Below are 115,343 nucleotides of genomic sequence, written 5' to 3'. Positions count from 1 at the left end.
GCCGGCTTCCACGTTGGTGGAGTCGGTGGGTTCCATGGAGTCGACCCGGTCGCGGATCCTGCCCCGGTGGTCCCGCAGCCGGGTCATCGGCAGCAGGGTCTCCGCCTCGTCGCTGAAGGTGACCAGGGAGACCGAGTCGTCGTCGCGGAGCTCGTCGGTGAGGATGTCCAGGGACTCCTTCACCAGGTCGAGGCGGCCCGCCTCTGCCATCGAGCCGGAGATGTCGACGACGAAGGTGAGCGCGGCGGGCGGGCGTTCGTCACGGGTGGGGGCGGCCCGGGTGGCCAGCCCGACCCGCACCAGCGACCAGTCCTCGCCCTTGTCCCCGGCGCGGGCCCCGTCGACGTTCACGGTGAAGCCGTTGCCGTCCGGGCGCCGGTAGCCCTGGCGGAAGCTGTTGACGAACTCCTCGGGCCGGACGGTGGACGGATCGGGCAGGCCGCCGTCGGCGAGGGTGCGGCGCGCGTAGCCGTACGAGGCGGTGTCGACGTCCAGGGCGAAGGTGGACAGGTAGTCGGGCGGTGCGGACTCCCGCAGCCCGTCCTGCTTCTTCGCGCCGTCGCTCTCGGCACCGGCCGAGGCGGCGGGCCCGGGGCCCGGGCGCCCGCCGCCCCGGCTGTCCGTGGCGGCCTTCTCCCCGCTCGACATCCCCGCCGAGCATCCGGTGAGCAGCACCCCGCCCGCCAGCAGCACACCGAGTGCGCCCCGCCATTTCCGTACGTGCCGCCTTGTGTGTTCAGCCGTCCGGCGTTCCATCGCCTGCCCCCAACGTCGTCGTGTCAGCACTTGTGAATGTGACGTGCGAGACGGCGCCGGGGAGCAGACGAAGACGTTGCGGAAGCATCTCGATGCGGCAACGGAGGCGGGGAAATCGGCGGAACATCAAGGTCAGGACACGATGTCCTTACGACTGAACCCCCGGAAGGCGAGAGCGAACAGGATCAGGGCATAGGTCACCGAGACCGCCACCCCCTTGACCATTCCGCCCCACTCCAGCTCCGGCTGGAGCGCGTCCGCCCAGGCGAACTGCCAGTGCGCGGGCAGGAATTCACGCCACGAGCCGAGTGCGGTGACGGCGTCCAGCACATTGCCGACGATGGTCAGCCCGACCGCGCCGCCCACCGCGCCGAGCGGGGCGTCGGTCTTGGTCGACAGCCAGAACGCCAGCCCGGCGGTGACCAGTTGGGACACGAAGACGAAGGCGACGACGAGTGCGAGCCGGGGCACGGTCTGCGAGGCGGCGAGCGCTCCCCCGGTGGGCAGTTCGAGCGGCCCCCAGCCGTACGCGGCGGTTCCCGCGGCCAGTGCGACGAGCGGCAGCAGCACCATCGCGGCCAGGCTGAAGCCGAGCGCCACGACGAGCTTGCTCCACAGCAGCCTGGCCCGTGGCACCGGCGCCGCCAGCAGGTAGCGCAGCGAGGACCAGCTCGCCTCGGAGGCGACGGTGTCGCCGCAGAACAGCGCGACCGGGACGACGAGCAGGAACCCGGCCGAGACGAACAGGCAGGTCGCGGCGAAGTTCGCGGCGGACGCGGTCGCCGTGTCCATCAGGGTGATCCGGTCGCTGCCGCCGCCCCGCGAGTCCGGGGTGCCGCCGATCGCGAAGGCGACGATCAGGATGAACGGCAGCGCGGCCAGTACCCCGCCCATGAGCAGGGTGCGGCGCCTGCGCAGCTGGCGCACCGCCTCGACGCGCAGCGGCAGGGTGTGCCGGGCCCGGTAGCCGGGGGCTTCGACGCCCCCGGTGAGATCGACTGCGGCACTCATGCGGAGCCTCCGGAGATCAGGGTGAGGAACGCGTCCTCCAGGCGGCGGTGCGGTCCGACACCGGTCAACGGCACGTCGAGCCTGACCAGTTCGGTGATCAGCCCGGACGCGGTGGCGCCGTCGAGCCGTACCAGCAGTCCGGGTCCGTCGTCGGTGCGGACGGCCGAGCCGATCCCGGCGAGCGCGGCGATCTTCTCGACCAGCGGTTCGGGGACCTCCTGGGCGGTGGTGACGAGCAGCATTTCGCCGGAGCCGGTGATCTCGGCGACCGGGCCCGCCTGGACGAGCCGGCCCCGGTCCATGACCACGAGGTGGGTGCAGGACTGTTCGACCTCGGAGAGCAGGTGGCTGGAGACGATGACGGTCCGGCCCCCGGCCGCGTAACGGATCATCACGTCACGCATCTCGCGGATCTGGGGCGGGTCGAGGCCGTTGGTCGGTTCGTCGAGGATCAGCAGGTCCGGCATGCCGAGCATGGCCTGGGCGATGGCGAGCCGCTGCCGCATGCCCTGCGAGTACGTGCGGACGGCTCGGGCCAGGGCGTCGCCGAGCCCGGCGATCTCCAGGGCCTCCTCCATGTGCGCGTCCTCGACGGGGCGCCCGGTGGCCTGCCAGTACAGCTCCAGGTTGGCGCGTCCGGACAGGTGCGGCAGGAAGCCGGCGCCCTCGACGAACGAACCGACGCGGGAGAGCACGGGTGCGCCCGGCCGGATGGCCTGGCCGAAGACCCGGATCTCGCCGTCGTCGGGGGTGATGAGCCCCATCAGCATGCGCAGCGTCGTGGTCTTGCCCGCGCCGTTGGGACCGAGGAGGCCGAGCACCTGCCCCTTCTCGACCCGGAAGGACAGGTCCTTCACCGCAAGTGGGGTCTCCCCTGCTCGAACGAAGTTGAGAGCTTGGGGAAGGTTGGCGGACTTGGCGTACTTCTTGGCCAGGCCGGTGATCTGGAGGGGTACGTCGGCCAGCGCCGGGTCGGGTGCGGGTGTCGCGGTGCGGCGGCGGGCGGTGAGCAGCAGCAGGGCGGCGATCACGACGGCGGCGGCCGGGAGTCCCCAGGTCCACCAGGGCAGGGTGGCCGGTGCGGTCTTCAGGGCGGGTGCGGTGGGGACGCTCAGCGGTCCGGCGGGGGTCACGGTGTACGTCGTCGGCTCGGCCGGTGAGGCGTAGCCGAGGTCGGTGGCGGAGAGGACGAGGCGGAGCCGGTGTCCGGCGTCGAATCGGTGGTCGATGGCGGGGAGGGTCAGCCGGACCGGCTTGCCCTGCCGGTCGGGGGTGATCCGGAAGGGGGCGACGAGCTGGGAGGGCAGCAGCTGCTGCTTGCCGTCCGGCGACACGTCGTACACCTTGCCGAACAGCACCGCGTCGCCGTGCCCGGCCTTGACGTCCACCTGGACGGCCGGCGAGCCGGTGACGCTCAGCTCCTCGTCCAGCGGGGCCGAGTCGAAGCGGGCGTACTGGCCGGGGAAGTCGATCGAGAGGCCGACGCCGAGGGAGGAGAGCTGGGCGAGGCCGCCGCCGACGCCGGGAACGGCGGAGATGGCGGGCGGGTTGGCCCCGGCGGGGTTGCGGAACGTCTTGGTGCGGCCGGCGAGGGCGACGCTCTCCGTGCCGTTGCTCAGCCCCGGGTACGTATCGCTGCTCGCCCCGCGCACCAGGGTGGCCCCGTCGGTGGAGTCGATGCCTCCGGTGCGGGTGACGCGGAAGGCGGGCCCGGTGTCGGCGCCCTTGTCGTCCTTCAGGTACCGATCGAACCAGCTGCCGATGCGCCGGTGTACCCGGTCGGCCTCCAGGTCGCCGCCGTCGTGTCCGCCGGCGATCCAGTCGACGGCGACCGGTGCGCCGTTGCCGCTGATGGCCTTGGCCATGGCGTCGGCCTGGCCGAGCGGGAAGAGGGAGTCGGACTGGCCCTGCACGATGAGCGCGGGCACCTCGATGTGGTCGGCGACGGCGCTCGGTGAACGCTCGGCGAGCAGGGCGCGTGCGGCGGCGTCGGGCTTGCCGCTCACGGCGACCCGTTCGTACATCTCGCAGAGCCGCTTCTCGAACTTCTGGCAGCCGCCGCCGGTGGTGACGAAGACTCCGGCCCAGAGCTTCTTGAAGACCCCGTCGGGGAAGAGGGCGTCGGCGAGGTTCCAGTAGGTGATCTGCGGGGCGATGGCGTCGACCCGCTTGTCGTGCCCGGCGGCGAGGAGGGAGACGGCTCCGCCGTAGGAGGCGCCGGTGATACCGACGCGGGGGTCGCCCTTCGCGTCGAGTTCCACCTCGGGCCGGTCCGCGAGCCAGTCGATCAGCCGGGACACGTCCGCGACCTCGCGGTCGGGGGCGTTGAGCCCGATGTCCCCGCCCGACTTCCCGAACCCGCGGGCGGACCAGGTCAGCACGGCGTACCCGGAGCGGGCCAACTGCTCGGCCTGCGCCCGCACATCGTCCTTGCTGCCGCCGAAGCCGTGCCCGATCAGCACGGCGGGCCGGCGCCCGGTGGAGCCGGCGGTGAAGTACGAGGTGTCGATGGACACCCCGTCGGCCTTCATCATCCGGTCCTGGCGGTGCACGGCGGGTCCGCTGTCGTCGGCAGCGGCGTTCCAGGTGCCCGCGCCGGCCAGCACGGCGAGCGCCGCCAGGCCCGCGACCCAGCGGCCGCGTTTGCGCAGCGGCAGCCGCCGCCACCTGGACCTGCTCGCTTCGGAAGTCTCCATGGTGCGACCCTAAGCGGGCCGCCGTGACGTGCGGCCAGCCACCAGGGGGAGGTCTCCGGCCTCCTTGCGGCGTACGGCATTCCACCGGCGTACTCCATGCGCGGTATACCGGGCCGTTCGCGGCGGAGGTCGACGGAGGGTCCGCCGGATACCGGGTGGCTCACATGGTGTTGACGATGAGGCCGATGTGGGTGAAGTAGTTGAGCCCGCCGAAGAGCAGGAACGCCAGACCGGCCAGCCCCCAGACGACACCGGTCACCGGGGCCAGCCGACTCGACGGCCGGCGCAGCACGAACGGGAACAGCAGCGCGCCGATGCCCACCAGGACGTACAGCCCGGACATGAAGCTCGCCTCCAGGATCGGCCACCGCGCGAACTCCCCGGAGATGGGTTCCTCGGGCGGTGCGGCGAAGAGGGTGTACTTCCAGCCGGCGGCGGCGATGCCGAAGCAGGCGAGCCCGATCCCGAACACGAAGACGGAGATGGGCTTGGCGACGCGGGCCGACCGTTCGATGCGTTCCGCGCTGTTGAGTTCGGCTCCGCGTTTCCAGAGGTAGAAGGACGCGGCGAAGAGGAAGACACCGAAGGCGAGCGCCGGTTCGCCGAAGATGATGTTGTCGAACGGGAAGCCCTGCCCGGCGAGCGGCCAGGTCAGGGTCATGTGGAGGCCCGTGGTGACCAGGGTGAAGCCGAGGGCCCCGAAGGCGAGGACCCACCCTTCGGGGGTGATGGCGCGTCCGGGCGTGAGGAGCTGACGCCCCAGCGCCACCACGAGCAGCAGCCCCGCGCCGGCGGCCACCGACATGATCGTGTTGTACGTCGGCATCCTGGCCCAGTCGATCTTCAGGCCGGACGCCGCCAGGGGGATGACATGGTGGATCATCCCGGGAGCGTATCGATGAATATGTGACCGATGCAGCATTTGCACCGCCCACCCGAGTCGCAGACGCGTGGCACATCCCCGCACGCCCCCGCACCCCGCCCCTCCCGGCGGCACGGGAACCCGGACGGTCTTGTCATGGACACCCGGTCACGGTCTACTCGCATAGACCGATGCGCTCACCCCCTCCACCCGCTCGCCGGATGCCGGTGGCGCTTCGGCCTTCCCGTAGTGCTCCACATCCCGTAGTGCTCCAACTGCCGGCAGGAGAGATCCCCTTGAGTACATCGACACCGCTGCGCACGGCACTGATCGGTGCCGTCCTGGCCGCGACCGCCCTGGTCCCCCTCCAGGGCACCGCGCTGGCGGCACCGTCCGGAACGGACACGGCGGCCACCGCCGCCTCCACCACCGCCTCCTCGGTCTCCGGAATCGAGGACGCCACCGCGCTCGCGCTCGCCCGCTCGCTGGCCGATCCGGACTGGAGCAGAGAGGTCCGCAGAGCCGCCCTGGCCGCGGACTCGGTCGGCCTCGGCGCACTGGCCGACGACGCCACCGCCTCGGTCGGCCGGAAGCTCGCCGCCCGGATCATCGCGGCCGACCGGGGCGTCGCCACCGCCAAGGGCCTGGGCAGCGGCGCGGGTCCGCTGCTGCGGCTCGGCCTGGCGGACGCGTCGATGAAGGGCCGGCTCGCCTCGGGCGCGGCCCCTCTGGTGGCCGCCGCTCCGTCAGACGACGACGGCGCCCGGACGTTCACCGCGTACGACAGCCGGGGCACGGCCCATGAACTGCCCCTGGACAGCGCCCCCGGCCGGCCGGTCTACCTCATCGACATCGATGGCGCGAAGGCTGTCGCCGAGGGACTGAAGGTCATCGACAAGACCCTGGAGTCCAAGGGCCTTGGCCTGAGCGCACCGTCCGCCGGGACCAGCCTGTCCGCCGCATCGGGCATCGACACCACCCGGATCGACTCGGTGCGGCTCGGCGACGTCCAGGAACCGTTCTTCAAGGGCGACGCCGAGATCTTCGCCCTCGTCACGGGCTTCGGCAAGGACGGCAAACCGCGCGTCGACACCGTCGAGATGCCCTACCTGAACAAGGAGGACACGACCTACTACCCGGGCCAGGTCCTGGTGAACTGGTCCAACTACAAGTACGACATGGCCGACGCGGTCATGATGGAGGACGACGGGGACACCAACTACCAGGCCCTGGCCAAGGCCATCGCCGCGGTCCTGCTCACCATCACCGACCAGGGCGCTTACATCCCGCTGGTCGACGCGCTGCTCGACGCCATCCCCACCAACTGGTGGACCGACGATCCGGACTACGTCGAGTCCTGGTACACCCTGGCCAAGAACAGCAGCGGCCAGCGCAACGGTGCCGCGGGCAACGGCTGGATGACCGTCTCGCCGTACCACGTGCCGGAGCTCTGACCACTCGCGCCATGACGAGCCGGAGCATGCGCGAAGCGCGTGCCGCGCATGCTCCGGGGTCAGGCCGCCGCCCGCGCCGGGAGCGGGACGCCGCCCGGCGGGTACGGCGACTCGCGGGGCAGGAGCGCCGCCGCCTCGTCGAGCCGTCCGTCACGCACCAGTTGATGGATCTGCCGGGCGAGCGGGGTGACGTCGCGGATGGACACCGTCCACTCGTCGGCGTACCGCCGTGACGCCTCGCCGGACAGCCCGAGCTGGAGGGAGCGGTACGGCAGCCGGTTCAAGTGCAGGTCGCGCTCGGGGTCCCACTGGACGCGGGCCGGGGCACGGCGCAGGTTGCGCTGCCAGGTGGCGCGGTCCGGGTGGACTCCCCTGACGTAGTGGGAGAGTTCGGCGTGCTCCAGGGCCCAGTCGAAGCCCTCGCGGGTGATCTCGACGGCCAGCACGGTCTCCTGACCTTCCTTCAGCCCCCAGCCGCAGCGGTACATCATCCACAGGAAGCTCGGCTTGATCCATGTCATGCGGTCGCGCTTCCAGGCTTCGGGGAAGCGCCCGTCACGGACGGCTGGACCGCCGATGAGGGGGGAGTACGCCTGGTAGACGGTGACAGTGGTGTCCGTGTGCTGGGCGCGGATCTCGTACTGCGGCCTGGTCAAAGCGGTCATGGCCCCATCAGAACACCGCTCCGGCGGGCGCGGCGAACGGTTTACGACCTACCGGAATCCAAGGCTCCGCAGAGTGGTGGACGGGTCTGTCACCGACGGGTACTGACATTCGTCATACGGAGCCCGGTACACGCGGCTCTGCCGGGCAACGGGCCCCGGCGGCCAGTCTGTACGTATCGAGAGCGGGGCCGGGAAGGCACCGCCGATACGCGGGAGAGGAACCCCTCATGACCAGCCCGGCCGCCACCGTCACCGCCCCGGTCGCAGATGCCCCGGCCGCCACCGCTCCGCACGCGCCGCGCAATGCCCTGCTGGACAGTCTGATGCCGCTGATGGTGGATGTGGCGGTGCCGCTCGCCTCGTACTACGCGCTGAAGGCGGCGGGTCTGAGCACCTTCGCCGCGCTGGCCTGGAGCAGTGTGCTGCCGGCCGTGCGCACCGGGTGGAGCGTGCTGCGCAGGCGCCGGCTCAACGGGCCGGCGGCGCTGATCGTGACGGTCAACGCGGTGAGCCTGCTGACCAGCCTGATCGTCGGCGATCCGCGGCTGATGCTCGCCAAGGACAGCGGGGTGAGCAGCATCATCGGGCTGGTGATCCTGGTGACCGCGCTGAAGGGGCAGCCGATGATGACCGCGGGGCTGCGGCCCGTGCTGGTGAAGGGCGACGCGGCCAAGGACGCCGCCTGGCAGCGGCTCGCGGCCGGCTCGGCGGCGTTCCGGCGGGCGGAGATCCGGTTCTCGGCGGTGTGGGGTACGGCGCTGCTGGGCGAGTGCGTGGTGCGGGCCGTGGGTGCCTACACGCTGCCGGTGGAGACGATGGTGTGGCTCGGCACGGTGATCATGGTGGTGACGATGGTGTTCGCGTTCATGGTCTCGGGCCGGGTGGGCGCGGTCCCGATGCAGGGCATGATCGCCGAGGAGGCCGGGGCCGGGAAGCCGGCGGACACCGCCCGCTGACGGACCGGGCCCGGCGAAGGGGCCGGTGGGAGAGCCTCGAACGGCTCCCCCACCGGCCCTTCTCGGGTCTCTTCGGGGCTCCGGCGATTACCTGGGAGGTAATTGAGCGGTCCCCCGCCCGCTCCTACCGTTCCCGTACGGGCCGGCCGGCGGCTGCTCGCCGCCCGCGCCACCGCACGACAACGGAAGGAAGACCCCATGATGTCGTCCCACGACGCGGTTACGGTCACGGCTCCGGACGCCGCCCGTTCCGACAGCCTGCTCCGGTTCGCCCTGCTGGCGGACGTGGTCCTCACCGGCGCCAACGGCATCGGCTATCTGGCGCTCGCCACGGTCCTGGACTCGTTCCTCGGCGTGGACCGCTCGGTGCTCTACCCGGTGGGGGTGTTCCTCACGGGGTACGCCCTGTGGCTGCTGACCGTCGCCCGCCGGGAGGACATCGCCCGCGGCGCGGTCGCCGTCGTCATCGCCCTGAACACGGCGTGGGCGGTGGCCGGTGTGGCGGCCGTGGCCGTGGACACGCTGACCGCCACGGGCGCGGGCGACGTGTGGATCGTGTTCCAGGCCCTGACGGTGGGGGCGATGGCCGCGCTCCAGTACGCGGGGCTGCGGCGGCTGTGAGCCGTACGGCGACGGCCCGTACGGACGCGGGGGCATCCGTACGGGCCGTCGGGCCGGGCCGTTGATCAGTGGTTGCGGGGGAAGCCCAGGTCCACACCGGCCGGGGCGTCGGCCGGGTCCGGCCAGCGGGTGGTGACGACCTTGCCGCGGGTGTAGAAGTGCACGCCGTCGTTGCCGTAGATGTGGTGGTCGCCGAAGAGGGAGTCCTTCCAGCCACCGAAGGAGTGGTAGCCCACCGGCACCGGGATCGGCACGTTGACGCCGACCATGCCGGCCTCGATCTCCAGCTGGAAGCGGCGGGCGGCGCCGCCGTCGCGGGTGAAGATCGCGGTGCCGTTGCCGAACGGCGAGGCGTTCATGAGGGCGACGCCCTCCTCGTACGTCTCGGTGCGCAGGACGCACAGGACCGGGCCGAAGATCTCGTCCTTGTACGCGTCCGAGTCGGTGGACACGTTGTCGAGGAGGGAGAGGCCGATCCAGTGGCCGTCCTCGAAGCCCTCGACGGTGAAGCCGGTGCCGTCCAGGACGACGTCGGCGCCCTGGGCGGCGGCGCCCGTGACGTAGGAGGCGACCTTGTCGCGGTGGGCGGCGGTGATCAGCGGGCCCATCTCGGACGTCGGGTCGTTGCCGGGGCCGATCTTGATCTTCTCGGCACGCTCCTTGATCTTCGCGACGAGCTCGTCGGCGATGGAGCCGACCGCGACGACCGCGGAGATCGCCATGCAGCGCTCACCGGCGGAGCCGTACGCGGCGGAGACGGCGGCGTCGGCCGCGGCGTCGAGGTCCGCGTCCGGCAGCACCAGCATGTGGTTCTTCGCACCGCCGAGCGCCTGGACGCGCTTGCCGTTGGCGGAGGCGGTGGCGTGGATGTGGCGGGCGATCGGGGTGGAGCCCACGAAGGAGACCGCGGCGACGTCCGGGTGGTTCAGCAGCCCGTCGACGGCGACCTTGTCACCGTGCAGGACGTTCAGCACACCGTCCGGCAGACCGGCCTCGGAGGCCAGCTCGGCCAGCAGGTTGGCGGCCGAGGGGTCCTTCTCGCTGGGCTTGAGCACGAAGGTGTTGCCGCAGGCGATGGCCAGCGGGAACATCCACATCGGCACCATGGCCGGGAAGTTGAACGGGGTGATGCCCGCGACGACGCCGAGCGACTGGCGGATCGAGGAGACGTCGACCCGGCTGGAGACCTGGGTGGACAGCTCGCCCTTGAGCTGGGTGGTGATGCCGCAGGCCAGCTCGACGATCTCCAGACCGCGGGCGACCTCGCCCAGCGCGTCCGAGTGCACCTTGCCGTGCTCGGCGGTGATCAGCGCGGCGATGTCGTCGCGGTGGGCGTCGAGCAGCGCCCGGTAGCGGAACAGGACCGCGGTGCGGGCGGCCAGCGAGGACGTGCCCCAGGTGGCGTAGGCGTCCTTGGCGGCGGCGACCGCGGCGTCGACCTCTTCGAGGGAGGCGAGCGCGACCTGGGTGGTGACGGCGCCGGTGGCCGGGTCGGTGACCGGGCCGTAGTTGCCCGAAGCGCCCTCGACGGTCTTGCCACCGATCCAGTGGTTGACGGTCTTCATGACAGAACTCCTTCAGAGGTGGGGGCGTCGGTCGGCGACGTGACGTTCGTACACTTCCCGGGCTTTCACGGCCGGCGGCCGGGTGGCCGTCTCGGCTACGGGAACATCCCACCACGCCTGTGCCGGAGGGGGGCCCGACACAGTGTCTGCCGTTTCGGTCTCGACGTAGACACAAGTAGGACGGTCCGCCGCACGTGCCTCGGCGAGGGCTTCGCGCAGGTCACGCACCGTCTTGGCGCGCAGCACCCGCATGCCCAGCGAGCCGGCGTTGGCCGCGAGATCGACGGGGAGCGGAGGGCCGGTGAACGTGCCGTCCGCAGCCCGGTGCCGGTAGGCGGTGCCCAGGCGCTCGGCGCCGACCTGCTCGGACAGACCGCCGATGGACGCGTAGCCGTGGTTCTGGAGGACGACCAGCTTCACCGGGAGTTCCTGCTGGACGGCGGTGACGATCTCGGTGGGATTCATCAGATACGTGCCGTCGCCCACCAGCGCCCAGACGGGACGGCCGGGAGCTGCGAGCTGCACCCCGATCGCGGCCGGGATCTCGTAGCCCATGCAGGAGTAGCCGTACTCCACGTGGTACTGGTGCGGGGAGCGGGCCCGCCAGAGCTTGTGCAGGTCGCCGGGGAGCGATCCGGCGGCGTTGATCAGGATGTCGTCCTCGGTGACGAGGGCGTCGAGGAGGCCGAGGACCTGGGCCTGGGTGGGCCGGGCAAGCGGGTCCGGGGCGGTGAACGCGGCGGTGACGCGCCGCTCCCACTTCTCCTTGGCGTCGGTGTACTCCGTCTCGTAGGCGGGGGCGACGCGGTGGTTGCGGGCGGCGAGCGCGGTGGTGAGGGCTTCGAGGGCGGCGCGGGCGTCGGCGACGAGCGGGAGGGCGCCGAGCTTGTGGGCGTCGAAGCCGGTGATGTTGATGTTGAGGAAGCGGACCGCCGGGTCGGCGAAGAGCGTGCCGGAGGCGGTGGTGAAGTCGGAGTAGCGGGTGCCGATGCCGATGACCAGGTCGGCGGTGCGGGCCAGCTCGTCCGCGGTCGCGGTGCCGGTGTGGCCGATGCCGCCGACATCGGCGGGATGGTCGTGGCGCAGCGAACCCTTGCCGGCCTGTGTGGTGGCGACCGGGATGCGGGTGGCGGCGGCGAACGCGGCGAGGGTCTCCTCGGCGGCGCTGTGGTGGACCCCGCCACCCGCCACGATCAGCGGCCTGCGGGCGGTGCGCACCGCCCGTACCGCCCGGTCGAGTTCGTACGGATCGGGGGCGGGGCGGCGTACGTACCAGACGCGCTCGGCGAAGAACTCCGCCGGCCAGTCGTACGCCTGCACCTGCACGTCCTGCGGCAGCGCGAGTGTCACGGCGCCGGTCTCCGCCGGGTCGGCGAGGGTGCGCATGGCCTGGAGGGCGGCCGGGACCAGGGCCTCGGGGCGGGTGATCCGGTCGAAGTAGCGGGAGACGGGGCGCAGACAGTCGTTGACGGAGATGTCGCCCGCGGACGGGACTTCGAGCTGCTGGAGCACGGGGTCGGCGGGCCGGGTCGCGAAGGTGTCGCCGGGCAGCAGGAGGACGGGGAGGTGGTTGATCGTGGCGAGGGCGGCGCCGGTGACGAGGTTGGTGGCGCCGGGGCCGATGGAGGTGGTGACGGCTTGCGCGGAGAGCCGGCCCGACTGGCGGGCGTAGCCGACGGCGGCGTGCACCATGGCCTGCTCGTTGCGGCCCTGGAGGTAGGGCATCGCGCGGCCCGACTCGACGAGCGCCTGGCCGATCCCGGCGACGTTGCCATGGCCGAAGATGCCCCAGGTGGCGCTGATCAGGCGCTGTCGCCGGCCGTCGCGCTCGGTGTACTGGCGGGCCAGGAAGGCCACCAGGGCCTGGGCGGTGGTGAGGCGGCGGGTGGTACGGCTCATGGGCGCGGCTCCGTCCCGTAGAAGGGGAGTCTGGGGTCCACGGGCTGGGCGGGCCAGGTGTCGCGGATCCAGCCGTGGTCCGGATGGTCGCTGATCAGCCACTCCCGCTGCTCCCCCGGGCCCGCCATCACGTTGAGGTAGTAGAGGGTGCGGCCGGGGGAGGCGATGGACGGGCCGTGCCAGCCGTCGGGGATCAGGACCGCGTCGCCGCTGCGGACCTCGGCGAGGACGTCCGTACCGCCGGGGCGGGAGGGCGAGACCCGGTGGTAGCCGAGGCCGTCGTGCTCCACCTCGAAGTAGTAGATCTCCTCCAGCACGGACTCGGCGCCGGGGCGGTGCTCGTCGTGCTTGTGGGGTGGGTAGGACGACCAGTTGCCGCCGGGGGTGAGCACCTCGACGGCGATCAGCCGGTCGCACTCGAAGGTGTCGGCGGCGGCGAAGTTGTTGACCTGGCGGGAGCAGTTCCCGGAGCCGCGCAGCTCGACGGGTACCTCCGGCGCGGGGCCGTAGCGAGCGGGGAGTCGTCGCTCGCACTTCGCTCCTGCCAGGGCGAAGCGGCCTCCAGCGCCGGAGGCGATCTGTGCACGGGCCTCACGCGGTACGTACGCGAAGTCGGATACCCCGCTGAACACGCTTTCCCGGCCCAGCAGTTCAAAGATCTCACCTGAGGCGTGCACCGTACAGCCACCGGTCAACGGCAGAACGATCCACTCGCTCTCCCCGGTGACGAGTGTGTGAACTCCGCCCGGTGCGAGTTCGAGGATCCGCAGGCTCGACCGGTCCCAGCCGGCCCGCTCCGGGTCGAGGTCGAGGGCGTAGGAGCCGCTCGCCGTGCTCCCGGCCTTCAGGTGGTGGCGCGATCCGTCGCCGGTCGTGGTCATGCTCTCGGCCCCCTCTCTCCCGGCCCCGTTCCTCGCGGTCCTGTTCTTCTCGGCTCCAGCAGTGAGACGGCCGTGTCCACGGCCGCGGCCACCTCTCCGTCGGCCGGGTAGAGCAGCGAACGCCCCACCACCAGCCCCTGGACGGTGGGCAGTCGAAGCGCCGTGCGCCATTTCTCGAACGCCCCGTCCAGGTCGTCGCCCACCTCCCCGCCCAGCAGCACCGCGGGCAGCGTCGACGCCTCCATCACCCGGGCCATGTCGTCGGGGTTCTCGGTGACGGGGACCTTGAGCCAGGTGTACGCGGATGTCCCGGCGAGCCCGGAGGCGATGGCGATCGAGGTGGTGACCGCCTCCGCGCCGAGGTCGTTGCGGACGTGGCCGTCGGTGCGGCGGCAGAGGAACGGTTCGACGAAGACCGGCAGCCGGTGTGCGGCCATGGCGTCGATGGCGCGGGCGGTGGCGTGCATGGTGTCGAGCGAGCCGGGGTCGTCGTAGTCGATCCGGAGCAGCAGTTTGCCCGCGTCGAAGCGGAGCCGGGCGAGGTCCTCGGGGCGGTGTCCGGTGAACCGGTCGTCGAGTTCGAAGGCCGCGCCCGCGAGTCCGCCGCGGTTCATCGAGCCGATGACGACCTTGTTCTCCAGCGCGCCGAGCAGCAGCAGGTCGTCGAGGATGTCGGCGGTGGCGAGCACTCCGTCGACGCCGGGGCGGGAGAGGGCCAGGCGGAGCCGTTCCAGCAGCTCGAAGCGGTTGGCCATGGCCAGTGCGCGGTCGCCGACGGCGAGCGAGCCGCGGGCCGGATGGTCCGCCGCGATGATCATCAGCCGGCCGCCCCGGCCGACGAGGGGGCGTCTGCGGCGCCGGGCGGCGGCCTCGGCGACGGCCTCGGGGTGGCGCATGCGCAGCTGGACGAGTTCGGAGACGGAGGAGGCCGGGGGTGTCATGGGGTCGCTCCGGTGGGGCGGGAGGTGACGGCGCCTTCGGTCAGGGCCGCTTCGACTTCGTGCGGGAACGGCATGGCGGACGAGCAGGCGAGCCGGGAGGCGACGATGGCCCCCGCGGCGTTGGCGTACCGCATGATGCGCCCGGTCTCCCAGCCAGCGAGGAGCCCGTGGCAGAGCGCCCCGCCGAAGGCGTCGCCGGCGCCGAGGCCGTTGAGGACATCGACGGGCAGCGGCGGCACTTCGGCCACCGCGCCGTCGCGGTGGACGGCGAGCACACCCTCGGTGCCCTGTTTGACGACGGCGAGTTCGACGCCGGCGCGGATCAGCGCGCGGGCGGCCGCGTGCGGTTCGCGCTCGCCGGTCGCGATCTCGCACTCGTCGATGTTGCCGACGGCGACGGTGGCGAGGGCGAGCGCCTCGCGGTAGCGGGCGGTGGGGGTGGAGCCGGGCGCGGATTCCTCCGTGGTGTCCCAGAACATCGGGCGCCAGTCGAGGTCGAAGACGGTGATGCCGCGGCGGTCGCGGGCGCGCAGCGCGGCGAGGGTCGCGGAGCGGCTCGGTTCGGCGCACAGCCCGGTGCCGGTCATCCAGAAGACCCGGGCCGACCGGATCGCCGCGAGGTCCAGCTCCGGGGTGCGGATCTCCAGGTCGGGGGCCTTGGGCTGCCGGTAGAAGTAGAGGGGGAAGTCGTCGGGCGGGAAGATCTCGCAGAAGGTGACCGGTGTCGGATACGCGTCGACGGCCGTCACCCACCGGTCGTCCACCCCGAACTCCCGCAACTGGTGGTGGAGATAGTCGCCGAAGGCGTCCCGTCCGGTGCGCGTCACCACCGCCGTCCGGCGGCCGAGCCGGGCCGCCGCGACGGCCACGTTGGACGGCGAACCGCCGAGGAACTTCCCGAAGGTTTCGACCCGGGCCAGTGGCAGACCGGTCTGGAGGGGGTAGAGATCCACACCGATGCGGCCCATGGTGATGACGTCGTACCGCTCAGGCATGACCATCCCTTCGACCGCCGTCCGGGGTGACTTCCCCCAGGTCCAGCATCCTCCGTCCGGAACATGCCGGGCTCGCGTGCCCCGGCACCGCGCCTCGCCGCGTTGTCGTCGGTCACCATGGCTCCGCCATGCTTCCCTCCTCCGCCTTGCGATGCACGGCACCGGACCCCGCTCCCTGATCCGGCCTGATCCGGACGAAGGACGCTAGCCCTCCCCCGGAACCGTGTCAATGCTTTGTCCGGACATACGGACGAATGATTGACAGCCGCTCCCCCGGCCGGAACCCTGGACGGCATGACCTCCTCCGCAGTGGCCCCGGCCCGTATCCGTATCGGTTCGGCACCCGACTCGTGGGGGGTGTGGTTCCCCGACGATCCGCTCCAGGTGCCCTGGCGGCGCTTCCTCGACGAGGTCTCCGAGGCGGGTTACGAGTGGATCGAGCTCGGCCCGTACGGCTACCTCCCGACCGACCCGGTCCGCCTCGCCGACGAGACCCGCCGCCGGGGGCTCTCGGTCTCGGCCGGGACCGTTTTCACCGGATTGCACCATGGAGCGGGCGTCTGGGACCGGACCTGGGCGCATGTCGCCGACATCGCGGCACTCACCCGGGCGATGGGCGCCCGGCATCTGGTGGTCATCCCCTCGTTCTGGCGCGACGACAAGACCGGCGAGGTCCTGGAGGACCGCCGCCTCACCGCGCAGCAGTGGCGCGATCTCACCACCCAGACGGAGCGGCTGGGCCGGGAGGTGCTGGACCGTTTCGGGCTGCGCGTCGTCGTCCATCCGCATGCCGACACCCATATCGACACCGAGGAGAACGTCGCCCGTTTCCTCGACGCCACCGCCCCGGACCTCGTCTCGCTCTGCCTCGACACCGGGCACTACGCCTACTGCGGAGGCGACAGCGTCAAGCTGATCGAGACCTACGGCGAACGGATCGGCTATCTGCACCTCAAGCAGGTCGACCCGGAGATCCTGGCCCGGGTCGTGGCGGACGAGGTGCCGTTCGGCCCGGCCGTGGCGCGCGGCGTGATGTGCGAACCGCCGGGCGGGGTCCCGGCGCTGGAACCCGTGCTGGCCGCCGCCCGCGCGCTGGACGTCGACCTGTTCGCCATCGTCGAGCAGGACATGTACCCGTGCCCGCCCGACAAGCCGTTCCCCATCGCCCGCCGCACCCGGGAGTTCCTCCGCTCCTGCGGCGGGCCGGGGCGCGGGGCGGGACACGCCGAACGGACCGGGGACGTGACGTAGCGGCGGTGCGCGGTGTTGTCCTCGGTGAGAGGCGGGGGGTGCGGCCCCGGTCGCGCCCCCGCCGCCGTACGCCACACCTCCGCACAAGGAGCAGCTCACCATGATCCGAAAGATGCTGCCGTCCCGCAGGACGGCCGCGGCCCCGGCGCTGACCGCCGCCGCTCTGACCACGGTCGCCCTGGTCGCCGCCCTCGCCTCGGCGCCGGGGGCCTCGGCCGACGAGGACAACCCGGCGCCGCCGCCCGGCTCCAGCCCGGTCTGCGCGTTCTACGACGGCGACCGTCCGACCTCCTTCGGCGAACAGGGCGAAGAGGTCTCCCAGGTGCAGTGCCTGCTGGCCAACCGTCACTACCTGCGCTGGTCCGCGGTCGACGGGAGGTTCGGGGCCGAGACGCTCATCGCCGTGCAGCGCTTCCAGGCGGACCATCCGCCGCTCGTGCCGGACGGCCGGGTCACGCCGGCCACCTGGTCGGCGCTCTGGCACGCGGGGCCGAACCGTGTGACCCCACTGCCCTTCCCGTAACCCGCCGCCCTTCCCGCGCGACCCGCGCTTCCTCCTGGCCCCGTACGGCGGCGAGCCGCCCCGTACGGGGCACCCCTCGCCCGAATGCCTCACGGCACCACACACCATAGGATTCGGACAAATTAGGAGATTATGCGCGAGATGTAGAGGGAGTCCGCGTGAACTGGAACAGCGATCCCGACAGTCCGTCACCCGCCGCCCCGTCCGCCCGGCAGTCACCGTCCACCCCGCCGCACCCCCAGGGCCCGCCGGCTCCGCCGCAGCCACGGCCCGGACTCTGGAAGCGGTGCCTGTGGGGCGGCATAGCCCTCTGGCTGCTGACGGCGGTCGTCACGTACACCACCAGCAACACCAACCTGCTGCCGACCCTCATCCTGCTCGGCAGCTTCCTGGTCCCGGCCGTCTTCGTCCTGTGGGCGTACGAGCGGCACGGCCGCGACCTCGGCGTGGGCCTCATCCTCGGCTGCTTCCTGACGGGCGGAATCCTGGGCGTGCTCGGCGCCTCCGTCATGGAGTCCTATCTGCTGCACCCGTCCATCTGGATATTCCTGGGCGTCGGCCTGATCGAGGAGGCCGTGAAGCTCCTTGCGCTGATGTTCGTGCTCCGACGCCACCCGCATGTCCACGGCATGCGGGCCGGTCTGGTGCTCGGCGCGACGGTCGGATTCGGGTTCGCCGCCTTCGAGAGCGCGGGCTACGCCTTCAACGCCGCCGTCACCATGAAGGGCATCGACCTGCACGCCCTGCTGGAGACCGAGGTGCTGCGCGGGGTGCTCGCGCCGTTCGGCCACGGACTCTGGACCGCGATCGCCGGTGGCGTACTGCTCTCGTTCCGGAAGCCGAACGGGCGTTTCCGCTTCGCCGCGCCCGTGATCGGCACCTATCTCGGCGTCGCCGTGCTGCACTCGCTCTGGGACTCGATGCACGGCATCGCGATCTGGCTGGTCGCCAGGGTCACCGACACGGGCCTGAGCCGTGCGCTCTTCTCGCAGGGCTACATCCCGGCCCCCACCGACGAGCAGCAGCATCTGTTCACCCTCTTCTCGGTCGGCGGCATCGTCGTGATCACGCTCGTCGCGCTGGCCTGGCTGCGGTCGCTGGCCCGCAGTGCGCGGCATCCCTGAACCGGCGACCGGCGGGGCACTCGCATTCATACCCCCTAGGGGTATAGTCTGGGATGTGTCGGGGCGCACCGGCCTCCCCCGGGGCCCCTGACGCCACAACCCTTTGCGCTCGCCAAAAAGGAGATCACCATGACCACCGAGACCCAGCTCCCCCAGGCCACCGGCTCCTGCTGCTCGCCCAGCGGCTCCTGCCACGACGGCGCGGACGCCGGTGCGCAGGCGGGCGGCGTGACCACCGTCTACCAGGTGTCCGGCATGACCTGTGGACACTGCGAGGGCGCCATCTCCGAGGAGGTCTCCGGCATCGAGGGTGTCACCTCGGTGAAGGCCGTGGCCGCCACCGGTCAGGTGACCGTCGTCTCCGAGGCCCCGCTGTCGGACGACGCCGTGCGCGCCGCGGTCGACGAGGCGGGCTACGAGCTCGTCGGCCGGGCCTGAACACCGTCGCTGCACCGGACGCACCCGCGTCCCCCTTTGCCGCCGGGCCGGACCTGCCAGCAGATACTGGTGGGGTAAGGCCCGGTCGGCGTTTCAGGAGTTCGGACATGCACAGCGCAACAGAGGCCGCGGCCCGGACGGCGGAGGACTCGACCGCCGAGCTCACGATCGGCGGGATGACCTGCGCCTCCTGCGCGGCCCGCGTCGAGAAGAAGCTCAACCGGATGGACGGCGTCACCGCCACCGTCAATTACGCGACCGAGAAGGCCAAGGTCGCCTTCGGCCCCGGGACCGGCCTCGCGGATCTGATCGCCACGGTCGAGAAGACCGGTTACACGGCGCAGCCGGTACACCGTCCCGAACCGCCCGCGCCCGCGCCACCACCGGCGGCGGGTACCCGCACCGGCACACCGGCCGACGCCGGGGCCGGCACCGGGGCCGGGACAGAGGCTGAGGCCGAGATCGAGACCGGTGCCGGTGAGCAGCAGGAAGCCGACCCGGCTCTCGCCTCGCTGCGGCAGCGTCTGATCGTCTCGGCCGTCCTCGCCGCCCCGGTCGTCCTGCTCGCGATGGTCCCGGCCCTCCAGTTCGACAACTGGCAGTGGCTCTCGCTCACCCTCGCCGCCCCCGTCGTCGTCTGGGGCGCGCTGCCCTTCCACCGCGCGACCTGGACCAACCTCCGGCACGGCGCGGCCACCATGGACACCCTGGTCTCGATCGGCACGCTCGCCGCCTTCGGCTGGTCCCTGTGGGCGCTCTTCCTCGGCGACGCCGGCATGACCGGGATGCGGCACGGCTTCGACTTCACCGTCTCGCGCGACGGTGCCTCCTCCACCATCTATCTGGAGGTCGCTGCCGGGGTCGTCACCTTCATCCTGCTGGGCCGCTTTCTGGAGGCGAGGTCCAAGCGGAAGGCGGGCTCCGCCCTGCGGGCGCTGATGCACCTGGGCGCCAGGGACGTCGCCGTCCTCCGGGACGGTACGGAGGTACGCGTCCCCGTCGCCCGGCTCACCGTCGGCGACCGCTTCGTGGTCCGCCCGGGCGAGAAGATCGCCACCGACGGCACCGTCGTCGAGGGTGTCTCGGCCGTGGACGCGTCCATGCTGACCGGTGAGTCCGTGCCCGTGGAGGTCGGCGTCGGCGACCCCGTCACCGGGGCCACCGTCAACGCCTCCGGCCGGCTCGTCGTGGAGGCCACCCGGATCGGCGCCGACACCCAGCTCGCCAGGATGGCGAAGCTCGTCGAGGACGCCCAGAACGGCAAGGCCGAGGTGCAGCGCCTCGCGGACCGGGTCTCCGCCGTCTTCGTACCCGTGGTGCTGCTGATCTCGCTCGTCACCCTGGCCGGGTGGCTGCTGGTCACCGACGTGACCGCCGCGTTCACCGCCGCCGTGGCCGTACTGATCATCGCCTGCCCCTGCGCCCTGGGCCTGGCCACCCCCACCGCCCTCATGGTCGGCACCGGGCGCGGCGCCCAGCTCGGCATCCTGATCAAGGGCCCGGAGGTCCTGGAGACCACCCGCCGCGTCGACACGATCGTCCTCGACAAGACCGGCACCGTCACCACCGGCCGCATGACCCTCCTCGACGTCCACACCGCCGACAACACCACCGAAACCGACGTACTGCGCCTCGCCGGCGCCCTGGAGCACGCCTCCGAACACCCCATCGCCCAGGCCGTCGCCGCCGGAGCCGCCGAACGCACCGGCACCACCCTCCCCACCCCCGAGGACTTCACCAACATCGCCGGACTCGGCGTCCAGGGCATCGTCGAGGGCCACGCCGTCCTCGTCGGCCGCGAGCAACTGCTCGCCGACGCGGGCATCGACGTGCCCGGCACCCTGTCCGGCGCCGTCGCGGACGCGGCGGCCGAGGGCCGTACGGCGGTCATGGTCGCCTGGGACGGGCGGGCGCGCGGCGTCCTCGCGGTGGCCGACAAGATCAAGGAGTCCAGCGCGCAGGCCGTCGCCGAACTCCGCGCACTCGGCCTCCACCCCGTTCTGCTGACCGGTGACAACCGTGCCGTGGCCGACGCCGTGGCCCGTGCCGTCGGGATCGACGAGGTCCACGCCGAGGTGCTGCCCGAGGAAAAGGTGCACGTCATCGAGCGGCTGCAGACCCGGGGGCGCTCCGTCGCCATGGTCGGTGACGGGGTCAACGACGCGGCCGCCCTCGCCACCGCGGACCTCGGTCTGGCGATGGGGACCGGCACGGACGCCGCGATCGAGGCCGCCGATCTCACCCTGGTTCGTGGAGATCTCAAGGTGGCCGCCGACGCGATCCGGCTCTCCCGGCGCACCCTGACCACGATCAAGGGCAACCTCTTCTGGGCATTCGGCTATAACGCGGCCGCCCTGCCCCTTGCGGCATTTGGCCTGCTCAACCCTATGATTGCCGGAGCGGCGATGGCCTTCTCATCGGTCTTCGTCGTGACGAACAGCCTGCGGTTGCGCGCCTTCACGTAAAATCCACAAAGAGATCCAGATCACATGGATTTCAGGGTAACCATCCGGCGGGTTCGTGAGTCTAAGAGTGCGATGCCAAGGATGTCTTGGGGGACGTCCGTCGGAGCGTCTTGGGGGACGCGCCGGGCAAGCGTTGGCCGGGGCACGTGCACCGGGGAGCTTTGAGCGGCCCTCCCGTGCGTACGTACCCCGGCAGACCGCACGAAGCAGGACAAGTGAAAAGCGCAGTTCGCAGCTAGTCGAGGAACGCAGGAGCTCCGGCTCCCACAGACGCCCGGCCGGATCCCGTGGGGGGAATCCGCTCCGGGACATGGGAAGCGCCTCGCTGTCGGCCCGTGGGGGGATCGATGGCGGGGCGCTTCTCTCTGCCGTCTCCCTGCCGCCGCCGGGCGGTGAAACAGCCCGCCGGACACGCAAATCGCCCCGGACACCGCGCTCTGTGCGAAGGCGCGGTACTCGGGGCGAAGTCGACCGGCCTCGGCGGCCGGGGTCGTGCGGGGGGTGCTACGAGGTTCAGCGAGCCTCGACCGGGACGAAGTCGCGCAGGACCTCGCCGGTGTAGATCTGGCGCGGGCGGCCGATGCGGGAACCCGGCTCCTTGATCATCTCGTGCCACTGGGCGATCCAGCCGGGGAGGCGGCCGAGCGCGAAGAGCACGGTGAACATCTCGGTCGGGAAGCCCATGGCCCGGTAGATCAGACCCGTGTAGAAGTCCACGTTCGGGTAGAGGTTGCGCGAGACGAAGTACTCGTCGGAGAGCGCGTGCTCCTCCAGCTTCAGCGCGATGTCGAGCAGCTCGTCGGACTTGCCGAGCGCGGACAGCACGTCGTGGGCGGCGGCCTTGATGATCTTGGCGCGCGGGTCGAAGGACTTGTACACCCGGTGGCCGAAGCCCATCAGGCGGACGCCGTCCTCCTTGTTCTTCACCTTGCGGATGAAGGAGTCGACATCGCCGCCGTTGGCCTGGATGCCTTCGAGCATCTCCAGCACCGACTGGTTGGCGCCACCGTGCAGCGGACCCCACAGGGCCGAGATGCCGGCGGAGATCGAGGCGAACATGTTCGCCTGCGAGGAGCCGACCAGACGCACGGTGGAGGTCGAACAGTTCTGCTCGTGGTCCGCGTGCAGGATGAGCAGCTTGTCGAGCGCGGAGACGACGACCGGGTCCAGGTCGTACTCCTGGGCCGGGACCGAGAAGGTCATGCGCAGGAAGTTCTCGACGTACCCGAGGTCGTTGCGCGGGTAGACGAAGGGGTGGCCGATCGACTTCTTGTAGGCGTACGCCGCGATCGTCGGCAGCTTGGCGAGCAGCCGGATCGTCGAGAGGTGGCGCTGCTCCTCGTCGAACGGGTTGTGGCTGTCCTGGTAGAACGTGGACAGCGCGCTGACGACCGAGGACAGCATGGCCATCGGGTGGGCGTCGCGCGGGAAGCCGTCGAAGAAGCGCTTGACGTCTTCGTGCAGCAGCGTGTGCTGGGTGATCTCGTTCTTGAAGGTCGACAGCTCGTCGACCTTGGGAAGCTCGCCGTTGATGAGCGTGTACGCGACCTCCAGGAACGTCGAGCGCTCGGCGAGCTGCTCGATGGGGTAGCCGCGGTAGCGCAGAATGCCCTGCTCACCATCGAGGTAGGTGATGGCGGATTTATAGGCTGCGGTGTTGCCGTATCCGCTGTCCAGTGTCACCAGACCGGTATTGGCCCGGAGCTTCCCGATGTCGAAGCCCTTGTCGCCGACGGTGCTGTTGATCACCGGGTAGGTGTACTCGCCATCGCCGTACCGCAGTACTACAGAGTTGTCGCTCACGTCATCCCTCACCGACGTAGTGCCTCTTCTTCGAGGTTCCCTGACTGTCTCCACCCTCCCCCATTTGGCTCAGGAGAGTGCACTCGGGGTCGTCCATTGGACCTACTCGCGGCACTGAGTGCCGCGAACTTACTCATCCTGCCCCCTCGTTTCCGGTTCCGGAAGGGCTGGGTGATGTTTCCCACCGATTTGATCGATCATTTTTTCCGCCGATCCTCCGCCCGAGCCACCCGACAGCCGGTAATCCAGCGCCGTACAGCGTCTGCCTGCGGAAACCGTGCGGACCGCCTGGCCGATCGCCTGCCGCGAGCCGACCAGTACGACAAGCTTCTTGGCCCTGGTCACGGCGGTGTACAGCAGGTTCCGCTGCAGCATCATCCAGGCGCTCTTGGTCACGGGGATGACGACGGCCGGGTACTCGCTGCCCTGGGAGCGGTGGATCGTCATGGCGTACGCGTGGGCCAGCTCGTCGAGCTCGTCGAAGTCGTAACCGATCTCCTCGTCCTCGTCGGTGAGCACCGTCAGCGTCTGTTCGTCCAGGTCAAGGGCGGTGACGACGCCGACCGTGCCGTTGAAGACGCCGTTCTCGCCCTTGTCGTAGTTGTTGCGGATCTGGGTGACCTTGTCGCCGACCCGGAAGACCCGGCCGCCGAACCGCTTCTCGGGGAGGTTCGGGCGGCCCGGGGTGATGGCCTGCTGGAGGAGTCCGTTGAGCGTGCCCGCCCCGGCCGGGCCCCGGTGCATCGGGGCGAGGACCTGCACGTCGCGCCGCGCGTCCAGGCCGAACTTGGCGGGAATGCGACGGGCCGCGACATCCACCGCGAGCACTCCGGCGTCCTCCGTCTCGTCCTCCACGAAGAGGAAGAAGTCCTTGAGGCCCTGGGTGAGGGGCGGTAGACCGGAGTTGATCCGGTGGGCGTTGGTGACGACGCCGGACTGCTGGGCCTGGCGGAAGATGGTGGTGAGCCGGACCGCCGGAACGGGGCTGCCGTCGGCGAGCAGATCGCGCAGCACCTCCCCCGCGCCGACCGACGGCAGCTGGTCGACGTCCCCGACGAGCAGCAGATGGGCACCGGGTGCCACCGCTTTCAGCAACTTGTTGGCCAGCAGCAGATCCAGCATCGACGCCTCGTCGACGACGACCAGATCGGCGTCCAGCGGACGGTCCCGGTCGTAGGCGGCGTCGCCGCCCGGTTTCAGTTCGAGCAGCCGGTGGACGGTGGACGCCTCGGCCCCGGTCAGCTCGGAGAGCCGCTTGGCCGCCCGCCCGGTCGGCGCGGCCAGCACCACCTTGGCCCTCTTGGCCCGCGCCAGCTCCACGATCGACCGGACCGTGAACGACTTCCCGCAGCCGGGCCCGCCCGTCAGCACGGCGACCTTCCGGCTGAGCGCGAGCCGGACCGCCGCCTCCTGCTCGGGCGCCAGCTTCGCCCCCGTACGCGTACCGAGCCAGGCCAGCGCCTTGTCCCAGTCCACGTCGGCGAAGGCCGGCATCCGCTCCTCGGGCGTCCGCAGCAGCCGCTGCACCTGGGCGGCGAGGGCGACCTCGGCACGGTGGAAGGGCACCAGGTAGATGGCGGTGACGAGCTCGCCGCCCTCGGGCGACGGCACCTTCTCCCGTACGACGCCCTCCGGGTCCTCGGCCAGTTCGGCGAGGCACTCGATGACCAGCCCGGTGTCGACCTGGAGCAGCTTCACCCCGTCCGCGATCAGCCGCTCCTCGGGGAGGAAGCAGTGCCCCTGGTCGGTGGACTGCGACAGCGCGTACTGGAGGCCGGCCTTGACCCTTTCCGGGCTGTCGTGCGGGATGCCGACCGCCTGGGCGATCTTGTCGGCGGTGAGGAAGCCGATGCCCCAGACGTCGGCGGCCAGCCGGTAGGGCTGGTTCTTCACGACGGAGATCGAGGCGTCCTCGTACTTCTTGTAGATGCGGACGGCGATGGAGGTGGAGACGCCGACGCCCTGGAGGAAGACCATCACCTCCTTGATCGCCTTCTGCTCCTCCCAGGCGGCCGCGATCATCTTCGTGCGCTTGGGGCCGAGGCCGGGGACCTCGACGAGCCGCTTCGGTTCGTTCTCGATGATGTCGAGGGTGTCGACGCCGAAGTGGGTGGTGATCCGGTCGGCCATCACCGGGCCGATGCCCTTGATCAGCCCGGAGCCGAGATAGCGGCGGATGCCCTGGATGGTGGCGGGCAGGATCGTCGTGTAGTTCTCGACGGTGAACTGCTTGCCGTACTGCGAGTGCGAGCTCCAGCGGCCTTCCATGCGCAGCGATTCACCGGGCTGCGCACCGAGCAGCGAACCGACCACGGTGAGCAGGTCGTTGGCACCGCGACCGGTGTCGACGCGCGCGACCGTGTATCCGTTCTCCTCGTTGGCGTACGTGATGCGCTCCAGCACACCTTCGAGGACGGCCATGTTGGACATGTGTCCGACGGTATCGCCTGCCACTGACATCGTGTTCCGGGCCTCGGGGACTGCGGGCCTCGGGGAGGTCGGCCGACACCCCTGCCCCGTCGGCCGGCGGCCGACGGGGCAAGGGTGTCGCGGTGGTTCAGCGCTTGGTGGTGCTGTTGAAGAGCGAGCGCGACCAGATGTAGCCGACCAGGGCGATACCGGCGCACCAGGCGAGGGAGATCCAGCCGCTGTTGCCGACCGCCGAGCCGGTGAGCAGGCCGCGCAGGGTCTCGGTCATCGGAGTGAACGGCTGGTACTCGGCGAACCAGCGCAGGCCGGGCGCCATCGAATCGGCCGGCACGAACGCCGAGCCGAGGAACGGCAGGAACTGGATGAGCAGCGGCTTGTTGCTCGCGGACTCGACCGTCTTGGAGATCAGGCCGAGAGCCGCCGACAGCCAGGCCACGGCGAACGCGATGGCCGCGATCAGCCCGGCCGCGGCCAGCCACTCCAGCGGGTTCGCGTCGGGGCGGAAGCCGAGCGCGAGAGCCACGCCCACCACCAGGACCAGGCTCACCACCGTGGTGATGACGGAGCCGATCACATGGCCCGTCATGAACGACGAGCGTGTGATGTTCATGGTGCGGAAGCGGTTGATGATGCCCTCGGTCATGTCCTGGCAGACCGCGATCGAGGTCGACATGGCCCCGGCGGCCACGCCCATGATGATGACGCCGGGCGTCAGATACTCCAGATACGCGTCCCGGCCGCCGGAGCCCGGCAGACCGGCGCCGATCGAGTCCCCGAAGGCGTACACGAAGAGCAGCAGCATCAGGATGGGCATCATGGCCGGGCCGAGCGAGACGGCCGGGTAGCGCAGCGCGTGCTTGATGTTGCGCCGCAGCATCGTCATCGAGTCGTGCACGGCGTACGTGAGGGTGCTCATCGCAGGGTCTCCTTGACGTGGAGCGGAGTGGCGTCGGTGCCGTCGCCGGTCAGGGCGAGGAACACGTCGTCGAGGTCGGGGGTGTGCACGGAGAAGTCGGCGGCCCGCACTCCGGCCGCGTCCAGCTGGTCGAACAGGGCGCGCAGTGCCTCCATGCCGGCATCGCTCGCCACGCGCAGGGAGAGGTTCTCGTCGTCGCGGGCGGCGCCGGGGAAGGCGGCGGCCGCGCGATCGAACTCGTCGACGGCGTCGAACCGCAGCCGTACGTGGCTGCCGGGGATCTGCGCCTTGAGCTCGTCGGCGGTGCCCTCGGCGACGATCCGGCCGCCGTCGAGCACCGCGATCCGGTCCGCCAGCTGGTCGGCCTCCTCCAGGTACTGCGTGGTGAGGAAGACGGTGACGCCGCTCTCGACCAGTGTGCGCACCGTGTCCCACATCGTGCGGCGGCTGCGCGGGTCGAGCCCGGTCGTCGGCTCGTCCAGGAAGATCACCTTCGGGTCGCCGACCAGCGTCATCGCGAGGTCGAGACGGCGCCGCATGCCGCCGGAGAAGGTCGCGGCACGGTTCTTGGCGACGTCCGCGATGCCGAACCGCTCCAGCAACTCCCCGGCCCGCCTGCGCCCTTCGCGCTTGCCGAGGCGCAGGAGGTCGGCCATGAGGAGCAGGTTCTCCTCGGCGGTGAGCAGGTCGTCGAGCGCGGCGAACTGTCCGGTGACACCGATCGCGGCGCGCACCCCGTCCGGGGAGCCGGCGACGTCGTGGCCCGCAACCTGGGCCTGTCCGCCGTCGGCGGCGATGAGCGTGGACAGGATCTGCACGGTAGTCGTCTTCCCGGCGCCGTTCGGGCCGAGCAGCGCGAACACGGATCCGGCCGGGATGTGCAGGTCGATGCCGTCGAGGACGGTCTTGTCGCCGTAGGACTTGCGCAGCCCGACGGTGGAGACGGCGGGGGCCGCCGATTTGGTTGTGGACATGGGCATGACAGAAGCAGACATGGAGCCCTCCGGGCTCGTGAGGGGAGTGAAGCGAGGGACGTCGTACGGGAGTTGCAGGCGCTCAGGCCTTGGCGCGGCGGATGTCGATGTTGCCCCAGCGGGTGCGGGCACGGACCTGCACGGTCCGCTCCGCCTCGGCCGGCGGCGCCGAGTCGGCGATCGTGTTGTGCACCTGCCCGCGCTCGGCGCTGACGTCGAGCCAGGCGGCGGTGCCCCGGCGGACGCCGATGTCGATGCCACCGTAGGAGGTCTCCAACTGGACGGTGCCGGAGACCACTTCGGCGACGCGCAGGGCGCCGTGGGCGGTGGTGGCGGTGACCGAGGCCTCGGCGCACATGATGTCGATGTCGCCGTAGGCGCCGTTCGCCCGCAGGTCGCCGACGACGGCGCCTACGGTCGTGCTGCCGTGCGAGTTCTTCAGGACGGCGGGCCCGTCGACCGTGCCGACGCGCAGGCTGCCGGAGCTGGTGGTGATCTCGGCCGCGCCCTCGACCCGGTCGACGGAGATCGAGCCGTGGGAGACGGTCAGGTGCACCGGCCCGGTCTCGTCGAGCCGGACGTCGCCGCCCGAGCTCTTCACCCGGACCTTGCCGAGCCGGCCCTCGGCGGCCACCTGGGTCCAGGCGCCGGTGATGTCGACGTCGGAGCCGAGGGGCAGGTCGACCATGACGTCGACGGCGCCGGCGGGGCCGATGAAGCGGCGTTCCTTCGTCCTGACGGTCAGGACGCCGTTCGCGTAGGAGACCTCGGTCTGCTCGGCGGCCCGCACGTCCTTGTCCCGCTTGGGGCTCGCGGGCCGTACCTCGACGGCGGTGTCGCCGCGCTCGCTCGCGGTGAGCCGGAGGGAGCCGGCGCCGACGTGCGCGGTGACCGTGATCGGTTCGGGAGTGTCGAAAGAAGGCATGGCTGTACCGTCCTCATGACTCGTCGGGGCGTCCCCGCAGGTGGGACGTGGTGTGGGTGGCGCAGGTCGGGTGCGGGTGCGGCCAGGTCCTGCCTAGCGCACCCAGCCCGTGAAGCTCTGTCCTGTGGTGCTGGTCTTCTGGGGTGTACGGGGCTGCGCGCCGCCGTCGACCGCGGCCGACACGGCTCGTACCAGCCACGCGTTGACCGACAGGCCCTCGCGGCTCGCGGCCTCCTCGGCGCGCGCCTTGAGGTGGGCGGGCAGACGCAGGTTGACGCGGGCGGTGCCACCCTCGTCGCCGTCGGCGGGTGCCGGGGCCGGGGCCGGGGTCTTGAGCGGCTCGGCGGGCCCGCTCCTGTCCCCGTACGTCTCCTCGCCCGTCGGCCGTGTCACCACGAAGTCGGGGTCGAGCCCACGCAGCCGTACGTCGACCGATCCGGGGGCGAGTTCACGGGTGATCTCGTCCATCGCGGCGGAGAGCACGTTGAGCATCGTCAGGCGGGTCGCCGACTCCAGCGGAGCGGTGAGCCGCTCGGCCAGCTCACGGGCTTCTTCGCCGCCGGCTTCGGCGGCCACCGCGAGTTCGCGGCGGAGGTTGTCGACATACGGCGTGAGGTCCATGACGCCATAATGGCATCAGAGTGGCGCCATTCGCAACCCCGAAAGAGGGGCAACTGCGGCGCGCTCACACCTTGAAGGCTTTGACCTGCGGAAATACACCGACGCCACGTTGCATCAATGCGGCGCCACATGGATTCCCGGCTTCTCCGGCACCTCCGATGGCATCACTTGGGCATCACGTGGTGCCACGTGATGCCCAAGTGATGCCGCATGCCGTCACAGGGCCTGCCGACGGGCCGGGTCCCGGGCATGCGCCAGCGGCAACGGTGATGGCGATGACGGTGGCGCCGTGCCCGACGGGCGGCCTCCGAACACGAAACGGGGCCCGGTCACATGACCGGGCCCCCCTCGCTTTCCCCCAACGCCGAGACTTCCTGATCCCCCCAGATCCCTCCCCGGAAGCACCCGACGCCAGATACGACCAGGCGAACCACCAAACGGTTGTACGCCTTGACGATCTCTTTGCCTTGTGGGCAAAGAGCCTTGTCAGCAGGCGTGCTCGGCGTACCGGGAGGCGACCTCGGCGAGGACTTCGGCACCGTCCCGGGCCCAGAGCGCCTCGTTGAAGATCTCCACCTCGACCGGGCCGTCGAAACCGGTGGCCTCGACCAGCGAGCGGAACGCCCGGAAGTCCACCGCCCCGTCGCCGAGTTGGCCCCGGCCCACCAGAACTCCCGCCGGGAGCGGGGTGATCCAGTCGGCCAGCTGGAAGGAGTGGATCCGGCCGCCCGCACCGGCACGGGCGATCTGCGCGGCCGCCTGGTCGTCCCACCAGATGTGGTACGTGTCGACGACCACGCCGACCTGGTCCGCCGGGAAGCGCTCCGCGATGTCCAGCGCCTGGGAGAGCGTGGAGACGACGCAGCGGTCCGAGGCGAACATCGGGTGCAGCGGCTCGATGGCGAGACGTACGCCGCGTTCTGCCGCGTACGGGGCCAGTTCGCCCAGGGCGTCCGCGACGCGTTCACGGGCGCCGTGCAGGTCCTTGCTGCCCTCGGGGAGGCCGCCGGAGACCAGGACCAGGGTGTCGGTGGACAGGGCCGCCGCCTCGTCGAGCGCGGCGCGGTTGTCGTCCAGGGCGCGGGCCCGTTCCGCCGGATCCAGGGTGGTGAAGAAGCCGCCGCGGCACAGGCTGGTGACGGACAGGCCGGAGTCGGCGAGGAGCCGGGCGGTGCGCTCGATGCCGTACGACTGGACGGGTGCCCGCCACAGGCCGACCTTGTCGATGCCCGCCTTGACGCAGCCCTCGGCCAGTTCGGGCAGCGACCACTGCTTGATGGTCTCCTGGTTGACGGAGAGACGGCCGTCGCTCATCGGGTGCCTCCGTTGCCGCCGTTGACCGTGAGCAGGGCCCGCATCCGGGATTCGGCCAGTTCCGGGTCGGGGAACAGTCCCAGGCGGTCCGCGAGTTCGTACGCCTTCGCCAGATGCGGCAGCGAGCGGGCGGACTGGAGACCGCCGACCATCGTGAAGTGGTCCTGGTGGCCGGCCAGCCAGGCCAGGAACACCACGCCCGTCTTGTAGAAGCGGGTGGGCGCCTGGAAGAGGTGCCGGGACAGCTCGACCGTGGGGTCGAGGAGATCGCGGAAGCCCTGGGTGTCGCCCGTGTCGAGGACCCGTACCGCGTGTGCGGCCAGCGGGCCCAGCGGGTCGAAGATGCCGAGCAGGGCGTGGCTGAAGCCCCGGTCGTCGCCCGCGATCAGCTCGGGGTAGTTGAAGTCGTCGCCGGTGTAGCAGCGCACCCCGCCGGGCAGGCGGCGGCGGACGTCGATCTCGCGCTCCGCGTCGAGCAGGGAGATCTTGATGCCGTCGACCTTGTCCGGGTGTTCCGCGATGACCTTCAGGAACGTGTCGGTGGCGGCGTCGAGGTCCGAGGAGCCCCAGTAGCCGTCCAGCGCGGGGTCGAACATCGGGCCCAGCCAGTGCAGGACGACCGGCTCGGACGCCTGGCGCAGCAGGTGCGCGTACGTCTCCAGGTAGTCCTCGGGGCCGTTCGCCGCCGCGGCGAGCGCGCGGGAGGCCATCAGGATGGCCTGGGCGCCGCTCGCCTCGACGAGCGCGAGCTGCTCCTCGTACGCGGAGCGCACCTCGGCGAGGGTGGCGGGCCCGGCGGGCAGCTGGTCGGTGCCGACGCCGCAGGCGATGCGGCCGCCGACCGCCTTGGCCTCGGCGGCGGAGCGGCGGATCAGTTCGGCCGCACCGGCCCAGTCCAGGCCCATGCCGCGCTGGGCGGTGTCCATCGCCTCGGCGACGCCCAGGCCGTGCGACCAGAGGTGGCGGCGGAAGGCGAGGGTGGCGTCCCAGTCGACGGCGGCGGGCGAGTCGGGGCTGATGTCGGCGTACGGGTCGGCGACGACATGGGCGGCGGAGAAGACCGTGCGCAAGGCGAGCGGGCCGGCGCCGGGGGCCAGGTCGAGCGGGGTGGTACGGGGTTCGTACGGGCCCTGCGGGAGGTGGATGGTCACTCAGATCAGCTCCGATGCGCTGGGCGCGTACGCGGGGTGATTCGTCACAGGGACAGCTCCGGTACGTCGAGACGGCGGCCCTCGGCGTGGGACTTCAGGCCCAGCTCGGCGAGCTGCACGCCGCGGGCACCGGCCATCAGGTCCCAGCTGTACGGCTCGTCGAGGACGATGTGGCGCAGGAAGAGCTCCCACTGGGCCTTGAAGCCGTTGTCGAAGACCGCGTTGTCGGGGACTTCCTGCCACTGGTCGCGGAAGGACTCGGTGACCGGGAGGTCGGGGTTCCAGACCGGCTTGGGGGTGGCCGAGCGGTGCTGGACGCGGCAGTTGCGCAGGCCCGCGACGGCGGAGCCGTGCGTTCCGTCGACCTGGAACTCGACGAGCTCGTCGCGGTTGACGCGGACGGTCCAGGAGGAGTTGATCTGGGCGACCGCGCCGCTCTCCAGCTGGAAGATGCCGTACGCGGAGTCGTCGGCGGTGGCGGCGTAGGGCTTGCCCTGCTCGTCCCAGCGCTGCGGGATGTGCGTCTGGACGTGCGCCTGGACGGTGGAGACCCGGCCGAACAGCTCGTGGAGCACGTACTCCCAGTGCGGGAACATGTCGACGACGATGCCGCCGCCGTCCTCCGAGCGGTAGTTCCAGGAGGGGCGCTGGGCCTCCTGCCAGTCGCCCTCGAAGACCCAGTAGCCGAACTCGCCGCGCACGGAGAGGATCTCGCCGAAGAAGCCGCCGTCGATGAGGCGCTTCAGCTTCAGCAGGCCAGGCAGGAAGATCTTGTCCTGGACGACGCCGTGCTTGATCCCGGCCTCGCGGGCCAGCCGGGCCAGTTCCAGGGCGCCCTCGACGTCCGTGGCGGTGGGCTTCTCGGTGTAGATGTGCTTGCCGGCGGCGATCGCCTTCTTGATCGCGTCCACCCGGGCCGAGGTGACCTGGGCGTCGAAGTAGATGTCGATGGTGTCGTCGGCGAGCACCGCGTCGAGGTCGGTCGACCACTCGGTCAGACCGTGCTGCGCGGCGAGCTCCTCCAGCGCGTGGGCGCGGCGGCCCACCAGCACGGGCTCGGGCCACAGCACGTCCCCGTCGCCGAGGTCGAGGCCGCCCTGCTCGCGGATCGCGAGGATCGAGCGCACCAGGTGCTGCCGGTAGCCCATGCGACCCGTGACGCCGTTCATGGCGATGCGCACTGTCCTGCGTGTCACGAAACTTCCTCCATACAGCCGTAGCAAGCGCTTTCTATCCAGGATGACGCTAGCCTGCCGACAGCGGCCCGGACAAGAGGGCCCGGCCCGAAACCCTCGGAGGAAAGCGGATGACAGTCACCCTGGCGGATGTGGCGGCCCGCGCCCGGGTGTCGCCGGCCACCGTCTCCCGCGTGCTGAACGGCAACTACCCGGTGGCCGCGTCCACCCGCGAACGGGTCCTGCGCGCGGTGGACGACCTGGACTACGTGCTCAACGGGCCGGCGAGTTCGCTCGCGGCGGCCACCTCCGACCTGGTCGGCATCCTGGTCAACGACATCGCGGACCCGTTCTTCGGGATCATGGCGGGCGCGGCGCAGACCGAGATCGGCGGTCCCGGGGACGGCTCCGGCCGGGCGGGCGGCGAGAAGCTGGCCGTCGTCTGCAACACCGGCGGCTCCCCCGAGCGCGAACTCACCTACCTCACCCTGCTCCAGCGCCAGCGCGCCGCGGCCGTCGTCCTGACCGGCGGCGCGGTGGAGGACCCGGCGCACCAGGCCGCGGTCTCCGCCAAGCTGGCCAAGCTCGCGGACGCGGGCACCCGGGTGGTGCTGTGCGGGCGCCCCCCGCTGCCGGACGGCGGGGCGGTCGTGGCCGCGCTCGCCTTCGACAACCGGGGCGGCGGCCGTCGCCTCACCGAACACCTGCTCTCGCTCGGCCACCGGCGGATCGGCTACGTCGCGGGCCCGCCGGAGCGGACCACGACCCGCCACAGGCTGGAGGGCCACCGCGACGCGATGCGGGCGGCGGGGCTCGGCGGCGGCCATACGGACTCGCACGAGGAGGACCGCCTCACCGTCCACGGCCCGTACGACCGCCGCTCCGGCTACGACGCCACCCTCGAACTCCTGCGCCGCGAACCGGAGGTGACGGCGATCGTCGCCGCCAACGACACGGTGGCGCTGGGCGCGTGCGCGGCGGTCCGGGACCAGGGACTGCGCATCCCCGAGGACATCTCGGTGGCGGGCTTCGACGACCTGCCGTTCTCGGTGGACGCGGTCCCGGCGCTGACGACCGTACGGCTGCCGCTCTTCGAGGCGGGCGCACGGGCGGGCCGCCTCGCGATGGGCAAGGAGACACCGCCGCCCGGGGGAATCGCGACGATCGCGGCGGAGCTGATGGTGCGGGGGTCGACTGCGCCGCCCCGGGGGCAGTAGGGCCTCTCGTACGGTCATGGCTCATGGCCGCTTCGGACGCACGGGGGCAGTAGGGCCTCTCGTACGGCCATGGCTCATGGCCTCTTCGGGCCCCGGCACCGGCCTCCGAACGGGGGCGTGCCGGGGCCCGTTCCGGTTCCCGTTCGGGGCGTGGGCAGAAAGATGGGGGCGTTGCCCCCATGCCCGCCGGGGCCAACGCCGGAAGTATGGGGCGTGGCGGACCGGTGGTGCCGGCGCCGGACCGAGGAGGTGCGATGGCGGAGATCCATGCGGGCGGCCGACGGCTGGGCGTCTCTTCCGCGTCATGTCCGGCTGCGACAGCGGGCACTTCCGCCGATGCGGTCGGTCTGCTGGAGGCCGAACGGCCGGCGGCGGACGGGGCCTCCTGGGCCGATGGTTCGTGGTGGCGGCCGGCGCTGACCGGCGACGCGCTGCCCGAACGCGCCCCGGACTGGGCGGTGTTCGTCCGGGACGCGATTGCCGCCGCACCCGAGCGGGCGGTGATCGGCGACCGGGAGGAGCTGCCGGGGCTGCGTGGATTCGAGCGTGTTCTCGTCCCGTTCACCGCCTGCGCCGCGCGGCGGATGCGGGACGGTCTGCCGCGGCGGCTGAGCCGGTACGTCGATCTGAGCGCCGTGCACGACGATTTCGAGCGCCACCTGTCCCGGCGACTCGCGCGGCTCGCCGCCCGCACGCTGGTCCTGGAGCTGCACACGGCGCGGCGGGACGGGCGGCTGGCCGGGGACGGCCCCGAGGACCGGTTCACCGACTTCCTGCGGCTGACCGGCGCCCGGTCCGGACTGGCCGCGCTCTGCACCACGTACCCCGTACTGGCCCGGATCCTGGCGCGTGCCGCGCTCGACGCCGCCGCCGCGCTGGCCGAGATGCTGGTCCGGTTCGCCGCGGACCGGCCGGTGCTGCCGGGCGTCCACGAGTCCTGGGGTGAGGAGGCCGGGGGCGGGCGGCTGGTGGGGGTCGATCCCGGGGCCGGGGACGGCCACCGGGGCGGGCGGACCGTGATGCTGCTCCGGTTCGAGGACGGTGCCCGGCTGGTCTACAAGCCGCGTCCGCTCGCCGCGCACCAGCACTTCAACGAACTGGTCCAGTGGTTCAACGCACTGCCCGGCACCCCCGGACTCCGTACGCTCGCCCTGCTGGACCGGGGGCCGTACGGCTGGGTGGAGTTCGTCGCGGAACGGCCCTGCCGCTCGGGCCGCCAGGTCGAGACCTTCTACCGGCGTCAGGGTGCCCTGCTGGCCCTGCTGCACGCGCTGGACGGCACCGACCTGCACCACGAGAACCTGATCGCGGACGGGGAGTACCCGGTACTCGTCGATGTGGAGACGCTGTTCCACCCGCCGCTGACCACCGCGGGTTCGGACGATCCGGCGGCCCGCGCCCTGCACGACTCGGTGCACCGGGTGGGGCTGCTGCCGCAGCTGCTCGTCGGGGACGAGTCGGCGCTCGACATGTCCGGGATCGGCGGTGGGCAGGCGGCCGATTCCCCGGTGCGCAGCGTGGACTGGGCGGACGCGGGGACCGACCGGATGCGGCTGGTGCGCCGGACGGCCCGGTTCGGCGGTTCGGCGAACCGGCCCCGGCTGACCGGGACGCCCGCCGACCCGTCCGCCTTCACCCATGCGCTGTGTGCCGGATTCCGCGCCGGTTACACCGCGATCAAGGAGGCTCGCACCGAACTCCTGCGCACCGGTGGTTTGCTGGACCGGTTCGCGCACGACGAGGTGCGGGTGGTGGTGCGGCCCACCTGGATCTACGCCTCGCTCCTGGACGAGTCCACGCACCCGGACCTGATGAAGGACGCCGCCGAACGGCACGAGGTGCTCGCGCTGCTGGGCACCGACACCCTGGGATCCGCCGCGCTGCCCGGTCTGCTGGACGAGGAGATCGCCCAGCTGTGGTCGGGCGACGTGCCCCTGTTCACCGCCCTGCCCGAACGTACCGACCTGTGGAGCGGGACCGGCCGGCTGCTGCCCGGCACGCTCGCCCGGACCGGGCTCTCCCTGGTCCGCGCGAAGCTGGCGGCCATGGGCGCGGTGGACCGCCAGGACCAGGAACGGATCATCCGTGCCGCGATGGTGACCACCTCGCGAGAGCCCGCCCACGAGCCCCGGCCCGGCCCACGCCGGGTCCGTACGGCCGCGACCGCGCCGGATCCGGACCAGCTGCTCGCGGCGGCCCGGTCGGTCGGCGACGAGCTGGTGTCCCAGGCCTACTCCGGGCCCACCCGGCTGAACTGGATCGGCCTGGAGCTGCTCGACGAGCGCTACTGGCGGCTGGGCCCGATGGCCGCCGATCTGGCGGGCGGCTACACCGGTACGGCGTGCTTCCTCGCCCAGCTCGCCGCGCTCACCGGGGCGGAGCGGTACGCCACGGCAGCCCGGGACGCGCTAGCGCCCCTCGCCGGGCTGCTGGATGTGCTGCACTCGCGCCCGGACGATCTGGGCCCGGTGGGCTCGGGCGCGTTCGCCGGGATCGGCGGGATCGCGTACGCGCTGGCCCAGGTCTCGGACGCGCTGGACGACCCGCGCCTCGGTGGACTGGTGCTGCCCGCACTGCGGTTGACCGGTGCGGCGGCCGTCGCCGAGAGCGAGTACGGGGTGCGCGGGGGCACGGCCGGCGGGCTGGCCGGTCTGCTCGCCGGGTACCGGGTCACCGGACGGGCCGATGTGTGGCGTGCGGCGGAGCGCTGCGCCGGGCTGCTGCGCGAGGCGTCGCTGCCCGCCGCACCGGGATTCGCCGACGGGTCCGCCGGGATCGGCTGGGCGCTGCTGCGCTTCGCCGAGGCGGGTGGCGGCGAGCCGTACCGTGCCTCGGGGCTCGCCGCGCTGCGGGCCGCGACCGGTGCCGTGGACCGCGACATCTCCTGGTGCCGGGGCAGGACGGGCGTGGCGCTGGCGGTGCTGGACAGCCCGGCGGCGCAGAGCGACCCACTGCTGTCCGCCTGGGCGCACGAGGCGGCGGCGGACATCGCACGGACCGGACCACCGCCGGACGACAGCCTGTGCCACGGCGAACTCGGCGTCCTCGAACTGCTGCGCCGCGGCGAACCGTCCGGTGCCCGCACCCGCTGGGTGGAGCGGGCCGGGGCGCTGCTCGCGGCGGCCGACCGGACGAAGCCGCGCTGCGGAACACCCGGCCAGGTGTCTCATCCGGGGCTGCTGACCGGGCTCGCGGGGATCGGGCACGGGCTGCTGAGGGCCGGGTTCCCCGACCGGGTGCCGTCGATGCTGCTGCTCGCCGGTCCCACCGTGTCGGCGGCGCCCGGCTGAGCGGTCACGGGACGGAACCGGAGCCGGCGTCCACGCGCCGCTCACGCCCTACCGACCGCCCCTGTCCCTCACGTCTCCAGTCCGCTCACACCCCGTCGCCCGCCCTGCCCTCACGCCGCCGCGTCTCGCACGTAACACCCGTAACACCCGTACCGCAGCACGTACTTTCTCACCGCTCACGTACCACCGCGTCGTACACGTCTCGTCGCGCCGCTCACGCAACGACAACCTCCCACGAGAAGAGGCAGACCATGCAGACCGTGCAGACCCTCGAAGCTTCCGCCCTCCGCGCCGACGAGTTCGACGAGTTCCACGACTTCGCCGACGAGCACCCCGTCGGCAGGATCGCCCTGGGTGCGGGCGGCAGACTGGGGTTGCGCAGCAGAATCCTCGGCGCCACGGACGGCGGCACCGACTGCACCTCGGACCTGCCGTGGACCACGATGACCTGGGTCTGAGCCAATTCCTTTCAGGATCAAGCGATTTGCCGCACTGACCGGTGGGTAGTGGCTCAAGTAGCCTGCGTCCATGCGTGCCACTTCGTCAGTGATTGTCGGGCGTGTCGCTGAGACCGGCCTGCTGAGCAATGCCCTGGACGCCGCGTCGCGGCGTTCGGGACGCGCGGTCTTCTTCGTCGGTGACGCGGGCATCGGCAAATCCCGGCTGGCCGGTGAGTGCGCCTACCGGGCGTACGAGCGGGGCATGCCGGTGCTCCGCGGCAGGGCCACGTCGACCGGGCTCGTGGTGCCGTTCCGCCCGCTGATCGAGGCGCTGTCCTCGCGGTTCCGGGCGGCCGGGACACCCACCGACCCGGAGCTGGACCCGTACCGTCCGGCGCTGGCCAGGCTGGTGCCGGAGTGGCGCCGGGGCTCCTCCCCCGGCTATCCGGAGACGGTGGTCGAGCTGGCCGAGGCGCTGCTGCGGCTGCTGTCGGTGCTCGGCCAGGAGCACGGCTGCGTGATCCTGCTGGAGGACCTGCACGACTCCGACACCGAGACGATCGCGGTCGTGGAGTACGTCATCGACAACGTGGCGGACCTGCCGGTGCTGCTGCTGGGGACGTTGCGTCCGGAGCCCGGGGTCGCACTCGACCTGGTGCGCTCGGCGGAACGGCGGCAGGTCGCCACGGTGCGCGAGCTGGCGCCGCTCGGGGACACGGACGTGCGGGAGATGACCGCCTCGTGCCTGGAGGCCGCCCCGGACGAGGTGCCGCAGGCCACCCACGAACGGCTGGCCGCCCGGGCGGGCGGCAATCCGTACCTGGTCGAGGTGCTGCTCGCCGATCTGCTCGACTCCGGCCAGCTGCGCCGGGCGGGCGGCCGGTGGGAGGAGCACGTCAACCCGGACGCGTCGGTGCCCACCGGGGTGGTGCGCAGTTGGTCGCGGCGGCTGGACCGGTTCGACGAGCCGGTGCGCGAGCTGCTCCTGTGCGCGGCCACTCTGGGCAGCCGGTTCTCGGTCACCGTGCTCCAGACGGTCACCGGGTTCGACGACCGTACGCTCTTCAGCCATCTGCGCTCCGCCGTGGAGGCGAACATCATCGCCCCCGACGGGGCGGACCCCGACCGCTACACCTTCCGGCACGCGCTGACCGCCGAGGCGCTGGTGGCCTCGCTGGCGCCGGCGGAGCGGGCCGCGACGGCCCGCCGAGCGGCGCTGTCCCTGGCTGCCGCCGAGCATCGACTCGGCGACGAACAGCGGCAGTTGATGGCAACGCTGCAACTGGCCGGGGGCGACCGGCACGGCGCGGCCCGTCAGTTCGCCGACGTCGGCCGCCGGATGCTGGCAGCGGGTGCGTCCGGTTCGGCCGTCATCCTGCTGGAACGGGCCCGCTCGCTCGCCCACGAGAGCGATCTGCGGAGCATCACGGAGTCGCTCGCCGTCTCCCGTGCCGAGGCCGGTGAGCTGGACACGGCTCTGGCGCTGACCGCGGAGCTTCCCCCGGTGCCGCCGCGCTCCGACGCCGCCGAGCAGCGCGGCGAGACCCACATCCGGATCGCCTGGGCGGCCGTGATGGCGGAGCGCGTGGACGAGGCGGCCGGGCAGATCCGGACCGCGCGGAGCGTGCTCGGTACGGCCGTCCGCCCCGAGCAGGAGGCGGCGCTCGACGTGGTGGACGGTCATCTGGCGCTGCTGCCCGGCCATGCGGGCCACGGGCGGCAGGGGTCCGCGCAGGACGCCGCGCGCCGGGCCGCCGCCGTCGCGGAGGAGCGGAAACTCCCTGTGGTCGCCTGCCAGGCCTGGCAGTTACTGGCACTGCTCTCCCGGGAGCGCGGCTTCGACGAGGCCGACGCGTGCCTGGAGCGGATGCTCGCGGTCTCCGAACAGCACGCCCTGCCGGTGTGGCGGGTGGAGGCGCTGGTCCGGCTCGGCGCCAACACGTTCATGCGCACCGGTGACCCCGCCGGGCTGGAGACGGCCCGGACCGCCGCCCAGTCGCTGGGCGCGCTGGTGCCGACGCAGACCGTGGACGGGCTGCTCGCCATGAACGCGGTGATGCGGAGCGAGTGGGACGGGGCGCACGAGATCATCGAGCGGTCGGTGGCCGCCAGTGCGCGGGTCCGCAATCTGGGGGCGCACCGCTACCTGCTGCTGGCCTCGGCGACACTCGCCGCGCACCGGGGCCGAAGACGGGACCTGGACCGGGCCATGGTCCGGTTCCGCCGGGCGGGCGGCGAGGAGTCCTTGCTCGTCCCGCTGCAACTGGGGCTCTGCCGCGCCTTCGCGGCGCTGCTGGAGGAGGACCGCGAGGGTGCGCTGGCCGACCTGGACGCCTCGCTGGCCTGGGAGCGCGAACACCCCAGTTTCTTCTACCTGAGCGGACGTTACGGTCTGCGTCCGCTGTTGCGGATACTCGACGGCCGGGACGGCCGGGCGGAGCTCGACGCGATCCTGGAGAGCCCCGGCGCGGACCTGGCGTGGAACCAGCTGTTCCTGCGGCTGGCCGATGGCGTCCTGCACGGCCGCGCGGGCGACGCGGACCGGGCCGCCAGGTCGGTCGGGGCGGCCGTCACCGAGGCCGCCGCCTTTCCGCTCGCCCGCCACCTGGGGCTGCGGCTGGTCGCCGGCGCGGCGCTCGCCGAGCAGTGGGGCGAGCCGGTGAGCTGGCTGCGGGCGTCGGAGGAGTACTTCTACGGGGCGGGCATCCAGCCGGTCGCCGCCGCGTGCCGGGCGGCGCTGCGGCAGGCGGGGGCCAGCGTCGGACAGCACCGGGGCGGCTGGGACCGTATCCCGGCCCAGCTGCGGACGAGCGGGGTGACGCCGCGCGAGTACGAGGTCTTCGTGCTGCTCGCGGAGCGGCCGGGCAATCAGCAGATCGCCCGGCGGCTCTCCATATCGCCACGCACGGTGGAGAAGCACATGGCGAGTCTGCTGAGCAAGACGGGGCGCGCGGACCGCGCGGCACTCTGCGAGTTCTCCGCCGAGTGCGTGGCCGAACGCGACTGACCGGGGGCCGGGTACGGCGGATCGGGACCGGGCACGGAGGTCCGGGGCCGGCCGGCGGTGTCTCCACCGGCCCCGCCCCGCCCCCCGCGGCGTCGCCCCCACGTACGGATGACGGGTACGGGGGCCCAACATGGGGGCGCGGGGCGGGTTTGGTCGGGTGCCGGTACGGAACATGCGGGCCCGGCACCGATGTGGGGGCCGCAGCCGTCGGCGGACCATCCAGGGGTACGACCGGCAGCCCGCCACCGCCGTCCCCCGGTTCTTCGGAGGCCCGTCCATGACCCGACTCCCCACCCGCGCCCCGTCCTCCGGTGCGCTGAGCCTCTCGGTCCTCGGCCCGCTCTCCGGGCATCTGGACGGGCGACCGCTGCTTCTCGGGCCGCGCAAACAGCGGCTGGTCCTGGCCATGCTGCTCAGCAGGCCCAGCACTCCGGTACCGGTGGACGTCCTCACCGACGCGGTGTGGCCGGACGCGCCGCCCCGCACGGCACGCAAGAACCTCCAGGTGTACATCAGTTCCACCCGGGCGCTGCTCGGCGCACGGTGTCCCGAGGGGCCGGACGGCGGTGGCGGGGAACGGCTGGTGCACTCCTGCGGCGGCTATCTGCTGCGGGTCGGCGAGGACGAGCTGGACGCCCTGCGGTTCCGGTCGCTGGCCGCGGCCGGCCGCCGGGCCGCCGACGACGGCGATCCGCGCGCCGCCGCCGGTCTGCTGCGCCGGGCGCTGGACCTGTGGCACGGGCCGCCGCTGCACGATCTGCGCGACTCGCCGGAGGTGGCCGCGGCGGCGGAGCGGCTGGAGGCCCGGTGCCTGACCGTGCACGAGGACTGGGCCGAGACGGAGATCGCGCTGGGGCGGGCGCCCGCCGTGGTGGACGGGCTCCGGGACCTCGCCGAACGGCATCCGTCCCGCGAACGCATCCGGGCGGCCTGGATGGACGCCCTGCACCGGACCGGCCGCCGGGCCGAGGCGCTCGCCGTGTACGACGACTACCGCCAGTTGCTGGCACGGGAGTTGGGACTGGAGCCGGGGGCGGCCATCGCCGCCCGGCACCGTGCGATGCTGACCGGCCGGGACACCGCGGACCGGCCGGGGAGCGCAGCTCCGGCGCGTCGGGCACCCGCGCTGCGGGCGGTGCTGCCCGCCGAGATACCCGATTTCACCGGCCGGGGCGAGCAACTGCGGGAACTGCTGGACGTCCTGGGCGGGGAGAGCGGCCGGGTGGTGGCGGTCACCGGGGCCGCCGGGACCGGGAAGACGGCGCTCGCGGTGCGGGCGGCCCATCTGCTGGCCGACCGGTACCCGGACGGCCGGATCCACATCCGGGTCCGCGACGGCCAGGGGGCGGTGCGCCCCTCCGCGGAGGTCGTCGGCGAACTGGCCCGGCTGACCGGCGGTCCGCATCCGGCGGAGCCGATGACGGACGCGGAGCACTGGCGGCACTGGCTGGCCGCGCACCGCGCGCTGGTCGTGCTCGACGACGTACCGGACGAGGCGGCGGTACGGGCCCTGCTGCCGGGAACCGGGGGGAGTTCGTTCGTCCTGACCGCGCGCGGTCAGCTGGCCGGGCTCGCGCCGGTGCACCGGATCGCGCTGCCCCCGCTGGCCCCGGCCGAGGCGCTGGCACTGCTGGGCCGGCTGATCGGACCGGGTCGGGTGGGTCTGGACCGGGCCGCCGCGCTGCGCATGGTCGACGCCTGCGGGCTGCTTCCGCTGGCGGTGCGGGTGAGCGGGATGCGGCTGGCGGTGCTGCGCCATCTGCCGCTGGCCGAGTACGCGGAACGGCTGGCCGATCCGGCCGGGGCGCTGGACGAGCTGGTGGCCGGGGACATCTCGGTGCGTGCCCGGCTGGCCTCCGGCTGGCAGGACCTGTCGCCCGGGAGCGGACAGGCGCTGACCCTGCTGGCCTCCGCGGTCCGCGAGGGACCGTTCACCTTGCCGGAGGCGATGGCGGCACTCGGCTGCGGTGAACGGCAGGCGCTGCGAGCGGTGGAGTCACTGATCGACGCCGGGGTGGTGTCCTCCCCCAGCGGCGAGGTCACCGCACACTGCGTGCTGTACGAACTGCCGCGTCTGACGAGCCTGTACGCCCGCGAACGCAACGCCGTACCGGAACCGGCGGGGGCCCACCACACGTAGGCCCGACGCCCCTCGGGCCACCGCCCGGCCCGGTTCCGACCGGACCGGGCGGTGGCCGCGTCTCACGCCAGCGTCAGCACGTCCAGCAGGTCGGGCCGTTCGTCCGGCGTCGCGAACACGGTGTGCAGGCCGAGCAGTACCCCCGCCGCGCCGGTCGCGAGATCGGCGGAGAACCGGCGCAGCCGGGAACCCGGCACCAGCAGCCGGTCCTGTTCGGCGACCAGGTGCCAGGAGAGGTTCCGTACCGAGTCCAGCACCTCGGGCCCCGGCCCGCCGCCGGCGAGCTGGTGGGCGGTGGCCACCAGTCCGCTGCGGCCCCTGAAGAGCCCCGGTTCGCGGATGAACTCCAGGACGCATCCCTGCCCGATGCCGGGCAGCAGGGCGGCGAGCGCCGGGTCCTCCCGGTGGGTCAGATAGCGCTGCGCGACCAGGGCCACGCCGCCGCTGCCCTGGTCCAGGTAGAGCAGATGGCGCTTCCCGTCCTTCACCTGCACGCTGCCGCCCGGCATGGTCACGCAGTGCCCGGCCTCCCGGGCGAGTGCCGCCCCGGCGGCGCGGAGCAGCCAGTCCTCGCCGGTGTGCGCGTGCAGTTCGAGATGGAGCAGCGCGGCCCCGCAGAGCCCGCTCAGCAGACCCGCCGAATGCGGGGCGGAGGGGCCGTCGGCGGTTGGCTCGTCGCGGACCAGCGAGTCGAGTTCCCAGGCGGTCCGCAGGGCCCGGTCGAGGAGTTCCCGGTCGGGCTCGCCGGTTTTGTCCGTGGCGAACCTCAGGGCCGCCAGCGCCGTTCCCGCCGTACCGGTGCGCAGGTCGGCCGAGGTGGATGCGGGGGCCCGCAGGGCCCTGTCGAGCAGTTCGCGGCCCTCCTCGCGGCGGCCGAGCCGGGCCAGGACCAGTGCGACGCCGGGCAGCCCGTCGAAGAGCCCGCCGGGGGTGTCCGGGGCGCGGCGCGGTGCCGTGCGCGCCAGCCAGTCGACGTACTCGCCGGGGACCGGGGCGCCGACGCGGTGCAGGGCGTACAGCACCCCGGCGGCACCGTTCGCGGCGCAGATCCCGCCGGTGGTGAAGCCCGCCGGGTCGCCGGGGAAGAGCCGGTCGGTGCGGTCCGGGGTGGCCCCGGCGTGGATGCCCGCGACGAGCCGTTCGCGGATGCCGGGCCAGTCCGGTTCCGGGCCGCGCAGCAGCGCGTCCACCGTGGATTCGCCGCTGTCCGCCGGGAGTCCGTGGGAGAGCGCGGCGGGGCGGGCCGGGCCGCCGGCGGCGGCCGGGCCGTACCGGGCACGGGCCCAGCGTTCGATGGTGAGGGCCTTGCCCCGGTCGTGGTCGGTCACCTCCATCAACGGCATCAGGATGTGCAGCCAGATCGCCCAGAGCGCGTAGTCGTCCGCCTCGGCGCCCTCGGTGCCGTACGGGGCCTGGAGGCCGGGGGCGCCCGCCAGCGGGGTGTCCTGGTCGTCGAGGTCGGTGGCGTACTCGAAGTCGATCAGGACCAGACGGCCGTCGGGGCGCAGGATGATGTTGGCGGGGTGCACGTCCCCGAACCGCAGTCCGCGGGCGTGGATCCGGTCCAGGGCGTCGGCGAGCCGGGTCGTGACGGACCGGGCCCAGCGGGCGTAGGCGTCGAGTTCGGCGCGGGTGCGTTCGCCGCGCACCAGCGGGAAACGCTCGACGATCTCGTCGAACAGGGTGGTGCCCTCGATGTACTCCTCGATGAGGAAGTGGTGTTCCCAGACCGTGCGGACGCCGTACACCTCGGGCACGCAGTCGAGTCCGGCGAGCCGGGTCAGGGCCCGGTGCTCGCGGTGCAGCCGGGTGACGGCGTCGTCCCCGGCGGGGTCGAGTCCGCAGAGCGGCCGGGCCTCGCGCAGCACCACCCGCTGCTTGGTGGTGCGGTGTTCGGCCAGGTAGATGCCGCCCGCGTTGGAGAACTGGAGCGCCTCGGTGACCACGTACGGGAAGCCGTCGTCGTGGGCTGCGGCACGGGCGGCGAGGTGGGGGCGCAGCTCGGCGGGGACGGTCACCCACTCGGGCATCCGGAAGACCACGCCACGGGTGTCGGGGACGAGTCGGCCGGACGGGTGGCGCATCGCGCGGACGCGTTCCCCGTCGGCGTCCCTGCACCAGAGTTCGACGAACGCGCCGTAGCGGACGTGCACGGGAGAGTTCCCGATCCGCAGGTCGCTGAGTACGTACGGTCCGCTGCGCCCGTCCAGGGCCTCGCCCAGGGCATCGAGCAGCTTCAGGAGCGCGGGTTCGTCCTCGGGGTAGAGGGTGAGGAACTTCCCCGCGCCGGACCGGTTCATGTACTTCGCCGACATCAGCCGCAGGGCGCGTTCGCTGCGCAGGAACTTGAACGCCACGCCCTGCTCCAGGCAGATCCGGGCGGTGTCGGCGAGGGTTCGCTCGGCCTCCTCCGGGACGGTGGAGACGTGGATCTTCCAGCCCTGTTCGGGGAGCCGGGCGGATTCGGGGTGCAGCGCGGTCCACAGGCCGCCGGTGCCGCGCCGCCAGCCGGCGGGCGGTTCGGCGCGGTCGAGCGGGTAGCGGGTGTTCTCGTCGGGCAGCCGGTCCGGGGTCTCGTAGTAGCGGCGGTCGGCGAGGCAGTACAGCTGGGTCTCCTGGATGCCGGGCACGGCATACCTCCTGTGGTTCGTGGTCAGGGGCGGGGGCTGCCGGCCCCGGTACGGTCCGCGGGGGTCTCGGCCGCGGCCGGTGCGGGCGGTATGTCCGATCCGGGCCGTACGTCCGCCGCGTCCGCCGGCTCGGCGTCGGACGGGGCGTCCGGTGCGGCCGGTTCGGGTGGTGCCGAGCCAGGCCGGGCGGACGGGGCGAACGTGACGACGGCGGCGGACACCGCGAGGACCCCGGCGATCGCCCCGAACGTCGTCCGGCTGCCGAAGGCAGTGAGGAGCGCGCCCCCGGCCAGCGGCCCGAACGGCTGGACCAGCGAGGAGAGGAACCCGGCGGCGCTCTGCACCCTGCCCACCCGGTCGCCGGGGGTGACGGCCAGCAGGGTGGAGAGGAAGCCGATGCTGGCCACGGTGGACAGACACATGCAGGCGGCGCAGAGCAGCCCGGCGAACAACGGAACCCGGACCCAGGCCATCGCGAGGGCGCTCGCCACGCAGAACCAGCAGGTGGCGGCGATCAGCGCCCAGGTGTGACGTTCGGGACGCAGCCGGGGCGCGAGGAGCGCGCCGCTGAGGGCCCCGACCGAGATGAAGGTGACGACGGTGCCGCCGCCGAGCCCGGACCTTCCGCCGCCCGAGAAGACGGTCAGCGCGGTGAACGTCAGGGCGCCGAAGGCGAAGTTCATGCCGAGTCCGAAGACGAGGAGTACGGTCCGCAGATAGGGCAACCGCCACAGGAACGAGAGCCCGGCGGTCAACTCGGCCTTGCTGAAAGCCGATCCGGCCCCGCTCCCGGACCTGGACCGGGTGCGTACCAGGGCCACGCAGACCGTGGACAGCAGGAGCCCGATGGCCTCGGCGAGAAACGGCAGCACCGGGTGCAGACCGAACAGGGCGCCCCCGACCATCGGTCCCACCAGCCGCGCGGTGGCGGTACGGGCCTGGAGGCGGGCGGTCGCGGTCCCCATGTCCTCGGGGGGCACGACGCTCCTCATCAGCCCGAACGCGGCGGGCCCGTAGAGGCTGCCGATGACGGCGCCCGCGCCCGCTACCAGCAGCACCAGGACCAGCGGGACGTGTCCGGTCCACACCGCCACGACGAGGGCGCCGACGACACAGAAACTGCCCAGGTCGCACAGGCGCATCAGCCTGCGGCGCTCCACCCGGTCGGCCATCACCCCGCCGGGAAGCATGGTGATCAGGACCGCGGTGACGGACACCGTGCCGATCGCACCGGCCTGCACGGCCGATCCGGTCTCGCGGAGCACCAGGAGCGGCAGGGCCAGTGCGGTCATCTGAGTGCCGAGAACGGCGAACAGACCGCTCATCCAGAGCAGTCGGAAGTCCCGGTTGTTTCGTAGCGAGGCGGCCATCGTCGGCTCCCGGTCGGTGGTTCGGGGACAGGGCTCGGCCAGTGGCCCGGCGAAGGCGACGGCCCGGCACCGGGGTCGGGGCCCGGTGAACGCGGGGGCCCGGCCCAGGAAAGCGAGGCGGGGCGGTCTCCGTGTCACGGAGCCGCCCCGTTCCGGCCGGCCGGGGCGCCACCGGGGAAGATTCCTCCCCGGGGTGGCGCCGCGGCCCGGTCATCAGCCCTTACTGCTCCGACAGGATGAGGCTCACGGTGCTGACGCAGCTGCCGTCGATCTCACGCTCGTGGACACCCGCGGTCTCCTGCAGGTCCAGAACGGAGTGCGCCTCGACCTCGGGGGTCTCGTTGTCGTCGCCGGCGGGCTTGGTGTTCTCGGCCATGGTGGTCTCCGTCCACTCGTATGACTCAGCGGTCTCCGGTCGTTCCGGGGCGTGCCCCGGTTCTTCCGGTTGCGGCCGGCGGGTGCCTGCCGCTGAGCAGAAAGTTAGGAGCCCCGGCCTGGCAAACGGCTCGACGCCGGTATGGCGGCGGTATCCCGGCAGTTCACCGGCGGTGGACGGGAGCGGGCGGGCGTCCGCCGGTGCCGGTGACGGGCCGGCGGACACCGTCCGGCCTGCGGCCATACCGGCCCCGAACCGGATCCGGACCGGTGCCGAACCGTCCGGCGGGACGCTGTGTCCGCGCACGGCGGCCGCGCGCCGCGCCCCTACGCCCGAAGGAGACGGCCGGATGGAGCTCGCCGAACTCATCGGACTGCGGCCGGTCCCGGCCGGTGGAGTGCTGGTCACCCTCACCCGCCGCTGTCCGCTGCGCTGCGCCCACTGCTCCACCGGTTCCGGGCCGGAGGTGCGGGAGGAACCGGAGGCGGACGCGCTGGAGCGGTTCGTCTCCTCGTTCACCGCCGCCGACCGGCCCGAGGTGATGATGCTGACCGGCGGTGAACCCCTGCTCCGGCCCGGCCTGGTGACCTCGCTCGCCCGCTCCGCGCGGGCCGCCGGCACCCGGACCGCGCTGCTCAGCGGCATGTTCTTCGCCCGGTCCGGCGGGCTCCCGGACCCGGTGCGGCGGGCGGTGCGCACGCTCGACCACTTCTCCGCCAGCCTCGACCTGCCGCACGAGCGGGAGGTGCCCCGGGCCGCAGTGTTCCGCGCGGTGCGCGAGATCCGCGAACTGGGGGTGGCGGTCAGCTTCCATCTCACCGGCACCGGAGCGGACGACGGCTATCTCGCGGACGTGACCGCGGACATCGACCGGGCCTTCAACGGCACGGTGCCGTCCCTGGTCAACGAGGTGCGGCCGTTCGGCCGGGCCGCGTCCTGGGCCCGTCCGGCCCGGACCGTGCCGGACGGCGAGGGGGCGCTGCCGTGTGCGATGGCCGCCTGGCCGGTGGTCGCCTTCGACGGAACGGTCCTGGCCTGCTGCAACCAGGACACCGTGGACCACCGCCCCGTACCGCCCCATCTGCGGCTCGGCCATGTCGCGCAGGACGACTGGCCGGCCGTACGGTCGCGGACGCTCGGTTCGCCGCTGCTGCGTCTGGTCCGCACGGTCGGCCCGGCCCATCTGCGGCAGCGCTGGTCGCCCGGCACACCGGCCGGTTCCTACTGCGGGGACTGCCGACGGCTGAGCGGGCTGCCGGAGGTGGTCGCGGCGGCCGACGCGCTGGCCTCGGGCGCCGCCGGCGCGCTCCTCGATCTGACCGCCGCCCGCCGGCAGCACGAGCAGGGTCCGGTGTCACTGGTACGACGCCACGGCTGCGCCGCGTACGCCGGTCTGGTGGCGGCCCCGGGCGGCGGACGGAACCCCCGTCCGGCGACGGAAGGAACCGGGTCGTGAACCCCGCCGGGGCGCCGGGAGCGCGCTGCGGCGGGCGCGGGCTGCCGGCCTCCGAACGGCTGCGGGTCAAACTCGCCTTCGCCGAACCGGCGTTGCGTGCCTCGTCGGCCGCGCTGTGGCGGCCCGAGGGGCTGTTGCCCCGCTATCGGGCGTACCTGTGCGCGATGCACACGGTCATCCGGGCCTCCGTACCGCTGATGGAACGGGCCGCCGAACGGGCCGGGCAGCTGGCCCGGTGCGGCGATCCGCTGGGGGCGCCGCTGGCCGCCTACCTGGACAGGCACATCCGGGAGGAGGCGGAGCACGACAGCTGGCTGCTGGAGGATCTGTCGGCGGCGGGCAGCGGGCCCCGGGCCGCGCTGGACCCGGTCCCCTCCCCGCTCGTCGCCTCCCTGGCGGGGGCCCAGTACTACTGGATCGAGCACCACCACCCGGTGGCGCTGCTCGGCTACATTGCGGTGCTGGAGGGGCACGCCCCGGCGGCCGGCCTCGCACCGCGGCTGGCCCGCTCGACCGGGCTGCCCGCCCCGGCGTTCCGCACCGTGCACGAGCACGCGCGGCTCGACGACGGCCACGCCGGCGAACTGTACGCACTGCTCGACCGGTTGCCGCTGTCGCGGGGCCAGGAGACGGCCGTCGCCGTCAGCGCCCTGCACACCACGGACGCGCTCACCCAGTTGTTCGTCCGGCTCGGGCGCACCGGACCGGCTCCGCCGGTGCGGGGAGCCGGGCGGTCCGTCCCGAGGGAAGGCCAGACATGACCGAACCACCGGACCGGCTCGCCGTGCTGTACGGCGCCGGCTTCGCCGTCGATCTGCTCACCGACGAACAGCGCCAGGTGCTCGACGACCTCGCACCGGAGGAACTCACCGTGCTGCTCGACATCAAGAGCCGGCTCGACGCCGTGGGGCCCGAGGTGCAGGCGCACGGCGAGATCGCGGGCGGCGCCCTCTTCTGAGGCCGGCCGGCCCGGGGCCGTCCGGGTCCTGCCCCGTCAGGACCGTCACCGCGCGGCGGGCCGGTTCCCGTGACCCGGCCCGCCGCTCCGGCCGGACCAAGCAGAGAGGAACCCTGATGAACTGCACCTCGTGCCGGCACGAACTGCCCGCCGCCGCACGGTTCTGCCCGTCCTGCGGCACCCCGTGCCCGTCCCCGGTCGCCGCGGCACCGGAGGACGAACGCAAGCTGGTCACCGCGGTCTTCTGCGATCTGGTGGGCTCCACGGCGCTGTCCGGGCTGCTGGACCCGGAGACCCTGCGCATCGTGACGCTGCGCTACTTCGCGGTGATGAGCGAGCGGATCGAGGCGCACGGCGGCACTCCGGAGAAGTTCATCGGCGATGCCGTGATGGCGGTGTTCGGGGTGCCGGTGATGCGTGAGGACGACGCGCGGCGAGCGCTCGCCGCGGCGCTCGGCATGCGCGAGGCGCTGGCGGAGCTGAACACCGATCTCGAAGCCACCCTGGGCATCCGGCTCGACATCCGGATCGGCGTCAACACCGGTCAGGTGGTGGCGAGTTCCGATGCCAGCACCCGACAGGCGCTGATCTCGGGCGAGACGGTGAACGTGGCTGCCCGGCTGGAGCAGAACGCGGCGGCCGGTGAGATCCTGATCGGCCCGCAGACCCTGGAGGCGGCCGGTCCGACCGTGGTCGTGCAGGAGACGGGCCCGCTGCGGCTCAAGGGCAAGGCCGACAGCGTGCACGCGTACCGGCTGATCGCGCTCGGCGCCGACGACCCGGAGCTGCTGCGCCGTTTCGACGTGCCGTTCATCGGCCGCGCCGCGGAACTGGCGTCGCTGGACGAGGCGTTGGACCGTACGGTGCGCGGGGCGGGCCCGGGTCTTGTCCGCCTCGTCGGTGACGCGGGGATCGGCAAGACCCGGCTGGCGCGCGAGTGGCTGACCGGACTCGACGGGCCCGACCGGCCGGTCGTCGGCACCGGGCGCTGTCGCAGTTACGGCGACCACGGCACCCTCGCGCCGCTGGCCGACGCGGTGCGGGAGGTGCTCGGCTCGCCCGTCGCCCGGGAGGCGCTGGGCGGGGCGTCCGGGCGGTCCGGTGCGTCCGTGGCGGACGCCTGGGCGCTGCTGCGCGGCGGTCTGCTGCACGACGGCACGCCCAACGCCCCGTTCGAGGACATGTGCGCGGCGCTGGTCACCGTGCTGTCCCGGACGGCGGGGCGGCGGCCGGTCCTGCTGGTACTCGACGACTGGCACTGGGCCGAACCGCTGCTGGTGCGGACGGTGAACCGGCTGGCCGGGCCGCTCGGCCGGGCGGGTGGACTCATCGTGTGTCCGGGCCGCCCGGACGGCCCCCCGGCCGTCGCCGACCCGGCCGCGCGTCCGGCGCAGATCCTGCCGCTCACCGGGCTGCCGCGCGACGAGGCCGCCCTGCTGGCCCGCGAACTGACCGGGCCGGGCGCGGGAACCGCCCCGGACGACACCGTCCCGGACGAAGCCGCTCCGGCCGCCCCCGGCTGGTACGACCGTGAGCTGTACGACCGGGCCGAGGGCAACCCGCTCTATCTGGAACAGCTCCTCGTCCCCGCGGGCCCGGCGCCGGAGGGTGCGCGGAACGTGCCGGGCGCGGCGCTGCCGCCGACCCTCCAGGCGCTGCTCGGTGCCCGGATCGGCGCACTGGAGCGTGCCGAACGCACCACGCTGGACCTGGCGGCGGTCGTCGGCCGGGACTTCACCGCGCCCGAACTCGTCCGGCTGGCCCGGGCGGCACGCGAGACGGAGGGCGCGGCCCGTACCGTCCCGGCCGCCCGCCCCGACGTGTCCGCACCGGAGGACGACCGCGGCCGGGTCGCCCGCGCGCTGGCCAGGCTGTGCGGACGACGGCTGGTGGAGGCCGCGCCCGGCGGCGAACCGGGTACGGGCCGGCACCGGTTCAGCAGCGGTCTGGTCCAGGAGGTGGCGTACGCCTCCCTGTCGAAGCGGGCCAAGGCCGAGCGGCACGCCTGGGCGTCCGAGCTGCCCAGTGTGACGGCGGCGGGCGAGGCGGCGGTCGGCGGGCACCTGGAGCGGGCGTACCGGTACCGCACCGAGCTCGGTCTGGCCGACGACCGGGCCGCCGCCCTGCGGGTCCGGGCCGCCGCGGCGCTCGCCTCGGCCGGTGCGCAGGCCCTGGCCCGTTCCGATCTGCACTGGGCCCAGGGCCTGTTGGAGCGGGCCGTGGACCTGCACCCGGCCGGTGATCCGGCCGCGGCCCCGGCGTTGCGGCGCCTGGGCGAGGTGCGTCTCGCACTCGGCCGTTCCGAGGACGGGGAACGGCTGCTGCGGCAGGTGCTGGCCATCGGGACCGCACCGGTGGAGGCCGCGCACGCCCGGCTCGCGCTGGCGGTGCTGGACCCGGCCTCGGCGAATGTGTCGGCCACCGCCCGGTCGGTGCTGCCGCTCTTCGAGTCCGCCGGGGACTCCGTCGGGCAGGCCCGGGCCCGGCTGCGGCTCGCGCAGCGGTTGCAGCTGGCCGGCCGCCACGAGGAGGCCGACCGCGATCTGACCCTGGCTCTGGACCACGCGGTGCGGGCGGAGGCCGAGCCGGAGCGGGCGGCCGCGCTCGGGGCCATCGGAATCTCGCTGTGGCGCGGCCCGGAGCCGGTACCGGTCGCGGTGAACCGCTGCCGTGATCTGCTCGCCGCGCACGGCGCCGGCCGCCCCGCCGTACGGACCACGCTGAACTGTCCGCTGGCCGTGCTCTACGCCCTGCACGGCCGGGCGGACCGGGCCGGGGAGTGCCTGGCCGAGGCGGAGCGGCTGGCCGACGAGCTGGGGTACGCGGAGGCGGAGGTCTTCCTGCCGGTGTTCCGAGCGACGGCCGAGGCTCTGCTCGGGCGCACCGGACCGGCCCTGGACCTGCTCGTCCGGGCGGACCGTGCGGCGGAGCGCGGCGGGGCCCGGTCCATGCGTCCGGCCATCGCGCTGGAGGCGGCGCGGCTGCTGCTCGACGAGGACCGGCCGGACGATGCCGGTGCGTGGCTCGAAGGGGTCGGGGCACCGCGGTCGCTGCCGCACTCGGACCGGGTGGACCTGGCGGGACTGCGGGCCCGGCTGGCGGCCGGGGCCGGGGACGGGGCGGCGGCCCTGCACCACGCGGACCGTGCCGTGCGGGACTCCCTGCTGACCGACTCCCCGCTGGTGCGGGCCACCGCGTCGCTGGACCGGGCACGGACGCTGGCGCTGCTGGGCGAAGCGGCGGGCGCGGCGGCGGCGGCGCGGGAGGCCCGGGAAGGGTTCGCGGAGAAGGGACATCTGCCGGGCCGGCGGTGGGCCGAACGGCTCGCCGTCGGAGCGGCGGCGGCCACGACGGAGAAGAGCTGAGGGATGACGACCACGGACACGGCACCGGGGCCGGGACTGACCTGGAGTCTGCGGGGGCGCGGCCCGGACGACGTGGCGGTGCTCGCGGACGCCGGCCCCGGGCACGACGCCGGGGGCGTACCGGGCACGGGGCGGGGCGTACGGGTCTGCGTGGTGGACTCGGGCGTCGAGCGCGATCATCCGGGCGTCGGCCCGGTGGAGGCGTCATGGGTGGTGGTCAAGGACCCGGAGACGGGCGGGACCGAGGTGCGGCCGACCGACACCGGGGACTCCTGCGGACACGGCACCGCCTGCGCGGGCATCATCCGGCGGACCGCTCCGGACTGCGAACTGCACAGCGTACGGGTGCTGGGCGAGCGGTTCTCCGGTACCGGGGACGTGCTGCTGGCCGGGCTGCGCTGGGCGGTGGAGCAGGGTTTCGACGTGGTGAACCTGTCCTTGTCCACCACCCGTGCCCGGTTCGCCGAGGAGCTGCACGCGCTGGCCGACCACGCCTACTTCAACCGGACGGTCGTCGTCGCCTCGGCGCACAACTCCCCGGTGGAGAGCTATCCGTGGCGGTTCGCCTCGGTGATCTCCGTGGGCAGCCACCAGGAGGAGGACCCGGACCTGCATCTGTACAACCCCGACCCGCCGGTGGAGTTCTTCGCCCCTGGCCAGAACGTGACGGTGCCCTGGCTGGGCGGCACCTCGATCCGTACCACCGGGAACAGCTTCGCGACCCCGTACATCAGCGGACTGTGTGCGCGGCTGCTCTCGGCCCATCCGAGGATGACGGCCTTCCAGCTCAAGAACGCCCTCTATCTCTCCGCGGCCAACGTGCGGTTCGGTCCGCGGCTTTCCACCCCGGCAGGAGAGGTTTGTGATGACTCCGAGAACTGAATCAGCGTCCGCCGCGGGCAGGGTGCCGTCGGCCGATCCGCACCGGCGTGAACTCCTCCAGTCCGTCGTCGACGTGGCCCGCGCGATCTTCGGCGCGGCGGCCAGTTCGGTCTTCCTGCTGGACGAGGAGGCGGACGAACTGGTCTTCCAGGCGGTCTCGGGCCAGGGCGAGGAGTTCCTGGTGGGCCGTCGGTTCCCGGCCGGTCGCGGGATCGCGGGCTGGGTGGCGACGTCCGGCGAGCCGATGGTGGTGGACGACCTCAGCACGGACTCCTCGTTCGACCGTTCGCTCGCCGAGTCCACCGAGTTCGTGCCCAGCGCCCTGATGGCGGCCCCGCTGATCAGCGACGGCCGGGTGCTCGGTGTGCTGGAGGTGCTCGACCCGTCCCCCCGTGCCCGCACGGACATCCGGGAACTGGATCTGCTCGCCATGTTCGCCCGGCAGGCCGCCGCGGCATTGCGGATGGCGGCGTACGCGCCGGCGGCGGCCGGTGCGCCGGAGCCGGGCGAGCGACTGGGACCCCGGCAGCGGGCGGACGCGCTGAGACTGCTGGATAGTCTGGAGCAGCTGCTCCGGGAGCCCTGCTGAGGCCGGGCCGGCAGGGCGGCCGGACGACGATGGAAGGACCACGCACGTGAAGCTCGCTTTCTCGACCCTCGGAGTGCCGGGGATGCCGGTCGCCGATGTCGTCCGGCTCGCCGCCGGGCACGGCTATCAGGGGGTGGAGTTGCGCGCCCACCCCGAGGAGCCGGTGCACCCCGGCCTCTCGGCGGACGAACGGGCCGCCGTCGTCCAGGAGTTCAAGGAGGGCGGCGTCGAGATCCTGACCGTCGCCGGGTATGTCCGGGCCGCCGCCGAGGGCGACGACGCGCCGGTGCTGGACGAGCTGGCCGGGCTGGTGGACCTGGCGCACGACCTGGGTGCGCAGAACGTCCGGGTCTTCCCGGGCGGCGGCGGCCAGGACCCCGGCACGGCCGACGCGACCGCGGCCCGGCGACTGGCCGCCGCCGCCGAGCACGCCGCCGACCAGGGCGTACGCATCCTGCTGGAAACCCATGACTCGCACCGGGGCGGCGTCGATGTCGCCCGGGTCGTCGGGACGGTCGGGCACCGGCAGGTGGGCGCGCTGTGGGACATCATGCACACCTGGCTGGCGGGCGAGGAGCCGGCCGCGAGCCATGCGGTGCTGGCCCCGCACCTGGGATACGTACAGGTGAAGGACATCGCGTCGGCCGAGGACACCGAGCCGTTGGCGCTGGGGGCCGGGGTGCTGCCGCTGGGTGCCTGCCTGGACACGCTGGACCCGGACAGCTGGGTCTGCTGGGAGTACGAGAAGCGCTGGCACCCGGCCGCGGCGGAGCTCCCCGGGCTGCTGGACGCCGGGCGGGAGCACCTGCTGCGGCTGGGCGCGCCCAAGCAGTAGGCGGCGCGCGGGCCGGGGGCGCGGCGCGCGGCCGGGTCAGGCGGCCCGCGCCACCTCCGGCTCCGGGGCTTCCTGGGCCCCGGTGCGCGGGCGCCGCGCCCCCGCCAGCGACGTGAGCGCCACCCCGCCGACCAGCAGCGCCGCCGCGCACCACCGCAGCGGGCTCACCGACTCGCCCAGCAGCAGCGCGGCCGAGGACATCCCGAAGACCGGGACGAGCAGGGTGAACGGGGCCACCGAGGAGGCCGGGTGGTGGCGGAGCAGGAAGCCCCAGGCGCCGAAGCCGAAGACGGTGGTGATCCAGGCGACGTAGACGATGATCCCGGCGCCGCTCCAGTCCAGCGCGGTAAGCGCCGCCTTGTCGCGGTCCCAGCCCTCGAAGAGGAGGGAGAGGCCGAGCAGCGGGAGCACGGGCACGGTCGAGACCCAGACCATGAAGTTGAGCGAGTCGGGCGGAGCGGCCTTGCGGGTCAGTACGTTGGACACGCCCCAGCAGGCCGCCGCCGCGATCACCAGGACGAAGGCGAGCACGGGCCCGCCCGCCCCTTCGTCGACGGCGGCGACCCCGATGCCGGCGAGCGCCACCCCCATCCCCAACACCCGTACCCTTCCCGGGCGTTCACCGAGCGCGACGGCGGCGAAGAGGGCGGTGAAGACCGCCTGGACCTGGAGCACCAGGGAGGACAGACCGGCGGGCATCCCCCGGTCCATGCCGATGAAGAGCAGGCCGAACTTCGCCACCCCGAGGACCAGCCCGACGCCCACGATCCACTTCCAGGCGACCTTGGGCCGGCCGACGAAGAAAACCGCGGGCAGCGCGGCGACCAGGAAGCGCAGGGCCGAGAAGAGCAGCGGCGGGAAGTGCCCGAGGCCGACCTCGATGACGACGAAGTTGACACCCCAGACGGCTGCCACCAGGGCGGCCAGGGCGATGTGGAGGGGACGCATGAACCGAGGATCACCCGCACCGACCATGTAGCACCAGCGCGGATTTCTTCATGGTGAAATTGAGCTTCGCTAACGAATCACGTGACTGATCCACTCGTGGATCAGTCACGTCCGGGAGGTTGTGGTGCTCGATCTGGCCCGGCTGCGCGCCCTGCACGCCGTCTCCGTCCACGGCTCCGTCGCGGGTGCCGCCGCCGCGCTCGGCTACACCCCGTCGGCGGTCTCGCAGCAGATCACCAAGCTGGAGCGGGAGACCCGCACCACGCTGCTGGAACGGCGCGGTCGCGGTGTCGCACTGACCGAGGAGGCGCTCCATCTGGCCGAGACGGCCCAGCAGTTGCTGGCGATCGTGGAGCGTGCCGAGACGACGCTGGAGGAGCGCAGGGGGCTGCCGACCGGGCGGCTGTCGATCGGCGCGTTCGCCTCCGCGGCGCGCGGACTGCTGCCCGGAGTACTGGCCGGGCTGGACCGGGAGCACCCGGCGCTGGACATCCGGATGACCGAGGTCGATCCGCATCTCTCGGTCGACCTGGTGGCCAAGGGCGTGATCGATCTGGCGGTGGCGCACGACTGGGACATCGCCCCGCTGCCCGCCCCCGAGGGCGTGGCACAGGCGGTGATCGGCGACGACCACTGCGATCTGCTGGTGCCCGCCGGGCATCGCCTCGCCGGGCGGGGCGCGGTGCGGCGCGAGGAGCTGGCGAAGGAGCGGTGGATCTGCCAGCCGCCGGGGACGGTCTGCCACGACTGGCTCGTACGGACGTTGCGGGCGGCGGGCTGCGAGCCGGACATCCGGCACCAGGCGGAGGAGAACCACACCCAGCTGGCCCTGCTCGCCGCCGGCCTCGGGGTCGCGATGATCCCGCGCCTGGGGCGCGGGCAGCTGCCGCCGGGGGTGGTGGCGGTGCCGCTCGATCCCGTGCCGGTGCGACGGCTGTACGCGCTGTGGCGTACGGAGGCGGCCCGGCGGCCCGCGATCACGGCGGCGGTCTCCGCGCTGCGGGCGCACGGCGCCGCGGTGGGGCTGGGGCAGGGGCAGGGCTGAGGAGGCGGGGCAGGGGCGGGGCCACGGGCGGGGGTCGGGACGATCTCTGCCACGCCGGAGATGCCCAAAACGGTCCGGACCCTTGACCGGAAGTTATTTTCTGGATATCCGTGCTCCTTGGAAGTTTCTTTCACCACTCTCACCACCTCTCGTCCCCGAGTACGGCCGAAGGAGCTCACGTGCACCACCGCACCTCCAGACGCACCCTCCTCACCGCCACCGCCGCGACGGCTGTAGCCGCCGTCACGGGCGCGGGCATCGCCCCGGGCGCGCTCGCCGCCCAGCGGTCCGCGAGCAGCGGACAGCACGAATCAGCCGCCACCACCAAGCGCCTCAAGCGGATCATCTCCGGGATGTCCCTGGAGGAGAAGGTCGGGCAGCTCTTCGTGATGCGGGTGTACGGGCACTCCGCCACCGACCCCGACCAGGCCGACATCGACGCCAACATGGCCGAGATCGGGGTCCGCACCGCCGCCGAGATGATCGACCGGTACCACGTCGGCGGGATCATCTACTTCGCCTGGGCGCACAACACCCGCGACCCGCACCAGATCGCCGAACTCTCCAACGGCATCCAGCGCGCCGGTCTCGCCGGCCCCACCCCCCTGCCGCTCCTCGTCTCCACCGACCAGGAGCACGGCATCGTCTGCCGGGTCGGCGAGCCCGCCACCCTGATGCCGGGCGCGATGGCGCTGGGCGCGGGCGGTTCGCGCTCCGACGCCCGCCGGGCCGGGCAGATCGCGGGCGCCGAACTGGCCGCGATCGGCATCAACCAGAACTACGCCCCGGACGCCGACGTCAACGTCAACCCGGCCAACCCGGTGATCGGCGTACGCTCCTTCGGCTCCGACCCGCAGTCCGTGGCCGCCATGGTCGCCGCGCAGGTGAAGGGGTATCAGAGCAGCGGGATCGCCTCGACGGCCAAGCACTTCCCGGGCCACGGCGACACCAGCACCGACAGCCACACCGGGCTGCCCGTCATCACCCACACCCGGGAGCAGTGGGCGGAGCTGGACGAGCCGCCGTTCCGGGCCGCGATCGCCGCGGGCATCGACTCGATCATGACCGCGCACATCGTGGTCCCGGCCCTGGACCCGGCCGAGGACCCGGCGACCCTCTCCCACCCGATCCTCACCGGCATCCTGCGCGAGGAGCTGGGCTACGACGGTGTCGTGGTGACCGACTCGCTCGGCATGGAGGGTGTGCGGACGAAGTACGGCGACGACCGCGTGCCGGTCCTCGCCCTCAAGGCCGGCGTCGACCAGCTGCTCAACCCGCCGAGCCTGGACGTCTCCTGGAACGCCGTGCTGGAGGCCGTGAAGAGCGGTGAGATCAGCGAGGCCCGGATTGATGAATCGATCCTGCGCATCCTGCGGCTGAAGACGAAGCTCGGGCTGTTCGACAACCCGTTCGTCAGCCGCGCGGGGGTGGACCGCACCGTGGGCACCCGGGCGCACCTCGCCGCCGCCGACCGGATCGCCGAGCGCACCACCACGCTGCTCGCCAACGACGGCGCGGTGCTGCCGCTCTCCCGCCGCTCCCACAAGAACCTGCTCGTGGTCGGCGCCGATCCCGCCTCCCCGTCCGGCACCACCGGACCGCCGACCACCACCCTGGCCACGGCGTTCGGCGAACTGGGTCACGCGGCGACCGCACTGTCCACCGGCACCGCCCCCACGTCGGCGAAGATCGCTGAGGCGGTGGCCGCCGCACAGGGCAAGGACGCGGTGGTCGTGGCGACGTACAACGTCTCGGCGACCAGCTCGCAGCGCACCCTGGTGAACGCGCTGGCGGCGACCGGCGTCCCGGTGATCACGGTGGCGATCCGTAATCCGTACGACATCGCCCAGCTGGCCGGGACCGGGTTCGCGGCGAACCTGGCCACGTACTCCTGGACCGATGTCGAACTGCGGGCCGCCGCCCGGGTGATCGCGGGCCGCGCCGAACCGCGGGGCACCCTGCCGGTCCCGGTGCAGCGCGCGGACGACCCGTCGAAGGTGCTGCACCCGGTCGGTTACGGGCTGACGTACTAGCCGGAAGGCACGGAGCAGGGAGGGGCTGTGCGCCGCGCGCACAGCCCCTCCCTCGGCTCACGGAACCTGATCGCGGAACGGTTACCGCCGCAGCTGGCGCTCGTTCCTCACGTCCTGCCGGTCGAGCCGCGTGTCGAACTTCGCGAGCGGCTTCGCCTTCGCCGGGTCGTCCTGCACCGCGGCCGGAGCGACGCCCGCCCAGCGCAGGATCGCCGCGGTGGCCTTCGCGTTGTCGTCCGCGGCGAGCCCGGCCACGTTGGCACCGTGGTTGCCGCCGGGCACGGTCATGACGTAGCTGTCGTGCGAGCGGGCGCCGGGCCGGAAGCGCTCCGCGCCCCACGGGTCGTTCTCCCCGTACACGTACAGCATCCGGTCGGCGTGGTTCTTCACCCACTTGTCCACGTCGCGCATCACCGACGGCTGGAACTTCATCGGGATGGAGCGCGGCACGAAGGTGCGCGGCGGCTGGTATCCGTACCGGCTCAGGCTGCCGAGCCACGGCTGCTCGATGTCGGGCGAACCGAGCTGGGTGCCCGCCTGGTAGTAGTACGGGGTGTACCGCTCCAGGCCCTGGTCCGTGTAGGCGGAGAAGCCGGAGATCGCGTCTATCGAGTCCCAGATCTCCTGGTCGGTGGCCGAGGCGGCGTCCGCCGGGATGGTGTCGCAGTCGGACAGCAGGCTGTACTGCCAGTACGCCCAGACGTAGTCCATGACGACGGCCTCGTACGCCTTGTCGAGCGAGCCGGTGGTGTCGAAGGTGTAGCCGTTCGCGGCGGCATCCTCCCGGTACTTCTTCTCCAGCGGCTCGCGGCGGACCAGGGCCTCGCGCTGGACGCCGTTCAGCCTGTCGCGGCACTCCTTGGTGCCGACCTTCTCGAAGAACCGGTCGTAGGCCGAATCCTCCTTGTTCACCACGTCGTTGGGCGCGACGTACGCGACGACGCCGTCCATGTCCCTGGGGTAGAAGCGCTCGAAATAGGTGGCCGTCATGCCGCCCTTGGAGCCGCCGGTGGCCAGCCAGTTCTTGGTGTAGATCGCCTTCAGCGCGGTGAAGACGCGGTGCTGGTCGCTGGCGGCCTGCCAGATGTCGAGCTTGGACCAGTCGGCGGGCGCCGGGCGGGACGGGGTGAAGAAGCGGTACTCCAGCGAGACCTGGTTGCCGTCGACGATCCGGGTCGGCTCGGAGCGGCTGGGGTTGGTGGAGACGTTGTACCCGCCGGTGTAGAAGACCGTCGGGCGGGACGTGTCCTTGTGCAGCAGGGTGATGCGCTGCTGGAAGGTGCCCTTGGACGGATGCCGGTGGTCGACCGGCTGGGTGTAGTTGAGGACGAAGTAGCGGTAACCCGCGTAGGGCTTCTCCTCGACGAGGCTCATCCCCGGGATGGCCAGGATGCGGTCCTTGATGTCCGTACCGGTGCCGTTGTCGGCGGCGGTGCCGGTCCGGATCGCTGCCGGTTCCGCGGCGGTGGCCGCCCCGGCCGAGGCGCCCGTCGCGCCCACCGTGCCGATGAGCACCGCGAGCGACAGGAACCCTCTGAACGCCTTGCGCATACACCCTCCCAGGAATCACAACTTTCGCCGTGAACCTAGCGGGGCAACTCCCGTACCGCCAGACCCGGTCGGCACACGGAAACCGCGGGTCCGGGCCGGTCAGCGGAGAGTTCAGCAGAGGATCCAGCCCGTGGAGCCCGACTTCCCCGAGATGGTGGCCGAGGCCCTGACACACCGGTTCAGCGCATGGACCGTCACCGGACCGGCCTGCTTGGTGTACCGGCCCCGGTCGACGACGGGGCTGCCGCCGCGCGCCTGGAGCGTGACGGACATGGTGCGGCGCGGGCCCGACTTCTTGGCGACGGCTATCGCGCAGGCGTAGGAACGGTTCTTGTAGACGCGCAGCTCCCCGGTCTTGAACGCGACCGTCTTCGCGGGACGTCCGGCGCAGACCGACGCGGCGTCGGCGCGGCCGGCCGAGGGACCGCCGAGCACCAGGCCGAGCGCGGCCACCAGCGGCAGGGCGATCGAGCACACCAGCATCCGACGGCCGGCCCGGGGACCGCTCCGACCTCCCCCTCCACCACCGTCCTCGTCGGACAATGCGACCTTTCCGGACTTACGCGTCCCTCTGATCACCAGTAACCCCATCACCAATCGAACATTTACGCCCCTGCGCGGCGCATACGCATACATGCGTACGACGCAGGAGGCCATCCGGAGGTTGCATGCGGCGCGCTCCCCCCTCCGGGCAACCGAATCGCCACAGCATGGCTCCAACAGGACAGAGCCATACGAAAGGCAGGTACTGCCCATGCTTCAGCTCCGCAACACCCCGGGTCTCCGCAGTCGGCGCCAGATCGGCCGGACGCTGCTCGCCTCCGCTCTCCTCACCGCCGTCGCCGCGGTCCCGGCAGCAGCGGCGGCGGCCCCGCAGGCCCCTGAAACCGCCGCGTCGGTACGCAGTGACCTCGGATCCCCCGCCTACCAGCAGGTCGCCCATTTCTACGGCGCCTACATCGATGCCGTCGCCGCCTCCACCGAGGACGGCGGACGGCTCGTCACCGCCCTGCGAACCTTCTATCTGACCCCTCGGCTGCGCTCCGAGCTGAACACCTGGGAGTGGCGCAACCACGCGGACGGGGTGCTCCGGGCCCAGAACACCCCGCTCGCCTTCCGGGTCACCGCGGGCGACAGCGCCGCCGGCCACACCTGGTCGACGGTGCGGCTCACCTGGAGCGGCGGCAAGCACCCCACGTACTCGTACCTGACCGTCCGCTCGGACCTGCGGACCGGAAAGATCTCCGGCATCGGCGACTGACCCGGCGGACGGGCCCGGCTCTCACACCTGCGCGGGCTCGTCCTCCCCGATGAACGTGCGCCACAGCACGGCGTAGCGCCCGTCCCTGGCCAGGAGTTCGTCGTGCGTACCGTCCTCGACGACCCGGCCGCGGTCCATCACCACGACCCGGTCGGCGCGGGCGGCCGTGGTCAGCCGGTGGGCGACGACCAGGGTGGTGCGGCGGCCGGTGAGCCGGTCGGTCGCCTGGTTGACCAGGGCCTCGCTGGCCAGGTCGAGCGAGGCGGTCGCCTCGTCGAGCAGCAGGACGTCCGGGTCGACGAGTTCGGCGCGGGCCAGCGCGATCAGCTGGCGCTGGCCGGCCGAGAGGTTGCGGCCCCGCTCGGCGACCTCGTGCAGATAGCCGCCGTCCAGCGTCGCGATCATGTCGTGGGCGCCGACCGCCCGCGCCGCCGCCTCCACCTCGGCGTCGGTGGCCTCGGGCCGCCCGTAGGCGATGGCGTCGCGGACCGTGCCCGCGAAGAGGTACGCCTCCTGCGGTACGACGCCGAGCCGGTGCCGGTACGCGGTGAGGTCGAGGCGGCGCAGATCGGTGCCGTCCGCGGTGACCCGGCCGCCCGTGGGGTCGTAGAACCGGGCGACGAGCTTGACGAGGGTGGACTTGCCCGCGCCGGTCTCGCCGACGAACGCGACCGTCTGGCCGGCCGGTATCCGCAGGTCGACCCCGATGAGGGCCTCCTCGGCGCCGCCGTACGCGAAGGACACGTCCTCGAAGGCGATCTCGCCGCGCAGCGACAGCACGTCCAGCGGTTCGTCCGCGGTGTCGGTGGAGGTCGGCTCGCGCAGCAGTTCCTGGATGCGGCCGAGCGAGACGGTGGCCTGCTGGTAGCCGTCGAAGACCTGGGAGAGCTGCTGGACCGGGGCGAAGAACAGATCGATGTAGAGCAGGTAGGCGACCAGCGCACCGGTGGTGAGCGTGCCGTTGTCGACCCGGCCCGCGCCGACGATCAGGACGGCGGCCGCGGCCACCGAGGACAGCAGCTGCACGAACGGGAAGTAGACCGATATCAGCCACTGGCCCCGGACCCGGGCCTCGCGGTAGTGGTCGCTGCGCTCCGCGAACCGCCGGGTGCCGTCGTGCTCGCGGCGGAACGCCTGCACGATCCGCAGCCCGGAGACGGACTCCTGGAGGTCGGCGTTGACGACGCTGATGCGCTCACGGGCCAGTTCGTACGCCTTGACGCTCTTGCGGCGGAAGAAGAACGTGCCGACGACCAGCACCGGCAGCGTCGCGAAGACCACGAGGGCCAGCTGCACGTCGAGGACCAGCAGCGCGACCATGATGCCGAAGAAGGTGACGACGGAGACGAAGGCGGTGACCAGACCGGTCTGCAGGAACGTCGACAGCGCGTCCACGTCCGTCGTCATCCGGGTCATGATGCGGCCGGTCAGCTCGCGCTCGTAGTAGTCCAGGCCGAGCCGCTGGAGCTGCGCGAAGATCTTCAGCCGGAGTGAGTACAGCACCCGTTCGCCGGTGCGGCCCGTCATCCGGGTCTCGCCGATCTGGGCGGCCCACTGCACGAGGACGACCACCAGGGCCAGCGCGGACGCCGCCCAGACCGCGCCGAGCGCGAGCTGCGAGACGCCCTGGTCGATGCCGTGCCGGATCAGCACCGGCAGCAGCAGACCGGCGCCCGCGTCGACCGCGACCAGCACCAGGCTCACCAGCAGCGGCAGCCCGAAGCCGCGCAGCAGCCTGCGCAGCCCGTAGGAGTCCTCGGCGCCGACGGCCCGTGCCTCGTCGATGTCGGGGGTGTCGGTGGCGGGCGGCAGCGCCTCGACCTGGGCGAGCAGTTCGGGGGTGGCGGGCATGCCGGCCGCGCCGGTGTCGCGCGGCTCCTCCTTGCGGACCCACAGGTGGGGGCTGATGCCTCGCTCGGCGTCGAACTCGGCGTCCAGCTCCTCCTGGAGCGCGCGCTCGTCCTCGGGGGTCGTGTCGGGGGCGGGGGTCAGCCGCTGGTGTCCGGGCGAGGTGCCGCCCAGCTCGTCGGGGTCGGTGAGCAGCCGCCGGTAGAGCGGGGAGCGGCGCTCCAGCTCCTCGTGGGTGCCGATGTCGGCGAGCCGGCCGTTCTCCAGGACGGCGATCCGGTCGGCGAGGCCGAGGGTGGAGCGGCGGTGGGCGATCAGCAGGGTGGTCCGCCCGGCCATGACCTGGCGCAGCGCCTCGTGGATCTCGTGCTCGACGCGGGCGTCGACGGCGGAGGTGGCGTCGTCGAGGAGGAGCAGCCGGGGGTCGGCGAGGATGGCGCGGGCGAGCGCGACGCGCTGGCGCTGGCCGCCGGAGAGGGTGAGCCCGTGCTCGCCGACCTTGGTGTCGTAGCCCTCGGGCAGCTCCGCGATGAACCGGTCGGCCTGGGCGGCGCGGGCCGCCTCCTCGATCTGCTCCTGGGTGGCGTCGGGGAATCCGTAGGCGATGTTGGCGCGGACGGTGTCGGAGAACAGGAAGCTGTCCTCCGGTACGAGGCCGATGGCGGCGCGCAGGGACCGCTGGGTCAGTTCGCGGACGTCGTGGCCGCCGACCAGGACGGCGCCGTGCGTCACGTCGTAGAAGCGGGGCAGCAGGAGCGAGACCGTGGACTTCCCGCTGCCGGACGCGCCGACGACGGCGACGGTCTCGCCGGGCTCGATGGTCAGCGAGAACCCGTCGAGTACGGGGCGCTCGGCGTCGTAGCCGAACCGTACGTCGTCGAACTCGACGCTGGCGGGGGCGTCGGCCGGGAGGTCCTTGGTGCCGTCCTTCATGGTCGGCTCGGTGTCGATCAGTTCCAGTACGCGTTCGACGCCGGCCCTGGCCTGCTGTCCGACGGTGAGGACCATGGCGAGCATCCGGACCGGTCCGACGAGCTGGGCGAGGTAGGTGGAGAACGCCACGAACGTACCGAGGGTGATCTCGCCCCGGGTGGCGAGCCAGCCGCCGAGGGCCAGCATCGCGACCTGGCCGAGCGCGGGGACGGCCTGGAGGGCGGGGGTGTAGCGGGAGTTCAGCCGGATCGTCCGCAGCCGCCCGGCGAAGAGCTTGCGCCCCACCTCGCGCAGCTTGCCGGTCTCCTGCTCCTCCTGCCCGAACCCCTTGACGACCCGGACCCCGGAGACGGCCCCGTCGACCACTCCGGCGACGGCGGCGGCCTGCCCCTGGGCGTACCAGGTGGCGGGGAAGAGCCGGTTGCGGGAGCGGCGGGCGATGAACCAGAGGGCGGGGGCCACGGCGACCGCGACCAGGGTGAGCAGCGGCGAGAGCCACGCCATGATCACCAGGGAGATGAGGAAGAGCAGCACGTTCCCGATGGTCATCGGGAGCATGAAGAGGAGCCCCTGGATCAGCTGGAGGTCACTGGTGGCGCGCCCGACGACCTGGCCGGTGGACAGTTCGTCCTGCCGCTTCCCGTCGAGGCGGGTGATCGTCCCGTACATCTCGGTACGCAGATCGTGCTGCACGTCGAGGGCGAGCCGGCCGCCGTAGTACCGGCGGATGTAGGTGGCTATGTACACGAGCCCGGCGGCGGCTATGAGGAGCCCGGTCCAGACGGCGAGGGACCGGGTGTGGCCGACCACGACGTCGTCGATGATCACCTTGGTGATCAGCGGGACGAGGGCCATCACCGCCATGCCCGCGAGCGACGAGCCGAGCGCCAGCAGCACATTGCGCCGGTAGCGCCATGCGTACCCGCACAACCGCCGGGCCCATCCCGGGGCCCGCGCCGCGCCCTGCGGGTCTCCTGCGTCCGTCACCAGTGCCTCCCCGTTCGACCTGCTCTACCGCAAGGCACCAACGCGGTGGGCAGCGGATTTCATCCCGCCGTTACAGAGGAGGGCCGAAGACGGGGCCATCGGCGTAGGGCGGGTGCGACGGTCGGCGTAGGACCGGCCCGCGACCGACTGCGTCAACCAGGCGCGCCCCGCCCACTCGTCCTGCTGACTCCACTAGCACCTCAAGGCGATATACGCTTCCCTATATATACGTTGCTTTGCATGGATGATCTTTTCACCGTCGAGATCGAGCCGGAGGTCCGTCTGTGGCTGACCAACCTCTCCGCGGCCGACTACGAACGCGCGGAGCACGCCGTCGGGCGGCTCGCGCGGAGCGCGACCACGCTGAGCGAGCCGCACTCACGGCACCTGGGCGACGGCGTGCGGGAGCTGCGGTTCGATCTGGGGCGCAGCCGCGAAGCCGTACGGATCTCGTACTGGCTCGCGTCCGGACGCCGCATCGTGCTGCTGACCGTCTTCCGCAAGACGCAGCAGCGCGAGAATGCCGAGGTCGTCCGTGCCAGGCGGGCGAAGGCCGTCTGCGAAGCGGAACACAAACCGGCACATGACGTGTTCACCCGCGATGTCTAGGAAGGAAGAGCACGTGGTCAGTCACGCAGAGTGGAAGCTCGCCCGGGACCGGAAGGTCGCAGAGAGCATCTCGGAGGGAGAGGACGGCACCGAGAGCGCCGAGCGCGTGCGGCGGCGCCAGGAGCTCGACCTGGCCTGGGATCTCGGACAAGCGGTCTACGACCGCCGCACCGAACTCGGCATCGCCCAGACGGAACTGGCGCGGCGCGCCAGGATGACCCAGCCGCAGGTCTCCAAGCTGGAACTCGGCGGCACCATGCCCACGGTTCCGCTCCTCGCCCGCCTGGCGCGGGCCATGGACTCCACGTTCAGCATGGAGCTGGACGGCGACACGATGCGGGTGGCGTTCACCGCGCACGCGGGTTCCGAGGCGTCGGAGTCGAAAGCAGGGGCGGACGGCGGGGCGGGCCCGGCGGCTGCCGAAGCCCGCGCCGCCCACGGCTGAGCGGGCCCTCGGCGCGGGTCAGGGCCGTAGGGGCCGGCCCCCGACCCGCCGATGCCGGTCCCTACGGCCGCGGCGTCGCGGTGAGCATCCGTACGGCCGGGGCCTCCGGCACCGCGGGCACCGCTTCCTGCGGGGCGGCGGGCGGGGCGATGGTCGAGGTCGTCTTCGCGGCGACGGCCGGGTTGAGGTCCTTGTGCACGGCGCGGGCGACGGCCTGGATGGTGTTGATGCCGTCGTTCATCGTCTTGTTGTCCTGGGTGAGCACGGTGATCGCGTAGTCGTGCCCCTTGCCGGTGAACGCGCCGATGCTGTGCACCCGCCAGCCGTGGGTGGCGCGCGGCAGCCAGCCGTTCTTGACCTGCACGGTCACCCCGGACGGCGCCCCGGCGGGCGTGCCCCAGCGCTGCGCGGAGACGACCTTGCGCATCAGGCCCAGCTCGTAGGCGCGCGCGTTGTCGCTCAGCACGGAGTTCTTGGCGGTCAGCAGGGTCAGCAGTCGCAGCTCGTCCTGGGCGGTGATCTGGGTCAGCCCCCAGTAGCCCCCGGAGCCGGGCACGGTGTGCGTCATCCCGGCGGCCTTGAGGAACGCCTTGACCTTGGTCACCCCGAGCTGCTTCCACAGGCTGGTGGTCGCGTTGTTGTCGGACTTGGTGATCATCGCGGTGGAGAGGTTGATCTCGCGCTGGGTGAGGTAGCGGTTGTGCTTCTTGTTGTCCCAGAGCAGCGTCGCCAGCACGGTCGCCTTCACGACGCTGGCGGAGTCGTACTTCGTCGTCGCCCGCAGGGTGCAGTTGGTCTTGGTCGTGCGGTCGTAGAGCGCCACGGCCGTCGTCGACTTCCGGCCCTTGAGCGCGGCGGTGATGTCCTTCGACAGCTTCGCGGCGAGCCCGGCCTTGCCGGACGTGCAGCTCACCGTCGGCGTCGCCGCCGCGGCGGGCGCCGCGCCGAGCGCCACGGGTGCGAGCACGCCCGCGGCGAGCGCGACGGAGAGCGCGGCCTTGGCGCGACGGGTTATGCAGGGCTGTTCTTTCATGCGGCTGGTCCCCCATGAGTGGATCGGTACGGTGCGCCCCCGGCGCACCCGTGAGTAACGACTCACGACGGGCCGGAAAGTTGCGCATTCGGGGCTGTGTGGTTCGTCGCCCGTCGCGCGGGTATCGGTCACCGGGTGCGACCCGGCACCTTGATCGAATCGAGGGAACCTTGACGAGCGCTCAGCCGGTCCGGCACGCCGAGGCATACCGCTGCGGCCGGCTCTTCGCGGCGGTCGCGGCCCTGCAGCGGCTCGCGCAGAACGAACACCACGCGCTGGGACAGCCGGGAGCCGCGGAGAAGGCCGCCGCGCGGCCGGAACCCGTTCTGCGAGAGCCCCTGCGGGAGATCGTCCAGTACCTGGTGCAGGCCCGGATCCGCGGTCAGGGAGCGGCGGCCGACCCGGTGTTCCGGTCGCTGACCGACTTCCTGCCACCGGCGAAGGCCGTGCCCACCAGCCTCCATCCCGACGAGCGGCCGGACTTCCACCGGGGCAGGGAGGAGCAGGCGGCTCTCATCGCGAAGGAGCACCCGCCCCGCAGATGAACCCGCCCGTGAACCCGCCCGCGCCCCGGCCGAGGCCGGGTGCGCGGACGGGCAGCGAGCCGATGCCTACAGGTGCGTCGGCTCGAACATCCTCAGCAGGGCCGGGAGCACGACCACCGAGGGACCGGGCGCCGCGAGGGACGCGGCCAGGTCGGCGGTGAGCGACTCCGGGGTGGTGCGGATCGCCGGGACGCCGAAGGACTCGGCGAGGGCGACGAAGTCGGGGCGGGTGAGCTCCGTCGCCGTGGCCTCGCCGAAGGCGCCCGTCATGTATTCGCGCAGGATGCCGTAGCCGCCGTCGTCGACGATCAGCCAGGTGACCGGAAGGTCGTACTGGCGGGCTGTGGCCAGCTCCGCGATCGAGTACATCGCGCCGCCGTCGCCGGAGACCGCGAGGACCGGCCGCGTACGGTCGGCCGCCGCCGCGCCGAGGGCGGCCGGGAAGCCGTAGCCGAGGCCGCCCGCGCCCTGGGCCGAGTGCATCGTGTTCGGGTGGCGGGCGTCGAAGGCGGACCAGGCCCAGTAGGCGAGGATCGTCATGTCCCAGAAGCTGGGCGACGCGTCGGGCAGCGCCTCGCGGACCGAGGCGATCAGCCGCTGCTCCAGGGTGAGTTCCTGGGCGGCGATCCTCTCCCGTACCGCTTCGAGGACCGTACGGACCCGCTCCGGCGCCGACGGGTCCTCGCGGCGGTCGACCGCTTCGAGGAGGTCGGACAGCGCCTCGCGGGCGTCGGCGTGGATGCCGAGCGCGGGGTGGTTGGACTCCAGCTTCCCGGCGTCCGCCTCGATCTGGATCACCCGGCCGCGCGGGGCGAACGTGTGGTAGTTGGAAGAGAGTTCACCGAGTCCGGAGCCGATGACCAGGAGCACGTCGGCGGACTCCAGGAAGTCCGTGGTGTAGCGGTCCTCCAGCCAGGACTGGAGCGAGAGCGGGTGCTCCCACGGGAAGGCGCCCTTGCCGCCGAAGGTGGTGACGACGGGTGCGTCGAGCTTCTCCGCGAGCGCCAGCAGCTTGCCGGACGCGTCGGACCGTACGACTCCGCCGCCCGCGATGATCGCCGGACGCTCGGCCTTCGACAGCAGGTCGGCCGCCACGGCGGTCAGTTCGGGACGGGCGTACAGCTCGCGCGGGGTGGCGTCCATCGCCGAGACGACCGGCACGGTGGTCTCGGCCAGGAGCACGTCCTGCGGGATCTCGATCCAGACCGGGCCGTGCGGGGCGGTCAGCGCGGACTCCCAGGCGGCGGCGATCGCCGACGGGATCTGGGAGGCGGTGCGGACGGTGTGGACGGACTTCACGACGTCGCGGAACGACGCCTTCTGGTCGCGCAGTTCGTGCAGGTAGCCGTGGCGTCCGCCGCCCAGGCCCGCCACCGGGATCTGGCTGGAGATCGCCAGCACGGGGGCGGAGGCGGCCGCCGCCTCCTGGAGCGCGGCGAGGGAGGTGAGCGCACCCGGCCCGGTGGAGAGCAGCAGCGGCGCCACTTCCCCGGTGATCCGGCCGTACGCGTCGGCGGCGAAGCCCGCGTTGTTTTCGACGCGCAGCCCGATGTACGTCAGGGAGGAGCGGCGCAGCGCGTCGAACATGCCCAGCGCGTGCTGGCCGGGCAGGCCGAAGACGGTGGTCGCGCCGAGGCCCTGGAGGGTCTCGACGACGAGGTCGCCGCCGTTGCGCCCGGCCGGCGGGTTCAGGGCGGCCGCGGTCTGCTCGGGGGTGAGCCGCGGCCGCTCGTCGTGGTGGTCGTGGCTCACTTCGTACGGGCCTCTGCGATCTGGCGGGACATGATCGTGGTCAGCTCGTACGCCGTGTGGGAGGCGGCGACGGAGGTGATCTCGGCGTGGTCGTACGCGGGGGCGACCTCGACCAGGTCGGCGGAGACCAGGTTGCAGGAGGACAGCCCGCGGACGATCTCCAGGAGCTCGCGGGAGGTCAGGCCGCCGGCCTCGGGGGTGCCGGTGCCGGGGGCGTGCGCCGGGTCCAGCACGTCGATGTCGATGGAGATGTACAGCGGCCGGTCGCCGATGCGCTGGCGCAGCTGGTCGGCGACCTCGTCGACGCCGCGCCGCATGACGTCGGCGGAGGTGACGATGCCGAAGCCCATCTTCGCGTCGTCGTCCAGGTCCTGCTTGCCGTAGAGCGGGCCGCGGGTGCCGACGTGGGAGAGCGCGGAGGTGTCGAGGATGCCCTCCTCGACGGCGCGGCGGAACGGGGTGCCGTGGGTGTACTCGGCGCCGAAGTAGGTGTCCCAGGTGTCGAGGTGCGCGTCGAAGTGGAGCAGGGCGACCGGGCCGTGCTTCTTGGCGACGGAGCGCAGCAGCGGCAGCGCGATGGTGTGGTCGCCGCCGAGCGTCATCATGCGGGCGCCGGTGCCGAGCAGGTCGTCGGCGGCGGCCTCGATGGTCTCGACGGCCTCGTTGATGTTGAACGGGTTCGCGGCGATGTCACCGGCGTCGGCGACCTGCGCGAGCGCGAACGGCGAGGCGTCCTGCGCCGGGTTGTACGGGCGCAGCAGGCGCGAGGCCTCACGGATCGCGTTGCCGCCGAAGCGGGCGCCGGGCCGGTAGGAGACACCGGTGTCGAAGGGCACTCCGACGACGGCGACATCGGCGGTGCCGACCTCGTCGAGCCGGGGCAGCCGGGCGAAGGTCGCGGGTCCGGCGTACCGCGGGACGCGGGAGGAGTCGACGGGGCCGCGCGGCGTTTCGTTGCTGCTCATGTGAAGTGCCTTCCTTCGGGTTACGTGCGTTGTTCAGTGTGCGGGGCGAGGCGGGAGGGGCGGGGGCCGCCCCTCCCGGGGGCGTACGGGGACGGTTACGTCGTGGCCGGCTCGTGCACCGGCTCTTCCGCCGTCGCGCCCCGTCCCGCCAGCCGCTCGCGCCAGGCCGCGAGTACGGCCGCGTCGGTCGGCTTCGTCGCCAGGGAGACGATCACGTACGCCGCGAGCGAGGCCAGCAGGCCGTAGTAGATCGGTTCGTTGGCGAGGATTCCGTATCCCGCCATCAGGCCGATCACCGCGAGACCGCCGACCGACACCGCGGCCAGCGCGCCCGCCGCGGTGCCCCGGCGCCACAGCAGACCGCCGAGGATCGGCACCAGCAGGCCGCCGACGAGCAGGTTGTACGCGACGGTCAGGGCCTCGACGACGTTGTTGAGCGCGATGGAGATCAGGATGACGGCGATGCCCATGATGAGGATGAAGACCCGGTTGCCCTTCACCTCGTCGTGTTCGCCCTCGACGGCCTCGCCGCCCCGGGACACCACGCCCCGCAGCCGGGACCAGATGTCGTTGTTGGCGACGGTGGCACAGGCGATCAGCGCGCCCGAGGACGTGGACATCACGGCGGCCAGCGCGGCGGCGAGCACCAGCCCGCGCACGCCGATCGGCAGCTCGTCCTTGACGATGGTCGCGAACGCGGAGTCGGGGCTGGGCAGCTTCGGGTACATGACCTTCGCGGCGGTGCCGATGACGGCGCCCGCGAGGGCGTAGATGAGGCAGTAGGTACCGGCGACGGTGCCGCCGATCCGGGCGATCTTGTCGCTGCGGGCGGTGAAGACGCGCTGCCAGATGTCCTGGCCGATCAGCATGCCGAAGGTGTAGATCAGCACGTACGTGAAGATCGTCTCGCCGCCGATGCCGAGCGGGTCGAAGTACTCGGTGGGCAGCTTCGCCTTCATCTCGCTGAAGCCGCCCGCCTTGATCACCGCGATGGGCAGCAGGAGCAGCAGCACACCGATGGTCTTGACGACGAACTGCACCATGTCGGTGAGCGTGATCGACCACATCCCGCCGAGCGTGGAGTACGCGACGACGATGGCGCCGCCGAGGATGATCGCGATGGTCCGGTTCATGTCGAAGAGGACGTCGAAGATGGTGGCGTACGCGATGGTCGAGGTGACCGCGAGCATCAGCGTGTACGACCACATCACGACACCGGAGATGATCCCCGCCCTGCCGCCGTAGCGCAGGTCGAGCATCTCGGAGACGGTGTAGACCTTCAGCCGGGCGATCCGCGCGGAGAAGAAGATGGACAGAGCGAGAATTCCGAGGCCGATGGTGAAGACCATCCAGGCGCCGGAGAGTCCGTACTGGTAGCCGAGGCCGACACCGCCGATGGTGGAGGCTCCGCCGAGGACGATCGCGGCCATCGTGCCCGAGTACATCCACGGTCCGAGCCTGCGGCCCGCCACCAGGAATTCGCTCTTGGACTTGGCGCGGCGCATGCCCCACCAGCCCATGGCGAGCATGCCGGCCAGATAAATGATGATCACCGCGTAGTCGACGGCCATGGGCTTCCTCCATTTCAGTCACAAGTGCACATGCCTTATGTGAAGAAGACGGTAGGTGGCCCGCAAGCGACGCTGAAGAGTACGTTTCATCCATAATTGAAGTCCCCGATGGATGGACCGTCCATGCCGGAAGCCTCGGCCGGGCCGACCCCGATGCCTGCTCACCCGCCCACTCCCCCGCCCGCACCGCCGCCCACGCCGCCGATCCCGCTCGCCGAACTGCTCGCCCACGAGGAGCTCGGACTGCGCCGGATCGCCGGTCCGGCGGAGGCGGATCTGCTGTGGGTGCACACCACGGAGATGGCCGACCCGTACCCCTATCTGCTCGGCGGTGAGCTGCTGCTGAGCGCCGGGGTGCAGCTGCAGGACCCGGACGCGTTCGTGGACCGGCTGATGGAGGCGGGGGCGGCGGCGCTCGGTTTCGGGGTGACGCCGGTGTTCGACACGGTGCCGCAGGCGTTGATCGAGGCATGCGACCGGCACGGCCTGCCGCTGCTGGAGGTGCCGCCCGAGACCCCGTTCACGGCGATCGCCCGGACGGTGTGGCGGCTGATGGCCGAGGCCCGCCACCGCGAGCTGCGCCGGGTGACGCGCGCCCAGCAGGCCCTGGCCACGGCGGCGGCCCGGCCGGACCCGGTCCCTGCGGTGCTGCACCAACTGGCGGCCCAGCTGGAGGGCCGGGCGGCGCTGCTCTCCGCGGACGGCGAGGAGCTGCACGCCTCGGGCCGCCGCCCGGCCCCCGACGTCGGGGCGGCGCTGGCCAGGCTCACCCGGGTGGTCCGCGCCGGATCACGCCCCGCCCCCTCGTCCGCCACCGACACGCTGCGGGACGCCCATCTCTCCGCGTACGCGCTGGGCGGCGGACAGGGGCTCGTCCTGGCGTTGGCGACGGACCGGCGCGAGGCGGGCGACCACACCATCGCCGGGATCGCGGTCGTCCTGCTCTCCCTGCTGGCCGCCCCGCACCAGGGCGCCGACGCCGCGGGCCGCTCGGCCGCCCTGGTGCGGATGCTGCTGGGCGCGGACCCGCAGGACGTCGCACCGCTGCTCGGCGGCGCCGAGCAGTGGACGGTGGTGCACGCACGCCGCAGCGGCGACAGCCCGGTCGACCCGCTGACCACCGGAGCACTGGGCGCCGCCCTCGGTTCGGCGCTGGTCGACGCGGGCCGGGGCGGCGACGCGGTACGGGTGCTGATCCCCGGCGGCGACCGGATCACCCCGCAGCCCGGCTGGACGCTCGGCGCGTCCGCCCCCGCCGCCATCACCGCCCTTGACCTCGCCGACGGCCAGGCCTCCCGGGCCCTGGGCCGCGCCGTCGCCACCCGCACCCCGCTGGCCCACCACCACAACGGCGGCGGGTCCGGCCTGACCGCCCTGATCCCGCCCGACCGCGCCGAGGCACACGCCCGCGCCCTCCTCGCCCCGCTCACCGAGCCGCTGACCGAGACCCTGCGCTGCTGGCTGAGCCTCCACGGCAGCTGGGACCGCACGGCCACGGCCCTGCGCATCCACCGCAACACGGTCCGCCAGCGCATCGCCCGCTGCGCGTCCCTGCTGGACGTGGACCTGGACGACATGGACGTACGGACGGAACTGTGGTTCGCGCTGCGGGTGCGGTGAGCGGGGCGGGCGGTTCAGCCCTGTGGGCTGCTCCCGTCACGGACTGACGCGGCAAGCCGCTCGCCCCGGCTCCGGGCGATCCGGTGCGCGTCGCGCAGGGCCTCGACCATGCGGGCCGGGACGTACCGGAGCTGCGCCTCAGTGACATCGCGATCTTCGAGCATGTCGGCGGCGTGGTCGAGCAGTTCGAGCGCCATGCCGAGCTGCACGCTCTCGATGTTGTCGGCCGTGCGGGAGACGCATCCGGTCCCGTCACCTCAGCAGCGCCCGCTATCGCAGCCCCAGGCAGGGCAGCCAGTCGCGTGAGGTGTCGTGGGTGGCGGTGAGCAGGGCGGCGAGGGCTCCGGGGGCTCCCGTGAGCAGGGAGGTCTGCTGTTGTCCGGGGGCGAGGGCCATCGGTAGCCGGGTGGCCAGGTACTGGGCCAGCCGGGCGCCGAGCACGGCGGCGGGCGACAGCCGGGCCCAGCAGTGGAAGGCGTCGGCGACGGCCAGCACGCCCGCCGCACCGTGGCACAGCGCGAGCCGGTCCGTCAGGGGGGTGCCGAAGAGGTGGAAGTCCTCGTCGTACCGTTCCGCGAGGGTGGCGAAGGCGGCCGCCGCCCAGTCGGCCGCCATCCGGTCGCCCAGCACGTCGGCCGCGTCCCAGAGCGCCCAGGTGATGCCGGGGGTGCCGTAGCACCAGGCCTGCCGGGCCCGTGCCCCGGCGGGCGGCGGGCCGTCGCGGCCGGCGCCGTCCCAGCTCCGGACACCCCGGTCGTCCTCGAAGGACTGCTCCATCAGCCAGTGGGTGGCGCGGCGCAGGGCGTCCGTCAGCCGGGGGCGCGGTCCGGTTCGGCGGACGGTCGCGGTGAGACCTGCGACGAGTCCCGCCACGCCGTGTCCCATCCCGGTGTTGACCCGGCCCTGCAGCCAGCCCAGCCGGGGATGGCCGGCGTACTGGCCGATGTGCAGCCGGCGCAGGTCGTCGCTGTCGCACAGCGCCGCCAAGTGGGTCGCGAACGGCAGGAGTTGGCGGACGGACGGCTTCGGCTCCCGGGCGCAGAGCGCGAGCAGGGTGCCGGCCGGTCCGCCGATGAGGTCGTAGTCGGGCAGGCCGACGTCCGTCGTCCGCCAGGGGCGCGCCGAGGCGGTGTTCAGCAGGTGGTCGCGGAGCCGGTCGGCGGCGTGGCGCAGCGGGGGGTGGATCCGGGCGGCCATGCGCAGGCCGGCGTAGGTTCCGGCCAGGCCGCCGTCGAGCAGCCCGCCGTGGGACAGGCCGCGGCCGACGGTCCGGGACCAGGCGGCCACCGCGTGCCGGGCGCTCTCCGCCGCTGCCGGGTCGCCCGCGCGGGCGACCAGCGAGGCCAGTACCGGGATGCCGGGGTCCGAGGTTTTTCTCTCGGACTCCGGGTATTCGCCCAGGAGTTGCCGGGAGAGATCGAGTGCCGAAGGGTGCGGTCCGGGGCCGTGCGGTGGCATCGGGCCTCCTCGTCGGGGAGCCACCCGGACCGGTCCGGGTGGCTCCGTTCAACTCAGTGGTGGACGCATGGCGTCCGGTTGGACGCGGTCAGCCGGTGGCCTCAGCCACAGATGACTGCCGCGGCCTCGCTCAGGTATCGGGAGAAGCCCCTGCTTCGTGCTGTGTCTTCTGCGGATCGCGGGTTCACGGGACGCTTCGAAACGCCCTGGCCGCCTGCCGGCCGGACCGGATGCGCCCCGGGCCGGCCGGTCGTAACCGGAGACCCTGTCCGTCTGCGCCGGACCGGCCAGGTCCGCCAACAGGTCGATTCCCGCGTCAACACCAACTGAAAGAGATATGGCAATAAGTCAGATGATGGACGGGTGTGCGCTTGGCGTGACCAGTGAGCCAGGAGCGCAGAAACCCACGCCGTCGCACGATCCACGACAACGACAGACCTGGGCCAGGCCCGCCCCATCGCCGCGAACACCTCCGACGCCGAACGGGCGGGGTGTTCGCGCCGGTGCGCGGAGGCGTGCCGCGATCTTCGGTGCGGGCTTCGAGCGCCCCCGTTTCCGCCTGTCTGCGCAGGTCACGGCCGTGCCACGCTGGCGGCGACCAGGGCACGGAACCCTGGGCACCGTCTGAAAAGAGGTCTCTGTCTTGAACCGCTTCAGCGCGCTTGCCGTCACTTCTCTCGCCCTCGCCCTGGGGCTGGCCACCGGGCCCGCCGCGGGCGTGGCTCCGGGGAACACTGCCACCGGGACCGCCGCTCCCGGGAGCGCCAGGGCTTCGTTCAGCTGCAGCCCCGGGTACTTCTGTATCTACAGCGACTGGAACGGGGGTGGTACCCGCTGCCAGTGGTCCGACGAGCGGCGGGCGAATACCGCCGACGACTGCTCGTTCATCCAGCGGGGCCAGAACGTCCGCTCCGTGTGGAACGCGACCGGGCACCGCGTGCAGTACTACACCCAGACCAACTACAACTCCCGGGTCGGCTCCACGCCCGCCGGCAACGGCGGCAACCTCCAGGGGAACTACCAGATCCGTTCCTTCAAGCCGCAGTAGCGGCGACAGCCCCGGAAGTACGACGGTCCTCCCCGGCCACCTGCCGGGGAGGACCTCCGCATGTCCGCGTCCGGGCGGCGATGTCCGCGGCCGGGCGTGCCGCGCATCACCCTGGACAGCTTCCATGACTGCCGGGTAACTTTTGAATGTATCTGAGCAAGCGCTTAGCCAGGCCGCCGGCCGGGCCGACGCCGACCGAAGCTGATCTAGGAGGCACCCCGTGCGCCGTACGGTATTCAACGAGGACCACGAGGCGTTCCGGGAGACCATACGCGCCTTCATCGAGGCCGAGGTCGTCCCCCACTTCGACGAGTGGTTCCAGCAGGGCATCGTGCCGCGCGAGCTCTACACCAAGCTCGCCGACCTCGGCCTGTTCGGCATCAACGTGCCCGAGGAGTTCGGCGGCGCCGGCCTGGAGACGCACAAGTTCGAGGCCATCCAGTACGAGGAGACCGCCCGCGCGGGCGTCAACTTCGGCGGCTCCAACGTGCACGTCCTGCTCGCCCTGCCGTACATCAAGATGCTCGCCAACGACGAGCAGAAGAAGCGCTACCTGCCGAAGTTCGTCTCCGCCGAGGAGATGTGGGCCCTCGCGATGACCGAGCCGGGCACCGGTTCCGACCTCGCGGGCATGAAGACCACCGCCAAGCTCTCCGAAGACGGCACGCACTACGTGCTCAACGGCTCCAAGACCTTCATCACGGGCGGCGTCCACGCCGACCGCGTCATCGTCTGCGCCCGTACCTCGGCGCCGACCGCCGAGGACCGCCGCTTCGGCATCTCCCTGTTCGCCGTCGACACCAAGTCCGAGGGCTACTCCCTGGGCCGCAAGCTCGACAAGCTCGGCCTGCGCACGTCCGACACCGCCGAGCTGGCCTTCGCCGATGTGAAGGTGCCCGTCGAGGACCTGCTCGGCGAGGAGAACAAGGGCTTCTACTACCTCGGCCAGAACCTGTCGTCCGAGCGCTGGGGCATCGCGTTCGGCGCGTACGCGCAGGCCAGGGCCGCGGTCCGGTTCGCGCAGCAGTACGTGCAGGAGCGCACCGTCTTCGGCAAGACCGTCGCATCCTTCCAGAACACCAAGTTCGAGCTGGCCGCCTGCCAGGCCGAGGTGGACGCCGCCGAGGCCGTCGCCGACCGCGCTCTGGAGGCCCTCGACGCCGGTGAGCTGAGCGCCGCCGAGGCCGCCTCCGCGAAGCTGTTCTGCACCGAGGTCGCACACCGCGTCATCGACCGCTGCCTCCAGCTGCACGGCGGCTACGGCTACATGAACGAGTACCCGATCGCCCGCCTGTACGCGGACAACCGGGTCAACCGCATCTACGGCGGCACCAACGAGGTCATGAAGTCGATCATCGCCAAGTCCATGGGCCTGTGAGAGCGGCTACGTTCCTTCCATGAGCGCAGCACTCGACTCCCTGCTCGATCTGCTCGACCTCGAGCAGATCGAGCGGGACATCTTCCGGGGTACGAGCCGTTCGGCGGTCGTCCCCCGGGTCTTCGGCGGCCAGGTCGCGGCCCAGGCCCTGGTCGCCGCGGGCCGCACCGTCCCCGCCGACCGGACCGCCCACTCCCTGCATTCCTACTTCCTCCGGATGGGCGACCCGGGCGCGCCGATCGTCTACAGCGTCGACCGCATCCGTGACGGCCGCTCCTTCACCACCCGCCGGGTCGTCGCCGTCCAGCACGGCCAGCCGATCTTCCACCTCTCGGCCTCGTTCCAGACGTACGAGGAGGGCCTGGAGCACCAGGCGGCCATGCCGCCCGCCCCGGACCCGGAGACGCTGCCCACGGCGGCGCAGATGCTGCCCCGGTACGCGGACCGCTTCAGCGGGCCGGGGGTCGTGGACCGGCTGATCGAGGCGCGGGCCGCGGTCGACCTGCGGTACGTGGACGAGCCGCCCTTCGGCACCGTCGGCGAACCGCGCGAGCCCCGCTCCCAGGTGTGGTTCCGCACGAACGGGAAGCTCGCGGACGACCCGCTGCTCCACGTCTGCATGGCCACGTACGTCTCCGACATGACGCTGCTCGACTCGGTGCTCCTCGCCCATGGGCGCGGGGGCTGGGCGGTCGGCGACGTGGTCGGCGCGAGCCTGGACCACGCGATGTGGTTCCACCGGCCGTTCCGGGCCGACGAATGGCTGCTGTACGACCAGGAGTCTCCGTCCGCATCCGGCGGGCGCGGGCTCGGCCAGGCCCGGATCTACACCCAGGACGGCCGGCTGGCGATCACCGTCATCCAGGAGGGCGTGGTCCGCGTACCCCGGGACTGACAGGCCATGTCCCGTCGGTTCGGACATACTCCCCACCATGAGCGACGAGACCACAAGTGGTACGAAGTCCGGCGGTGGGGAGTCCACGTTCACGGTCGTCGTCGCGGCGGCCGCCAATCTCGGCATCGCCGTGGCGAAGGCCGTCGCCGGGGTGATCAGCGGATCGAGCGCGATGCTCTCCGAGGCGGCGCACTCGGTCGCCGACACGGTCACCGAGCTGCTGCTGCTCACCGCGCTGAAGCGCAGCGAGAAGCCCGCGGACGAGGAACACCCGCTGGGCTACGGCCCCGAGCGCTACATCTGGGCGATGCTCGCCTCCGTGGCCACGTTCGTCGGCGGTGCGGTGTTCTCCGTCTACGACGGCGTCCACACCCTCGCGGCGGGCGAGGAGCTCGGCAATCCGCTCGTCTCGTACATCGTGCTCGCGGTGGCCTTCCTGCTGGAGGGCTACTCGCTGCGGACGGGTGTCCGGCAGGTCCGCGGCGAGGCCGCGCGGCTGCGGGCGCCCGTCGGGCACTACTTCCGCCACACCCCCGACACCGCGGTCAAGGCCGTGGTGATGGAGGACTCGGCGGCGCTGGTGGGTCTGCTGCTCGCCGCGGGCGGCCTGCTCGGCGGCCAGCTGACCGGCTCCGGGGTCTGGGACGGCATCGCGTCGATCCTGATCGGCCTGCTGCTGGTGTACGTCGCCTGGGTGCTGGGCCGGTCCAACGCCCAGCTGCTGATCGGACGGCCGGTGTCGAAGCCGATGCGGGCCGGCGTCCGCGAGGAACTGCTCTCCGTCCCGCACATCATCGACGTACTGGAACTCACCACGCTCATCCAGGGCCCGACCGAGATCCTGATCGCCGCGAAGATCGACTTCCGGGACGCCTCGACCGCCGACGAGATCGAGTGGGCCTGCGAGGAGGCCGAGGAGCAGCTGCGCGAGCGCTATCCGTCGGTCCGCCGGGTGTACCTGGACCCGACCCCGGGCCTGAGACAGCGGGGGCGCGGGGCGGGCGGGGCGGGCACCGGGCCGGTCTGACCGGGGCGGGCGGTACCGGGCCGGGGGACGGCCCCGGCCCGCGTCGCCCCCCTCGTCAGCCCCTCGTCAGCCCCGCCGCGTCCAGCAGATACTCCGTCATCGGGTCGTAGAACCGCGGGTCCAGCACATGGTCGTCCAGCGGGACGGCAACCTGGAGCGTCCCCTCCGCCTCGCCGAGGAAGAGTGCCGGGTCGTTGCAGTCCGCGTACCCGATCGCATCGAGACCGCGCTGCGCCGCGCACCCCGCCCAGCCGTGGTCGGCGACGACCAGGTCCGGCAGCGGGCGGCCCTCGCGCTCCAGGCCGTCCAGGATGGCGGCCATCGGAGCGGGCGAGTGGGTGTGCCAGAGGGTCGCGCCGCGCTCCTGCACGGCGACGTCCGCGAACTGGAACACCATGCCCTCGTCGGCGATCAGCCCCGAGGGAATCCGTACGATCTCGCATCCGGCGGCCCGCAGCGCGTCCGCGGTCTGCCGGTGCACATCGAGGAGCCCGCCCGGGTGGCCGGTCGCGAACAGCACCCGCTCCGACCCCGCCGCCGCCTTCCGCAGCCGCGCCGCCATCCGCTCCAGGGCGTCGACCGTCAGCTCCGGGTCGATGGTGTCCTGCCCGAACCGGTGCTCCGGATCGTCGCTGACCCCGCAGCGCTCGGCCATCACCGCCAGTACGTCCTGCTCGTCGCGCCACCGGTCACCGAGCTCCAGGCCGAGCCAGTAGTGGCGGTCGCCGTTGGCGAGCTTGCGGTAGTGGGAGAGGTTGTTGTCGCGCGGTGTGGCGACGTCTCCGGCGATACGCGTACGGACGAGATGTTCGACGAGAGCGGCACGGCTGGGTATCGGCATGAACCCATTGTGCCGTCAGGTGTGCGCAGTGTGCCGGGTGTCTCGCCCGACGGACTGATCAGAACGGGCCTGCCCGGCCCGCCGGTCAGGGCAGGCGGGTCGCATACGTGACCTTCTCCAGGTGGTAGTACCGGGCGACGCACTGCGCCGGCCACGCCCGCCGGCCGTGCCCGCCGAACGGCTCCAGCATCCTGCCGACCGACACGGGTGTGTACGGGAGCACCTGGGCGCCGCGCGCCGCCCCGTCCCGCAGCGAGCGGTCCTGGCGGTCCCAGCGCTGGGCGCGCACCTCCATCTCCGTACCCAGCCGGAACAGCGGGACGGCGAGACCGACGCAGGTCAGCGCGCAGACGACGGCGACGGCCGCCGTCGCCGTACGGATCCCCCACCGGCGGGCGCGCAGCTCCCGCCCCAGCAGTGCGCCGACGCCGACCAGCAGCAGCACGTACACCAGCAGGAAGTCGCCCCAGACGCGGGCCGCCCTCACCACGCCCGTCCCGAAGGCCGGGTAGGTGATGACGGTGCAGAGGTAGCCGGAGACCAGGAAGGCGAGGACACCGGCGAGGACCAGAAGCAGGGGCCTGCGCGCCAGGCGCCCGTCCGGCCCCTGCCTGCCGCCGCGCACCGAGAGGCCGAGCAGTACGCCGACGGCGAGCGCCCCCGCGTACTGCCACGTCGTGAGGACCGTCCCCAGGATCTCGCCGAACGCCCGCAGCGCCGCGGCGAGTTGCTCCGCACCGAACATGGAGCCCGCGTCGGCACCGAACCGTTCACGCCGGGCGTGCGCGCCGGGCGAGAAGTACAGGACGGCCGTCCCGATGACGACCCCGGCGAAGGCGGCAGCGCACCAGACGCGCGTACGGACGGGGCCGGGGCCGGGAACGGCCCGGAAGCTGAGCAGCAGTACGGCGCAGAGCACGACGCAGGCGACGACCGACGTCTCCTCCGACAGCGTTCCGATGAAGATCCCGGCGGCGAGGGCGACGGCCGCGGCGAGGACCCGGCCCCGGCTGCTCCGCGCGCGCAGCAGCGGAATCACGGCGGCACAGGCCAGCACCGGGGAGACGGTGTGCGAGACGGAGGAGGCGGGCCAGTAGAACGTCTTGTACGTGTCGGGCGTCGCGAGCAGGAAGACCGCCGCAGCCGTCGCGGCCACCAGCAGCGGCACCCCGCGCGGCGCGGTCAGCCCGGCCCGGCCGAGCGCGGCGAGGGTCAGCGCCCAGAGGACGCCGACCACGATCACCCCGCTGACCAGCGCGAACCACTGGTGGCCCGGGACGCCGAACGCCCCGTACCCGACGACCAGCAGGGCGTTGGCGACGCGCCCGTTGTCGTGCAGGTAGAACTTCGCGATCAGCCCGGAGGCGCCCTCGTCCCGCAGGACCGGGAGGAAGCACCAGTCGTCCGCTCCCGGGCGGACCAGCCGGCCGATCCAGAAGGCCGCGCCGAGCAGGGCGAGCGGGAACAGGGTGAGGGCCGCCGTCCGGACCGCCGCCCACCGGCTCGCCGCCCGCACGTACTCCTTCCGCTCGCTCGCCTCCCGTACACCGACGGGCTTCGGCGTGTCCGCGGTCATGCTCAGTGGTGCCCTTCGTGGTTTGGCAGTGCCGCCGGCCCGTTCGGGGAAACCTGCGGGGAAACGTGAGGGGATTCGCTCGCTTCCCGCACCACGTAATGCGGCCGGTGTTTGGTCTCGCAATAGATGCGTCCCACGTATTCGCCGATGACTCCCAGCGTGGCGAGCTGGATTCCGCCGAGGGCCACGACGGCGGTCAGCAGGGTGGTGTATCCGGGCACGGCGATTCCGTGCAGTGCGACGCCCACGATGATCCACAGGGCGTATCCCAGCGCCGCCAGCGCGAGTGCGAGACCGGCGTGGATGGCCAGGCGCAGCGGGCGGCTGTTGAAGGAGATCAGGCCGTCGATCCCGTAGTTGAGCAGATTCCTGCCGCCCCATTTCGAGCGCCCCGCCGCACGTCTCACGTTGCGGTAGGTGAAGGAGGCGGTGTCGAAGCCGATCCAGGAGAAGATCCCCTTGGAGAAGCGGTTGGTCTCGGGCAGTGCGAGCACCGCGTCCACGGCGGTGCGCGACAGCAGTCTGAAGTCGCCTTCGCCGTCGACGACCGGCACGTCCATGCACCGGCCCATGGCGCGGTAGTAGGCGGTGCTGAGCAGCGTGCGCAGGGCGCCCTCGCCGGTGCGGTCCCGTCTCGCGACGACCTGGTCGTACCCGTGCTGCCGCAGCTCCAGCATGCGGGGCAGCAGTTCCGGGGGGTGCTGGAGGTCTGCGTCCATGAGGACGACGGCGTCGCCACGGGACATGCGCAGCCCGGCGAGCATGGCGGCCTCCTTGCCGAAATTACGGCTGAAGGAGGTGTAGCGGACCCGCTGGTCCACGGTGGCGAGCGAGCCGATCCGGGCTCTGGTGCGGTCGCTGCTGCCGTCGTCGACATAACAGATCTCGAACGTCCGCCGGGTCGGTTCGAGAACGGAGATCAGCGCGCGGTGAAACGCCTCGATCACCTCGTCCTCGTTGAAACAGGGGACAACGACCGAAACCTGACATGTTTTCATTTAAATTCCCCATCAGGCGTGGGCGAGACGACTCAAACCATATGCCTGTGGATCACCGCGACACCCCGACGGACGGAGCTGCACCGGGAAATGAGGGAGAATTCAGGCCCTCCTCCTCCGCTCCTCCTCCGCCCCTTCTCCGATCCTTCTCTCCCTGCGCATCAATTCATATATTCAAAGCGCCGAGAGCATTCATCTCACGCGCGGGCCGCCGCCTCGAACGCCCCGCGGGCCAGCCGGTGCAGCAGTGCCGCCGTGTCCGCGCGGTCCGGCTGGGCGCCGGGCCGGCCCAGGTGCGGGGTCGAGTTCAGCAGGCCGAAGACGGCGTGGACGGCGGCGCGGGCCTCGTGCTCGGGCAGGTCCGGGTACATCTCGCGGACCACCTCCACCCACACCTCGACGTACTGCCGCTGGAGCTGGCGGACCCGCTTGCGGTCGGCGTCCCGGAGACGGTCCAGCTCGCGGTCGTGGAGGGTGATCAGGGGACGGTCGTCGAGGGCGAAGTCGATGTGCCCCTCGATGAGCGCGTCGAGCAGGGCCTGCGGGGAGCCGTCCTCGCACGCCGCGTCCTCCGACACGCGCAGTTGCCCGCCCGCCAGCAGCCGCTCACTGATGCCTACCAGCAGCTCGGCGAGCATCGCGTCCTTGCCGGGGAAGTGGCGGTAGAGCCCGGGACCGCTGATGCCGACGGCGGCACCTATCTCGTCGACACCGACACCGTGGAAGCCGCGCTCGGCAAAGAGGCGGGCGGCCTCCTTGAGGATCTGCTCGCGGCGGGTGGGGGCGTCCGTCCTCGTGGTCATGGATTCGATTCTAGACAGTCCGGTTAGCGAACGTTAACTGGAGCGTGGTCGTACCGCGCCGCCCGGCGGCGAGCGGCTCGAACCGGGAACGAAGGAACCGACGATGGAATCAACCGTGATTCGCTGCGAACAGGGCGCCCATGACCAGCAGGATGCCGACCCCGAAGACGGCACCGATTCCGGGGTTCCTGCGCCGCACAACAGCCCGGACGAGCATTCCGGCAACCAGAACCCAGCCCGACGCGTAGACGATCCAGGCGGCTCTTCCCGTCGACTGGCCGTCACTCGCCTTGAACAGCACCCACGCCACGAAGGCGAAGAGTGCCGGTGCGGCCCATAAGTTGCGCTCGACGACTTCCTGGCGTTCCGACAACGCACCCCTCCTCGAACCGTCCCGCCCGCTCACCGGCCGCCCGCCGCCTTCCCGGGGCGCGCCCACAGCGTCACCGCACGCAGCAACCACTCCACGGGACCGAGCCGGTACCGGCGCATCAGCCACCCGCTCAGGGCGAGCTGGCCGGCGTACAGCACCAGCGCCCCGGCGACCGCCGCCGCGGCGCCCGTGCGACCGTACAGGCCGAGCCCGTACCCGGAGAAGACCAGGGCCATGACGAGCGACTGGGTCAGATAGTTGGTCAGCGCCATCCGCCCGGCGGGCGCGAGGACCCGGGCCGTCGCGGCGCCGCCCCGCGTGGTGAACCAGAGCAGCAGCCCGGTGGCGTACGCGGCCGAGAGCGCCGGGGCCGCCACCGTACCGACCGCCAGGCCCAGCAGCGTCCAGCGTTCCGGCAGCGGCCCCACGAGCGCCGCGGCGGAGAAGACCGCCCCGGGGACCCCGACCGCGAGACCCGTCAGGCAGATGCGGCGCAGCCGCGCCCGGTCGGCGAGCGCGGCCGCCCCGAGCCACTGCCGCCGTCCGGCCACGAACCCCACGAGGAAGGCGGCGACCACGAATCCGCCCATCAGCGGAACGGCCGCCAGGATCTCGGGCAGCGCCCGGATGTTGGCACCGACGACCTCGGTGAAGCCGCCCCGGTACGCGGCGGTCAGCTCGGCCTTCACGGTGGCGGACTCGCCCAGGTCGCCCGGGTCGAGCAGGGCCGCGCCCAGCCCGATCAGCAGCAGGAACCCGCCCGCGACGCCGAACACCCACAGCGCCGCCCGCCGGACCTTGGCGGGTCCGGCGTTCCGGGCGGCCAGCAGGACCAGCCCGAGCAGGGCGTAGATCATGAGGATGTCGCCGGTGTACAGCAGCACCGCGTGCGCGATTCCGAGGACGAACAGTCCGGCCAGCCGCCGTGACATCCGGGGCGCGAAGCGCGCGCCGGCGCGCTCGGCCGAGTCCATCTGGAGGGTGAAGCTGTATCCGAAGAGGAACGAGAAGAGCAGGTAGAACTTCGACTGCGCGAGGAGAACGACCAGCCATTCCACCGCCCCGTCCGCCGGGTGCACGGCCGCGAGCCCGCCCCTGGCGCCGGGAGGTCCGGCGGTCGTCAGGAGATTCACGACCAGGATCCCGGCGAGCGCGAACCCGCGCAGGGCGTCCACTTCGAGGACGCGCGGCCTCCCGGTCACTCCAACGGCCGCCCCCTCCCCCGCGGCCGCGCCCCGCGCCGCCTGCGTCCGTATCTGCGACTGCTGACTCATCCGCCTTTTCCCCCACCCCGAAGGCCATCGTCGGTCCGCGAACGTCGCCGCCCCGGGTCAGGGAGCGGCGCGGGCCATTATCCCGCCCCGGCATTCCGCCCTGGACAAGGCTGTTAGCGCTCGTTAACCTGAAGTCGGACGTTAACGGTCACTAACTACTGCGGTACGGGCAAGGGGGCTCGACACGATGCAGCAGGCACCGGTGCTGGCGAGCGCGGCCGATCCCGCCTCCGAGGCCTGGAAGGCCAACGAGGCGGCGCATCACGCGCTCGCCGACGAGCTGCGTGAGCGGCTCGCCACGGCCAGGCTCGGCGGGGGTGAGAGGGCCCGCGCCCGGCATGTGGCGCGCGGCAAGCTGCTGCCCAGGGAGCGGGTGGACACCCTGCTCGACCCGGGTTCCCCGTTCCTGGAGCTGGCCCCGCTGGCGGCCGAGGGGCTGTACGGGGGCGCCGCCCCGGCGGCCGGGGTGATCGCCGGGATCGGCCGGGTCAGCGGCCGGGAGTGCGTGATCGTCGCCAATGACGCGACCGTCAAGGGCGGCACGTACTACCCGATGACGGTGAAGAAGCACCTGCGGGCCCAGGAAGTGGCGCTGGAGAACCGCCTCCCCTGCCTGTATCTCGTCGACTCGGGCGGCGCGTTCCTGCCGATGCAGGACGAGGTCTTCCCCGACCGGGAACACTTCGGCCGGATCTTCTACAACCAGGCCCGGATGTCGGGGGCCGGCATTCCGCAGATCGCGGCGGTGCTGGGCTCGTGCACGGCGGGCGGGGCGTACGTCCCCGCGATGAGCGACGAGGCCGTGATCGTCCGCAACCAGGGCACGATCTTCCTGGGCGGCCCGCCGCTGGTGAAGGCCGCGACCGGTGAGGTCGTGACGGCCGAGGAGCTGGGCGGCGGCGAGGTGCACTCCCGTACGTCGGGGGTGACCGACCATCTCGCCGAGGACGACGCGCACGCGCTGCGGATCGTGCGGAACATCGTCGCCACCCTGCCGGACCGGGGCGCGCTGCCGTGGTCCGTGCAGCCCGTCGAGGAGCCGAAGGTCGATCCCGCTGGCCTGTACGGCGCCGTCCCGGTCGACTCCCGCACCCCGTACGACGTGCGCGAGGTGATCGCCCGGGTCGTCGACGGCTCGCGGTTCGCCGAGTTCAAGGCCGAGTACGGGACGACGCTGATCACCGGCTTCGCCCGGATCCACGGCCACCCGGTCGGGATCGTCGCCAACAACGGCATCCTGTTCTCCGAGTCCGCTCAGAAGGGCGCCCACTTCATCGAGCTGTGCGACCAGCGCGGCATCCCGCTGGTCTTCCTGCAGAACATCTCCGGGTTCATGGTCGGCCGGGACTACGAGGCCGGCGGCATCGCCAAGCACGGCGCCAAGATGGTCACGGCGGTCGCCTGCACCCGCGTCCCGAAGCTGACCGTGGTGGTCGGCGGTTCGTACGGAGCGGGCAACTACTCCATGTGCGGCCGGGCCTACTCCCCCCGCTTCCTGTGGATGTGGCCCAACGCGAAGATCTCCGTCATGGGCGGCGAGCAGGCCGCGTCCGTCCTCGCGACGGTCAAGCGCGACCAGCTGGGCGACGACTGGAGCGCGGCCGACGAGGAGGCCTTCAAGGCCCCGATCCGCGAGCAGTACGAGACCCAGGGCAACGCCTACTACGCCACGGCCAGGCTCTGGGACGACGGCGTGATCGACCCGCTGGAGACCCGGCAGGTGCTGGGGCTGGCTCTTACCGCGTGTGCAAACGCCCCGCTGGGTGAACCCGGCTTCGGCGTCTTCCGGATGTGAGGAACAGATGACGATGTTCGACACGGTTCTGGTCGCCAACCGCGGCGAGATCGCGGTACGTGTCATCCGCACGCTGCGGGAGCTGGGCGTCCGCTCGGTCGCCGTCTTCAGCGACGCGGACGCGGACGCCCGGCACGTGAGGGAGGCCGACACGGCGGTGCGGATCGGGCCCGCCCCGGCCGCGATGAGCTATCTGAGCGTGCCCGCGCTGCTGGACGCGGCCCGTCGCACCGGCGCGCAGGCCGTCCACCCGGGATACGGATTCCTCGCCGAGAACGCGGGCTTCGCGCGGGCGTGCGCCGAGGCGGGGCTGGTCTTCATCGGCCCGCCCGCCTCCGCGATCACGCTGATGGGCGACAAGATCCGGGCCAAGGAGACGGTCGCGGCGGCCGGGGTCCCGGTAGTGCCCGGCTCGTCCGGGAGCGGGCTCACCGATGCCCAGCTGGTCGACGCGGCCGGCGGGATCGGGATGCCGGTGCTGCTGAAGCCCTCGGCGGGCGGCGGCGGCAAGGGCATGCGGCTGGTGCGCGACGAGGCGCTGCTCGGGGACGAGATCGCGGCCGCCCGGCGCGAGGCGCGGTCCTCGTTCGGCGACGACACCCTGCTGGTGGAGCGGTGGATCGACCGCCCCCGGCACATCGAGATCCAGGTGCTGGCCGACGCCCACGGCAACGTGGTCCACCTCGGCGAGCGCGAGTGCTCGCTCCAGCGCCGCCACCAGAAGATCATCGAGGAGGCGCCCTCGGTCCTGCTCGACGAGGAGACCCGGGCGGCGATGGGCGAGGCGGCCGTCCAGGCGGCCCGCTCCTGCGGCTACGTCGGCGCGGGCACGGTGGAGTTCATCGTCCCGGGCAACGACCCCGCCTCGTACTACTTCATGGAGATGAACACCCGCCTCCAGGTCGAGCACCCGGTCACCGAGCTGATCACCGGCCTGGACCTGGTGGAGTGGCAGCTCAGGGTCGCGGCAGGCGAGCAACTCCCCTACCAGCAGCAGGACATCACGCTCACCGGCCACGCCATCGAGGCCCGGATCTGCGCCGAGGACCCGGCCCGCGGCTTCCTGCCCTCCGGCGGCACGGTCCTCGCGCTTCACGAGCCGCAGGGCAACGGCGTGCGGACGGACTCCGGGCTCGGCACGGGCGGCGAGGTCGGCAGCCTGTACGACCCGATGCTGTCGAAGGTCATCGCGTACGGCCCCGACCGCCCCACCGCCCTGCGCCGGCTGCGGGCGGCGCTCGCGGACACGGTGATCCTCGGCGTCCCGACCAACGCCGGGTTCCTGCGCCGGCTGCTCGCCCATCCGGCGGTGGCGGCGGGCGATCTGGACACGGGTCTGGTGGAGCGCGAGGCGTCCGGCCTGGTCCCGGAGGGCGTCCCCGAAGAGGTGTACGCGGCAGCCGCACTCCTGCGCCGCTCCTCCCCGGTGAACGTCTCCGGCTGGGTGGACCCCTTCTCGGTGCCGAGCGGCTGGCGGCTCGGCGGCACCCCGGCCCGCACGGTGCTCGACTTCCGGCTGCCGGGCCACGACCCGGTGCAGGTCTCGCTGCGTTCCTGCCCGGCCGGTACGGAGCTGACGTTCGGCCACGTCGGGGAGGGCGCCGAGCCGCCGCAGCCCGTGACGGGGGCCTGCGGCCCGCTGGCCCCGCTGCCCGGCGGCAAGGAGACGGCCAGGCTGGTCGAGGTCTCCGGCCCCCGCCTCACCCTCGAACTCGCCGGTGTCACCCACGCGTTCAGCCACGCCCCCTCCCCGGACGGGGTGTGGCTCGGCCGGGACGGCGACAGCTGGCACGTACAGGATCACGACCCGGTGGAGGCGTCGCTGGCCGGCGCGGGCCGTTCCGGGGCGGACACCCTCGCCGCGCCCATGCCGGGCACCGTGACGGTCGTGAAGGTGGCGGTCGGTGACGAGGTCGTGGCCGGTCAGAGCCTGCTCGTGGTGGAGGCCATGAAGATGGAGCACGTCATCTCCGCCCCGCACGCCGGGACCGTGACCGAACTGGACGTCAGCGCCGGTGCCACGGTCGCCATGGACCAGATCCTGGCCGTGGTCGCCCCCGTGGAGGCCCCCGTGGCTCCCGGGGAGGAAGCATGACGACGTCTCGCCCCCTCCCCATGACCGTCCCGGCCCAGGACCTGCCCGCCCGGGTCCGCATCCACGAGGTCGGTGCCCGCGACGGGCTGCAGAACGAGAAGGCCGTCGTACCGACCGAGGTGAAGGCGGAGTTCATCCACCGGCTGGCGGCGTCGGGCCTGACCACCATCGAGGCGACCAGCTTCGTGCACCCCAAGTGGGTGCCCCAACTGGCCGACGCCGAGGACCTGTTCCCCCGCCTGGCCGACATCGACGGCGTCGCGCTGCCGGTCCTGGTCCCGAACGAACGCGGCCTGGACCGGGCTCTGGCGCTCGGAGCCCGCCGGATCGCGGTGTTCGGCTCGGCGACCGAGACGTTCGCCGCCCGCAATCTCAACCGCACCGTCGACGAGTCGCTCGCCATGTTCGAGCCGGTCGTCGCCCGCGCCAAGGCCGACAAGGTGCACGTCCGCGGCTACCTGTCGATGTGCTTCGGCGACCCGTGGGAGGGGCCCGTCCCCGTCCACCAGGTCGTCCGGGTCGCCAAGGCGCTGATGGACCTCGGCTGCGACGAGCTCTCCCTCGGCGACACCATCGGCGTCGCCACGCCCGGCCACGTTCTGACCCTGCTCTCGGAACTGAACGAGGAAGGGGTGCACACCGACACCATCGGCGTGCACTTCCACGACACGTACGGCCAGGCCCTCTCCAACACCCTCGCCGCGCTCCAGCACGGGGTGACCACGGTGGACGCCTCCGCGGGCGGCCTCGGCGGCTGCCCGTACGCGAAGAGCGCGACCGGAAACCTCGCCACCGAGGACCTCGTGTGGATGCTCCAGGGCCTCGGTATCGAAACCGGGGTCGATCTCGACGCGCTCACCGCCACCAGCGTGTGGCTCGCCGACCGAATGGGCCGACCCAGCCCGTCCCGTACCGTCCGCGCGCTCTCGGTGCGATAGACACCCGTTCCCACAAGGAGTGACCCCTGCCATGTCCCTGGACCACCGGCTGACCGCCGAACACGAGGAACTGCGGCGCACCGTCGAGGAGTTCGCGCACGACGTGGTCGCGCCGAAGATCGGCGACTTCTACGAACGGCACGAGTTCCCGTACGAGATCGTGCGGGAGATGGGGCGGATGGGCCTGTTCGGGCTCCCGTTCCCCGAGGAGTACGGCGGCATGGGCGGCGACTACCTCGCCCTCGGGATCGCCCTGGAGGAGCTGGCCCGGGTCGACTCCTCCGTGGCGATCACCCTGGAGGCCGGGGTCTCGCTCGGAGCGATGCCGGTCTACCGCTTCGGCACCGAGGAGCAGAAGCAGCGGTGGCTGCCGAAGCTCTGCTCGGGCGAGGCGCTCGGCGCGTTCGGCCTGACCGAGCCGGACGGCGGCTCGGACGCGGGCGGCACCCGGACGACGGCGGTGCGCGACGAGGCCACCGGCGAGTGGGTGATCAACGGCTCCAAGTGCTTCATCACCAACTCCGGTACGGACATCACGGAGCTGGTCACGGTGACCGCGGTGACCGGCCGCAAGGAGAACGGCGCCCCGCTCATCTCCTCGATCATCGTGCCGTCCGGCACCCCCGGCTTCACGGTCGCGGCCCCGTACTCCAAGGTCGGCTGGAACGCCTCGGACACCCGCGAGCTGTCCTTCTCCGACGTCCGCGTCCCGCTGGAGAACCTGCTGGGCGAGGAGGGCCGCGGCTACGCACAGTTCCTGCGCATCCTGGACGAGGGCCGGATCGCCATCTCCGCCCTGTCCACGGGCCTGGCGCAGGGCTGCGTCGACGAGTCGGTGAAGTACGCCGCCGAGCGCCACGCCTTCGGCCGCCCGATCGGCGCCAACCAGGCCATCCAGTTCAAGATCGCGGACATGGAGATGCGCGCCCACATGGCCCGCGTCGGCTGGCGCGACGCCGCCTCGCGCATGGTGGCGGGCGAACCCTTCAAGAAGGAGGCCGCGATCGCGAAGCTGTACTCCTCGACGGTGGCGGTGGACAACGCCCGCGAGGCGACCCAGATCCACGGCGGCTACGGCTTCATGAACGAGTACCCGGTGGCCAGGATGTGGCGCGACTCCAAGATCCTGGAGATCGGCGAGGGCACGAGCGAGGTCCAGCGCATGCTGATCGCCCGCGAACTGGGCCTGCCGTCCTGACGCAGCACCCACACGATGGGGCGGGCCTCCCCGGAGGCCCGCCCCATACGTATGCCCGCGCCCGGATCTTCCTTCGGCACGGGTTCACGAGCCGGCTGGGGGCGGGGGACGTGGGCGTCCGCCGTTGAGGCCGGTCGGTCAGTAGCGGTGGTTGGGCCAGTGCGGGTCCTCCCAGCGGGCGTCGCCGGTGAGGCCGAGCAGGCGTATGCGGTGGAGCAGTTCGTCGGGTGCGCCGTGGTCGATGAGGCGGGGCCGGGCGTGGCCCAGCAGCCAGGCCGTCAGCTCGGCGCGCCTCTCGCCCCCGTCGTCCTCGCTGTCCCAGGCGTCCCAGGGGAGCTCGTCACCGAGGAGGTGGTACTCCCAGTGGTCGGCGGCCTCGGTGAGGTGCCGGGTGGCCGGGGTGCCGGTCTGCGTCTCCCAGTGGGCGAGCCACGGGGTGAGCGCGCCGGATGCCTCGACGACCACGGCGAGGAGTTCATGGGCCGGGACGGCCGGGGCCGGGTCGGTGAGCGTGTCGGCCCACCAGGCATGGAGGAACTCCCGTACCGTCGCGGCCTGTTCGGCGGGCCACTGCTGCCAGTGGCCCCGGTCGAACGAGCGGCCGATCTCCTCCGGGCCGAGGAAGGGTTCGACGCGGCCCGCGACGAGGGACCGGGCGAACTGAGGGAGGATCCGGCGCAGCACCGACGCGTGGTCGCTCCAGTCAGGGGCCCGCCAGGTGCGTTGCAGGAGATCGTCGTCCAGCTCGATGTCCGGGACCTTGAGCTGGGCGAGATCCTCGGCACTGCCCCAGTGGCACTCGCAGTTGTTCTCGTCGGGGCGGGCGGTCATTCCGCGGAAGGTGACCGCGAGGCCGTCCAGTGCGGCATCGAGGCGGCGGCGGCTGGGGCGCGGCACGGAGTGTGTCATGGGCGTTCGCCTTCAGGGCTCCGGAGGCTGTCGCCGGCCGAAGATTGCCACCTTACCGGGAAGGGAAGGGCGATGCGCTGACGGCCGGACACCGACGTGACGAACCGGGGAGGCCCCGCCAACCAGTCGCAGTGCGGGGCTGGTTGACGGGGCCGGAATGCCGACGCGCTGTCGTCGGCTCGTATCTCGTGCGTTTCCGGACGCCCGGGCGGCCGGGGCGGGTCAGGCCTTGGCCGTGGCCTGTTCCACCGCGGCTTCGGTGCCGGTGCCGGACTCGGTGCGGCGCGCGGCCGGGATGGCGGCGGCGATCACCGCCGCGACCAGGGCGACGCCGCAGCCGACCATGAGACCGGTACGGAAGCCGTTCTCGGAGGTGAGGCTGTAGCCGCCCATGGTGACGGTCATCTGGGAGAGGACCACGCCGATCACCGCGGCGCCGATCGACGTACCGAGCGAGCGCATCAGCGTGTTGAAGCCGTTGGCGGCGGCGGTCTCGGACAGCGGGACCGAGCCCATGATCAGTGCGGGCATCGCACCGTACGCCAGGCCGACACCGCTGCTGGTCACCATGCCCACCACCATCAGGCCCCACGCGGAGCCCATGAGCACCAGCGCCAGGCCGTAGCCGACCGCGATGACCAGGATGCCGCACACCAGGGTGAACTTCGGCCCACGGGCGTCGATGAGCTTTCCGCCGAGCGGGGAGACGATCATCATCATGATCCCGCCGGGCGCCAGCCACAGGCCCGCCGCGAGCATCGACTGGCCCAGGCCGTAGCCGGTGGCGGAGGGGAGCTGGAGCAGCTGCGGCGCGATCAGCATGCTGGCGTACATGCCGAAGCCGACGAAGACGGAGGCGAGGTTGGTCATCAGCACCCGGGGACGCGCGGTGGTGCGCAGGTCGACCAGCGGGTCGCGGGTACGCAGCTCCCACAGGCCCCAGGCGAGCAGCACGACGACGGCGGCGGCGAACAGGCCGAGCGTGGTGGCCGAGCCCCAGCCCCAGTCGGCGCCCTTGGAGACCGCGAGCAGCAGGCAGACCAGGCCCGCCCCGAGGCCGAGCGCACCGAGCACGTCGAACCGCTGACCCTTGGCGCCGGCCGGCACATCGGGGATCAGGAACCAGATCAGCACCGCGACCACGGTGGCCAGGCCGGCCGAGCCCCAGAACAGCACCCGCCAGTTCGTGTACTGGGCGACCGCCGCGGCGATCGGGAGGCCGAGCGCGCCGCCGATACCCATGGAGGCGCTGACCAGCGCGATGGAGGAGCTGAGCTTCTCCGCCGGGACCACGTCACGCAGCAGGGCGATGCCGAGCGGCAGCACACCCATGCCCATGCCCTGCAGACCGCGGCCGACGATCATGGGGACGACGGACGAGGAGAGCGCGCACACCACCGAGCCGACGATCAGCGGCACGGAGCACACGAGAAGCATCCGGCGCTTGCCGACCATGTCGCCCAGACGTCCGGAGACGGGCACACAGACGGCGGACACCAGCAGGGTGACGGTGATCACCCACGCCGCGTTCGAGGGGGTGGTGCTCAGGATCTGCGGCAGCTTTGCGATGAGCGGGGTGACCAGGGTCTGCATGATCGCCGCGGTGGTGCCGGCGATGGCCAGCGTGGCGACTACGCCGCCGCTGCGGGTTGATGGCTGGGGCGCGCCCATCCGGGACTCCTCGGGTATACATCGGAAGAAGACTATGCATCGTACATACTTAATGCATCGAGCACGTTATATGTATGTTGCATAGACCTGTGGGAGGATAAGGGCCGACATCCGGAAACACGCCGGGACGCCCGGACGACAACAGGAGGCGGCAGGCGCATGACCAGGCCCACACACGAGGTCGAGTACGAGCAGATGCTCCTCAGCCGCCACGGCCTCCTGCAGAACAAGGGCAGCCGTCGCAAGGACGGCCTGATGGACCGCAGCGCCTACATCCTGCTCAGCCGCGTCCGCGTCCAGGGGCCGATGTCGATCGGTGAGCTCAGCGACGCCTTCGGGCTCGACGCCTCCACCCTCAACCGGCAGACCGCGGCGGCCATGCGCGCCGGACTCGTGGAACGCATCCCGGACCCCGAGGGCGGCATGGCCCGCAAGTTCCGGATCACCGACGAGGGCGCCCGCATGCTCGACGCGGAACGCGAGGGCCTCGTCGGCTCCCTGGAGCGGGTCATGGCCAACTGGTCGGACGAGGACATCTCCGGCTTCGCCGCCTACCTGAGGCGCTTCAACACCGACATCGAGCGCCTGGCCGGCCGCCCCTGGCCGCGCCCCTGACCGTTCGCGACGCCCGGGCCTCGGCCGTGGAGTCCCGCCCGGCTCGCGACGCCCGGTCCGTGGCCGACGCGCGCGAGCGCGGCGCCCCGGCGGAAGGGCCCGCGGCCCGGCGGGGCGGGGGAATCCGCTCGACAGCGCGCCGTCCCGCACGGCAGAGTCCGTCCATGAAGCCGCAGCACTGGCCCCTGTACGGGCTCCGCCTCCGCACGCCCCGCCTGGAACTACGCCTCCCCGACCTGGAGTTGCTGGACGACCTCGCGTCGGTCGCCGCCGGCGGGGTGCACGCGCCGGGCGAGATGCCGTTCACGGTCCCCTGGACCGACGTACCGCCCGAGGAGCGCGGCAGGGCAGTGCTCCAGCACGTGCTGTCCACCGTCGCCGACTGGTCGGTACAGGACTGGGCGCTGAGTCTCGCCGTGCTGTACGAGGGCAGGGTGGTCGGGCGGCAGGACCTGACGGCCAAGGACTTCGCCGTGACCGGCCAGGTCAGCACCGGATCGTGGCTGGGCCTGGCCCACCAGGGCCGGGGCATCGGCACCGAGATGCGGGCCGCCGCCCTGCATCTCGCCTTCGCCGGCCTCGGGGCCCGGACCGCGGTGTCGGCCGCGATGACCGACAACCCGCGCTCGCTGGGTGTCTCGCGCCGGCTCGGCTACCTGCCTGACGGCCTCACGGTCGCCGCCGTACGGGGAGCGCCCGTCACCCTGCAGCGGCTGCGGATGGACCGGGCGCGCTGGGAGGAGTGCCGGAGCATCGAGGTCACCGTCGAGGGACTCGAAGGCTGCCGGGGGGAGTTCGGGGCATGACGCTGCTGGTGCACACCTTCGTGTACGACGAGCCGGGGAAGCAGCGGCTGCTCGACGACCCCGAGGACGGCAGCGACATGGCCGGGTTCGAGAGCAGCCGGACCAGGCTCTGGGGATCGGAGCACGCACGGGCGATCGGGGCCCGGTTCTTCCCCCAGCTGGCCGCCGACGACCTGTACGTACAGCCGGAGGACGTCGAGGACTTCCTCGCCGAGTGCGAGCTGATGCGTGGGCACACGGCGGAGCTCGGTGCGCACAGCGGCTACGGGGAGGACTACGTGGCGGCCCGGCTCGCCAACATCACCCGGGCCGCGCTGCGGGCCCGGTCGGTGGGCGGCGGGGTGCTGGTCTGGTGAGCGGCGACGACGGCCCCGGGCGAAGGGGGCGGGTGGAGCGCGAGCACCGGGTCCGTCCGGCGACCGGAGGCGCGCGGTCGCCGGACGGGCCCGGTCAGCTCACCGAGCCGCCCAGGGAACCTGCGGCGCCCGGTAGTAGTTGATGCCCAGCGCCGAGAGCCTCGGCCCCTGCGCGCCCAGCCGCACCTTGTACGTGTCCCAGTCGTGCGTGGCCGCGGGCGACCAGCCGAGCTCCGCGACCCCGGGCAGCCGGGGGAAGGCCATCTGCTCGATCTCGTCGCTGTTGCTCAGGGTCTCCGACCAGAGCGGCGCCTCGACGCCGAGGATCGAGTCCGCCGGGGCGCCGGCCAGGTACGTCGCCGGGTCCCAGTCGTACGAGCGCTGCACCGAGACGTAACCGGCCCAGGCCAGGCCGAGCTTGGTGTCCTTGTCGTACTTCATGTCGAGGTAGCTGCGGTCGGCCGGGGACAACACCAGCTTCGTGCCGTTCACGGCGGCGGCCGCGACCTGCTCGCGCTCGGCGGCGCCCGTCCTGTCGTAACCCCAGTACTGGGCGACCGCGCCCTTCACCGGCGTGCCCCCGGTCAGCTGGTGCCAGCCGATCACGGTCTTGCCGTACTTGCCGACGATGGCCTGCGCCTTGTCCATGAAGGCCACGTAGTCCTCGTGGCTGGTGGAGTGCGCCTCGTCGCCGCCGATGTGGAGGTACTTGCCGGGGGTGAGCTCGGCGAGCTCGCGGACCACGTCGTCCACGAAGTCGTACGTGACGGCCTTCGGCACGCAGAGCGAGCTGAAGCCGACGTTGGTGCCGGTGTACAGCGGCGGCGCGACCCCGTTGCAGTTCAGCTCCGCGTACGAGGCGAGTGCCGCGTTGGTGTGGCCGGGCAGGTCGATCTCCGGGACGACCTCCAGATAGCGGGAGGCCGCGTACCGGACGATCTCCTTGTAGTCGTTCTTGGTGTAGTAGCCGCCGGGGCCGCCGCCGACCTCCGTCTGGCCGCCGTACGTGGCGAGCCGCGGCCAGGAGTCGATGGCGATCCGCCAGCCCTGGTCGTCGGAGAGATGCAGATGGAGCTTGTTCATCTTGTAGAGGGCGAGCTGGTCGATGTACCGCTTGACCTCGCCGACCGAGAAGAAGTGCCGGGAGACGTCGAGCATCGCGCTGCGGTAGGCGTAGCGCGGCGTGTCCGTGACCGTGCCGCCCGCGACGGTCCACGGACCCTGCTGGGGGCTCTTCTTCTCCACGTCGGCCGGGAGCAGCTGCCGGAGCGTCTGGACGCCGTGGAAGAGCCCGGCGGGGCCGCGTGCGGTGATGGTGACGGAGCCCCGGCTCGACTTCAGACGGTAGCCCTCGGCGCCCAGTTCACCGTTGCCGGGGGAGAGGCGGAGCCGGATGCCGTTGCCCGCGTCGCCGGTGACCGGCAGCGCGTATCCGGTGGACGGGCGCAGCACGCCCGCCAGGTAGTCGCCGACCTTCCGGGCCTCGCCGGAGCCGTCGACGCGGATCCTGGTGTCCGCCGTGATGGTGTACGGGGTGCCGCCGGGCTTCGCCTCGGCGGGGGCGGGCACGATCTGGTCGAGCGGGCGGGGCGAGGCGGCGGCCGGGCCGCTGTCCGCCGCCGCGCCCTCCGCCGCCGCGCCGATACCGGAGATCCCGGCCGCCGTGACGAGCAGCAGCGAGCCGAGAAGGCGGGGAAGGGCGGTGCGCTGTGTCCTGTGCAGTCTCACAAGCCGGGTCCCTTTCGACGGGTTCACACCTGTGGAGCTCCTGACAACCGAACCATCACCATGCGTATCGTGTGCCTCACGCGTGGTCAAGGTGTAGACCACTTCCCTGTCATGCGGCTGACAGAATCTGCCGCATGACGGAAATAATCCAGCGCGACGGAACCTGGACCTTCGACGGCGAATCGGTACGGATCACGCCGGGCCGGGGCAAGGGCATCCACCCGCTCCGGGAGTGGCTGGGCGAATGCGTCGTTCCGCTGTCGGCGTTGGCGGGGATCTCCTTCGAGCCGGACCGCAAGGGCGGCCGGCTGCGACTGCGGCTGCGCGACGGCGCGTGCCCGGTCCTGCGGGCGGCGGACGGCCGGCTCAAGGACGGCGCGGACCCCTACCAGCTAATCGTGGAGAAGGACCGGACCGGGGTGGCCGAGTACTTCGTCGACGAGGTGCGCAACGCCCTGCTGGTCGAGCAGGTGCCCACCGGGGCGGTGGACGAGTTCCTGCTGCCGGGGCCCGCGGTGCCGGTCGCCGGCGGCGGCGGGGACGGCACGGCCTCGTTCGACGGGGAGACCATCCGCCTCACCTGGAACTGGAAGGCCAAGGAGGTCAAGACATCGGTCGGCCCGGTCTCGTTCCCGGTGTCGGAGGTGACCGGCGTGCACTGGGTGCCCGCCATCGGCCTGGAGAACGGGCATCTGCGCTTCGTACGGGGCGAGGGGCCGGCACCGGCCCCGGCGGCCGAGTACGACCCGTACTCGCTGGACCTGTGGGGGCTGTCCAAGAAGGAGCACACGGCGGTGCTGGTCGCGGCCGCGGTGCTCGTACGGCTGCCCGGCACGGCGGCGAGGACGGCGGGGCCGGCCGGGGCCCTCGAAGGCGCCGCCACCGCGGCTTTGGAGATCGCACCCCTGGCCGCACCCGCGGAACCCGCCGCACCCGCACCGTCCGGCGACGATCACGACGCCCTGCTGCGCCGGCTGCGCGAGCTCGGCGATCTGCACCGCGCCGGGGTTCTCACCGACGACGAGTTCACCGCCGCCAAGCAGGCCGTGCTCAAGCGGCTCTGAGCAAGCACCCCCGACTCGTTCCGCCCGTTCCGGGGCCCTGCGAGACGGCAATCACACCCACCCCTGCCCGATATCGGGCAGAATTGTTGCGTAAGCGCCCCGCCCACCGCAATATCAACGAGTGCTCGAACGCCGCCCGTCGCATGACGACCTCATCGATCACCTGGTGCGCAGCACCGCGCTCCAGCGCGGTGAAGCCGCCCGGGTGATCCTCGACGTGCTGGCGTACTTCGACGAGACGACCGACGACTTCGTCCGCCGCCGCCACCGCGAACTGCAGTCCGGCGGCCTGGTCAACGCGGAGATCTTCGAACGGATCGCGGCCGAGCTGCCGCACCGCGCGGTCGCGCCGCCGGAGCTCTCGCTCCGCCAGCTGCGCCGCATCGTCTACGGCTGAGCAACGGGCACGACAAGTACGTCGATGGAGGGGCAGAGACCTTATGTGCGGAATCGTCGGATACATCGGGAAGCGTGATGTGGCTCCGCTGCTGCTGGAAGGGCTGCAGCGGCTGGAATACCGGGGTTACGACTCCGCAGGCATCGTCATCACCGGCAAGGCGTCGGCCGGCAAGCCCGCCGCCCTGCGGATGGTGAAGGCCAAGGGCCGGGTCCGCGAGCTGGAGGCCCGTGTCCCCAAGCGCTTCACCGGCACCACCGGTATCGCCCACACCCGCTGGGCCACCCACGGCGCCCCGAGCGACGAGAACGCGCACCCGCACCTGGACGCCGAGAACAAGGTCGCCGTCGTCCACAACGGCATCATCGACAACGCCTCCGAGCTCCGTGCGAAGCTCGTCGCCGACGGTGTCGTCTTCCTCTCCGAGACCGACACCGAGGTGCTGGTCCACCTGATCGCCCGCGCCCAGGCGGAGACCCTGGAGGAGAAGGTCCGCGAGGCGCTGCGCTCGGTCGAGGGCACGTACGGCATCGCCGTCATGCACGCCGACTTCAACGACCGCATCGTGGTCGCCCGCAACGGCTCCCCGGTCGTGCTCGGCATCGGCGAGAAGGAGATGTTCGTCGCCTCGGACGTCGCCGCGCTGGTCGCCCACACCCGCCAGGTCGTGACCCTGGACGACGGCGAGATGGCCACCCTCAAGGCCGACGACTTCCGTACGTACACCACGGAGGGCTCGTCCACGACGGCCACGCCGACCACCGTGGAGTGGGAGGCCGAGTCGTACGACATGGGCGGCCACGACACGTACATGCACAAGGAGATCTCCGAGCAGGCCGACGCCGTCGACCGGGTGCTGCGCGGCCGGATCGACGACCGCTTCGCCACCGTGCACCTGGGCGGCCTCAACCTGGACGCCCGCGAGGCGCGCGGGGTCCGCCGGATCAAGATCCTCGGCTGCGGCACCTCGTACCACGCGGGCCAGATCGGCGCGCAGCTGATCGAGGAGCTCGCCCGTATCCCCGCGGACGCCGAGCCGGCCTCCGAGTTCCGCTACCGCAACCCGGTCGTCGACCCGGACACGCTGTACGTCGCGGTCTCCCAGTCCGGTGAGACGTACGACGTGCTGGCCGCCGTCCAGGAGCTCAAGCGCAAGGGCGCCCGGGTGCTCGGCGTCGTCAATGTGGTGGGTTCCGCGATCGCCCGGGAGGCGGACGGCGGTACGTACGTCCACGCCGGCCCCGAGGTCTGCGTCGTCTCCACCAAGTGCTTCACCAACACGGTCGTCGCGTTCGCGCTGCTCGCCCTGCACCTGGGCCGGATCCGGGACCTGTCGGTCGCCGACGGCAAGCGGATCATCGACGGGCTGCGCAGGCTGCCCGCCCAGATCAGCGAGATCCTGGCGAACGAGGACGAGATCAAGAAGATGGCGGCCGAGTACGCGGACGCCAAGTCGATGATGTTCATCGGCCGGGTGCGCGGCTACCCCGTCGCCCGTGAGGCCTCGCTGAAGCTCAAGGAGGTCTCGTACATCCACGCGGAGGCGTACCCGGCCTCCGAGCTGAAGCACGGGCCGCTGGCGCTGATCGAGCCCGCGATGCCGACGGTCGCGATCGTGCCGGACGACGACCTGCTGGAGAAGAACCGCGCCGCGATGGAGGAGATCAAGGCCCGCAGCGGCCGCATCCTCGCCGTCGCCCACCAGGTGCAGGAGAAGGCCGACCACACCATCGTCGTGCCGAAGAACGAGAACGAGCTGGACCCGATCCTGATGGGCATCCCGCTCCAGCTCTTCGCGTACCACACGGCGCTGGCCATGGGCCGTGACATCGACAAGCCGCGCAACCTGGCGAAGTCCGTCACCGTCGAATAGGCCCGTGCAGGGGGCGGCCCCGGCGCGCGCAATGCTGTCCTGGTGCGCGCCGGGCGCCCTCGAATCCGCCATCGAGGGCATGAATTGCCGGTTTACGCAGGCGATTTGACGCCATGTCGAACGGGGACGTCACACCGGTTCGCAGGGGTGACGGAGGGGTTGCCGGGGCGGTGACGGAGGGGTTGCGGGGGCGTCGGGCGCTCAGGGGATGACGACGACCGGGCGCTGCGCGCGCCGGGCGAGGCGGCCCGCCACCGAGCCGAAGATCCGGCCGACGATGCCGTGCGTGGAGCCGACGACGATGGCGTCGGCCGAGTACTCCCGGCCGACCTCCTCCAGCTCGTGGCAGATGTCCCCGCCGCGCTCCACGAGGACCCAGGGGACCTCGGAGAGGTAGTCCGCGCAGGCGAGCTCCAGGCCGAGCACCTCGGTGCGGTGGTCGGGCACGTCCACGAAGACGGGCGGCTCGCAGCCTGCCCAGACCGTGGTCGGCAGCCGGTTGGCGACATGGACGATGATCAGACCGGAGCCCGATCTTCGGGCCATTCCGATGGCATAGGCGAGGGCGCGCTCACTGGAGGTCGAGCCGTCGAAGCCGACGACGACCCCATGGCGGAACGCGGGGTCGCATGAATGACGTGTTTCTTCGACCGTCTGCGGGTCCGACATGGGGTCGGCTACCTGCTTGCGGTCGGCGGGTTCGGGGATTTCGTGACCGGCCATCGGTGTCTCGGCGAAGAGAGTCCTCGTGAGGAGAGCGACTTGCGGAAGGTGCGTCAGCGGGCGGTGTTGCGGTGTCCGGGAATCATCTTCCCAACCCCTTACCCCCAAGGGTACGGCGCCACTCCTCCACTGCCCAGACCCGCGCAAAGCGCGCGCGACGTTTCACGGAGCATGCCCGAGGCGGACCCGGATGGCAATGCCGCTTGTGCTGTACACCGACGCCGCCGGGCCCGGACGACCGCCCCCGGTGACCGGACGACACCGTAACCGTCACCGTTTCCGGACGCCGGAAGGCCCCGCTCCCCCGCGAGACCGTCGGACGGATCACGTCCCGGGACCGACCCCGGGACCGACCCCGGGAGCCGGCAACCCGATCCCACGCGTCGCACCGCCCCCGTTACGGACCGCCCGCCCCGTTCCCCGCACGCCGCCCGGCCGGCGACGGACACCGGCCCGTCCGGCGGAATCCGATCGCCGCCGTTTGCCACCGGCCCGTTCCGTGCGATCGGCCGTCCGACCTGCCAAGGGGGCGCAAAGAAGCGGTTGATCACCCGGGTTGTGCGCCGGTTCAATGACTGAATCACACACGCACAACCATCTATTTTCAGCCAACTTCATACCCCCACCGACACCTTGTCGATTTGGCCGGTCAACCCCCTTGCCCCCAGGCAGGAAGAGACCGCGCGGTACGCTTCCACCCAACGGGGACGGGCCATGAACGCCAGGCGCACTTCCCTGAGCGTCCACCGGATGAAACGCTTCGTGATCGAATGCTTCCCGCCAAGTTGCCTTGTCGACATAACGGCGGTTGGTGAACTTGTCACGTCGGCACCATGGGACGCAGTAGATTCGATCTTGGGTATCGAAGTCTGGGGAACTCGTGCATGACCGAGGGGAACAGTGCAGGTGCGACAGGCCCGTAAGGACCAGGGAGACGCGAACACCGAGGGGGGCTTAGCGTCATGAGCCAGGACTCCGCCGCCGCAACGGAGGCTGTACGGAAGCTCAGTGGCCGTCGACGACGAGAAGTCGTCGCCGTGCTGCTGTTCAGCGGCGGCCCCATCTTCGAGAGTTCGATCCCGCTCTCCGTGTTCGGAATCGACCGCCAGGACGCGGGAGTTCCGCGCTACCGACTCCTCGTCTGCGGCGGAGAAGAAGGGCCGCTGCGGACCACCGGGGGACTCGAACTCACCGCGCCCTACGGGCTGGAGGCGATCAGCAGGGCCGGCACCGTCGTGGTGCCCGCCTGGCGTTCGATCACCTCGCCGCCGCCCGCCGAGGCGCTGGAGGCGCTGCGCCGCGCCCATGAGGAGGGCGCCCGCATCGTCGGGCTGTGCACGGGCGCGTTCGTGCTCGCAGCCGCGGGCCTGCTGGACGGCCGCCCGGCGACCACACACTGGATGTACGCACCGACGCTGGCCAAGCGCTATCCGTCGGTGCACGTCGATCCGCGTGAGCTCTTCGTCGACGACGGCGACGTGCTCACCTCCGCCGGCACGGCCGCCGGGATCGATCTCTGCCTGCACATAGTCCGCACGGACCACGGCACGGAGGCCGCCGGGGCACTGGCCCGCCGGCTCGTCGTGCCGCCGCGGCGCAGCGGCGGTCAGGAGCGCTACCTCGACAGGTCTTTACCGGAGGAGATCGGCTCCGACCCGCTCGCAGAGGTCGTGGCCTGGGCGCTGGAGCACCTCCACGAGCAGTTCGACGTGGAGACGCTGGCCGCGCGCGCCTACATGAGCAGGCGGACCTTCGACCGCAGGTTCCGTTCGCTCACCGGCAGCGCACCGCTCCAGTGGCTGATCACCCAGCGGGTGCTGCAGGCGCAGCGGCTGCTGGAGACGTCCGAGTACTCGGTCGACGAGGTGGCGGGTCGCTGCGGCTTCCGCTCGCCGGTCGCGCTGCGCGGACACTTCCGGCGTCAGCTGGGCTCCTCCCCCGCCGCGTACCGGGCCGCCTACCGGGCCCGCCGTCCGCAGGGCGGTGGCGCGGAGCCCGTGGCCGCGGTGACCGAGCCCGTGGTGCCCAGCCAGGGCAACGCGGCGATCCGGCGCGCCACGGCCGCGGCCGCACCGTCGGGTGCGCATGTCGTCACGGCGCCACCGGCCGGCCCGGTCCAGTCGGAGCAGGGGAAACCCGGCCCCGACGCGTACACGACCGGACGACCGACCCTGCCGGGGCAACGGAGTGCCCCGTAGGGTGGGGTCATGAACGATCGCATGGTGTGGATCGACTGCGAGATGACCGGGCTCTCGTTGACGGAAGACGCACTCATCGAGGTGGCCGCGCTGGTCACCGACTCGGAGCTGAACGTGCTCGGTGAAGGGGTGGACATCGTGATCCGCCCGCCGGACACGGCCCTGGAGACCATGCCCGAGGTGGTGCGGCAGATGCACACCGCCTCGGGCCTCCTCGACGAGCTGGCCGGGGGCACCACCCTGGCCGACGCCGAGGCCCAGGTGCTGAACTACGTCCGCGAGCACGTGAAGGAGCCCGGCAAGGCCCCGCTCTGCGGGAACTCGGTCTCCACCGACCGCGGGTTCCTGGCGCGGGACATGTCGGCCCTGGAGGGCTACCTCCACTACCGGATCGTCGATGTCTCCTCGATCAAGGAGCTGGCGCGCCGCTGGTACCCGCGGGCGTACTTCAACAGTCCGGCCAAGAACGGCAACCACCGGGCGCTCGCGGACATCCGTGACTCCATCACGGAGCTGCGTTACTACCGCGAGGCGGTCTTCGTGCCGCAGCCCGGCCCGGACTCGGAGCGCGCGAAGGCCATCGCGGCGCGCGTCGCACCGCCCGCACCGTAGGACCTTGTGAAGCCGCTGGTCATAGCCCTTTCGGGGGTTGGGACCGGCGGCTGAACAACTGGGGCGCGAGCACCCTCTCGGACCCTGTACACTTTTTCTCGGCCGGTCAGAAAAAGACCGGACATGGTGGGTATAGCTCAGATGGTAGAGCACCTGGTTGTGGTCCAGGATGTCGCGGGTTCGAGTCCCGTTACTCACCCTGAAGGGAAGGGCCCCGGTCTTCGGACCGGGGCCCTTCCCGTTTCTGAGTCCCCCTCAGCCGCCCCCTCGATCACCACCCCGGCCGCCCTCGCGGGCGGCCGTGTGACGGTCGTCACGAGGAGTCGCGGACGACCAGTTCGGTGGGGAGCACGATCTGCGGGCGTTCCTGGGTCTCGCTCGCGATCTCCTTGAGCAGGACGCGGGCCATCGTGCGGCCCATCTCCTCGATCGGCTGGCGCACGCTGGTGAGGGCCGGGTCCATGTGGCGGGCCACCGCCGAGTCGTCGAAGCCGACGAGGGCCACATCGTCCGGGATGCGGCGGCCGGCCTCGCGCAGGACCTGGCGGGCGCCCGCGGCCATGACGTCGGAGGCGGCGAAGACCGCGTCGACGTCGGGGCGACGGGCCAGCAGCTCGCGCATGGCCCGTGCGCCGCCCTCCTCGGAGAAGTCGGCGGGGGCGATCAGCCGCTCGTCCGGTTCGAGACCCGCCTCCCGGACCGCGGCGCGGTAGCCGTCGAGGCGGCGCTGCGCACCGTGGACGTCCCGGGGCCCGGTGATCGTGGCGATGGCGCGCCGTCCCCGGGTCACGAGATGGGCGACCGCTGCGCGGGCGCCCCCGAAGTTGTCGGAGTCGACCGCGGCGAGCGTTTCGGAGGCCGACCTGCGGCCGCCCATCACGGCCGGCATGCCGAGCTGCTCCAGCAGGTCCGGCAGCGGGTCGTCGGCATGGACGGAGACCATCAGCACACCGTCGACACGGTGCGCGGTCAGGTACTGGGCCAGCCGGCGGCGCTCGCGGTCGCTGCCGACGAGGGTGAGCAGCAGCTGCATGTCGGTGTCGGCGAGCGCCGCGCCGACACCTCGGACGATGTCGGAGAAGTACGGCTCGGCGAAGAAACGGGTCTCCGATTCGGGCACCACCAGGGCGATGGCGTCCGTGCGGTTCGCGGCGAGCGCGCGGGCCGCGCGGTTGGGTACATAGCCCAGCTCGGCGACGGCCGCCTCCACCGCCTCGCGGGTCTGCGCGCTGACCCGTGGTGAGCCGTTGATGACCCGCGAGGCCGTGCCGCGCCCCACCCCTGCCCGTGCCGCGACTTCTTCGAGCGTGGGCCGGCCACCGCTCCGTACTCGCGCTGCCGTCATGGCTGCCTCCCGTTCGCGGTCAATTTCTCACAGCCGGGTGGCCTGGCCAAGTCCTGGTATCGGCGCCTCCGGCAGCCCGTACGGGACGGGCCGCCGCTCCGCATCACCCTTCTGGGAGCGCTCCCATCCTACGCTGGCGGCGGATGACGTCGGCGTACCAGTGGGCGCTCGCCTTGGGGATGCGGCGCTGGGTGGCGTAGTCGACGTAGACGGCGCCGAAGCGCTTGGAGTACCCGTAGCCCCACTCGAAGTTGTCCATCAGGGACCAGAGGAAGTAGCCGCGTACGTCCGCCCCGGCGGCGATCGCCCGCCGTACGGCGTCCAGGTGCCCGCGCAGGTACTCGATCCGCTCGGGGTCCTCCACCCTGCCCTCGGGCGAGACGTAGTCGTCGAAGGCGGCGCCGTTCTCGGTGACCATCAGCGGCAGGCCGGGGTTGTCCCGGGCCACGTCCATGAGGAGCTCGTACAGCCCGTCGGGGTCGATCGCCCAGTTCATGGCGGTGCGCTGACGGCCCTCGGCCAGGTGGAAGGCTACGTTTTCGGAGCCGGGCCACGGGGAGTGGTCGCTGTTGCCGTGGCCGTCGTCGCGCGCGTCGCCGGCGCCGTCGGCGGGCGTGGAGACCAGCGTCGGTGTGTAGTAGTTGACGCCCAGGACGTCGACCGGGCGGGAGATGACCGCCGGGTCGCCGTCGTGGACCAGCTCCGACCAGTCGACCAGGTGCTCGGTGTCGGCGATCAGGTCCTCGGGGTACGCGCCGTGCAGCATCGGGCCGGTGAAGATCCGGTTGCCCACCGCGTCGATCCGGCAGGCGGCGTCCGCGTCGGCGGCGCTGCCGGTCAGCGGGCGGACGTGGTGGAGGTTGAGGGTGACCGAGATCCGCGCGCTGGCGGGGAGGCGGTCGCGCAGGACCCCGGTCGCCCGGCCATGGGCGAGGTTGAGGTGGTGGGCGGCGCGCAGCGCGGCGGCGGGCTCGGTGCGGCCGGGGGCGTGCACGCCGGAGCCGTAGCCGAGGAAGGCCGAGCACCACGGCTCGTTGAGGGTGGTCCAGGTGCTGACGCGGTCACCGAGGGCCCCGGCCATGATGTCGGCGTAGTCGGCGAAGCGTTCGGCGGTCACGCGCTCGGGCCAGCCGCCCGCGTCCTCCAACTCCTGGGGCAGGTCCCAGTGGTAGAGGGTGGCGACGGGTGCGATGCCCGCTTCGAGGAGTTCGTCGACGAGCCTGCGGTAGAAGTCCAGGCCGCGTTCGACGGCGGGGCCGCGGCCGGTGGGCTGCACCCGGGGCCAGGAGACGGAGAAGCGGTAGGCCGTCAGGCCGAGCCGTTTCATCAGCGCCACGTCGTCGCGGTAGCGGTGGTAGTGGTCGGCGGCGATGTCTCCGGTGTCGCCGTTGCGGACCTTGCCCGGGGTGCGGCTGAAGGTGTCCCAGATGGAAGGGGTCCGGCCGTCCTCGGCCGCGGCGCCCTCGACCTGGTAGGCGGCGGTGGCCGCCCCCCAGACGAAGCCGGTCGGGAATTCCGCCGCTTCGGATGCGGCCTTCGGGGCGGTGTCGGATCGTACGGCAGTCATGCGGGAGCGCTCCCAGGGTGGATGGGCAGGGGGAAGGAAGGGGCAGGGAGGAAGGGGTGGGGCGGAAGGGGCGGGGCGGTATCGGCCCTTGGCGGCTGCGGTATCACCCCTTGGCGGCGGTATCAGCCCTTGACGGCGCCGGACATGATCCCGCCGACGATCCGCTTGCCGAAGACCACGAAGACCACGAGCAGCGGCAGGGTGCTGATCAGCGCGCCCGCCATCACGATGCTCTGGTCGGGGACGTAGGAGGCGCTCAGCTGGCCGAGGGCCACCTGGAGCGTGGGGTTCTCCTGGTTCAGGGCCAGGTACGGCCAGAAGAAGTCGTTCCACGCCTGTACGAAGGTGAGCATGCCGAGCACCATCATGGCCGGGCGGGCCACGGGGAGCACGATGCTCCACACGACGCGGAGGTTGTTCGCTCCGTCCACCTTGCCCGCCTCGATGAGTTCGTAGGGCAGCGCCTCGCTGAGGTACTGCCGCATGAAGAACACTCCGAACGCGCTCACCAGCGTCGGGAAGATCACCGACTCCAGCTGACCGCCCCATCCGATGTCGGACATCATCATGAACAGTGGTACGACGCTGAGTTGGGGCGGGATCGTGAGCGTGGCGACGACCGCGGTCATCAGTGCGCCGCGGCCCCTGAAGCGCATCTTGGCGAAGGCGTAGCCGGCCAGGGTGCAGAAGAAGAGCGTCGCCGCGGTGATGCTCGCGGAGACGACGAGCGTGTTCCAGATGGCCTTGCCGAGATGGGCCTGTTCCCAGGCCGCTCGGAGGTTGTTGAACAGGTTGCCGCCGGGGACGAACGGCGGGGTGGTGTCCAGTATCTCGTCCTGGGTACGGGACGCGGCGACGAGTGTCCAGTACAGAGGGAAGAGGGAGCCGATGCCGACGACGGCGAGGGCGAAGTAGGCGAAGGGGCCGGCGTGGTGCTGGCGGCCCGCGCCCTGCTTGAACCTGCCGCGCCGAGGAGGAGTGCCGGGGGCAGCGGCCTTGGACACGCGGCGGCTGTCCGGGGCGGTGACGGTGCTGGTCGTGGTCATGGGTATCGCTCCCGGTCAGGCCGAGGTCTTGCGCACGGAGCGCCCGACGAGCCAGTTGATCGCGGCAATGAGCAGCAGCAGGGCGAGCATGGCCCAGGCGACTGCGGCGGCCGGACCGAGGTGTCCGAGCTTCCAGCCGTAGTTGTAGAGGTAGACGCTGAGCGTCTCGTACTGGTGCTCGTTGCCCCCCTGCGCTCCGATGGTGCCGCCCTCCAGGAGCAGCGGCTCGCCGAACAGTTGCATCGACCCGACGGTCGAGATGACGATCGTGAAGAGGATCGTGGGCCGCAACGCCGGGATCGTCACGTTGCGGAACTGCTGCCAGCGCGAGGCGCCGTCGAGCGAGGCGGCCTCGTAGAGGTCGGACGGGACGGCCTGCATCGCGGCCAGGTAGATCAGGGCGTTGTAGCCGGTCCAGCGCCAGATCACGATGACCGAGATGGCGATCTTGGACGACCAGTGGCCATTGGCCCAGTTGGTGTCGCCGAGACCGATGAAGTCCAGGGCCCAGTTCAGCAGGCCGCCGTCGGCGCGGAAGACGAGGGCGAAGACCAGGGCGGCGGAGGCCACGGAGGTGGCGTACGGAGTGAGGATCACCGTCCGCCAGAAGGTGCTGGCGCGCAGTTTGTAGTTCAGCAGGTGGGCCAGGCCCAGGGCCACCAGCAGCTGCGGGACGGTGGAGATCACCCCGATGACGAAGGTGTTGCCGACGGCCGTCCAGAACTCCGGGTCCTGGAGGATCCTGCTGAAGTTCTCCCAGCCGACCCAATCCATCCGGTCGAGGCTGATCATCTCCACCCGGTGCAGGGCGATCCAGCCGGTGTAGAGGAGGGGGTAGAGCCCGAAGGCGCCGAAGACGAGAAAGAAGGGCGCGATGTAGGCGTAGGGGGACGCCTTGTCGTCGAAGCGCCACAGCCGGCTGCGCCATGCCTGGCGGCCGGGGGACATGGGCTTCGGGACGCGACGGCCCGGCTTCGAGCCGGGTGCGCCCCGGGCGGGGATCGAGGTTGCCACAGGTGGGAGTCCTTCCCTGGGGTGTGCCGACACCGCAGGGGCAGGCCGGAGTTCTGGTCAGGTCCGGCGGTGGTGTCGGAGTCCGTGCGCGAGGGCCGGCGCGGAAGAGCGGCCCCGGTGCGGGTGGGCCGGGACGTGGATGTGGGGTCCCGGCCGCCCGCATCGATGGGGAGCTCAGCCGATCACCTTGTCGATGGCCTCCGTGGCGGCCTTCCAGGCGTCGTCCGGCTCGGTGCCCCGCTGCTCCATGTTGTTGATCTGGGTGGAGATGCTGTCCTTGATGATGCCGTCCTTCGGGCCCAGCACGGCCGCGGGGATGACCTGGGCCTCCGCGGCGTAGATCTCACCGATGGGGGCGTTGTTGAAGTACGCGAGCTTGGCGCTCTTCACCTCGGGGAGCTCGTAGGCGCCCTTGTTCGACGGGAAGACGCCGACGGCCTTGAACACGGCGGCCTGCTGCTCGGGGGCGGTCAGCCACTTGACGAGCTTCTGCGCCTCCTCGACGTTCTTTCCCTTGGCGGGCACGGCGAGGAAGGAGCCGCCCCAGTTGGCCGCGGTCTCGCCCGGGGTGCGGGCGATGTCCCACTTGCCCTTGAACTCGTCACCGGCGTACGTGGCGATCTGCGCGGCCATCCACGCGGGGCAGGCGACCGTGGCCACCGTGCCCTTGCGCAGTGCGGCCTTCCACGGGTCCTGGAACTGGGCCAGGCCGGCGGTCAGATCCTTCGCGGCGGCCTCGGCGGCGAGGTTCCAGCCCGCCTTGACGCCGGCGCTGTCCTTGTAGATCGCCTTGCCGTCCTTGGCGTAGTACTGCTCCTCGTTGGAGGAGACCACGCTGTTGTACATGGCGCTGGCGGAGTCCATGTAGAAGGTGCCCTTGGGGGCCTTCTTCTTGTACTCCTCGCCGAGCTTCAGGTAGTCGTCCCAGCCTCCGGCGACCTTGGCGGCGACCTCCTCGCGGTCGGCCGGGAGACCGGCCTGCTCGAACAGGTCGCGGCGGTAGCAGAGCGACATCGGGCCGATGTCGGTGCCCGCGCCGATGACCTTGCCGTCGTCGGTGGTGGCCTGCAGCGCCTTCCAGTTGACCCACTGGCCGGAGTCGATGACCCCGGCCAGGTCGGCGAAGGCGTCCGCCTTGGTGTCGACGAGCTCCTTCACCCGGCCGACCTCGATGCCCTGGATGTCGGCCAGCCCGCTGCCCGTGTTGAGCTGCTGGAGGAACTTCGGGTAGTAGACCTGCTCGTCGGCGGTGACGTTCTCCTTGACCGTGACGTTCGGGTGCAGTTCGTGGTATTTGGCGAAGAGTCCGGCCTCCTTGTACCCGAACTGCCCGAAGTCGGCGACGGTCAGCGTGATGTTCCCGTTCGCGTCGGGGCCGGTGCTGCCCGACTGGTCCGAGTCGCTGCTGCAGCCGGTCAGCAACAGGGCCGAGGCCGTCAGGCCCGTGGTGGCCAGGACCGCGGCTCTGCGGCTCCGGCCGGTGACGGTGCGGGTGATGCGCATTCCACTGCTCCTTGTTCCGGGGTGGGACGTTCCGGGGTGACGTTCCGGGTGAGGTGTTCCTGGAGTGTTCCGAGTGAGGGGGAGGGCACGCGCGGTGCGTTCGGGCGGGAGGGGCCGTCCGGCGTGGGAGCGCTCCCACGCGTCGATGTCGGAAGGTTCCTGCCTCGAAGGGGTGGGTGTCAAGAGTTGAAGACGCTTCCGTTGCCCGAGCGTGTCCGGCAAGTCACGGGACCGTGTCCTGCCGAGGGCTTGCCACAACCCGTATGCGCTGCCCGGGATTTCACGCCGTCCGGGGAATGCGCAGGCCGGAGGCGCGGTGGGCAGGACGCACCGCGCGCCGGCCGCGCCGGACCCCGCATCCGCGCCGGCCGCCGGCAGCGGTTCACGTCATCCGTGGTTCACACCGGCCCGCCCGCCGGAAGGTGAACGGGGCGCCACGCGGTGGGGCGGCCGCGGGCACGTCCGCCTTCTCCCTTTGGAGTCGGCCCGCCCTACGCCTCCCGCAGCCGGGCCAGCGTGGATTCGAGTTCCGTCTGCGCGGCCCGGCCCGCCGATTCCGCGTCCCCGGCCACCACGGCCCGCACCAGCGCGTCATGGACGGCGTCGCCGTGGTCCGGGTCCTCGCGGCGCAGGCCGAACAGTTCCACGAGGTCGATCAGCCCCTGCCGCAGCGCGGGCGCGAACTCGCCGAAGAGGTCGGTGAGTACGGGATTGTGCGCGGCGGCCACCACGGCCCGGTGCAGCGCGATGTCCGCGTCGACGAACTCCGCGTCTCCCCCGGCCCCGGCCGCCCGCCGTGCGGTGAGCGCCGCGTCGAGGGCGATCAGGTCCTCGTCCGTGCGGCGGCTCGCGGCCAGCCGGGCGGCCTGGACCTCGATCAGCATGCGCACCTCGTACACATCGGTGACCGCGGCCCGGCGCAGCCGGGCGGGCCAGTCCTCCGTCACCCGGTCGGCGACGACGAAGACGCCCGCGCCCTGCCGGGACCGGAGCAGCCCGAGCGTGGCCAGCGTGCGCACCGCCTCGCGGACCGTGGAGCGGCCCACGCCGAGCGTCCTGGCCAGGGTCGTCTCGCCGGGAATCCGCGTGCCGACCGGCCAGTGCCCCTCGGTGATCTGCTCGCGCAGATGGTTCGTGGCCTGTTCGACCAGGGGGCTGGGGCGGAGCGGACCGAGCGAGGACACGGGTTCACCTGTCAGGTTGTCTGAGGACTTGCTTTCTGGCTACTCTACCGGCCATGACGCTCAGCGGTCTCCTTCTTCTCGGCTGCCGCGGCGGGGCCTGAAGCGACCGGCACCCCGCCGCGGGATGCCGTGCTGCGCCGGTCGCGTCCGGCGATGCGAGAAGAGACCCGTCCTCATGTCCGACCGTCAGTCACCGATGCACGGCTTCCCCACGATCTGCACCCCGCGCGGGCCCGTGCCCGCCGACGCGCCCCGCTGGAATCCGCAGCGGGCGAGCTCCATGCCCTCCCACCGCTACCGCTCGGCCTTCGACCGCGTCGAGGTTCCGCTGACCGGCCGCACCTGGCCGCAAACCCGGATCGAACGCGCCCCGCTCTGGGTGCCGGTGGACCTGCGCGACGGCAACCAGGCTCTGGCCGAGCCCATGGACACGCCGCGCAAGCGCCGGATGTTCGATCTGCTCGTCGCGATGGGCTTCAAGGAGATCGAGATCGGCTATCCCTCCGCGAGCCGCACCGACTTCGACTTCGTCCGGCACCTGGCCGAGGGCGACGCGGTACCGGACGACGTCACCGTGGTCGTCTTCACCCCGGCCAAAGCGGATCTGATCGAGCGGACCTTCGAGTCCATCGAAGGGATGGCCCGCGCGGTCGTCCATCTGTACATCCCGACCGCGCCCGTCTGGCGCGACGTGGTGCTCGGCCGCGGCAGGGCCGAGGTGCACTCCACGGTGCTGGAGTCCGCGCGGCGGATGGAGCGGCTGGCGCGGGCACGGCCCGGGGCGGACATCCGGTTCGAGTTCTCGCCCGAGGTGTTCATCCTCACCGAGCCGGATTACGTCCTGGAGATCTGCAACAGCCTCACCGCCCTGTGGGACGCCTCCCCGGACCGGCCGGTCATCCACAACCTGCCCGCCACGGTGGAGATCGCGACGCCGAACGTGTACGCGGACCAGATCGAGTACATGCACCGCCATCTGGACCGGCGGGACTCGGTGATCCTCTCCGTCCATCCGCACAACGACCGCGGCACCGGCACCGCCTGCGCCGAACTCGCCGTACTGGCGGGCGCGCAGCGGGTGGAGGGCTGCCTGTTCGGCAACGGGGAGCGCACCGGCAATGTCGACCTGGTCAACCTGGCCCTCAATCTGCACGCCCAGGGCGTCGACCCGATGGTCGACTTCTCCGACATCGACGAGATCCGCCGCACGGTCGAGTACTGCAACCGGCTGCCGGTGCCGCCCCGCCACCCCTACGGCGGCGATCTCGTGTACACGGCGTTCTCCGGCACCCACCAGGACGCCATCAGCAAGGGCTTCGCCCACCACGCAAGCAGCGGCTCCGAGCTGTGGTCGGTGCCGTACCTGCCGATCGACCCGGCGGATGTGGGGCGTACGTACGAGGCGGTCATCCGGGTCAACAGCCAGTCCGGGAAGGGCGGCATCGCCCATCTGCTGCGGAGCAACTACGGGGTGGACCTGCCGGCCCGGCTGCGCGCCGACTTCTCCCGCACGGTGCAGGCCGCGACCGACGACAGCGGTCTGGAGGCCACTCCGAAGGATCTGTGGGAGCTGTTCGACGCGGCATACCTTGCCCCCGGGCGGGCCGGGAACGTCGCCCTGACCTCCTGGTCGACGGACCGGAACCCGGCCGGTGAGCACCGGTTCATCTGCTCGCTGCGGGTGGACGACCGGGAGGGCGACTACGAGGGCACGGGCAATGGCCCGGTGTCGGCGTTCACCCGTGCACTGGCCGCCGCGGGCATCGAGGTGGACATCCTCGACTTCACGGAGCACGCGACGGGTGCGGGGCAGGGCAGCCCGGCGATGGCGTACGTGGAGTGCCGGGTGGGCGAAGAGGTGTGCTGGGGTGCGGGCCAGGACACCTCCGTCCTCACGGCCTCGATCCTGGCGGTGCTCTCGGCGGTGAACCGGGCCGCCTGACGGGCGGACAGGGGCGCGCGTCCCGGCCGGGGGTGGGGGATGGGGGCCGGCCGGAACGCGCGGGCGGGGTGGACGGTCTGCGTGCGTGGCGGAACGCGCGGGCGGCGGGGCGGCAGGGCGGTCCGGTCGTCGCCGTAGGACTGCTGCCAGACCTGGGCCAGGAGTTCCTTGCGGGGCACGACGACCCCGGGCCGGCCCGCGAGGAAGGCGAGCAGGTCGAACTCACGGCGGGTCAGGTCGAGTGCGGCGCCGTCCAGTTCGGCATGGCGGCGCAGCGGGTCGATGGCGAGCCCGCCGACCCGGATGACGCTCGGCAGCGGCGCCTCGCCCCCGGCGGCGCGCGAACGGCGCAGCACGGCGGCCATCCGCGCGGACAGGTGCTCCACCGAGAAGACCGTATGGGACGCCTCGGTCAGGTGCCGGGTGAGGGCGGAACGTACGAACTGGTCGTCCTCGACCACGAGCACACTTGCCATGGGCGGCACCGTACGCCGTCCGGGGCGCGGCGGTACCGCCCACGGGGGAACCGGGACGGCGGGCGGCCCGATGGGGCAGGATGTGTGGGTTCAGCCGAAGGCCGAGGGCGGCGGCGCCGGGGACGGCTTGGCGTCCGCGTCGCTCACCGCGGCCGCGCCGCCGGTGAAGTCGGCCAGCGCCCGCCCGTGTTCGACGCGTCCGGGATGCGGATCGGTCGCCACCCGGCGGGTCAGCTCCGCGACCTTCAGCGGCAGGTCCGAGGCGAGCAGCACGGCGTTGCCGAAGCGGCGGCCGCGCCACACGGTCGGGTCGGCGGCGAGCGCCAGTTCCGGGAAGACCGTGGCCGCGGTGGCGATCTGGCCGCGCAGATGGGTCAGCGGCGGCCCGTCCGCGAGGTTGGCGACGTAGCTCCCGCCGGGCTTCAGGACCCGGCGGACCTCGGCGAGGAATTCGGCGCTGGTGAGGTGCGCGGGGGTGCGGGCCCCGCTGAAGACGTCGGCGAT

The 115,343-nt window shown here is 72.1% G+C and carries 91 protein-coding genes, 1 tRNA gene and 3 pseudogenes (2 of these 95 running past the window's edge); 45 read left to right on the top strand and 50 right to left on the bottom strand.

Going from position 1 to position 115,343, the window contains the following annotated elements; translation table 11 throughout:
* The 4 genes from ACFYY7_RS00740 to ACFYY7_RS00725 all read right to left on the bottom strand — a co-directional run.
* Positions 1-756 carry the start of a VWA domain-containing protein gene (locus tag ACFYY7_RS00740; protein WP_388655463.1) on the bottom strand. The gene continues 843 nt to the left of window position 1, outside the view, so 756 of the gene's 1,599 nt are visible here — the first part of the coding sequence; the start codon lies at positions 754-756; its stop codon lies off the left edge, out of view.
* 132 nt (positions 757-888) lie between these two features.
* Positions 889-1,767, bottom strand: a complete 879-nt coding sequence (locus ACFYY7_RS00735; protein WP_388655462.1) for an ABC transporter permease — start codon at positions 1,765-1,767, stop codon at positions 889-891.
* Positions 1,764-4,373 (bottom strand): alpha/beta fold hydrolase, encoded by a 2,610-nt coding sequence (locus ACFYY7_RS00730; protein ID WP_388657048.1) that lies wholly within the window; start codon positions 4,371-4,373, stop codon positions 1,764-1,766. Before ACFYY7_RS00730 ends, ACFYY7_RS00735 begins: the two co-directional genes overlap by 4 nt.
* A gap of 250 nt (positions 4,374-4,623) precedes the next feature.
* The gene (locus ACFYY7_RS00725) at positions 4,624-5,346 is read right to left on the bottom strand and encodes a DUF981 domain-containing protein (RefSeq protein WP_351251005.1); all 723 of its coding nucleotides are present in this window, start codon (positions 5,344-5,346) and stop codon (positions 4,624-4,626) included.
* A gap of 275 nt (positions 5,347-5,621) precedes the next feature.
* Here ACFYY7_RS00725 and ACFYY7_RS00720 point away from each other — a divergent pair, with 275 nt between their 5' ends.
* On the top strand, positions 5,622-6,779 hold the full coding sequence (locus tag ACFYY7_RS00720; RefSeq protein WP_388655460.1) for a DUF3103 family protein: 1,158 nt from the start codon (positions 5,622-5,624) through the stop codon (positions 6,777-6,779).
* 59 nt (positions 6,780-6,838) lie between these two features.
* Here ACFYY7_RS00720 and ACFYY7_RS00715 read toward each other — a convergent pair whose 3' ends face one another.
* Positions 6,839-7,444, bottom strand: a complete 606-nt coding sequence (locus tag ACFYY7_RS00715; RefSeq protein WP_388655458.1) for a DUF4291 domain-containing protein — start codon at positions 7,442-7,444, stop codon at positions 6,839-6,841.
* Positions 7,445-7,671: 227 nt separating this feature from the next.
* On the opposite strand from ACFYY7_RS00715, the gene ACFYY7_RS00710 reads away from it, so the two are divergent.
* Positions 7,672-8,400, top strand: a complete 729-nt coding sequence (locus ACFYY7_RS00710) for a VC0807 family protein (RefSeq protein ID WP_388655456.1) — start codon at positions 7,672-7,674, stop codon at positions 8,398-8,400.
* A gap of 198 nt (positions 8,401-8,598) precedes the next feature.
* Positions 8,599-9,021 carry a hypothetical protein gene (locus tag ACFYY7_RS00705; RefSeq protein ID WP_388655454.1) on the top strand — a complete coding sequence of 141 codons (423 nt, stop codon included), beginning with the start codon at positions 8,599-8,601 and terminating at the stop codon, positions 9,019-9,021.
* Between the two features lie 65 nt (positions 9,022-9,086).
* Here ACFYY7_RS00705 and ACFYY7_RS00700 read toward each other — a convergent pair whose 3' ends face one another.
* Genes ACFYY7_RS00700 through iolC form a run of 5 tightly spaced genes read right to left on the bottom strand, consistent with a single transcriptional unit; the run spans position 9,087 to position 15,302 of the window.
* A complete protein-coding gene (locus ACFYY7_RS00700) occupies positions 9,087-10,586 on the bottom strand; it encodes a CoA-acylating methylmalonate-semialdehyde dehydrogenase (protein WP_376423040.1) in 1,500 nt (499 codons plus the stop codon).
* Between the two features lie 12 nt (positions 10,587-10,598).
* Entirely contained in the window at positions 10,599-12,485 is a 1,887-nt protein-coding gene (gene iolD, locus ACFYY7_RS00695; RefSeq protein ID WP_388655452.1) for a 3D-(3,5/4)-trihydroxycyclohexane-1,2-dione acylhydrolase (decyclizing), read from the bottom strand.
* Positions 12,482-13,366 (bottom strand): 5-deoxy-glucuronate isomerase, encoded by an 885-nt coding sequence (iolB, locus tag ACFYY7_RS00690; protein WP_388655450.1) that lies wholly within the window; start codon positions 13,364-13,366, stop codon positions 12,482-12,484. The genes iolD and iolB overlap by 4 nt, the downstream gene beginning before the upstream one ends.
* Positions 13,363-14,307 carry a deoxyribose-phosphate aldolase gene (locus tag ACFYY7_RS00685; RefSeq protein WP_388655448.1) on the bottom strand — a complete coding sequence of 315 codons (945 nt, stop codon included), beginning with the start codon at positions 14,305-14,307 and terminating at the stop codon, positions 13,363-13,365. Before ACFYY7_RS00685 ends, iolB begins: the two co-directional genes overlap by 4 nt.
* Positions 14,304-15,302, bottom strand: coding sequence for a 5-dehydro-2-deoxygluconokinase (gene iolC / locus ACFYY7_RS00680; protein ID WP_388655446.1), 999 nt, complete (start codon positions 15,300-15,302; stop codon positions 14,304-14,306). Before iolC ends, ACFYY7_RS00685 begins: the two co-directional genes overlap by 4 nt.
* A gap of 294 nt (positions 15,303-15,596) precedes the next feature.
* Between iolC and ACFYY7_RS00675 the strand changes: the two genes are divergently transcribed.
* From ACFYY7_RS00675 to ACFYY7_RS00655, 5 genes are all read left to right on the top strand, one after another.
* Entirely contained in the window at positions 15,597-16,553 is a 957-nt protein-coding gene (locus ACFYY7_RS00675; protein WP_388655444.1) for a sugar phosphate isomerase/epimerase family protein, read from the top strand.
* A gap of 100 nt (positions 16,554-16,653) precedes the next feature.
* The gene (locus tag ACFYY7_RS00670) at positions 16,654-17,076 is read left to right on the top strand and encodes a peptidoglycan-binding protein (RefSeq protein WP_388655442.1); all 423 of its coding nucleotides are present in this window, start codon (positions 16,654-16,656) and stop codon (positions 17,074-17,076) included.
* Between the two features lie 158 nt (positions 17,077-17,234).
* Positions 17,235-18,200, top strand: coding sequence for a PrsW family intramembrane metalloprotease (locus tag ACFYY7_RS00665; RefSeq protein WP_388655440.1), 966 nt, complete (start codon positions 17,235-17,237; stop codon positions 18,198-18,200).
* 129 nt (positions 18,201-18,329) lie between these two features.
* Positions 18,330-18,638, top strand: coding sequence for a heavy-metal-associated domain-containing protein (locus tag ACFYY7_RS00660; RefSeq protein ID WP_388655438.1), 309 nt, complete (start codon positions 18,330-18,332; stop codon positions 18,636-18,638).
* 107 nt (positions 18,639-18,745) lie between these two features.
* Entirely contained in the window at positions 18,746-21,103 is a 2,358-nt protein-coding gene (locus tag ACFYY7_RS00655; protein ID WP_388655436.1) for a heavy metal translocating P-type ATPase, read from the top strand.
* Positions 21,104-21,616: 513 nt separating this feature from the next.
* Here the strand turns inward: ACFYY7_RS00655 and ACFYY7_RS00650 are convergent.
* From ACFYY7_RS00650 to ACFYY7_RS00610, 9 genes are all read right to left on the bottom strand, one after another.
* Entirely contained in the window at positions 21,617-22,906 is a 1,290-nt protein-coding gene (locus ACFYY7_RS00650; protein WP_266732887.1) for a citrate synthase, read from the bottom strand.
* Positions 22,907-23,035: 129 nt separating this feature from the next.
* A complete protein-coding gene (locus tag ACFYY7_RS00645; RefSeq protein WP_388655434.1) occupies positions 23,036-25,336 on the bottom strand; it encodes an ATP-dependent RecD-like DNA helicase in 2,301 nt (766 codons plus the stop codon).
* Positions 25,337-25,463: 127 nt separating this feature from the next.
* The gene (locus ACFYY7_RS00640) at positions 25,464-26,252 is read right to left on the bottom strand and encodes an ABC transporter permease (RefSeq protein WP_388655432.1); all 789 of its coding nucleotides are present in this window, start codon (positions 26,250-26,252) and stop codon (positions 25,464-25,466) included.
* On the bottom strand, positions 26,249-27,232 hold the full coding sequence (locus ACFYY7_RS00635; RefSeq protein WP_388655430.1) for an ATP-binding cassette domain-containing protein: 984 nt from the start codon (positions 27,230-27,232) through the stop codon (positions 26,249-26,251). Before ACFYY7_RS00635 ends, ACFYY7_RS00640 begins: the two co-directional genes overlap by 4 nt.
* 76 nt (positions 27,233-27,308) lie before the next feature.
* Complete coding sequence (locus tag ACFYY7_RS00630) at positions 27,309-28,151, bottom strand: DUF4097 domain-containing protein (RefSeq protein ID WP_388655428.1); 843 nt, start codon at positions 28,149-28,151, stop codon at positions 27,309-27,311.
* 93 nt (positions 28,152-28,244) lie between these two features.
* Positions 28,245-28,772: a hypothetical protein gene (locus tag ACFYY7_RS00625; protein ID WP_388655427.1), complete on the bottom strand. Its 528-nt coding sequence runs from the start codon at positions 28,770-28,772 to the stop codon at positions 28,245-28,247.
* 486 nt (positions 28,773-29,258) lie between these two features.
* Positions 29,259-30,086: a sugar phosphate isomerase/epimerase family protein gene (locus ACFYY7_RS00620; RefSeq protein ID WP_388655425.1), complete on the bottom strand. Its 828-nt coding sequence runs from the start codon at positions 30,084-30,086 to the stop codon at positions 29,259-29,261.
* Positions 30,083-31,237: a dihydrodipicolinate synthase family protein gene (locus tag ACFYY7_RS00615; protein WP_388655423.1), complete on the bottom strand. Its 1,155-nt coding sequence runs from the start codon at positions 31,235-31,237 to the stop codon at positions 30,083-30,085. Before ACFYY7_RS00615 ends, ACFYY7_RS00620 begins: the two co-directional genes overlap by 4 nt.
* Positions 31,238-31,281: 44 nt before the next feature.
* The gene (locus tag ACFYY7_RS00610; protein ID WP_388655421.1) at positions 31,282-32,433 is read right to left on the bottom strand and encodes a Gfo/Idh/MocA family protein; all 1,152 of its coding nucleotides are present in this window, start codon (positions 32,431-32,433) and stop codon (positions 31,282-31,284) included.
* Positions 32,434-32,543: 110 nt separating this feature from the next.
* Here ACFYY7_RS00610 and ACFYY7_RS00605 point away from each other — a divergent pair, with 110 nt between their 5' ends.
* The 5 genes from ACFYY7_RS00605 to ACFYY7_RS00585 all read left to right on the top strand — a co-directional run bounded on the left by ACFYY7_RS00605 (position 32,544) and on the right by ACFYY7_RS00585 (position 42,506).
* Complete coding sequence (locus tag ACFYY7_RS00605) at positions 32,544-33,629, top strand: LacI family DNA-binding transcriptional regulator (protein WP_388655419.1); 1,086 nt, start codon at positions 32,544-32,546, stop codon at positions 33,627-33,629.
* A 254-nt stretch (positions 33,630-33,883) separates the two neighbouring features.
* On the top strand, positions 33,884-36,919 hold the full coding sequence (locus tag ACFYY7_RS00600) for a type 2 lanthipeptide synthetase LanM family protein (protein WP_388655417.1): 3,036 nt from the start codon (positions 33,884-33,886) through the stop codon (positions 36,917-36,919).
* Between the two features lie 251 nt (positions 36,920-37,170).
* Positions 37,171-37,377, top strand: coding sequence for a hypothetical protein (locus ACFYY7_RS00595; protein ID WP_388655415.1), 207 nt, complete (start codon positions 37,171-37,173; stop codon positions 37,375-37,377).
* 70 nt (positions 37,378-37,447) lie between these two features.
* Entirely contained in the window at positions 37,448-40,366 is a 2,919-nt protein-coding gene (locus ACFYY7_RS00590) for a helix-turn-helix transcriptional regulator (protein WP_388655413.1), read from the top strand.
* Positions 40,367-40,643: 277 nt separating this feature from the next.
* A complete protein-coding gene (locus ACFYY7_RS00585; protein ID WP_388655411.1) occupies positions 40,644-42,506 on the top strand; it encodes a BTAD domain-containing putative transcriptional regulator in 1,863 nt (620 codons plus the stop codon).
* Positions 42,507-42,568: 62 nt separating this feature from the next.
* Here the strand turns inward: ACFYY7_RS00585 and lanKC are convergent, their stop codons facing one another.
* From lanKC to ACFYY7_RS00570, 3 genes are all read right to left on the bottom strand, one after another.
* Positions 42,569-45,136, bottom strand: a complete 2,568-nt coding sequence (lanKC, locus tag ACFYY7_RS00580) for a class III lanthionine synthetase LanKC (RefSeq protein WP_388655409.1) — start codon at positions 45,134-45,136, stop codon at positions 42,569-42,571.
* Positions 45,137-45,159: 23 nt separating this feature from the next.
* Complete coding sequence (locus ACFYY7_RS00575; protein ID WP_388655407.1) at positions 45,160-46,506, bottom strand: MFS transporter; 1,347 nt, start codon at positions 46,504-46,506, stop codon at positions 45,160-45,162.
* Between the two features lie 220 nt (positions 46,507-46,726).
* Positions 46,727-46,882, bottom strand: coding sequence for a hypothetical protein (locus ACFYY7_RS00570; protein WP_376629848.1), 156 nt, complete (start codon positions 46,880-46,882; stop codon positions 46,727-46,729).
* A 349-nt stretch (positions 46,883-47,231) separates the two neighbouring features.
* Between ACFYY7_RS00570 and ACFYY7_RS00565 the strand changes: the two genes are divergently transcribed.
* From ACFYY7_RS00565 to ACFYY7_RS00535, 7 genes are all read left to right on the top strand, one after another.
* A complete protein-coding gene (locus tag ACFYY7_RS00565; RefSeq protein ID WP_388655405.1) occupies positions 47,232-48,338 on the top strand; it encodes a radical SAM protein in 1,107 nt (368 codons plus the stop codon).
* Positions 48,335-49,099 carry an iron-containing redox enzyme family protein gene (locus tag ACFYY7_RS00560; protein ID WP_388655403.1) on the top strand — a complete coding sequence of 255 codons (765 nt, stop codon included), beginning with the start codon at positions 48,335-48,337 and terminating at the stop codon, positions 49,097-49,099. The genes ACFYY7_RS00565 and ACFYY7_RS00560 overlap by 4 nt, the downstream gene beginning before the upstream one ends.
* Positions 49,096-49,296: an aroma-sacti cluster domain-containing protein gene (locus ACFYY7_RS00555; protein ID WP_376629841.1), complete on the top strand. Its 201-nt coding sequence runs from the start codon at positions 49,096-49,098 to the stop codon at positions 49,294-49,296. The genes ACFYY7_RS00560 and ACFYY7_RS00555 overlap by 4 nt, the downstream gene beginning before the upstream one ends.
* 116 nt (positions 49,297-49,412) lie before the next feature.
* Complete coding sequence (locus tag ACFYY7_RS00550) at positions 49,413-52,661, top strand: adenylate/guanylate cyclase domain-containing protein (protein WP_388655401.1); 3,249 nt, start codon at positions 49,413-49,415, stop codon at positions 52,659-52,661.
* 3 nt (positions 52,662-52,664) lie between these two features.
* Positions 52,665-53,543 (top strand): S8 family serine peptidase, encoded by an 879-nt coding sequence (locus tag ACFYY7_RS00545; protein ID WP_388655399.1) that lies wholly within the window; start codon positions 52,665-52,667, stop codon positions 53,541-53,543.
* Positions 53,527-54,132, top strand: a complete 606-nt coding sequence (locus ACFYY7_RS00540; protein WP_388655397.1) for a GAF domain-containing protein — start codon at positions 53,527-53,529, stop codon at positions 54,130-54,132. The genes ACFYY7_RS00545 and ACFYY7_RS00540 overlap by 17 nt, the downstream gene beginning before the upstream one ends.
* A 46-nt stretch (positions 54,133-54,178) precedes the next feature.
* A complete protein-coding gene (locus tag ACFYY7_RS00535) occupies positions 54,179-54,967 on the top strand; it encodes a sugar phosphate isomerase/epimerase family protein (RefSeq protein ID WP_388655395.1) in 789 nt (262 codons plus the stop codon).
* Between the two features lie 48 nt (positions 54,968-55,015).
* On the opposite strand, the pseudogene ACFYY7_RS00530 reads toward ACFYY7_RS00535, so the two are convergent.
* Positions 55,016-55,915 (bottom strand): annotated as a pseudogene (locus ACFYY7_RS00530) (EamA family transporter); the annotation flags it as partial.
* 124 nt (positions 55,916-56,039) lie between these two features.
* Between ACFYY7_RS00530 and ACFYY7_RS00525 the strand changes: the two are divergent.
* A complete protein-coding gene (locus tag ACFYY7_RS00525; RefSeq protein ID WP_388655393.1) occupies positions 56,040-56,960 on the top strand; it encodes a LysR family transcriptional regulator in 921 nt (306 codons plus the stop codon).
* A 179-nt stretch (positions 56,961-57,139) separates the two neighbouring features.
* Positions 57,140-58,993 (top strand): glycoside hydrolase family 3 protein, encoded by a 1,854-nt coding sequence (locus ACFYY7_RS00520; protein WP_388655391.1) that lies wholly within the window; start codon positions 57,140-57,142, stop codon positions 58,991-58,993.
* A gap of 81 nt (positions 58,994-59,074) precedes the next feature.
* Here the strand turns inward: ACFYY7_RS00520 and ACFYY7_RS00515 are convergent, their stop codons facing one another.
* Both ACFYY7_RS00515 and ACFYY7_RS00510 read right to left on the bottom strand, forming a co-directional pair.
* Positions 59,075-60,544 (bottom strand): S28 family serine protease, encoded by a 1,470-nt coding sequence (locus ACFYY7_RS00515; protein ID WP_388655390.1) that lies wholly within the window; start codon positions 60,542-60,544, stop codon positions 59,075-59,077.
* A gap of 111 nt (positions 60,545-60,655) precedes the next feature.
* Positions 60,656-61,027 (bottom strand): hypothetical protein, encoded by a 372-nt coding sequence (locus ACFYY7_RS00510; protein ID WP_388655388.1) that lies wholly within the window; start codon positions 61,025-61,027, stop codon positions 60,656-60,658.
* A 271-nt stretch (positions 61,028-61,298) separates the two neighbouring features.
* Here ACFYY7_RS00510 and ACFYY7_RS00505 point away from each other — a divergent pair, with 271 nt between their 5' ends.
* Complete coding sequence (locus tag ACFYY7_RS00505; protein WP_388655386.1) at positions 61,299-61,805, top strand: hypothetical protein; 507 nt, start codon at positions 61,299-61,301, stop codon at positions 61,803-61,805.
* A gap of 21 nt (positions 61,806-61,826) precedes the next feature.
* On the opposite strand, the gene ACFYY7_RS00500 is transcribed toward ACFYY7_RS00505, so the two are convergent.
* A complete protein-coding gene (locus ACFYY7_RS00500) occupies positions 61,827-65,573 on the bottom strand; it encodes an ABC transporter ATP-binding protein (protein ID WP_388655385.1) in 3,747 nt (1,248 codons plus the stop codon).
* A 240-nt stretch (positions 65,574-65,813) separates the two neighbouring features.
* On the opposite strand from ACFYY7_RS00500, the gene ACFYY7_RS00495 reads away from it, so the two are divergent.
* Complete coding sequence (locus tag ACFYY7_RS00495) at positions 65,814-66,182, top strand: type II toxin-antitoxin system RelE/ParE family toxin (RefSeq protein ID WP_388655383.1); 369 nt, start codon at positions 65,814-65,816, stop codon at positions 66,180-66,182.
* 13 nt (positions 66,183-66,195) lie between these two features.
* Entirely contained in the window at positions 66,196-66,627 is a 432-nt protein-coding gene (locus tag ACFYY7_RS00490) for a helix-turn-helix domain-containing protein (protein ID WP_388655381.1), read from the top strand.
* Positions 66,628-66,688: 61 nt separating this feature from the next.
* On the opposite strand, the gene ACFYY7_RS00485 is transcribed toward ACFYY7_RS00490, so the two are convergent.
* On the bottom strand, positions 66,689-67,660 hold the full coding sequence (locus ACFYY7_RS00485) for a serine hydrolase (protein WP_388655379.1): 972 nt from the start codon (positions 67,658-67,660) through the stop codon (positions 66,689-66,691).
* Positions 67,661-67,830: 170 nt separating this feature from the next.
* Between ACFYY7_RS00485 and ACFYY7_RS00480 the strand changes: the two genes are divergently transcribed.
* Positions 67,831-68,205, top strand: a complete 375-nt coding sequence (locus ACFYY7_RS00480; protein WP_266732842.1) for a hypothetical protein — start codon at positions 67,831-67,833, stop codon at positions 68,203-68,205.
* Between the two features lie 66 nt (positions 68,206-68,271).
* On the opposite strand, the gene ACFYY7_RS00475 is transcribed toward ACFYY7_RS00480, so the two are convergent.
* The 3 genes from ACFYY7_RS00475 to ACFYY7_RS00465 all read right to left on the bottom strand — a co-directional run bounded on the left by ACFYY7_RS00475 (position 68,272) and on the right by ACFYY7_RS00465 (position 72,493).
* Positions 68,272-69,957, bottom strand: a complete 1,686-nt coding sequence (locus ACFYY7_RS00475; RefSeq protein ID WP_388655377.1) for a thiamine pyrophosphate-binding protein — start codon at positions 69,955-69,957, stop codon at positions 68,272-68,274.
* Positions 69,954-70,922: an agmatinase gene (gene speB / locus ACFYY7_RS00470; protein WP_124717598.1), complete on the bottom strand. Its 969-nt coding sequence runs from the start codon at positions 70,920-70,922 to the stop codon at positions 69,954-69,956. The genes ACFYY7_RS00475 and speB overlap by 4 nt, the downstream gene beginning before the upstream one ends.
* Before the next feature lie 95 nt (positions 70,923-71,017).
* Entirely contained in the window at positions 71,018-72,493 is a 1,476-nt protein-coding gene (locus ACFYY7_RS00465) for a sodium:solute symporter (protein ID WP_388655375.1), read from the bottom strand.
* A gap of 123 nt (positions 72,494-72,616) precedes the next feature.
* On the opposite strand from ACFYY7_RS00465, the gene ACFYY7_RS00460 reads away from it, so the two are divergent.
* Positions 72,617-74,113: a PucR family transcriptional regulator ligand-binding domain-containing protein gene (locus ACFYY7_RS00460; RefSeq protein ID WP_388655373.1), complete on the top strand. Its 1,497-nt coding sequence runs from the start codon at positions 72,617-72,619 to the stop codon at positions 74,111-74,113.
* 14 nt (positions 74,114-74,127) lie between these two features.
* Here the strand turns inward: ACFYY7_RS00460 and ACFYY7_RS00455 are convergent.
* Positions 74,128-74,370 (bottom strand): annotated as a pseudogene (locus ACFYY7_RS00455) (hypothetical protein); the annotation flags it as partial.
* A 13-nt stretch (positions 74,371-74,383) separates the two neighbouring features.
* Positions 74,384-75,571: a lanthionine synthetase LanC family protein gene (locus tag ACFYY7_RS00450; protein ID WP_388655371.1), complete on the bottom strand. Its 1,188-nt coding sequence runs from the start codon at positions 75,569-75,571 to the stop codon at positions 74,384-74,386.
* Positions 75,572-76,214: 643 nt separating this feature from the next.
* Here ACFYY7_RS00450 and ACFYY7_RS00445 point away from each other — a divergent pair.
* From ACFYY7_RS00445 to ACFYY7_RS00430, 4 genes are all read left to right on the top strand, one after another.
* Positions 76,215-76,619, top strand: coding sequence for a peptidase inhibitor family I36 protein (locus ACFYY7_RS00445; RefSeq protein WP_388655369.1), 405 nt, complete (start codon positions 76,215-76,217; stop codon positions 76,617-76,619).
* A gap of 220 nt (positions 76,620-76,839) precedes the next feature.
* Positions 76,840-77,997, top strand: coding sequence for an acyl-CoA dehydrogenase family protein (locus ACFYY7_RS00440; RefSeq protein WP_388655367.1), 1,158 nt, complete (start codon positions 76,840-76,842; stop codon positions 77,995-77,997).
* Positions 77,998-78,016: 19 nt separating this feature from the next.
* Positions 78,017-78,892, top strand: coding sequence for an acyl-CoA thioesterase II (locus tag ACFYY7_RS00435; RefSeq protein ID WP_358943057.1), 876 nt, complete (start codon positions 78,017-78,019; stop codon positions 78,890-78,892).
* Positions 78,893-78,929: 37 nt separating this feature from the next.
* The gene (locus ACFYY7_RS00430) at positions 78,930-79,919 is read left to right on the top strand and encodes a cation diffusion facilitator family transporter (RefSeq protein WP_388655365.1); all 990 of its coding nucleotides are present in this window, start codon (positions 78,930-78,932) and stop codon (positions 79,917-79,919) included.
* A gap of 55 nt (positions 79,920-79,974) precedes the next feature.
* On the opposite strand, the gene ACFYY7_RS00425 is transcribed toward ACFYY7_RS00430, so the two are convergent.
* The 6 genes from ACFYY7_RS00425 to ACFYY7_RS00400 all read right to left on the bottom strand — a co-directional run bounded on the left by ACFYY7_RS00425 (position 79,975) and on the right by ACFYY7_RS00400 (position 85,784).
* Positions 79,975-80,760 (bottom strand): phosphatase, encoded by a 786-nt coding sequence (locus ACFYY7_RS00425; protein WP_388655363.1) that lies wholly within the window; start codon positions 80,758-80,760, stop codon positions 79,975-79,977.
* 85 nt (positions 80,761-80,845) lie between these two features.
* Positions 80,846-82,336 carry a DUF6056 family protein gene (locus ACFYY7_RS00420; RefSeq protein WP_388655361.1) on the bottom strand — a complete coding sequence of 497 codons (1,491 nt, stop codon included), beginning with the start codon at positions 82,334-82,336 and terminating at the stop codon, positions 80,846-80,848.
* A gap of 2 nt (positions 82,337-82,338) precedes the next feature.
* Positions 82,339-83,334, bottom strand: a complete 996-nt coding sequence (locus ACFYY7_RS00415; RefSeq protein ID WP_388655360.1) for a glycosyltransferase family 2 protein — start codon at positions 83,332-83,334, stop codon at positions 82,339-82,341.
* A gap of 197 nt (positions 83,335-83,531) precedes the next feature.
* Positions 83,532-84,137, bottom strand: a complete 606-nt coding sequence (locus ACFYY7_RS00410; protein ID WP_383710665.1) for a TetR/AcrR family transcriptional regulator — start codon at positions 84,135-84,137, stop codon at positions 83,532-83,534.
* A 109-nt stretch (positions 84,138-84,246) separates the two neighbouring features.
* Complete coding sequence (locus ACFYY7_RS00405) at positions 84,247-84,510, bottom strand: hypothetical protein (RefSeq protein WP_388655358.1); 264 nt, start codon at positions 84,508-84,510, stop codon at positions 84,247-84,249.
* Positions 84,511-84,539: 29 nt separating this feature from the next.
* The gene (locus ACFYY7_RS00400; RefSeq protein ID WP_388655356.1) at positions 84,540-85,784 is read right to left on the bottom strand and encodes a DUF418 domain-containing protein; all 1,245 of its coding nucleotides are present in this window, start codon (positions 85,782-85,784) and stop codon (positions 84,540-84,542) included.
* A 187-nt stretch (positions 85,785-85,971) separates the two neighbouring features.
* On the opposite strand from ACFYY7_RS00400, the gene ACFYY7_RS00395 reads away from it, so the two are divergent.
* The 4 genes from ACFYY7_RS00395 to ACFYY7_RS00380 are packed head-to-tail and all read left to right on the top strand — an operon-like array spanning position 85,972 to position 91,810.
* Positions 85,972-87,579 carry a carboxyl transferase domain-containing protein gene (locus ACFYY7_RS00395; protein WP_351260660.1) on the top strand — a complete coding sequence of 536 codons (1,608 nt, stop codon included), beginning with the start codon at positions 85,972-85,974 and terminating at the stop codon, positions 87,577-87,579.
* A 7-nt stretch (positions 87,580-87,586) separates the two neighbouring features.
* On the top strand, positions 87,587-89,674 hold the full coding sequence (locus ACFYY7_RS00390; protein ID WP_388655354.1) for an acetyl-CoA carboxylase biotin carboxylase subunit: 2,088 nt from the start codon (positions 87,587-87,589) through the stop codon (positions 89,672-89,674).
* On the top strand, positions 89,671-90,612 hold the full coding sequence (locus ACFYY7_RS00385; protein WP_388655352.1) for a hydroxymethylglutaryl-CoA lyase: 942 nt from the start codon (positions 89,671-89,673) through the stop codon (positions 90,610-90,612). The genes ACFYY7_RS00390 and ACFYY7_RS00385 overlap by 4 nt, the downstream gene beginning before the upstream one ends.
* Before the next feature lie 31 nt (positions 90,613-90,643).
* The gene (locus ACFYY7_RS00380) at positions 90,644-91,810 is read left to right on the top strand and encodes an acyl-CoA dehydrogenase family protein (RefSeq protein WP_266732808.1); all 1,167 of its coding nucleotides are present in this window, start codon (positions 90,644-90,646) and stop codon (positions 91,808-91,810) included.
* Positions 91,811-91,948: 138 nt separating this feature from the next.
* Here the strand turns inward: ACFYY7_RS00380 and ACFYY7_RS00375 are convergent, their stop codons facing one another.
* Positions 91,949-92,719, bottom strand: a complete 771-nt coding sequence (locus ACFYY7_RS00375) for a hypothetical protein (protein WP_388655350.1) — start codon at positions 92,717-92,719, stop codon at positions 91,949-91,951.
* Between the two features lie 222 nt (positions 92,720-92,941).
* A complete protein-coding gene (locus tag ACFYY7_RS00370; RefSeq protein ID WP_388655348.1) occupies positions 92,942-94,390 on the bottom strand; it encodes an MFS transporter in 1,449 nt (482 codons plus the stop codon).
* Between the two features lie 159 nt (positions 94,391-94,549).
* On the opposite strand from ACFYY7_RS00370, the gene ACFYY7_RS00365 reads away from it, so the two are divergent.
* The 3 genes from ACFYY7_RS00365 (at position 94,550) to ACFYY7_RS00355 (ending at position 96,167) form a co-directional block, all read left to right on the top strand.
* Positions 94,550-95,005, top strand: coding sequence for a MarR family winged helix-turn-helix transcriptional regulator (locus ACFYY7_RS00365; RefSeq protein ID WP_388655346.1), 456 nt, complete (start codon positions 94,550-94,552; stop codon positions 95,003-95,005).
* Between the two features lie 164 nt (positions 95,006-95,169).
* On the top strand, positions 95,170-95,811 hold the full coding sequence (locus ACFYY7_RS00360; RefSeq protein ID WP_388655345.1) for a GNAT family N-acetyltransferase: 642 nt from the start codon (positions 95,170-95,172) through the stop codon (positions 95,809-95,811).
* Positions 95,808-96,167: a hypothetical protein gene (locus ACFYY7_RS00355; RefSeq protein ID WP_388655343.1), complete on the top strand. Its 360-nt coding sequence runs from the start codon at positions 95,808-95,810 to the stop codon at positions 96,165-96,167. The genes ACFYY7_RS00360 and ACFYY7_RS00355 overlap by 4 nt, the downstream gene beginning before the upstream one ends.
* Before the next feature lie 99 nt (positions 96,168-96,266).
* Here the strand turns inward: ACFYY7_RS00355 and ACFYY7_RS00350 are convergent, their stop codons facing one another.
* Positions 96,267-97,895 carry a beta-N-acetylhexosaminidase gene (locus tag ACFYY7_RS00350; protein WP_388655341.1) on the bottom strand — a complete coding sequence of 543 codons (1,629 nt, stop codon included), beginning with the start codon at positions 97,893-97,895 and terminating at the stop codon, positions 96,267-96,269.
* A 134-nt stretch (positions 97,896-98,029) separates the two neighbouring features.
* On the opposite strand from ACFYY7_RS00350, the gene ACFYY7_RS00345 reads away from it, so the two are divergent.
* From ACFYY7_RS00345 to glmS, 3 genes are all read left to right on the top strand, one after another.
* Positions 98,030-98,959 carry a DUF4429 domain-containing protein gene (locus ACFYY7_RS00345; protein ID WP_388655339.1) on the top strand — a complete coding sequence of 310 codons (930 nt, stop codon included), beginning with the start codon at positions 98,030-98,032 and terminating at the stop codon, positions 98,957-98,959.
* Positions 98,960-99,080: 121 nt separating this feature from the next.
* Positions 99,081-99,356, top strand: a complete 276-nt coding sequence (locus tag ACFYY7_RS00340) for a hypothetical protein (protein ID WP_072489218.1) — start codon at positions 99,081-99,083, stop codon at positions 99,354-99,356.
* 43 nt (positions 99,357-99,399) lie between these two features.
* Positions 99,400-101,229, top strand: a complete 1,830-nt coding sequence (gene glmS, locus ACFYY7_RS00335) for a glutamine--fructose-6-phosphate transaminase (isomerizing) (protein ID WP_388655337.1) — start codon at positions 99,400-99,402, stop codon at positions 101,227-101,229.
* Positions 101,230-101,430: 201 nt separating this feature from the next.
* On the opposite strand, the gene ACFYY7_RS00330 is transcribed toward glmS, so the two are convergent.
* On the bottom strand, positions 101,431-101,952 hold the full coding sequence (locus tag ACFYY7_RS00330; RefSeq protein WP_189547056.1) for a universal stress protein: 522 nt from the start codon (positions 101,950-101,952) through the stop codon (positions 101,431-101,433).
* A gap of 962 nt (positions 101,953-102,914) precedes the next feature.
* On the opposite strand from ACFYY7_RS00330, the gene ACFYY7_RS00325 reads away from it, so the two are divergent.
* The 3 genes from ACFYY7_RS00325 to ACFYY7_RS00315 all read left to right on the top strand — a co-directional run bounded on the left by ACFYY7_RS00325 (position 102,915) and on the right by ACFYY7_RS00315 (position 104,961).
* A complete protein-coding gene (locus tag ACFYY7_RS00325) occupies positions 102,915-104,150 on the top strand; it encodes a helix-turn-helix domain-containing protein (RefSeq protein WP_388655335.1) in 1,236 nt (411 codons plus the stop codon).
* 9 nt (positions 104,151-104,159) lie between these two features.
* On the top strand, positions 104,160-104,762 hold the full coding sequence (orn, locus tag ACFYY7_RS00320) for an oligoribonuclease (protein WP_388655333.1): 603 nt from the start codon (positions 104,160-104,162) through the stop codon (positions 104,760-104,762).
* Between the two features lie 126 nt (positions 104,763-104,888).
* Positions 104,889-104,961: transfer RNA gene (locus ACFYY7_RS00315), tRNA-His, on the top strand.
* 114 nt (positions 104,962-105,075) lie between these two features.
* Here ACFYY7_RS00315 and ACFYY7_RS00310 read toward each other — a convergent pair.
* The 6 genes from ACFYY7_RS00310 to ACFYY7_RS00285 all read right to left on the bottom strand — a co-directional run bounded on the left by ACFYY7_RS00310 (position 105,076) and on the right by ACFYY7_RS00285 (position 112,421).
* Positions 105,076-106,107, bottom strand: coding sequence for a LacI family DNA-binding transcriptional regulator (locus tag ACFYY7_RS00310; RefSeq protein ID WP_266732791.1), 1,032 nt, complete (start codon positions 106,105-106,107; stop codon positions 105,076-105,078).
* Between the two features lie 103 nt (positions 106,108-106,210).
* A complete protein-coding gene (locus ACFYY7_RS00305; RefSeq protein ID WP_388655331.1) occupies positions 106,211-107,674 on the bottom strand; it encodes a GH1 family beta-glucosidase in 1,464 nt (487 codons plus the stop codon).
* 122 nt (positions 107,675-107,796) lie between these two features.
* Complete coding sequence (locus tag ACFYY7_RS00300; RefSeq protein WP_388655329.1) at positions 107,797-108,720, bottom strand: carbohydrate ABC transporter permease; 924 nt, start codon at positions 108,718-108,720, stop codon at positions 107,797-107,799.
* 15 nt (positions 108,721-108,735) lie between these two features.
* Entirely contained in the window at positions 108,736-109,734 is a 999-nt protein-coding gene (locus ACFYY7_RS00295) for a carbohydrate ABC transporter permease (RefSeq protein WP_388655327.1), read from the bottom strand.
* A gap of 174 nt (positions 109,735-109,908) precedes the next feature.
* The gene (locus ACFYY7_RS00290) at positions 109,909-111,237 is read right to left on the bottom strand and encodes an extracellular solute-binding protein (protein ID WP_388655325.1); all 1,329 of its coding nucleotides are present in this window, start codon (positions 111,235-111,237) and stop codon (positions 109,909-109,911) included.
* A 491-nt stretch (positions 111,238-111,728) separates the two neighbouring features.
* Positions 111,729-112,421, bottom strand: a complete 693-nt coding sequence (locus tag ACFYY7_RS00285) for a FadR/GntR family transcriptional regulator (protein WP_356078031.1) — start codon at positions 112,419-112,421, stop codon at positions 111,729-111,731.
* A gap of 175 nt (positions 112,422-112,596) precedes the next feature.
* Here ACFYY7_RS00285 and leuA point away from each other — a divergent pair, with 175 nt between their 5' ends.
* Complete coding sequence (gene leuA / locus ACFYY7_RS00280; protein ID WP_388655323.1) at positions 112,597-114,363, top strand: 2-isopropylmalate synthase; 1,767 nt, start codon at positions 112,597-112,599, stop codon at positions 114,361-114,363.
* A 119-nt stretch (positions 114,364-114,482) separates the two neighbouring features.
* Here the strand turns inward: leuA and ACFYY7_RS00275 are convergent.
* Together ACFYY7_RS00275 and ACFYY7_RS00270 are read right to left on the bottom strand one after the other, a co-directional pair.
* Positions 114,483-114,839 (bottom strand): annotated as a pseudogene (locus ACFYY7_RS00275) (winged helix-turn-helix domain-containing protein); the annotation flags it as partial.
* Positions 114,840-114,929: 90 nt separating this feature from the next.
* Positions 114,930-115,343 carry the final stretch of a spermidine synthase gene (locus ACFYY7_RS00270; protein WP_388655321.1) on the bottom strand. 546 nt of this gene lie beyond the right edge of the window, so the window shows 414 of its 960 coding nt (coding positions 547-960); its start codon lies off the right edge, out of view; it ends in the stop codon at positions 114,930-114,932.

The sequence above is a fragment of the Streptomyces sp. NPDC001933 genome, assembly GCF_042890955.1.
GTDB lineage: Bacteria > Actinomycetota > Actinomycetes > Streptomycetales > Streptomycetaceae > Streptomyces.
This window is presented reverse-complemented; position numbering and strand designations above follow the sequence as displayed.

Excerpts from the sequence above, each read along its gene's own strand:
- ACFYY7_RS00735 (WP_388655462.1), bottom strand. The coding sequence starts at position 1,767 with ATGAGTGCCGCAGTCGATCTCACCGGGGGCGTCGAAGCCCCCGGCTAC.
- ACFYY7_RS00725 (WP_351251005.1), bottom strand. The coding sequence starts at position 5,346 with ATGATCCACCATGTCATCCCCCTGGCGGCGTCCGGCCTGAAGATCGAC.
- ACFYY7_RS00715 (WP_388655458.1), bottom strand. The coding sequence starts at position 7,444 with ATGACCGCTTTGACCAGGCCGCAGTACGAGATCCGCGCCCAGCACACG.
- ACFYY7_RS00710 (WP_388655456.1), top strand. The coding sequence starts at position 7,672 with ATGACCAGCCCGGCCGCCACCGTCACCGCCCCGGTCGCAGATGCCCCG.
- ACFYY7_RS00705 (WP_388655454.1), top strand. The coding sequence starts at position 8,599 with ATGATGTCGTCCCACGACGCGGTTACGGTCACGGCTCCGGACGCCGCC.
- ACFYY7_RS00700 (WP_376423040.1), bottom strand. The coding sequence starts at position 10,586 with ATGAAGACCGTCAACCACTGGATCGGTGGCAAGACCGTCGAGGGCGCT.
- iolD (WP_388655452.1), bottom strand. The coding sequence starts at position 12,485 with ATGAGCCGTACCACCCGCCGCCTCACCACCGCCCAGGCCCTGGTGGCC.
- iolB (WP_388655450.1), bottom strand. The coding sequence starts at position 13,366 with ATGACCACGACCGGCGACGGATCGCGCCACCACCTGAAGGCCGGGAGC.
- ACFYY7_RS00685 (WP_388655448.1), bottom strand. The coding sequence starts at position 14,307 with ATGACACCCCCGGCCTCCTCCGTCTCCGAACTCGTCCAGCTGCGCATG.
- iolC (WP_388655446.1), bottom strand. The coding sequence starts at position 15,302 with ATGCCTGAGCGGTACGACGTCATCACCATGGGCCGCATCGGTGTGGAT.
- ACFYY7_RS00675 (WP_388655444.1), top strand. The coding sequence starts at position 15,597 with ATGACCTCCTCCGCAGTGGCCCCGGCCCGTATCCGTATCGGTTCGGCA.
- ACFYY7_RS00670 (WP_388655442.1), top strand. The coding sequence starts at position 16,654 with ATGATCCGAAAGATGCTGCCGTCCCGCAGGACGGCCGCGGCCCCGGCG.
- ACFYY7_RS00660 (WP_388655438.1), top strand. The coding sequence starts at position 18,330 with ATGACCACCGAGACCCAGCTCCCCCAGGCCACCGGCTCCTGCTGCTCG.
- ACFYY7_RS00655 (WP_388655436.1), top strand. The coding sequence starts at position 18,746 with ATGCACAGCGCAACAGAGGCCGCGGCCCGGACGGCGGAGGACTCGACC.
- ACFYY7_RS00645 (WP_388655434.1), bottom strand. The coding sequence starts at position 25,336 with ATGTCCAACATGGCCGTCCTCGAAGGTGTGCTGGAGCGCATCACGTAC.
- ACFYY7_RS00640 (WP_388655432.1), bottom strand. The coding sequence starts at position 26,252 with ATGAGCACCCTCACGTACGCCGTGCACGACTCGATGACGATGCTGCGG.
- ACFYY7_RS00635 (WP_388655430.1), bottom strand. The coding sequence starts at position 27,232 with ATGCCCATGTCCACAACCAAATCGGCGGCCCCCGCCGTCTCCACCGTC.
- ACFYY7_RS00630 (WP_388655428.1), bottom strand. The coding sequence starts at position 28,151 with ATGCCTTCTTTCGACACTCCCGAACCGATCACGGTCACCGCGCACGTC.
- ACFYY7_RS00625 (WP_388655427.1), bottom strand. The coding sequence starts at position 28,772 with ATGGACCTCACGCCGTATGTCGACAACCTCCGCCGCGAACTCGCGGTG.
- ACFYY7_RS00620 (WP_388655425.1), bottom strand. The coding sequence starts at position 30,086 with ATGAGCGACGGCCGTCTCTCCGTCAACCAGGAGACCATCAAGCAGTGG.
- ACFYY7_RS00605 (WP_388655419.1), top strand. The coding sequence starts at position 32,544 with ATGACAGTCACCCTGGCGGATGTGGCGGCCCGCGCCCGGGTGTCGCCG.
- ACFYY7_RS00600 (WP_388655417.1), top strand. The coding sequence starts at position 33,884 with ATGGCGGAGATCCATGCGGGCGGCCGACGGCTGGGCGTCTCTTCCGCG.
- ACFYY7_RS00595 (WP_388655415.1), top strand. The coding sequence starts at position 37,171 with ATGCAGACCGTGCAGACCCTCGAAGCTTCCGCCCTCCGCGCCGACGAG.
- ACFYY7_RS00590 (WP_388655413.1), top strand. The coding sequence starts at position 37,448 with ATGCGTGCCACTTCGTCAGTGATTGTCGGGCGTGTCGCTGAGACCGGC.
- ACFYY7_RS00585 (WP_388655411.1), top strand. The coding sequence starts at position 40,644 with ATGACCCGACTCCCCACCCGCGCCCCGTCCTCCGGTGCGCTGAGCCTC.
- ACFYY7_RS00575 (WP_388655407.1), bottom strand. The coding sequence starts at position 46,506 with ATGGCCGCCTCGCTACGAAACAACCGGGACTTCCGACTGCTCTGGATG.
- ACFYY7_RS00570 (WP_376629848.1), bottom strand. The coding sequence starts at position 46,882 with ATGGCCGAGAACACCAAGCCCGCCGGCGACGACAACGAGACCCCCGAG.
- ACFYY7_RS00565 (WP_388655405.1), top strand. The coding sequence starts at position 47,232 with ATGGAGCTCGCCGAACTCATCGGACTGCGGCCGGTCCCGGCCGGTGGA.
- ACFYY7_RS00555 (WP_376629841.1), top strand. The coding sequence starts at position 49,096 with ATGACCGAACCACCGGACCGGCTCGCCGTGCTGTACGGCGCCGGCTTC.
- ACFYY7_RS00550 (WP_388655401.1), top strand. The coding sequence starts at position 49,413 with ATGAACTGCACCTCGTGCCGGCACGAACTGCCCGCCGCCGCACGGTTC.
- ACFYY7_RS00545 (WP_388655399.1), top strand. The coding sequence starts at position 52,665 with ATGACGACCACGGACACGGCACCGGGGCCGGGACTGACCTGGAGTCTG.
- ACFYY7_RS00540 (WP_388655397.1), top strand. The coding sequence starts at position 53,527 with ATGACTCCGAGAACTGAATCAGCGTCCGCCGCGGGCAGGGTGCCGTCG.
- ACFYY7_RS00515 (WP_388655390.1), bottom strand. The coding sequence starts at position 60,544 with ATGCGCAAGGCGTTCAGAGGGTTCCTGTCGCTCGCGGTGCTCATCGGC.
- ACFYY7_RS00510 (WP_388655388.1), bottom strand. The coding sequence starts at position 61,027 with ATGCTGGTGTGCTCGATCGCCCTGCCGCTGGTGGCCGCGCTCGGCCTG.
- ACFYY7_RS00505 (WP_388655386.1), top strand. The coding sequence starts at position 61,299 with ATGCTTCAGCTCCGCAACACCCCGGGTCTCCGCAGTCGGCGCCAGATC.
- ACFYY7_RS00495 (WP_388655383.1), top strand. The coding sequence starts at position 65,814 with ATGGATGATCTTTTCACCGTCGAGATCGAGCCGGAGGTCCGTCTGTGG.
- ACFYY7_RS00485 (WP_388655379.1), bottom strand. The coding sequence starts at position 67,660 with ATGAAAGAACAGCCCTGCATAACCCGTCGCGCCAAGGCCGCGCTCTCC.
- speB (WP_124717598.1), bottom strand. The coding sequence starts at position 70,922 with ATGAGCAGCAACGAAACGCCGCGCGGCCCCGTCGACTCCTCCCGCGTC.
- ACFYY7_RS00465 (WP_388655375.1), bottom strand. The coding sequence starts at position 72,493 with ATGGCCGTCGACTACGCGGTGATCATCATTTATCTGGCCGGCATGCTC.
- ACFYY7_RS00460 (WP_388655373.1), top strand. The coding sequence starts at position 72,617 with ATGCCGGAAGCCTCGGCCGGGCCGACCCCGATGCCTGCTCACCCGCCC.
- ACFYY7_RS00450 (WP_388655371.1), bottom strand. The coding sequence starts at position 75,571 with ATGCCACCGCACGGCCCCGGACCGCACCCTTCGGCACTCGATCTCTCC.
- ACFYY7_RS00435 (WP_358943057.1), top strand. The coding sequence starts at position 78,017 with ATGAGCGCAGCACTCGACTCCCTGCTCGATCTGCTCGACCTCGAGCAG.
- ACFYY7_RS00430 (WP_388655365.1), top strand. The coding sequence starts at position 78,930 with ATGAGCGACGAGACCACAAGTGGTACGAAGTCCGGCGGTGGGGAGTCC.
- ACFYY7_RS00425 (WP_388655363.1), bottom strand. The coding sequence starts at position 80,760 with ATGCCGATACCCAGCCGTGCCGCTCTCGTCGAACATCTCGTCCGTACG.
- ACFYY7_RS00420 (WP_388655361.1), bottom strand. The coding sequence starts at position 82,336 with ATGACCGCGGACACGCCGAAGCCCGTCGGTGTACGGGAGGCGAGCGAG.
- ACFYY7_RS00415 (WP_388655360.1), bottom strand. The coding sequence starts at position 83,334 with ATGAAAACATGTCAGGTTTCGGTCGTTGTCCCCTGTTTCAACGAGGAC.
- ACFYY7_RS00410 (WP_383710665.1), bottom strand. The coding sequence starts at position 84,137 with ATGACCACGAGGACGGACGCCCCCACCCGCCGCGAGCAGATCCTCAAG.
- ACFYY7_RS00400 (WP_388655356.1), bottom strand. The coding sequence starts at position 85,784 with ATGAGTCAGCAGTCGCAGATACGGACGCAGGCGGCGCGGGGCGCGGCC.
- ACFYY7_RS00395 (WP_351260660.1), top strand. The coding sequence starts at position 85,972 with ATGCAGCAGGCACCGGTGCTGGCGAGCGCGGCCGATCCCGCCTCCGAG.
- ACFYY7_RS00390 (WP_388655354.1), top strand. The coding sequence starts at position 87,587 with ATGACGATGTTCGACACGGTTCTGGTCGCCAACCGCGGCGAGATCGCG.
- ACFYY7_RS00385 (WP_388655352.1), top strand. The coding sequence starts at position 89,671 with ATGACGACGTCTCGCCCCCTCCCCATGACCGTCCCGGCCCAGGACCTG.
- ACFYY7_RS00380 (WP_266732808.1), top strand. The coding sequence starts at position 90,644 with ATGTCCCTGGACCACCGGCTGACCGCCGAACACGAGGAACTGCGGCGC.
- ACFYY7_RS00375 (WP_388655350.1), bottom strand. The coding sequence starts at position 92,719 with ATGACACACTCCGTGCCGCGCCCCAGCCGCCGCCGCCTCGATGCCGCA.
- ACFYY7_RS00370 (WP_388655348.1), bottom strand. The coding sequence starts at position 94,390 with ATGGGCGCGCCCCAGCCATCAACCCGCAGCGGCGGCGTAGTCGCCACG.
- ACFYY7_RS00365 (WP_388655346.1), top strand. The coding sequence starts at position 94,550 with ATGACCAGGCCCACACACGAGGTCGAGTACGAGCAGATGCTCCTCAGC.
- ACFYY7_RS00360 (WP_388655345.1), top strand. The coding sequence starts at position 95,170 with ATGAAGCCGCAGCACTGGCCCCTGTACGGGCTCCGCCTCCGCACGCCC.
- ACFYY7_RS00355 (WP_388655343.1), top strand. The coding sequence starts at position 95,808 with ATGACGCTGCTGGTGCACACCTTCGTGTACGACGAGCCGGGGAAGCAG.
- ACFYY7_RS00345 (WP_388655339.1), top strand. The coding sequence starts at position 98,030 with ATGACGGAAATAATCCAGCGCGACGGAACCTGGACCTTCGACGGCGAA.
- glmS (WP_388655337.1), top strand. The coding sequence starts at position 99,400 with ATGTGCGGAATCGTCGGATACATCGGGAAGCGTGATGTGGCTCCGCTG.
- ACFYY7_RS00330 (WP_189547056.1), bottom strand. The coding sequence starts at position 101,952 with ATGGCCGGTCACGAAATCCCCGAACCCGCCGACCGCAAGCAGGTAGCC.
- ACFYY7_RS00325 (WP_388655335.1), top strand. The coding sequence starts at position 102,915 with ATGAGCCAGGACTCCGCCGCCGCAACGGAGGCTGTACGGAAGCTCAGT.
- orn (WP_388655333.1), top strand. The coding sequence starts at position 104,160 with ATGAACGATCGCATGGTGTGGATCGACTGCGAGATGACCGGGCTCTCG.
- ACFYY7_RS00310 (WP_266732791.1), bottom strand. The coding sequence starts at position 106,107 with ATGACGGCAGCGCGAGTACGGAGCGGTGGCCGGCCCACGCTCGAAGAA.
- ACFYY7_RS00305 (WP_388655331.1), bottom strand. The coding sequence starts at position 107,674 with ATGACTGCCGTACGATCCGACACCGCCCCGAAGGCCGCATCCGAAGCG.
- ACFYY7_RS00300 (WP_388655329.1), bottom strand. The coding sequence starts at position 108,720 with ATGACCACGACCAGCACCGTCACCGCCCCGGACAGCCGCCGCGTGTCC.
- ACFYY7_RS00290 (WP_388655325.1), bottom strand. The coding sequence starts at position 111,237 with ATGCGCATCACCCGCACCGTCACCGGCCGGAGCCGCAGAGCCGCGGTC.
- leuA (WP_388655323.1), top strand. The coding sequence starts at position 112,597 with ATGTCCGACCGTCAGTCACCGATGCACGGCTTCCCCACGATCTGCACC.